Source organism: Streptomyces sp. CB02414 (assembly GCF_001905385.1).
In the GTDB taxonomy this organism is placed as follows: domain Bacteria; phylum Actinomycetota; class Actinomycetes; order Streptomycetales; family Streptomycetaceae; genus Streptomyces.
This window is the reverse complement of the sequence record NZ_LIPF01000013.1, coordinates 55,739-149,946: the sequence shown is the minus strand read 5'-3', so window position 1 is coordinate 149,946 and position 94,208 is coordinate 55,739. Positions and strand designations below refer to the sequence as shown.

Below are 94,208 nucleotides of genomic sequence, written 5' to 3'. Positions count from 1 at the left end.
GCCAGACACCAGCCAGCCGTGTCACCAACCTGTCCGGTCAACACACCTAGGGCACGCCGGACACGGCCCGGTTCGCCGGTCGCGGTCCTTACGATCGTCGCGTGGTCATCTTCTCGATCGAACGCACCGCCCCGCTCCCCCTGGACGAGGCCTGGCACAGACTCACCGCGTGGCGGCGGCACGGCGACTCCGTGCCGCTGACCCGCGTCACCGTCGCCACGCCCGGCCCCACCCGAACGGGCACGGTGATCGTGGCCCGCACCGGCGTCGGCCCGCTCGCCTTCGACGACCGGATGGAGGTGACCGTCTGGGAGCCGCCGGAGGACGACTCCCCGGGCCGGTGCCGGCTGGACAAGCGCGGCCGGCTGGTCGGCGGCTGGGCGGAGATCGAGGTGCGGCCGGGGCCCGGCGGCCGCAGCCGGGTGGTGTGGCGCGAGGAGCTGACGGTCCGTCTCCTTCCGTCCGCCTTCGACGGCGTCCTGGGCCGCGCGGGACGGTACGTCTTCGGCCGCACGGTGAACCGGCTGCTGCGGCACCCGTGAACCACTGATGGCGCACGGGGGACGGGACGCGGTCGGGCCGGCGGCGTACGCCCCGCGACGGCCGTTTCCCGCGTACCGTGCCGGCATGTCTCTCAGAGCGCGCACATACGTCCAACTGTCTCTCTCCGGTGCCCTGTTGAGCCTGGTGGTGGCGGCGCCGCCCGCCTCGGCCGGGCAGGGGCACGCCGTGCCGCTGCGCATCGTCACGTACAACATCCACGCCGGAACGGGCGCGGACGGCGTCTTCGACCTCGACCGTCAGGCCGCCGCGCTGCGCGCCCTCGACGCGGACGTGATCGGCCTCCAGGAGGTCGACGTGCACTGGGGCGGGCGCAGTCAGGACCTCGACGTCGCCGAGGAGCTCGCCCGGCGGCTCGGCATGCGGGTGTCGTTCGCGCCGATCTACAGCCTCGACCCGGTGGAGACGGGCGGCCCGCGGCGCGAGTACGGCGTGGCGGTGCTGTCCCGCTTCCCGGTCCGCTCCGCGGAGAACCACGAGATCACGCGCCTGTCCACGCAGGACGAGAACCCGGTGCCGTCCCCGGCGCCCGGCTTCGGGGAGGTCACCCTAAAGGTGCGCGGGGTATCGGTGCAGGTGTTCGTGACGCACCTCGACTACCGGGCCGACCCGGCGGTGCGGGCCGCTCAGGTCGCCGACACGCGGCGGATCATGGCGCGGGAGCGGGCGGAGCTGCCAGGTGCCCGGCAGGTGCTGCTCGGCGACTTCAACGCCGAGCCGTCGGCGCCGGAACTCCGGCCGCTGTGGCGGGAGCTGGACGACGCCGGGGCCGGGACCGGCGGCACGTATCCGGCCGCGGCTCCCGTGAAGCGGATCGACTACGTGGCGGTGGGCGAAGGCGTGCGGGTACGGGGCGCCGCCGTGCCGGAGGAAGCGGTGGCCTCGGACCACCGGCCGGTGGTCGCGGACGTGTCCCTCGCCAGGAAGGGGCCGGTGCGGGACTGACGGGCCGGCTCAGGCCACCGAGCCGATCCGGCCCGCCGGGGACGCCGGACCGTCGTGGTGGATGGGGGTGTGGGCGCCGGTCAGTGAGGCGCCCGTGCCGCCGCGGCGGGCCGCGACGATCTCGGCGGCGATGGACAGGGCCGTCTCCTCCGGGGTGCGGGCGCCGAGGTCGAGGCCGATCGGGGACCTGAGGCGGGCCAGCTCCAGGTCGCTCACGCCGACCTCCCGCAGGCGTGCCTCCCGGTCGAGGTGGGTGCGCCGGGAGCCCATCGCGCCGACGTACGCCACCGGCAGCCGCAGCGCCAGCTTCAGCAGCGGTACGTCGAACTTGGCGTCGTGGGTCAGGACGCACAGCACCGTACGGGCGTCCACGGGGGTGCGCGCCAGGTACTCGTGCGGCCACTCGGCGACGATCTCGTCCGCGTCCGGGAAGCGGGCCCGCGTCGCGAAGACGGGGCGGGCGTCGCACACGGTGACGTGGTGGCCGAGGAACTTGCCGGCCCGCACCAGGGCCGAGGCGAAGTCGATCGCGCCGAAGACGATCATGCGGGGAGCGGGTACCGAGGACTCGACCAGCACGGTGAGCGGCGCCCCGCAGCGCGAGCCCCGCTCACCGATCTCCAGCGTGCCGGTGCGGCCGGCCTCCAGGAAGGCGCCCGCCTCGGCGGCCACCGTGCGGTCCAGCTCCGGATGGGCGCCGAAACCGCCCTCGTGGGAGCCGTCCGGGCGGACGACGAGCGCGCGGCCCGTCAGCTCCGCCGGTCCGCTCACGATCCGCGCCACCGCCGCCGCCTCTCCCCGGGCGGCGGCGGACAGCGCGGTCGCGAGCACCGACCGGGCGGGATCGTCCGCCCGCACCGGCACGACCAGGATGTCGACGGCGCCACCGCAGGTCAGGCCCACGGCGAAGGCGTCCTCGTCGCTGTATCCGAAACGCTCGAGCACGGTCCGGCCGTCCTGGAGGGAGTGCCGGCACAGCTCGTACACGACCCCCTCCACGCAGCCGCCGGAGACCGAGCCGACCGCCGTGCCGTCGGCGTCCACCGCGAGGGCGGCGCCGGGCAGGCGCGGGGCGCTGCCGTCGGCGGCCACCACGGTGGCCACGGCGAAGTCGCGTCCCTGCTCGACCCACCGGTTCAGCTCTTCGGCGATGTCCAGCATCCGTCGGTCTCCTCGTACTGCTCGTACGGCGGTGGTGGGAGGGTTCCCGCCGAGGCGGCTAGTGCACCCCCATCCAGCTCTCGATCGGGTTGAGTGCGAAGTAGACGATGAAGATCACCGTCAGGCCCCACATGAACGCGCCGATCTCCCGCGCCTTGCCCTGGGCGACCTTGATGGCGACGTAGGAGATGACACCGGCGGCGACACCGGTCGTGATGGTGTACGTGAACGGCATCAGGACGACGGTCAGGAAGACCGGGATCGCGGTGGCCCGGTCGGCCCAGTCCACGTGCCGCGCGTTCATCATCATCATCGCGCCGATGACGACCAGCGCCGCCGAGGCGACCTCCTGCGGCACGATCGCGGTGATCGGCGTGAAGAAGAGGCAGGCCGCGAAGAACAGGCCGGTGACGACCGAGGCGAGCCCGGTGCGGGCACCCTCGCCGACGCCGGTCGCGGACTCCACGAAGACGGTCTGGCCGGAGCCGCCCGCGACACCGCCGATGGCACCGCCGGCGCCGTCGATGAACAGCGCCTTGGACAGGCCCGGCATGCGGCCCTTCTCGTCGGCGAGCTTGGCCTCGGTGCCGACGCCGATGATGGTGGCCATCGCGTCGAAGAACCCGGCCAGCACCAGCGTGAAGACGATCATGCCGACCGTCATGGCGCCGACGTCGCCCCAGCCGCTGAACTCCACTTCGCCGAAGAGCGAGAAGTCCGGCATGGAGACCGCGCTGCCGTGCAGCTCGGGCGCACCGTTGGCCCACTGCTTCGGGTCGATCACCCCGACGGCGTTCAGCAGGGCCGCCACGATCGTGCCGGTGACGATGCCGATCAGGATGGCGCCGGGGGTGTTGCGCGCCTGGAGCATGAAGATCAGGAGCAGGGTGCCCGCGAAGAGCAGCACGGGCCAGCCCGCGAGTTCGCCGACGGGGCCGAGCTGGAGCGGGGTCGCCTTGCCGGCGTGGACGAAGCCGCCCTTCACGAAGCCGATGATGGCGATGAACAGGCCGATGCCCATGGTGATGCCGTGCTTGAGCGCCAGCGGGATCGCGTTCATGATCATCTCGCGCAGCCCGGTGACCACGAGCAGCATGATGACCACGCCGTACATCACGCACATGGCCATGGCCTGCCCCCAGGTCATCTGGGGGACGACCTGGCCGGCGAGCACGCCGGACACCGAGAGTCCGGCGGCCAGGGCGAGCGGCACCTTGCCGATGAAGCCCATGAGGAGCGTGGTGACCGCCGCGGCGAGCGCCGTCGCGGTGATCACGGCCTTCTGGCTGAGGGTGTTGCCCGCGACGTCCTCGCCGCCGAGCAGGATGGGGTTGAGCAGGACGATGTACGCCATCGCCATGAAGGTGGTGATTCCGCCGCGCACCTCACGCGCGACCGTCGATCCCCGGTGGGTTATGTGGAAGTACCGGTCGAGCCAAGACCGGCCGGAGGGGACGCGGGAACCCGCGCCCGCGTCCTCGGCGGTGGTCTTGGGCTCCACGGACTGCTGGGTCATGGGGCCGTCTCCCAAGGTTCATAGGGGCACCCGCGCGAACCGCTGGGGCGGCCGCGGGATTTGGGATGTGCACGACCCGGGGGACGGCCCGAGACGAACGCATGGTGTGGTGCTGCTGGGCCCGCGAGCGGTGCGGACCCGGGTTGTGCTCCGGGCGGCGCGGAGTGTGTGACGTTCCGTGCGCCGCCCGGAGGTCTCTTCACGCCGTACCGGTGAGGTGTTCCGGCCGTACCGGCGTGCGGTCGAGCGCCAGCCCGGTCGCGTCCCGGACGGCCGCGAGGACCGCCGGGGTGGACGACAGGGTGGGGGCCTCGCCGACGCCGCGCAGCCCGTACGGCGCGTGGTCGTCGGCGAGTTCGAGCACGTCGACCGGGATCGTCGGCGTGTCGAGGGTCGTGGGAAGGTCGGCGACGATCTCCACCATCACGTCCGTGCCACCCGCGATCGGCACAGCGGTGGGGTGCTCGGCCTTCGCGGCGAGCGCCTCCTCCCAACTGGCGGGGCGAAGGAAGTCCATGACCGGCTCTCTTCATCGTCGTCTGGCGGGTCGTACGGATCAAGCCAATCCCTGTGCGGCGGGCCCGGCTCGTTCATGTGCTGTTCACGCGGAGTGGGCCCAGTACACCGCCCGCTGCTCCACCAGGGTCAGTCGCAGAAACACTGAAGGAATTGGCTGGCCAGGGAGGTCATCTTGTAGATTCGTATGAACGGAGGCTCTCGGTAACCTCCTCGCTTTCCTCCGGAAACGGGCGACACAGCCGCGTGACCTGGAACACTTCGAGACAAAGAACGGCGGCGACGAGAATGCGGCTGCGCGCACTGCTGGACACCGACGCGCTGGGCCTCAAGCTGCTCGGCGGCGAGGGCGAGCTGGACCGCTCCGTGCGGGGCGTGATGACCACCGACCTGCGGGATCCCAGCCGTTACCTGTCGGGCGGCGAGCTGGTCCTGTCCGGTTTGGCCTGGCGCCGGGACGCCGACGACTCCGAGCCTTTCGTGCGCATCCTGGTGCAGGCCGGTGTGGCCGCGCTCGCCGCCGGTGAGGCGGAGCTGGGGAGCGTGCCCGAGGACCTGGTGGTGGCGTGTGCGCGGCACCGGCTGCCGCTGTTCGCGGTGAACGAGTCGGTGGCCTTCGCGACCATCACCGAGCACGTCGTCCGGCAGGTCTCGGGCGAGCGGGCCGGGGATCTGGCGGCCGTGGTGGACCGGCACCGCCGGATGATGACCTCGGGTCCGGCGGGCGGCGGCCCGGACGTGGTCCTGGACCTGCTCGGCTCCGACCTGGACCTGCGTGCCTGGGTGCTGTCGCCGACCGGGCGGCCGGTCGCCGGACCGAAGGACGCGGGCCCCGCCCTGCCCGCCGAGGTGTGCGCGAAGCTGGCGGCGGAGCACCTCGCCGCCAGCCGCGCGGGCCGGCGCGCGCCGCACCGGGTGCCGCTGGGCGGGACGACGTACAGCCTCTTCCCGGTGCGCGGCTCGGGGCACCCCCCGGCGACGGCCGCCGCGGGGCGCGCGCCGCAGGCGGCCGTGCCCGGACGGGACGTGCGCGAGACGGTGCTCTCCGACTGGCTGCTGGTGGTGGAGGCGGACGCCGGGGACTGGGCCGAGGAACGGCTCGACCTGCTGTACGGCGTCACCCAGCTGATCGCCGTCGAGCGGGACCGGCGGGACGCGGCGCGCACGGTGCGGCGGCGGCTCGCGCAGGAGGTGCTGGAACTGGTGCAGACGGGCGCGGCGCCGGCCGAGATCGCGGCCCGCCTCCGGGTGGCGGCGCCGGTGCTGCTGCCGGGCCTGGGCGCGGCCCCGCACTGGCAGGTGGTCGTAGCCCGCGTCGAGTGGGAGGAGGAGGACGCGGAGACCGGGGCGGTCGCCCAGACGCTGCTGGAGGAGATCCTCGTCGACCCGCTCGCCACCGGCCCCGAGCACTCCGACCGCATCGCGGTGGCGCACACCGGCGGCGAGGCCGTCGCCCTGGTGCCGCTGCCGGCAGTCTCCACGGAGCACGACGGCTCGGAGACCGGCATCCTCGCGGACGCGCTGCTGGAGTCCGTGCGGGAACCGCTGTCGGCGGGGCTGGACGGCGACGGGCGGGTCACCCTCGGGGTCAGCGCGGCCGTGCACTCGGCGGAGGGGCTGCGCGGCGCGCTGGAGGAGGCCCGGCACGCACGCCGCGTCGCCGCGGCGCGCCCCGGCCGGGTCTGCGCGGCCGGCCACCAGGAGCTGGCGTCGCACGTCCTGCTCCTGCCCTTCGTCCCCGACGACGTCCGCCGGGCCTTCACCGCCCGGCTGCTGGACCCGCTGCGGGACTACGACCGCCGCCACCGCGCCGAGCTGATCCCGACGCTGGAGGCCTTCCTCGACAGCGACGGCTCCTGGACGCGCTGCGCCACCCGGCTCCACCTGCACGTCAACACGTTGCGCTACCGCGTCGGCCGGATCGAGCAGTTGACGGGGCGTGACCTGTCGCGCCTCGAGGACAAGCTGGATTTCTTCCTGGCCCTGCGCATGAGCTGAGGCGCGAGCCGCACGCGGCCCCTTCCCGGCGCCAAACCTCGGCGCCGGGAAGTCCCACGACTTTGTGAAATCTTTCACCCACCCCCTTGGCCGGGCCGCCGTATCCGTGCTGAGATGCCGCCACCACTCGAGAGCTCGATGGCGTGCTAAGGGGAGGGCGACGTGGCGCATTCCGCCATGGCTGGTTCTGGTTGGGGAACGACCGAAGGTGACGATCCGCTCCAGACGGCCGTGTGGCGGTTGCGTTCGCGCGCCTGCTGGGCCGACGCGGCGGCGCTGCTGGAGCCGGTGACCGCGGCGACCGCGCTGCAGCGGACGGCGCTGCTGGTGGAGCGGTGTCTGTACACCGAGCAGGGCTGGGCGGACGCCGAGGACGCGCTGCGCGCCGCCGAGGCGCTGGCCCACAGCGACGACGAACGCGGTGCCGCCGCCTGCGAACGCGGTCAGCTCGCGTACGCCGCGACCGTGCACGGGGTGCGCGACCGCTCCGACGAGGCGCGGGCCGCGCTGGGCCGGGCGGCGGCGCTCATCCCTCCGGGGGCGGCGGGGCGGGCGCTGCTGGACTTCCGGCGTGGACTGCTCGCGGAGAACCTGACCCGGTCACCGCAGGCCGCCCGCGCGGCCTACCGGCGGGCCCACGCCGGCGCGACCGCGCACACCGACCCGCTCCTGCAGTCCTTCACCTGGCGGCACCTGGCCGGACTCGCCCTGCGGGAAGGCGAGTTGGCCGAGGCCCGGCACGGCTTCGCCGAGTCGCTGCGGATCCGCGAGGAACTGGGCTACCTCGTCGGTACGGCACCGGCACTGGTGTCACTCGCCGACGCGGAGTCCGAACCGGAGGCGTCCCGGCTCCGAGAGGAGGCGCGACGCCTGTTCCGGCTGCTGGGCGGGGTACCGACATGGCTGGCCCGGCACCTGACCCCGCCGGCCACGGGGGCGGCGACGGCCTGACGCCTGGGGCGACGGGCGGGGCGGGCTCGGGGGCGGTCCACTCCCTCGTGACGGGCGGGGGGCGGGGGACGGCCTGCTCCACGGGGCGGTGGCAGCTGGCTCGGCGACAGACCGGGCCGTCGAGACGAAAAGAGCGGGCGGACTCGGCTTGCGCCCGCCTGCTTGTGACGAGCGGGGGGGGACACGCGATGGCTTGCCCCACCGAGAGGGCGAGCCACGCCGCCTCGACGGCAGACGGCCCCATCGTGACGGGCCGAAGCGGGCGGGCCAGGGGTCGGCCGGTCCGGCCCATGGCCTGCTGGACGCGGGGCGGTCCAAACCACCGTGACGCGCGTGCGACACGATGACAGCCCCCCCACCGCGACAGGCGAGCCGCGCCGGCTCAGCCACAGACGGACCCCTCGTTGACGGGCCGAAACGGGCGGGCCAGGGGTCGGCCGGTCCGGCCCATGGCCTGCTCGACACGGGGCGGTCCAAACCACCGTGACGCGCGTGCGACACGATGACAGCCCCCCCCACCGCGACAGGCGAGCCGCGCCGGCTCAGCCACAGACGGACCCCTCGTTGACGGGCCGAAACGAGCGGGCCAGGGGTCGGCCGGTCCGGCCCATGGCCTGCTCGACACGGGGCGGTCGTGGGAGGGGGCGGGTTCGGCGTCGCGTCAGGGGGCGCGGCTCCAGCGTGGGGCGGTTTCGGCCCAGGCGGTGTCCCACTCGACGAGATTGCGGCGGTGCAGCACCAGGCCGGTGACGCCGTGGACCGCGAGGCCGGTGATCACGACGCCCAGGAAGGCGAGGATGGCCCAGCCCATCGTGCGGCTGCGGATCTGGCCGGTGGTGAGCGGCGGCTCGGTGAGCTTTCCGGCCGCGTCTACCCAGACCAGGACGGTGCTGTCCGCGGGCAGTCCCGGCTCGACGTCCGTCTTCCCGGTCCTGGGCGTCCCGTCGGGCCCGGTGTACCTGACCTTGACCGGGTACCGGGTCTCCTTGGCCTCGTCCGACCCGGGCTCCGGGTGGCGCGGGGCGTCGTGGACCAGGACCGCGGGACGGTGGTCCCGGGTCCGGGCCTCGTGCTCGGCGGTGCTCCGGTAGTGACGGTAGGCGGTGTCACCGGCCGCGTACATCGCGCCCGGCGCCGCGAGCAGCACGGCGAGCACCAGCCCGAGGCCGATCCACGCCTGCATGCGGTCGGTACGGCGCCGGAGGGGGTTGCGGCGCCACCGCCACAGGAGAAGGTGCGGGTCCCCGCCGGGGGCGGGGTCGGGATCGGGCGGTGGCTGGGCGCGGGGTGTCTCACCGGCCACGGTGGTGCCTCCTTCCGGGCTCGGGGCAGCCGGATCGGGCTGTCGGTGCGGGTGCGTGTCGACGGCGGGTGTGGGGGCCGGGTCGTCGATGTGTGTGCGTCGGCCGACCGAGCCGACCGATGGCCGACCCGGCGGGCGCCGGCCCCGGGAGTGTGGCCGGCGCCCGCGCGGGCGCTGTGGGGGACGCGGTCGTGGATCGGACGGCGAGTGACCGGGCCCGGTGGGCGCCTCCGCGACACGGCGGCGGTGGCTGGGCGCCCGGCCGCCGCACCGGCCCGCGGAACGCCCCGCGTCGGTCCCGCCCGCCGGGCAGGTCAGTGCGGGTGTTCGTCCGGTGGGTCCGTGCCCGCGGTGGACGGGTGGGAGTGCGCCGCCCCCAGCAGCTTGGCGGCACCGCGCACGGCGGCCGTGTGCGGGGCCGGTACGGCGCGCAGGGGGACGTGCAGCCTGCGGGTGAGGTCGCAGGTGATCTCGGGGCGCAGCGCGCCCCCGCCGGCCAGCAGCGGTCCCCTGCCCAGGGCGTCGACGGTGAGGGACGTACGGTCCTGGCGCAGCATCGAGGTCGTCATGTCGGCCACCGCCTCCCCGATCCGCGCGGCCGGCGTGGACTCGCCGAGGTCGCCCGTGCCCAGGGCGGTGCGGCGCGCGTCGAAGACGGCGCCGTCCACCAGGAGCACCACCTCGGTGAGGTGCGCCCCGATGTCGATCACGAGCAGCGGCCGCGACAGGTCCGCGCCCGCCGCGAGGGCCACGGCCCGCGCACTGGGCACGGTCAGCACGCTGCGCGGGCGCAGCACCTCCACGGCCGTACGGGCCTCGTTGCGGTAGGCGTACCCGTCCAGCACCGGGGCGGTGACCACCACCAGGGGACGGGTGAAGCGGGGCAGCCGGTGGCCCAGCAGCCGGTCGAGCATCCGGGCGGTGCCCGGGGTGTCGAGGATGGAGCCGCGCTGGATGGGATAGACCGCGCCGACGCCCGGGAAGGTCACGGTCGGCACGTCGAGGATCATGCCCCGCCCGGCGACCCAGGCGCGGGTACGGGCGCTGCCCATGTCGAGGGCGACGCCGGTGCAGTGCCGGCACATCGGCCAGGGCCGGTGCGGGGCGCGGGCGGTACGGGACCGCCGGACCACGGTCATCGTCCCGCCTCCCGCACCTGCTGGCAGCGAGCGCAGTAGCGGGCCTGCGGCACGATCATCAGGCGCTCGCGGTCGACGGGACGCCGGCACAGATGGCAGTGGCCGTAGCGGCCCTCCGCCATGCGGGCGAGGGCCGCCTCGACGTCGGCGAGCACCATGCGGGCGGAGGCCGCGAGCTTGACCCGGACCTCGGTCTGCCCGGCGCTCGGCCGGCTCGGCTCGCCGGCGCGGGGCGGGGCGGCCGCGATCTGCCGCAGCTGTTCCTCGCGGAACCCGCGCTGCTCGTGGAGGCTCTCCTCGAGCGCGGCGAGGTCCGCGGGCGACAGGCACGTGTCGCGGTCGCCGATGATCTGCTTGTTCACCACTTCACCCCTTGGGCAGGGCGGGAGACGAAGACTGGACGGACGACGGTCAGGAGGCGGCGCGGCGCTGGCAGGCCACGCAGTACCGCGTGTAGGGGAGGATCTCCAGCCGCTCCCCCGGCACCGGCTTGCCGCAGCCCAGGCAGGCGCCGTACGTGCCGGCGTCGATACGGGCGAAGGCCTCGTCGATCTCCTTGAGCACCCGCGCGATGGCGTCCTGCTGCGCGGACATCAGCTGGTCGTCCGCCTGGCCGCTCTCCTTGAGGGCCTGGAGCTGGGTCATGCGGGTGCTGCGGGCGTGCTCGAGGCGCTGGCGTGCCTCGTGAGCGGTCAGCCGCTCGGGGCGGGGTTCGATGCGGGAGGCGTCGAGCGACACGGTGCGTCCTTTTCTCGCAAGGTTCTGCGGGTACTTCCCGGAGGTTCTGCGGGTACGGCGAGCGCCGGGCCGATCGGACCCGGTCAGCCTCAACCATGGCCCCGGCGCCCGGGGAAACCCATCGGGCGCAGACCCCATTTGCCGGGGGCCGCGGGATCCACTCGGCGACGTGCCGAGACCCCCGTATGGGTGTGCCACGGCCCGGAAATGGGGGCCGGACCCCATCGACCCGGCGGCGCCCGGCGGGGGACGCTGGTCGCTTGCTCGGTCGCGACCAGGGTCCGCTTCGCCGGACGGGTCCCTGGACCGCGGCTCCCACCGAGGGTGCGCGATGACCGACAGTGGAGGCGTACCAGTCGACGCGTCGCAGAAGGAGGCGTACCCCCCGGTGTCCCTGTTCTGGCGGATCTTCGGGCTCAACTCGGTGGTGCTGGGCTTCGCCACGGCACTGCTGCTGTGGGCGCCCGTGACCGTCTCCGTGCCGGTGCTGCTGACCGAGGCGGTCGTCCTGGTGGGCGGCATGGCCGTCATGCTGGTGGCCAACGGCGCCCTGCTGCGCTGGGGTCTGGCGCCCCTGGACCGGCTCACGAAGCTGATGACCACCGTCGACCTGCTCCGTCCCGGCCAGCGGCTGCCGGTGGCCGGCGGCGGCGACGTGCCCGAGCTGATCCGCACCTTCAACGCGATGCTCGACCGGCTGGAGCACGAGCGGGCCACGAGCAGCGCCCGGGTGCTGCTCGCCCAGGAGGCGGAGCGCCGCCGTATCGCGCAGGAGCTGCACGACGAGGTCGGGCAGAGCATGACCGCGATCCTGCTCGTGCTCGGCCGCGCCGCGGACGACGCCGACCAGCCGTTGCGCGAGGAGTTGCAGCAGGCGCAGGAGATCACCCGGGAGAGCCTGGACGAGGTACGCCGGCTGGTGCGCCGCCTGCGGCCCGGCGTCCTGGACGACCTCGGGCTGATCAGCGCGCTGTCCTCGCTCACGCACGACTTCGCCACCCACACCGGGCTGCGGGTCGTGCGCCGTTTCGACGCCGACCTGCCCGCCCTGGACCAGGAGACCGAGCTGGTCCTCTACCGCGTGGCGCAGGAGAGCCTGACCAACGCGGCCCGCCACGCGGACGCCGAACGCGTCCAGGTGAGCCTCGACCGGGCCGACGGCGCGGTGGCCCTCACCATCACCGACGACGGCCGGGGCACCGCCGAGGCGGTCTGCGAGGGCGCCGGCATCCGCGGCATGCGGGAGCGGGCCCTGCTCATCGGCGCCACCCTCGACATCACCTCGGCCACCGGCGCCGGCACCAGCATCCGGCTCACCGCACCCGTCCCCAGGAAGCAGCCCTGACCATGTCCGACCCCTCCCTGCCCGACCCGTCCCTGCCGGAGCCGGCCCCGTCGGCCGCCTCCGCCGCGCCCTCGTCCGACCCGTCGAGGATCCGCATCCTGCTGGCCGACGACCACGCGCTGGTGCGGCGCGGGGTGCGGCTCATCCTCGACCGGGAGCCGGACCTGGAGGTGGTCGCCGAGGCCGGGGACGGGGCGGAGGCCATCGACATGGCGCGGGCGCACGCCGTGGACCTCGCGGTCCTGGACATCGCGATGCCCCGCCTGACCGGGCTGCAGGCCGCCCGTGAGCTGGCCGCGCTGAAGCCGGGGCTGCGCATCCTGATGCTGACGATGCACGACAACGAGCAGTACCTGTTCCAGGCGCTGAAGTCGGGGGCATGCGGATACGTCCTGAAGTCCGTCGCCGACCGCGATCTGGTCGCCGCCTGCCGGGCCGCGATGCGGGACGAGCCGTTCCTGTACCCGGGTGCGGTGACCGCCCTGATCCGCAACTTCCTGGACCGGGTCCGGCACGGTGAGGAGAACGCCGACCACATCCTCACCCCCCGGGAGGAGGAGGTCCTCAAGCTCGTCGCCGAGGGCCACTCCTCGAAGGAGATCGCGGAGATCCTCTTCATCAGCATCAAGACCGTCCAGCGGCACCGGGCGAACCTCCTCCAGAAGCTCGGCCTGCGCGACCGCCTGGAACTGACCCGGTACGCCATCCGCGCCGGGCTCATCGAGCCCTGACCCGCCCAGCCGACCGCCCACCCGCCGACCACACGAAAAGGGACGGTGCATGCGCTCCACACCTCGCACCGCCCCCGGTCACCGCCTCGCCGCGACGCTCACCGCGCTGCTGGCCGTCCTGCTGACCCTGGTCCCGGCCGGTCCACTGGCCGGTGCGGGCCTAGGGGGTGTCGTTTGGATCAGGCCGGCTCCAAGTAACGGTGCCTTGCAGTCGACCCGAGCGGGGTCTGGTGCGTGCAGCTGCAAGGCGGAGAAGGGCGACAGGGCGGAGCCCTGGCAACCGACGACAACGCGGCAGATGTGCGTGCCAGACCCCGCGACCCCGGCAGGATCCAAACGACACCCCCTAGCCCTGCCGGGAACGGTCCCCGCGGCGACGACCGTCCCCCACCCGGACACCGGTTTCCACGCCGACGACGGCTGCGCCACCTCCTGTGCCACCCAGGCCAGGGCCAGGCACGACCACCTCGGGGAGCGTACGGCGCCCCCGGACCGCCTCGCGACGGCCACGCGCCCGACGGGCGTCGCCCCCGCCGCTCACCGGCGGACCACGGCGCCGTCCGGCTCCGTGTCCGTCTCCCCCGGCCGCACGAGCCACGACCGCGGACGGGCGCCTCCCGCCTCCTCCGGCACCTGAGGCACCCGTACATCCCATTCCTTCTCTCGCCGCGGCCGCGCTGGGCCGCTGCCGTGGCATGCCTGCCGGAGGCCCGTGTTGAAACGTTCCCGTCCCCGCTCCCGCCCCAACTCCCTGAGGGGCCGGGCGCTCGTCGCCCTCCTCGTGATGGCCGGCGCCGTGGCCATCGCCCTGACCATGCCGGTCCGCCTCGGGCTCGACCTGCGCGGCGGCACCCAGATCGTGCTGGAGACCAAGTCCACCGAGACCACCGAGGCCGACCGCGAGGCCACCGACCGCACCGTGGAGGTGCTGCGCGGCCGCATCGACGCGCTCGGCGTCGCGGAACCGACCATCGTCCGCTCCGGTGACAACCGGATCGTCGTCGAGCTGCCCGGCGTCCAGGACCCGAAGCAGGCCGCCGACGTGCTGGGCCGCACCGCGCAGCTCACCGTCCACTCGGTGCTCGGTGCGGCGGAGAGCACCGAGAAGGACCCCGGATCGGAGTCCGGTGCGGAAGGCGAGCGCGTCCTGCCCGACGAGGACGGACAGCCCCTGCGGCTGAAGGCCGCCTCGCTCACCGGTGAGGACGTCAAGGGCGCCGACGCCCGCTTCGACCAGCAGGGCGGCGCCGGCTGGCTCGTCACCGTGGACTTCAAGGACGCGGGCGGCGACCGCTGGGCGAAGGTGACCGGCGAGGCCGCCTGTCACCCGGCCGGCGACCCGCAGCGCCGGGTCGCCATCGTGCTCGACAACAAGATCATCTCCTCGCCGCAGGTCGACCCCTCGGTGGCCTGCGGGGCGGGCATCGCCGGCGGCTCCACCCAGATCACCGGCTCCTTCGACGACGCCGAGGCCCGCGAACTGGCACTGCTCGTCAAGGGCGGCGCCCTGCCCGTGCCGGTCGAGACCATCGAGCAGCGCACCATCGGCGCGACCCTGGGCGACGAGGCCATCTCGGCCGGTGCCTGGGCCGCCGTCATCGGCACCGCGCTCACCGCGCTGTTCATCATCGTCGTCTACCGGCTGATGGGCGCCCTCGCGACCGTGGCCCTGCTCTGCTACGGCCTGATCTCCTACGCCGCGCTGGCCGCGGTCGGCGCCACCCTCACCCTGCCCGGCCTGGCGGGCTTCGTGCTGGCCATCGGCATGGCGGTGGACGCCAACGTCCTCGTCTTCGAACGCGCCCGCGAGGAACAGGCCTCCCGGACCCGCCCGAGCACCCGCTCCTCGCTGACCGCCGGTTTCCGCAGCGCCTTCAGCGCGATCGCCGACTCCAACATCACCACGCTGATCGCCGCCGCCCTGCTCTTCTTCCTGGCCTCCGGCCCGGTGAAGGGCTTCGGCGTCACCCTGGGCATCGGTGTCCTCGCCTCCATGGTCAGCGCCCTGGTGATCACCCGGGTGCTAGCCGAGTTCGCCGCGAGCCGCCCGGCGGTCTTCCGCCGTCCCCACATCACCGGCATCTCGACGACCGGCCCGGTCCGGGACGCGCTGCTGCGCCGCGACCCGTTCCTGATGCGCCGGCCCCGCCGCTGGCTGGCCGCCTCCGCGCTGGTCATGGTGGTGGCCGGTTCCGGCATCCTGGTCCGCGGGCTCGACTTCGGCATCGAGTTCACCGGCGGACGGCTGATCGAGTACTCCACGGCCACCCAGGTCGACGCCGACCGGGCCCGGGACGCCCTCGCCGACGCGGGCTTCCCCCGCGCCGTCGTCCAGTCCTCCGGCGACGGCGACCTGTCGGTACGCACCGAGGAGCTGACCGACGCCGAGGCGGAGAAGGTCACCGAGACCGTGGGCGGGCTGGGCGGTGAGACCGAGAAGGTCCGCGACGAGCTGATCGGTCCCAGCCTCGGCGAGGAGCTGCGGCGGGACGCCCTGATCGCCCTGGGCCTGGCCCTCGGCGCACAGCTGCTGTATCTCGCCGTCCGTTTCCGGCTGCTGTTCGGTACGGCGGCGGTGAGCGCGCTCGCCCACGACGTGGTCATCCTGGTCGGTGTCTTCGCGTGGCTGGGCAAGCCGATCGACGGGGTGTTCCTGGCCGCGCTGCTGACCGTGATCGGCTACTCGGTCAACGACTCGGTGGTCCTCTTCGACCGCGTCCGGGAGCTGCTCGCCGGCAAGGACCGCAAGACGCCGTTCGCCCGGCTCACCAACCTGGCGATCCTGCAGACCCTGCCGCGCACGGTCAACACCGGTATGGGCGCGGTGCTCATCCTCGCCTCGCTGGCCCTGCTGGCCGAGGACTCGCTGACCGACTTCGCGCTCGCGCTGCTGATCGGCGTCGGGGTCGGGACGTACTCCTCGGTGTTCACCGCGTCGCCGCTGGCCATCGAGATGTACGACCGCGGCAACGGGTCCCGTCGCTCCCGCCGCAAGGGACGGACCACGGAGAAGACGGTGCCGGCGAGCCGCGCGGAACGGCAGGAGGTGTCGTAGGCGGCCCGCCCTTCCCTGGGGGTCCGCCCTTTCCCGGGGGAGCGCTCATGGCGTCGCGCCGAAGTGCTCCCCCACCAGGGCCCGCACCACGTCCTGGTCGCCGGCGATCAGCGCGTCCAGCAGTGCCGTGTGTTCGTGCGCGTCGGCGATCAGATCGGCCCGCCCCCGCCCCGCGGGGGTTCCGGCCCTCGGCCACTGGGCGCGACGGTGCAGGTCGCCGGCGACGCCGACGAGCTGCTCGTTGCCGGCGAGCGAGAGCACCACGCGGTGGAAGGCGCGGTCGGCCTCGGCGTAGGTCGCCGGGCAGCCGGAGGACGCGGCCCGGACGGTGGCCTCGGCGAGGGGCCGCAGCCGCGCCCACCGCTCGGCGGGCACCGTACGGGCCAGGCGGAGCCAGACCGGGACCTCCAGCAGCGCCCGGACCTCGGCGAGCTCGGCCAGTTCCCGGTCGCCGCGCCGGACGACGCGGAAGCCGCGGTTGGGGACGACCTCGACGGCGCCCTCCACGGCCAGCTGCTGCATGGCCTCGCGCACGGGCGTGGCCGAGACGCCGAACCGTTCCCCGAGCGCGGGCGCCGAGTAGACCTCGCCGGGCCGCAGCTCCCCGGCCATCAGCGCGTCGCGCAGGGCGTCGAGTACCTGACCGCGCACGGAGGAGCGCTGGACGAGGACACGCGGCCGGGGCGCGGGGGGTTCGCTGTGCGTGTGCTCACCGCGCACGGCCCCGCCCGGCTCCCCGGCACCACGGACCCGACCGTCACCACGGTCCCGGCGCTCACCACCGTCCCGGCCCTGGTCCCGCTGCTCCCGGTTCACGTCCGCGGCACCGGGCTGCGCCGGGACCCGCACCGCTCCGGACGCTCCCGCCGGTTCGTCCGGCCCTACGGCCCGGACGCGCCCCGTCCCCGTTCCCGTGCCCCCGGGCCCCTGCGCGCTCGGCTTCACGGGTCCTCCTGAGGGACGTGTCGGTACTTGAGGTCATTACGGCGGGTTGTCACTTGTCCGTCAAGCACCATAAAGGCACCGGCCGCCAGTTCAAATCCCGAGGATCTTCGGTAAGGTAAGGCTTACCTCAAGCTGTCCGTTCGTTCCGACGTGGATCGGTGGTCCCGCATGCCTGTCACCCGCACGGCCCTCACGGACGCCTACGCGCGCCTGACCGAGGTCCTTCCGGGGCTGGGCGTCACCGAACTGGACCCGGCCGGCCAGGTCCCGGCCGGCGGCGGCTGGGTCGCGGCCGGCTCGCTCGCCGCGGGCGGCGCGGAGCTGGAGGCGTTCCTCGCCTGGGACGACGCCCAGGTGCTGCGGGACTACGGGCAGCGGGCCCGCCCGGACGTCGTGGCGAGCTTCGGGCTGCACCGGTACGCGTGGCCGGCCTGCCTGCTGATCACCGTGCCGTGGTTCCTGCACCGCCGGGTGCCCCGCTACCCCGCCACCCACGTCGCCTACGACCGCTCCGCCGCCGGCCTGCCCCTCGGCCGGATGGCCGTGCGCCCCGCCGGCTTCGCCTGCCTGCCCGGCGACCCGGCCGCCGCCCTGCCCGGGGCCCGCGTGGTCGCCGACGAGGAGGCGCTGCGGGTGGAGGTGCGGGCGGCGGTCGCCGAGCACCTGGAGCCGGTGCTGGCCGGATTCGGCCCCCGGATGCGGCGGCGCGGACGCGCCCTGTGGGGCATGGCGACCGACGAGGTCGTCGAGGGCCTCTGGTACGTCGCCCATCTGCTCGGCGAGCAGGAGCGGGCCCGGCACGAGCTGGAGCTGCTGCTGCCGGGCGCGACCAAGCCGTACGTCGGCGACGCGGCGTTCCGTGAGCTGACCGGACCGGACGGCGAACCGCTGCACACCCGGGACCGTGCGAGCTGCTGCATGTTCTACACGGTGCGCCCCGAGGACACCTGCGCGACCTGCCCGCGCACCTGCGACGCGGACCGCGTCGGCAAGCTGCTCGCCACGGCGGGCTGAGCCGCCCGCGCAGCGCAGGTACTTCCCCCGGAACCACCCGCACGGGTGGTCTTAATCGAACTCATCTCCCGTCTCCTGCAAGGCAGTTCGAGCAGAACCCCGCCCTGGGCGCCCCCTCTCGCTTCCTTGGCGGCCTCTTGCCCCGAAACCCCCTGAGGACCGCCGGCTTTGGGCCACCATGGCGGGCGTTACGCCCTATCCCAAGGCAAGGGACCCCAGATGAGATTGACCGACATATCGCTGAACTGGCTGCTTCCGGGCGCCGTGCTGCTCCTGGGCATGCTGGCGGCGGTGGCGGTGCTCGCGCGAGGCAAGCGTTCCTCGGGGAAGGACGAGGGCGCGGACGACTCGTGGGAGCGCATGGAGGAGCGGCGCAGGCGCAAGGAAGCCCTCTACGGCAGCGTCTCCTATGTCCTGCTCTTCTGCTGTGCCGCGGTCGCCGCGGCGCTCTCCTTCCACGGTCTGGTCGGCTTCGGCGAGCAGAACCTCGGCCTGAGCGGCGGCTGGCAGTACCTGGTCCCGTTCGGGCTCGACGGGGCGGCGATGTTCTGCTCCGTCCTCGCGGTGCGCGAGGCCAGTCACGGTGACGCCGCCCTCGGCTCCCGCATACTCGTGTGGACCTTCGCGTTCGCGGCGGCGTGGTTCAACTGGGTGCACGCGCCCCGCGGCATCGGTCACGCGGGTGCCCCGCACTTCTTCGCGGGCATGTCCCTGTCGGCGGCGGTCCTGTTCGACCGCGCCCTGAAGCAGACCCGCCGGGCCGCGCTGCGCGAGCAGGGCCTGGTGCCCCGCCCGCTGCCGCAGATCCGCATGGTGCGCTGGCTGCGGGCCCCGCGCGAGACCTACCGCGCCTGGTCGCTGATGCTCCTGGAGGGCGTGCGCAGCCTCGACGAGGCCGTCGAGGAGGTGCGCGACGACATGCGCAAGAAGGAGGAGGCCAAGCAGCGCCGGCGCGAGCAGGAGCGGCTGGAGCGGGCCCAGCTCAAGGCGATCAGCCGGGGCCACGGCCACCGGGGCTTCCCCGGGCGGGGCGGCCGGCAGGTCGAGGTCGAGGTGCAGCAGGTGGAGCGCGGCACCGAGCGGGCCACCGCGGAGCCTGCCATATCGGCCCCGGAGCCCCTGCCCGTACGCCGGCGGCCCTCCTTGCAGCCCGTGCGGAACGGAGCTGACCCGGTCACCGTCGACCTCACCGCGGAGGACGACACACAGGCCCTGCCGCGGCTGGACTCCCTGGAGCGCAAGCTCAAGGACCTGGAGCAGCAGTTCGGTTAGTCGCGGTCAGGTCTGACGGGCCGCCGGGCTCCCGGCGGCCCGTCACGCCGCCTCGGCGTCCAGCTCGAACCAGACCGACTTTCCCGTCCCGCAGGGCCGCACGCCCCAGTCGTCCGCGAGGGACTGCACGAGGAGCAGGCCCCGGCCGCCGGTGCTCTCCTCCGGGCGCGGCGTGCGCGGCCGGGGCAGTCCGTCGGCGCGGTCCCGCACCTCGACCCGCAGCGCCCTCGGCCCGACCGTGGCGGTCAGGACCGCGCCGTCGTCGGTGTGGACGAGGGCGTTGGTGACGAGCTCGCTGGTGAGCAGCTCCGCGATCTCCGACCGTCCGGGCCCGCCCCAGTGCCGCAGCAGCTCGCGCAGGGCCCGCCGGGCCTCGGGCACCGCCCGCAGGTCCGCCCGTCCGAGTCGTTGCCTGAGCTCCGGCACCGCCTTCCTTTCCCTGTCCCCCGTCGACGTGCTGATGTCGTTCCCTCCCTGCTCGAACAACTTCACGGGGGAAGCCTTGCCCGTTCGGACCCCGGGCAGTCATCTCGATTCGCCGGAGTCCCCCACGACGGCCGTGCCGCCGGTCACGGGCGCGGCACGTTCCGCAGGTTCGAGCGGGCCATCTGGAGCATCCGCCCGACGCCGCCGTCCAGCACGATCTTGGAGGCGGACAGCGCGAAGCCGGTGACCATGTCGGCGCTGATCTTCGGCGGGATGGACAGGGCGTTGGGGTCGGTGACGACGTCGACCAGGGCCGGCCCCTTGTGCTTGAACGCGGCCTTCAGCGCCCCGGCCAGGTCCTTCGGCTTCTCCACCCGCACCCCGAAGGCGCCGCAGGCCTCGGCGACGGCGGCGAAGTCGGGGTTGGTGTTGGCCACGCCGTGCGAGGGCAGGCCCGCGACCAGCATCTCCAGCTCGACCATGCCGAGCGAGGAGTTGTTGAAGAGCACAACCTTCACCGGCAGGTCGTGCTGGACGAGGGTAAGGAAGTCACCCATCAGCATCGTGAACCCGCCGTCGCCGGACATCGACACGACCTGCCGGCGCCGGTCGGTGAACTGGGCGCCGATCGCCATGGGCAGCGCGTTCGCCATCGAACCGTGCGAGAAGGAGCCGATGACGCGGCGCTTGCCGTTGGGCTGGATGTAGCGGGCGGCCCAGACATTGCACATGCCGGTGTCGACGGTGAACACGGCGTCGTCGTCGGCCATCTCGTCCAGCACGGCGGCCACGTACTCGGGGTGGATCGGGACGTGCTTGTCGACCTTGCGGGTGTACGCCTTGACGACGCCCTCCAGCGCATCCGCGTGCTTCTTCAGCATCCGGTCGAGGAAGCGGCGGCTCTTCTTCTCCTTCACCCGCGGGATCAGGCAGCGCAGGGTCTCCTTCGCGTCGCCCCACACCGCGAGGTCCAGCTTGGAGCGCCGGCCCAGGTGCTCGGGCCGGACGTCGATCTGGGCGATCTTCACGTCGTCGGGCAGGAAGGCGTTGTACGGGAAGTCCGTGCCGAGCAGGATCAGCAGGTCGCACTCGTGGGTGGCCTCGTAGGCGGCGCCGTACCCGAGCAGCCCGCTCATCCCCACGTCGTACGGGTTGTCGTACTGGATCCACTCCTTGCCCCGCAGGGCGTGCCCGACCGGGGACTTGATCTTCCCGGCGAACTCCATCACCTCGGCGTGCGCGCCCGCCGTGCCGGCGCCGCAGAACAGGGTGACCCGGTCGGCGTCGTCGATCAGCCGCACCAGCCGGTCGATCTCCTCGTCGCCGGGCCGTACGGTCGGCCGGGAGGTGACGAGTGCGGTCTCGGCGGCCTTCTCCGGCGCGGGCTCGTCGGCGATGTCGCCGGGCAGCGAGACGACGCTGACGCCGCCCTGGCCGACGGCGTGCTGGATGGCGGTCTGGAGCAGCCGGGGCATCTGCTTGGGGCTGGAGATCAGCTCGCTGTAGTGGCTGCACTCGCGGAAGAGCTGGTCGGGGTGGGTCTCCTGGAAGAAGCCGAGGCCGATCTCGCTGGACGGGATCTGCGAGGCGAGGGCGAGCACGGGGGCCGCGGAGCGGTGGGCGTCGTAGAGGCCGTTGATGAGGTGGAGGTTGCCTGGGCCGCAGGAGCCGGCGCAGGCGGTGAGCTTGCCGGTGATCTGCGCCTCCGCCCCGGCGGCGAAGGCGGCCGTCTCCTCGTGCCGCACGTGCACCCACTCGATGCCGGAGTGGCGGCGCACGGCGTCCACGACCGGGTTGAGGCTGTCGCCGACGACTCCGTAGAGGCGCTTGACTCCGGCACGGGTGAGGATGTCGACGAACTGTTCCGCGACGTTCTGTTTGGCCATGGCTCCAGCTATGGCACACCGGACGGCGTCACGCCTCCCAAACGGCGGCGGCCGTACGGTCGTCGGCGTAACCCTTGACCCGTACGCGGCTGTCGGCGAGGAACTCCGCGAGGCCGGGCGGGGTGCGGCCGGACCACCGCCGGGCGAGGAGCCCGCCCAGCCCGGGCTCGCTGAGCAGCGGCTCGGCGAGGCCCGCGGTGCACATCAGCAGCACATCACCCGGGCGGGCTACGGAGGCGCGGAAGCGGAAGGGTTCGCGGGGCGGCCCGGCGGGCGGGTCGTGGTGGGGGCCGGGCGGGGGCGTGACGCCGAGGTCCATGGTGAGCCGGTCCCCCTCGGGTGTCCCGGCGGGCGGCGACCCGAACCCGACGACGGGTTCGCCGGCCACCTCGCCCGCACTGGGCTCCATGTTCTGCCAGGCCCCATCCCGCAGCCGCAGCAGTCCGCCCGCGCCGACGCCGAAGTACACCCGCGTACGGCACCCGGGGTCGGCGGGCAGCAGCAGGCAGCGCAGGGTGGCCGCGTACTCGTCGGGGCTCAGGCCCTGGTCGGCGGCGTCGGCGCGGAGCCGGCCGAGGCTGCGGTCGGTGAGCCGGTGCAGCCCGGACTTCAGCTCGCCGCGGCGCCCGGCCCGCAGGTCCTCCCCGAGCCGGTCGTGGCTGCGGCCCACGGCCCGCCCGATCCACCGGCACACCTCGGCCGCCGCCCGGTGCGCGCCGGCACTCGCGCGGGCCCCGGTGGCCATCGCCACCAGCACCAGCGCCTGCTCCCCCGCGCCGAAGCGGGCGACGAGCAGCGCGTCGCGGCGCGGGTCGCCCCGGTAGCGCGCGGAGTCGCCCCGCACGGAGACGGCCCGCAGGGTGCAGCTCCCGTACCGGGCGCCGTCCAGCACCGTGTCCGCCACCAGCCCGTCCAGCCCCTCGGGGTCGGCGGGCGGCAGGGCGGTGGGCTCGGGGTCGTAGGTGGGCGGCCCGGAGCCGACGTAGTCGGGGCCGGCGGGCGCGGGCGGGGCCGAGGGGAGGAACGGGGACGGCAGCGGCGGCAGCGGCGGCAGAACGGGAGCGTCCCCGGCCGGCGGCGATGGCACGGAGCCGCCGTCGGACGGCTCCGAGAGATCGGCGTCCCCGGTCCCCGAAGTCGTACGCCCACGAGTCCACACCCGACGCCCGCCGCCGGGCGGAGGCTGGGGAGGACCGGGCTGTCCGGGCTGCCGACCGGTCGGGGCGGCCGGGAAGTTCGCCGGTCCGGTGGGAATGGCCGGCGGGGGTTCCCACGGGGCGCGGGGCGGGGGCGGACCGGGGTGGCCCGGTGTGGTGCCGGCGGGGGGAGGCGGTCCGGTGCGGGGAGCGGGGACGCCGACGGGCGCGGGCGTCGGCGGCGGAGGCGTCGGTCCGCCCCGTGGGCCGTGGTCCGGGCCGCGGGCCACCGTCCCCGCCGCCGAGGTGAAGCGGTCGTCCAGGGAATCGGGCGCGGTCGTGGGGCCGGTGTCGTCGGCGGAGTCGTCGTACAGCTGCGCCCACCAGTCGTCGTCATGACCGGCGGGACTTCCCCCCTGCTGACTCATGCTCCTGATTGTCCACCGACGGAGCCGGATGAAAACGGGGCATCGGGAAAATCCGGCGCACCGGCGTGCGCCGGGACGGCGTGTCGGGGGACGGCTCGAACGGTATTGCGAGGCGGGGTGGCCGAGCGGTCCCACCCCCCACGGGAGAACCGCTCGGCGACGCCACCTTGGCAGAGTGACCGGCGGTACGGCGATGATGTCCCGAGGCGGTTTTGCGCCGTGGCCGTTTCCCGCCACGGTCGGCACCGCGGGCAGTGGTGAGGTTGGTGCTCGGGGAGGGGCGAGGCAGATGCTGGGAGTGCTGGGGCTGGAGGACACGCACGAGGCGGCGTACCGGGCGCTGGTGTCCGTGGGCGCGGCCGACGTGCCCGATCTGGCCCGCCGGCTCGCGCTCGGCGAGCAGGACACGGAGCGTGCGCTGCGCCGGCTGGAGCAGAACGGTCTCGCGGCCCAGTCCTCGGCCCGGCCGGGCCGCTGGGTCGCCGCGCCGCCGGGGGTGGCGCTGGGCGCGCTGCTCGCCCAGCAGCGGCACGAGCTGGAGCGGGCGGAGCTGGCGGCGGCGCTGCTGGCCGAGGAGTACCGCGCGGCTGCGGCCGAACCCGCGGTGCACGACCTGGTGGAGGTGGTGACCGGCGCCGCGGCGGTCGCCCAGCGCTTCGTCCAGCTCCAGCTCGGGGCGACCGACGAGGTGTGCGCGCTGGTCACCGACAAACCGGTCGCGGTGACCGGCATGGAGAACGACGCCGAGGAGCAGGCCGCCGGACGCGGCGTCCGCTACCGGGTGGTCCTGGAGCGTTCGGTGCTGGACCTGCCGACCGGCATCACCGAACTGTCCGCCGCGCTCGGCCGTGAGGAGCAAGTGCGGGTGGTGGACCGGGTGCCGACCAAACTGGTCGTCGCCGACCGGTCCCTCGCCCTGGTCCCGCTCACCGCGCGCTCCTCGGAGCCCGCCGCGCTGGTCGTGCACGCCAGCGGCCTGCTGGAGCTGCTGTCGGGACTGTTCGAAGCGGTGTGGCGACAGGCGCTGCCGCTGCGGCTGGGCACCTCGGGGGTGACCGAGCACGGCCCGGACGGGCCCGACGCCACCGACCTGGAGATCCTCTCCCTGCTGCTGGCCGGCCTGACCGACGCGAGCGTCGCCAAGCAGCTCGACCTCGGGCTGCGGACCGTGCAGCGCCGGGTGAAGCGTCTGATGGAGCTGACCGGCGTCAGCACCCGGCTCCAGCTGGGCTGGCACGCCTACGAACGGGAGTGGGTGTCCAGGAAGCACTGACCGGCGCCCGCCGCACCCGCCCGCACATCTGCGGACCGCGCGCGGCTCCGGCACTCTGGACAGATGGGAGCGTGGGACCTCCTGCTGTCCGGGCTGGTGATACTGCTCGGGCTGTACGGGGTGCTGTTCCCCGGCATGCCCGGGTCGTGGCTGGTGTGGGCCGGGGTCCTGTGGTGGGCGCTGAAGGACCCGCGGCCGCTGGCGTGGGCCGTGCTCGTCGGCGCCACCGTCGTCCTGCTGCTGTCCCTGGCGGTGCGCTGGGCGCTGCCGTCCCGGCGCCGGCGGATGCGCGCGGACGACGCGACCCGGCGGCTCACGCTGTACGGGGGCGCGGGCGCGGTCCTCGGCTTCGTCCTGATACCGGTGGTCGGCGCGATACCCGGTTTCATGGGCGGCATCTACCTCGCCGAGCGGCTGCGGCTGGGCCGGCACGGCGAGGCGAGGGCGGCGCTGCGGACGGCGATGCGCGCGGGCGGTTACGGCGTGCTGACAGAGTTCTTCGCCTGCCTGCTGATCACCGGGGCGTGGCTGGGGGCGGTACTGGCCGGTTAGGGCCTCGGCAGGGTGCCCTCCAGGGCCAGCAGCCGCGTCTTGCGCTCCAGGCCGCCCGCGTACCCGGTGAGGGAGCCGTCGGCGCCGATCACCCGGTGGCAGGGGCGCAGGATCAGCAGCGGGTTGGCGCCGATCGCGCCGCCGACGGCGCGTACCGCGGGCCGGGAGGCCCCGATGCGGGCGGCGATCTCGCCGTACGTCGTGGTCGACCCGTAGGGCACGTCGTCCAGGGCGGCCCACACGCGCTCCCGGAAGGCGGTGCCCTCGGCCCGCAGCGGCAGCCGGAACTCGGTCAGCTCCCCGGCGAAGTAGGCGGCGAGCTGCTCCCCGGCGGCCCGGAAGGGCCCGGCGTCGTGCCGCCATCCCTCCTGGACACCGCGGCCGCCCTTCTGCCCGGGCACGGACAGGGAGGTGAGCGCGCCGTCCGTGTCCGCGGTGAGGAGCAGCGGGCCGACGGGGCTGGGCACCTCGGTCCAGTAGGTACCGGTGGCCGCGGTCGTGGTCATGTTCGTCATCGGTGGTTCTCCCACTCTCCTGCTGCACGCAGGTGGTTCAGGGCGTACGAGCGCCAGGGGCGCCAGGTCTCGGGGACGGCCGCGCCGGGCGGGGCGACGTCCGGGTCGCCGAGTGCGCGGGCGCGGACGACGGCGGCCGTGGCGGCGTCCACGCCGGGTACGGCGAGCAGCGCGCGTTCGGCGTCGTCCCGGTCCGCGCCGGGGTCGAGGCGGACGGCGCCGTCGGCGAGGGCGGCGGCGAGGGCGCCCGGCGTGCCGTGCGGCTCCGCCTCGGCGAGGACGCCCGGTTCGGGGAAGAGGTGGGTGAGGGTGCCGCACGGCGCGTCCAGCGTCTTGCCGTACCGCTGGACCAGCCGCTCGGCCTCCGCCCGCCCCGCCAGGGCCCGTACGGCGAACTCGTCGGGATCGGCGGTGCCCGGCGAGCGCAGTCCGGGGCGGGCGGCGACGAGCGGGGCGAGACGTGGGTCGGCGCCGAGCCGTTCGTCGACGGCGTACGGGTCGGCGTCGAGGTCGAAGAGCCGGCGCAGCCGCTGTACGGCGGTGGTCAGGTCGCGCAGGTCGGTGAGGTGGAGGCGGGCGTCGAGCCAGCCGCCGCCGTTGCGCGTCCCGCCCGGACGCTCGTCGACGGCGACGATCCCGGTGCCGTACGGCAGGCGCAGGGTGCGCCGGTACACGCGGCGGCCGGTGGAACCGCTCACCTCCTCGATTCCGGCGACGGCCTCCCGCTGGAGCAGGTCGAAGACCGGCCCGGCCTGGTAGGGCCCCCGGTGGGCGAGGCGCAGCGGGATCCCGGCGGAGGGGGCGCCGGTGCGTGAGCGGGCGGGCGCGGCGGCGCGCAACTCGCTCGGGGTGGCCGCGTACACGGCCCGGATCGTCTCGTTGAACTGCCGCACACTGGCGAATCCCGACGCGAACGCGATCTCGGTGACCGGCAGGGCGGTGGTCTGCAGCAGGACGCGCGCGGTGTGCGACCGCTGGGCGCGGGCCAGGGCGACGGGCCCGGCTCCGAGCTCGGCGGTGAGCTGCCGCTGCACCTGGCGGGCGCTGTAGCCGAGCCGGCCGGCGAGTCCGGCGACGCCCTCGCGGTCGACGACGCCGTCCCCGATCAGCCGCATGGCCCGGCCCACGACGTCGGCGCGGACGTTCCAGTCGGCCGAGCCCGGCACGGCGTCCGGGCGGCACCGCCGGCAGGCCCGGAACCCCGAACCCTGCGCGGCGGCGGCGGTCGCGAAGAACCGCACGTTGCTCCGCTTCGGTGTGACCGCCGGGCAGCTGGGCCGGCAGTAGATGCCGGTCGTCTCGACGGCGAAGAAGAACGCCCCGTCGAACCGGGCGTCCCGGCTGCGCACGGCCTCGTATCTGCTGTCCCGCGCCTTCTCGAGCGCCACGTCGTCCGTCTTCACACCGTCCAGTCTCCGCCGGCCCGGAGGTCCGGGCTGGCGGAAATCGGACATCGCGTCGGCGAATGTGGCGCAGGTCGCCGGTCTGCCCGGCGGCCGCACGACCGCCACGAGGGAGACGTGCGGACGACGGCGGTCGACGCCCGTCAGAGGGCCGGGGGGGGGCAGCGGCCCGCGGCGCCGGTCCGGTGCGCCCGGAAGCACACGCCGGTCGTGGCCCCGCGCCGCGCGACGACGTGGCCGCCGTGCCTTGTTACCGCAGCCGCCCCCGCTTGGCCTCCATCGCCGCCTTCCCGATGGCGTCCCGGCGCTTCCACTCCTTTCGGATCTCGGCGCGCAGCCGGGCGTCGTTCTTGGCGACGATGCGCTGGTTCTCCCGCATGAGCTTGCGGAAGCTGTCCAGCCGCCGTACGGACAGTTCGCCGCTGTCGATGGCGGCGAGGACGGCGCAGCCCGGCTCGCTCTCGTGGGCGCAGTCGTGGAACCGGCAGTCACGGGCCAGTTCCTCGATCTCGGCGAAGACCTGGTTGACGCCGCTGCCCGCGTCCCAGAGCCCGACGCCCCGCAGCCCGGGGGTGTCGATCAGCACTCCCCCGCCGGGCATGACGAGGAGGTTGCGGGTGGTGGTGGTGTGCCGGCCCTTGCCGTCCATGTCCCGGGTGGCCTGGACGTCCATGACGTCCTCGCCGAGCAGCGCGTTGGCGAGGGTGGACTTGCCCGCGCCGGACTGCCCGAGCAGGACCGCCGTACCGCCGCCGACGGCGGCGGCCAGGACGTCCAGCCCCTCCCCGTGCGCGGCGCTGACGGGCAGCACCGGCACGCCGGGCGCGGAGGTCTCCACGTCCTGGACGAGGTGGCCGAGCATCACCGGGTCGGGCACCAGGTCGGCCTTGGTGAGGACGACCAGGGGCTGCGCCCCGGACTCCCAGGCCAGCGCGAGGAACCGTTCGATCCGGGCGAGGTCGAGTTCGACGGCCAGCGACACGGCGACGATCGCGTGGTCGACGTTGGCCGCGAGGATCTGTCCCTCGGACCGCTTGGAGGAGGTGGAGCGCACGAAGGCCGTACGGCGCGGCAGGTACGTGCGTACGTAGCGCGGGATGCCGTCCGGTTCGACGGCGGCCCAGTCGCCGGTGCAGACGACGCGCAGGGGGTCGTGCGGGGTGACGAACGCGGTGTCGGCCCGCAGGACGCCGTCGGCGGTGACGACGTCGCACTGGCCGCGGTCGACCCGCACGACGCGGCCGGGCAGCAGCCCTTCGGCGGCGTACGGCGCGAACGCGTCGGCCCAGTCCTCGTCCCAGCCGTAGGGGGCGAGGGCGGAGTGGGCGGTGGAGTGAGAGGTGGAACGGGACGTGGAAGTCAAGGGGTTGGCCCTTCAGGGGGCGGCCCCGGCGACCGGACTCAGCGGGCTGAGGTCAGCCGGTGGCCACGGAGGTGGACGTGATGGGTTCCTGGATGCGGGCAGCGCCCGTCGCAATGACAGCCATCGGTCGACACCTCCTCACTCCTGTGTTCCGCGCCCACGGCGATCACCGTGTGACGTGCGTCAGATTAGCCCGTGGGCACCACGGCCCGTCAACGCCTTTTCCACCGCCGGTTCACGCGCCGGCTGCTCACACCTCCACCGGCGCGTCCTCCGGCAGGCTGTCCATGAAGGAGCTGACGGAGAAGACCGCGTTGCCGGCGCCGGGCGGGCCGTAGCCGGGGGGCGAGGAGAGGCCGTAGTCCTCCATGGTCTGGCGGTAGGCCTGGAGGAGGCGGATGTGGTACTCCAGCGGGGCGCCGTCGGGGTTGGTCTTGCCGAGCGGGGTGGTGGGCTCGGGGCACCAGGTGGTGAAGCGGGGCGTGATGCCGTGCGACATGAAGAAGCGCAGGCCCTCGGTGGTGGACTCGATGGCCTCGTCGACGGTCTTGAAGCCGAAGGGCTCGGCCATCTCCACGCCCGCGACGAAGTTGGGGATGACATTGCGCGCGCCGAAGACCTCGGTGGAGTCCAGGATGCGCCGGTGCCACTCGTCGCGGCCGACGTAGCGCTCCTTGCCGGGGCAGTACATCTTGAACAGGTACTCGTCCCACACCTCGAAGTTGGGGTGGTAGATCTGCACGCCGTAGTCCTTGAAGCGCTGGACGTCCGGCTTGGGCAGGGCCTGGGCGACGACCTTGCCGATCCAGCGGCCGGGGAAGTGCTCCTCGATGGCCTTGGCGTACCGGCCGTAGAAGTCGGCCTCGTCCAGACCCTGGACCTTCGACGTGATCGCGCCGCCGGTGAGCGTGTACGCGGTTGAAATCTTGGCGGTGTCGTACTTGTTGATGATCTCCAGCGCCTCCAGGACCTCGTCGACGTCCTTCACGCCGGTGTACGGCCGCCCGGCCGCCTTGTGCTGGCGCCAGTTGTGGTTGATGTCGCAGTACTGGCACTCCTCCTTGGCGCCGAAGTACTGGCAGACGCGGAACGCGGTCAGGTAGATCAGGTAGCCCCACTGGATGGTCGGGGCCACCTCCATGACCGACTTCCCGTTGGAGAGCTTGTGCCGGTAGTACTCGGGCATGGGCGGCACGCCGACGTCGGAGATCCGCTTGCCGTCGAGGTAGAGGCCGAGCTGGTTGTGCTCGTCGGCCGCGACCCGGTAGGGCGAGGACGGGTTCACCCGGACGGAGACGACGGTGCGGCGCAGGTCGTAGGGGCCGCCGGTGAGGATGATCTCCTCGGGCGGCCGGCGCAGCGCGGCCTCGCCCAACTCCGGCAGGGTGCCGTGGTCGAAGGAGAAGATGAAGTACGACTTCGGCTTGACCTCGCCGTCCTCGTTGTCACTGAGCGCGGAGGGGTCGAAGGCGACACCGCCGCGCAGCAGGTCCTCCTTGAAGACGGCCTCGCGCGGTACGTGCGGGAACCGCTCCATCAGATCCTCGACCAGCGCGGTACGGCTGTCCATCCCGTGTCTCCTCCCGGGTCCGGCGTTCGACTTCTCACGGTATGCCCCCGCCGGTGCGGCTTCCCGCGCGGGGGCCCTCCAGACGCGCCGGGTAGGTTTCCGCGGTATGACCGACATCACCGTGACCAACTGGGCCGGCAACATCACCTACACGGCCAAGGAGCTGCTCCGGCCGCGCACCCTGGCCTCGCTGCGGGCCCTGGTGGCGGACAGCGCGCGGGTGCGGGTGCTGGGCAGCGGGCACTCCTTCAACGAGATCGCGGAGCCGGGCGCCGAGGGGGTCCTGCTGTCGCTGGCGGACCTGCCGTCGGAGGTGGACGTCGACTCGGCGGCCCGCACGGTGCGGGTGGGCGGCGGTGTCCGGTACGCGGAGCTGGCCCGGGTGGTGCACGGGCGGGGGCTGGCGCTGGCGAACATGGCGTCGCTGCCGCACATCTCGGTCGCCGGGTCGGTGGCGACCGGCACGCACGGTTCGGGGGTCGGCAACGGGCCGCTCTCGTCGTCCGTGCGTGAGGTGGAGCTGGTGACGGCGGACGGCTCGACGGTGACCGTGGGGCGGGGCGAGGAGCGGTTCGGCGGGGCGGTGACCTCGCTCGGCGCGCTGGGCGTCGTGACCGCGCTCACGCTCGACCTGGAGCCGGCCTACGAGGTCGAGCAGCACGTCTTCACCGAGTTGCCGTTGGAGGGGCTGGACGCGGCGGCGTTCGAGGCGGTGATGTCGGCGGCGTACAGCGTGAGCCTGTTCACGGACTGGCGGGCGCCCGGCTTCCGGCAGGTGTGGGTGAAGCGGCGCACGGACCAGCCGCTGCCCGGCTTCCCGTACGCCGCCGCGGCCGCCGAGAAGAAGCACCCGGTGCCGGGCATGCCCGCGGTCAACTGCACGGAGCAGTTCGGGGTGCCGGGGCCCTGGCACGAGCGACTGCCGCACTTCCGTGCCGAGTTCACGCCCAGCAGCGGCGCCGAACTGCAGTCGGAGTACCTGATGCCGCGCGAGCACGCCCTGGCCGCCCTGCGCGCGATGGACGCGATACGGGAGGTCGTCGCGCCGGTGCTGCAGACCTGTGAGATCCGCACGGTCGCCGCCGACGGGCAGTGGCTGAGCCCGTCCTACGGGCGGGACACCGTGGCCGCGCACTTCACCTGGGTCGAGGACACGGCGGCGGTGCTGCCGGTGGTGCGGCGGCTGGAGGAGGTGCTCGCCCCGTTCGCGGCCCGCCCGCACTGGGGGAAGGTGTTCACGACGCCGGCCGGCGAACTGCGCGGGCTCTACCCGAGGCTGGGCGACTTCCGTGCGCTGGCGCATGACCTGGACCCGGCGGGGAAGTTCACGAACGCGTTCGTGCGCGGGGTGCTGGCCGGCTGAGCCCGCCCCGGCGTACGGGTGTGAAGAGCGCCGCCACGGCGATGAGGACGCAGCAGGCGCCGGCCACCAGGGCGACCGGGGTGGTGCCGCGCCGCTCCGCCGCCCAGGTGAGGACGGCGGCGCCGATGGGGGCCACCGAGTACTGCAGGGTCCAGAAGGCGGAGGTGACCCGGCCGAGCAGGTGCTCGGGGGTCACCTCCTGGCGCAGGGACATCGAGCAGGTGCCCGCCATGCCGACGCAGGCCAGGAACGCGGCGCTCAGCAGGGCGACGGTGGCGACGTCGGTGGCCCGGCCCATCCCGGCGAACGCCAGCCCGCACACGGCGACCGCGCCGGTCCAGGTCGGGCCGAAGCCCAGCCGTCGGCGTACCCGGGCCACCAGCAGCGCGCCGGTGATGGTGCCGAGGGCGCCGACCGCCAGGACGGTGCCGACCGTGCCGTCGTCGTGGCCGAGGTCGTGCTTGAGGTGGTAGATGACCAGGTCGTTGAGGCCGAGGGTGAGGAAGCTGAAGCAGCACAGCAGGGCGGTGAGCGCGCGCAGCACCGGGTGCCCGCGGAGGAAGGCCACGCCGGTGCGCAGGTCCTGCCACAGCCCGGGGCGCTCCCCCTTGTCGGCGTCGGCCCGGTCGTCGGCCGGGCGGGGCCGGAAGCGGACGATCGCGACGAGGGCGGCCGAGACGCCGAAGCTGGCCGCGTCCACGCCGACGGCGGCGGCCGGGCCGGACCAGGCGGCCACCACGCCCGCGCACAGCGGCCCGAGGACACCGGCCGCGGCGGCGGTGGCGTTGAGGCGTCCGTTGGCCTCGGTGAGCTGCTCGGTGCCGACCAGGGAACGCACGACGGTGACGTAGCCGACGGCGAAGAACATGCCGACGGCCTCGCACAGCGGCAGGACCGCGTAGAGGAGCCAGACCTGCGGGTCGAACAGCCACACCAGGGGGATCAGCCCGTACAGGACCATCCGTACGAGGTCGCAGCCGATGAGCAGCCTGCGGCGGTCCACCCGGTCGACGACGGTCCCCGCGAACACGGCCGCGAGGACCGCGGCGGCGCCGCCGACGGCCGTCAGCAGTCCCATCCGCGCGATCGACCCGGTCGCCTCCAGCACCAGCAGTGGTAGGGCGATCAGCGCGAAGGAGTCGCCGAGGACGGAGAGGGTCTGCGCGGCCCAGAAGACGCCGAAGTCCCGTTGCCGCCACAGCGGGCGGGCTTTCCCGGAGGAAGGCCCGGCCGCTCGCCCCGTGTCCCGTGCCTCGTGGGTCACCGGGCCGCCGCCGTCCGCCGCCGCCACCTCATGCCGGTCGCCTCCCCCGCACCGCCCGCCGCCCGGTCCGCGACCACCTTACGGAGCTGTCAGTGGTCCGCGCAGCACGGTGTCGGGTCCGGGTCCTCGAACGGTACGAGCGTGCCGCCCACGGCGGGCATGGCGGCCAGGACGAGGCGGCCGTCCTGCCACTGCGGACGCACGTGGTCCCGGGTCACCAGCGGGGTGTCCGGGGCCGGTTCGCCCGCCGTGCCCAGTACCGTCACGCGGTCGATCGCGGAGCGGGCCAGCAGCTCGGCGACGGTCAGCGTGCCGGTCAGCGCGTCCGCGCCCGGGTAACGGACGGCCCGGCCGACGGCGTCCCAGGCGCCGTCGCGGACCTCGTGCCCCTGGTCGCCGAGCCGGTCCCGGGCGGCGCGCAGGACCGGCTCCTCGGCGGCGGCCAGCGACAGGGCGACGCGCGGGCGGCCGTCCCGCACCAGGTGCGTGCAGCCGAAGACGCCCTCGGGGAGGCCGAGTCCGGCCACGAGCGCCCGGAGCAGGTGGTCGGCCTCGCGCAGGGTCGTCGCGCTGGTGTCGACTCCGATGGCGTACGGCGGGGTCACGAGGGCAGGACCCACACCGGGTTGGAGTAGAACCACAGGTCGCGCCACGGGTCGGCGTCGCCGACGACGTCGATGGCGGGGCCCGCCGGGTCGACCTTGGCGCCCAGCGCGCCGACGGCGGAGCGGTTGCCGTCGGTGCCGCGGGTGCGGAGGTAGACGGGGCGGTCGACGCGGCCGAGGTCGTAGGTGAGGCGGACGGTGCCGGTGTCCTTGTTCACCTCGTACGACTTGACGACGCGGGCGGTCGGCGCGGTGAAGGTGTCCTGGTCGGCGACCGGGCCGGTCACGTCGCCCTGGATGACGTCGACGCGGGCGAGCTTCGGGGTGAACCCGGCCCAGTTGGGGCCGCCGGCGAGGGCGACGTCCATGGACAGGGTGACGCGGGTGCCCTTGCGGACGTGCAGGGCGCCGCCGAGGGTGGCCCAGCGGCCGCCGCCCGAGACGCGGACGTCGAGGCCGCTGATGAGCTGCCCGTGGTCGACCCAGATGCGGCCGGCGCGGATGCCGTCCATGACGGCGGCGTAGGAGAAGCCGTCGGAGCCGACGTGGGTACGGCTGTACTGGCCGGGCCAGAAGTCGCCCTGGGTGACGTCGATCTGCCCGGCGTAGACCGGGTCGTCGTAGCGGCCGTTGGCGTTGAAGTCGCCGCCGCCGCGGGCGGCGGTGTCGGCGTACACCTGGTGGGAGTCGGAGTTGGCGGTGATCCACCAGGGGCGGCCCTCGGCGATGAGGCTGTCCCACAGGCCGCCGACGGTGGCGGTCATCCAGTCGAAGCCGCCCCAGGTGCGGTAGCTCTCCAGCGGGTAGCCGGGGAAGCTGTTGGCGCCGGGGCTGCCGTCGTAGATTCCGCGGGCGCGGCCCATGCCGAGCGGCTTGGGGAGGCCGGCGGCCTGGTGGCCGGGGGCGCCCTCGAAGCCGACGGCGATCTGGTGGTGGCGGGAGGTGGCGTCGCGCCAGGCGCGGATCTCGTGCGGGGAGTCGATGCCCTTGCGCGCCGGGTGGTTGGCGAGCATCAGGGCGTCCTTGACCTTGCGCCGCTTGACCTGGTCGGCGAGGAAGGACAGGCCGGCGACCGCGAGGGCCTCGTTGGCGGGCGTGGAGTCGGTGGCGCCCTTGACGCCGCCGTCGTAGCCGGTCTCGAACTGCTTGAGGACGGAGACCTCGTGGCGGCCGGGGTGGACGAAGACGGTGCCGTGCTCGGCGGCCGGGATGTTCCACTCCAGGCCCTGGAAGACGAGGGTGTCCTCGTAGGTGTCGCGGGCCTCGCGGATGTCCGGGTTGACCTTCTCCACGCCGATCTTGGCGTGGGTGACGCTGCCGTGGTCGGTGATGACCAGCCAGTCCATGCCGTGCCGGGCGCCCTGGCGGACCTGGTCGACGACGCGGTACTTGCCGTCGCTGCTGTACTGGGTGTGGATGTGGTGGTCCCCGGCCAGCCAGAGGAAGCCCTTCTTGCGGCGGCCGTGGCCCGCGGCCCGCGCGGGGGCGGCGGTGGCGGTCTGGGTGAGGACGGTGCCGGCGGCGAGTCCGGCGCCGAGGAGTCCCGCGCGGCGCAACAGGCCTCGGCGGGACTGCTGTTCGGGGCTGAGGGCCTCGTCGGGGACGGACGCGTCGAAGGCGGCGGGAAGGGCCGGCGCGGTCTCGTGGTCGTGGCCGTGATCGTGGTCGTGCGGGTGGCCGTGGTGGTGATGGCCGTGCGTGTGCCCCATGAAAGCCCCTCCTGGATACCGCCGCCGTGCGCGGCTCCGAGGAGGATCGAGGCGGAAGGTGAACGTTGCACGACTCGAAGGTGAGCCTCGCGTGCCACCACGCCTGCCCTAGCATGAAACCTAGGAGCCCTAGGAAGCAGAGAAGGTGGCGCATGCCCCGAGCGGGCCTTACGACCGACCGCGTGGTCGCGGCCGCCGCCGATCTCGCCGACGCGTCCGGCTTCGAGAACGTCACCGTCTCCGCGCTCGCCCGGCACTTCGGGGTGAAGGACGCGAGCCTGTACACGCACGTGCGGAACCTCCAGGACCTGCGCGTCCGGGTCGCGCTGCTGGCCGGCGGCGAGCTGATCGACGAGATCGCGGCGGCGGTGGCCGGCCGGGCCGGCAAGGAGGCGCTGGCCGCCTTCGCGGGCGCCTACCGCTCCTACGCCCTGCGCCACCCCGGCCGCTACGCCGCGACCCAGATCCGCGTCGACCAGTCCCTGGTCGCCGACTCCCCCGCCCTGCGCCGCACCGCCGAGATCACCCACGGCATGCTCCGCGCCTACGGCCTCACCGAACCCGACCTCACCGACGCCGTACGCCTGCTGCGCAGCACCTTCCACGGCTACTGCGCCCTGGAGGCCACCGGCGGCTTCGGCGCCCCGCGCGACGTACGGGCGTCCTGGGACAAGGCGGTCGAAGCCCTGCACGTGGCGCTGACGCACTGGCCGCGCGAGGGGCCGGACAGGCCCTAGGTCAGCCCAGCGCCCGCACCTCCTCGTACGTCGGTGCCGCCCCGCCCGGCACCCGCCCGGCGCGTACGTCGTCGGCCGCCTCCAGGGCGGCGCCCAGCGCCCGCCGGTACAGCAGCGAGCCGAGGCTGACGCGGCTGACGCCCAGGTCGGCGAGGTGCGGCAGGGCGGGCCCGGCGGGCGAGTGGAGGACGTTCAGCGGGACTTCGCCCAGGTGGGCGACGAGGTCGCCGATCGCGCCGGGATCGGTGAGGCCGGGGACGAAGACCCCGTGGGCGCCGGCCTCGCGGTAGGCGTCCAGGCGCCGCACCGTCTCCGGGAAGGAGCCGTCGCCGGACCAGTACGTGTCCGTGCGGGCGTTGACGAACAGGCCGGGGGCCGCCGCACGGACCGCGGCGATCTTCGCGGCGTGCCGGTCGGCGGGACCGAGGGCGTCCTCCAGGTTGACGCCGACGACACCGACCGCCGCCAGCTCCCGCGCGAACTCCCCCACCTCGTCGGGATCGTCGCTGAAGCCGTCCTCCGCGTCGACGGAGAGCAGGAACGGCCCCGAGCCCAGGGTGAGGGCCAGCCGCAGCGTCTCGTCGCGGGTCGCCGACGCCCCGTCCGGCAGCCCACTCGCCGCCGCCACGCCGAGGCTGGTCGTGCCGATGGCCCGGAACCCGCGCCCGGCAAGGGCGTACGCCGAGGCGTGGTCCCAGGCGCACGGCAGGAGCAGCGGCTCACCGGCGCGGTGCAGCTCGGCGAACGCGGTCACGACAGGTCACCCACCGCGTCGGCGTAGTACACGGACTCCTCGAGGTGCTCGGCCAGTCGGCGGAAGGACCAGCCGTCGCCGGGCGAGTGGTCGAGCTGCTCCTCGGTGAGCGCGTCGAGGCGGTTGGCCCAGATCCGGGCGAGCCGGGTGAGGCGGCTGCGGGCCTCGTCGAGGTCTGCCTGCGTGAAGGGGGCGAGGTCCGCCTCCGTGGTGACCATGGAGGCGTGCCAGTGGTCGGGCTGCGTCTCCTCCCCTGCCAGCCTCGCCTCCATCTCGGCGAGGTGGTCGACCATGTGGTCGGCGACCCGGCGGACCGCCTTGTGCGGGGTGTAGACACGCCCGTCGACGTGGGCGGGCCGCCCGTCCCAGCGGGTCCAGGTGGCGGCGAGGGCGAGGACGTGCTCGACCATGCCGGTGACGGTGCCGGCGGGCGTGACGGGGGCGGTGGTGGCAGTGGTGGCGGTGTTCGTGTCGCTCATGCCCCGCACGCTATGGGCCCGTTGCTTCGGTGCGGGCCGAAGTGTCCGCGCCTCAGGTCACCAGGCCGTGCCGGTAGGCGTAGACGACGGCCTGGACGCGGTCGCGCAGGTCGAGCTTGGTCAGGATGCGGGACACGAAGGTCTTCACCGTCTCGTGGCTGATGACGAGCGCCGCGGCGATCTCGCTGTTGGACAGGCCGTCCGCGATGAGGCGCAGCACCTCCAGTTCACGGGGCGTCAGCGGGACGTCCCGGGCGTCGCCCCCGGCGGGCCGGATGCGGGCGGCGTACCGGCCCACGAGGCGGCGCGTCACCTCGGGGTCCAGCAGCGCCGAGCCCAGGGCGACGGTGCGGATGCCGTGCAGCAGCCGGTCCGGCGGGGCGTCCTTGAGCAGGAACCCGCTGGCGCCGGCGCGCAGTGCCTCGTAGACGTACTCGTCCAGGTTGAAGGTCGTCACCACGAGCACCTTCACGGGGTGCTCGACTCCGGCACCGGCCAGCAGCCGGGTGGCCTCGATGCCGTCGAGGACCGGCATGCGCACGTCCATCACAACGACGTCCGGGCGGAGCCGTCCGGCCAGTTCCACGGCGGTCCGTCCGTCCCCGCACTCGCCCGCCACCGCCAGGTCGGGCTGCGCGTCGATGATCGTCGACAGCCCCGTGCGGATCAGTACCTGGTCGTCGCAGACCAGCACCCGGACCGGCGCGCTCATACCGGGCTCCCCCCAGGTATCCGCGCCCGCACCAGGAAGCCGCCGCCCGTCCGGCGGCCCGCGCTGAAGTCGCCGCCCAGGACGTCGACCCGTTCGCGCAGGCCCTCCAGTCCCCGACCGCTGCCGCCGGGGGAGGCGGCCCGCGAACCGGAACCGTCCGTGCCGACTTCCACGGTGATCTCCCTCTCGCCGTGGCGCACCAGGACCGAGGTCCGGCCGCCGTGGTCGTACTTGAGCGCGTTGGTCAGGGCTTCCTGGACGACCCGGTAGGCCACCAGGTCGGCGCTGCCGGTGGAGGCCGGCGGCGTGCCGTCCTCGGTGAACTCCACCGGCTGCCCGGCCCGCCGGGTCTGCTCGACGAGGGTGAGTACACGGCCGACGGGCGGCGTCCGGTCCTCGCCGCCGTGACCGGTGCCGTGATCGGGGTTGAGCAGGTCCAGCAGGTGCCGCAGGTCGGTGATGGCCCGCCGGCCGGTGTCGCTGACGGCGGTCAGTGCCTGGTCGAGCCGGTCGGGCGCGGCGGTCAGGTACCGGGCCGCCTCGGACTGCACGACCATCGCCGTCACGTGGTGGGTGACCACGTCGTGCAGTTCGCGGGCGATGCGGGTGCGTTCGGCGTTGCGGGCGTCCTCGGCGACGCGGCCGCGGCGTTCGGCCTCCGCGGCCCGCGCGGAGCGCATCCACGCGCCGACGCCCCAGACGAGGGCCAGGGCCAGGTGGAAGGTGACGAACTCGGCCACGGGGTCGCCGGGGCCGGTCCGGTGGAGGGCGACCGCGAGGGCCGCGTACGCGACGGTCGCGGCCACCGGGGTGGCCCGCCGGTACCGTTCCAGGTGCGACCCCGCGCTCAGCAGCGCGATGGGCAGCGCGGTGCCCGCGAAGAGGTGGTAGCCGCGCAGCTGGTCCAGGGCGAAGCCGCACGACACCAGGGCGAGGCAGACGAGCGGCCACTTGCGGCGCAGGGCGAGCGGGAGGCACTGGAGGACGGCCGCCACACCGGCCAGCGCGTCGGCGGGCCGGGTCGGCAGGCCGCCGACCTCCGTGCCGTTGCCGTGGAGGCCCGGAACGACCGACGCGACGAGCAGCAGCAGTCCGAGCGGGAGGTCCCGGACCGTGACGTCGAGCCGGCCCCACAGCTCCGGGACACGCCGACCTACGATCACCGGGGCAGTTTAGCGGGGGAGTTGGCGCCCGCGGCCCGCCGGGCACCGAAGGGCACGATGTTCCCGCGCCGGTGCGCCAGCCACAGGAACACCAGCGTCAGCAGCACCCCGAAGCCCACCGAGTACACGCTGCCCTCCGGTCCGAAGTCGCCGCCGGTGAGCAGCTTCGGACCCGACATCGTGGCGTCCAGCAGGCCCTCGCTGGTGCCGTTGCCGGAGACGACGGTGCTGAAGACGCCGCCGGCGGCGAAGTTCCAGCCGAAGTGCACGCCGATGGCCAGCCACAGGTTGCGGGTGGCGGCGTACACGGCGGCGAGCATGAAGCCGGCCTCGATGGCGATGGCGACGGCGCCCCACAGGGTGGCGTCCTCGTTGAGCAGGTGCGAGAGCCCGAACACCACGCCGGTCAGCCCCAGCGCGAGGTAGGTGCCGATGCGCTCCTCGATGATCCGGAACAGCACCCCGCGGTACAGGACCTCCTCGGTCGCCGCGGCGCCGGCCATGAATCCGACCATGCCCACCGCACCCGGCACCGAGCCCAGGCCGTGCACGTCGTAGTGCCCGGAGGCGAAGAGGTTCACGATGACGGCCGTGAACATCCCGGCGCCGATCAGCGTCCCCCAGCCGGCCTTGGCCGGGGCGTCCTCCAGGGCCACGTCCAGGGCCTGGCGGCGCTCGGTCCGCCGTACCACCCAGGCGTACACGTAGACCACCAGCGCGGCCGCCGTGAGACCGACGACCAGGGTGAGCCAGTCGTTGTCCTTCACCGCGTTGATGCCGATGCCGCCGACGGCGTACGCCGCCAGCACGGCCAGGAACTGCCAGACGAACCTCACGGGAACCCCTTCTCCGGACCGCGGCCGGTGCGCCGCGGGCATGCACTGGACGCTACGGATCCGGCGGCCCCGGATCGTCACCTCACGGTGGACACCTCGCCGTAGCTCGCACGGGGGACAAGCCCCCGAGGCCGTGCCGCCGACTGACTAATCTCCTGCCATGACCAGCGACTTCACCGACGCCCTCGCCTCCGGCCGCCCTCTCGTGCTCGACGGCGGCATGTCCAACCAGCTGGAGTCGGCGGGCCACGACCTGAGCGACGACCTGTGGTCGGCACGGCTGCTCGACGAGGACCCCGAGGCGCTCACCGAGGCGCACCTCGCCTACTTCGAGGCGGGCGCGGACGTGGCGATCACCGCGAGCTACCAGGCCACGTTCGAGGGGTTCGCCCGGCGCGGGACCGGCCGTGCGCGGGCCGCCGAACTCATGGGCCTGAGCGTGGAGTCGGCGCGGGAGGCGGCGCGCCGCGCACGGGCGGACCGCCGCCTGTGGGTGGCCGCGTCGGCCGGCCCCTACGGCGCGATGCTCGCGGACGGCTCCGAGTACCGGGGCCGGTACGGGCTGACAGTCGCGGAGCTGGAGCGCTTCCACCGTCCCCGCCTGGAGGTACTGGCCGCCGCCCGGCCTGACGTACTCGCGCTGGAGACCGTTCCCGACACCGACGAGGCGGCGGCGCTGCTGCGGGCGGTGCGCGGGCTGGGCGTGCCGGCCTGGCTGTCGTACACCGTCACGGGCGGCCGCACCCGCGCGGGCCAGCCGCTGGAGGAGGCCTTCGCCCTGGCCGCGGACGCGGAGGAGGTGATCGCGGTGGGCGTGAACTGCTGCGCCCCCGGGGACGTCCCCGGTGCCGTGGAGACCGCCGCGCGCGTCACCGGGAAGACGGTTGTCGTTTACCCCAACAGCGGGGAGGCCTGGAACGCTGAGGCGCGGTCCTGGGCGGGGCGTTCCTCGTTCGACGCCGGGCAGGTGCGCCGGTGGCGGGCGGCCGGGGCCGGGATGGTCGGCGGCTGCTGCCGGGTGGGGCCGGAGACGATCAGGTCGGTCGCGGCGGCTCTGGCACCGGCGTGAGGGGCGGCCGGGGGCCCGGTCGTCGTGGGGAGCTTGCCCTGCCGTGGCCGGCGGGGCATGTGCCAGGATGATGTGAACTGGCGTTCGGGGGGACGGGTTCGACAGGGGGGGACCGATGGAACACGGGGGGCGGCCCGGAAGGCGGGCGGTGCCCGGGGCGGTGGCAGCCGCCGGGGTGGTCGCGGCGCTGGCGGTGGCCGCGCTGGTGCTGCGGCCCGAGGAGGGGCTGCTGGACTCCGACGGCAAGGGCCCGCTGGGCCACTGGGGTTTCGTCGCGATCGGGGCGTCCGTCGCCTGGGCGGTCGCGGTCATGAAGGCCGTCCAGCGCCTGCGTCCCCGGTTCAACAGCTACCGTGCCGCGCTGCCGCCGGGCGAGGAACGGCTGCGGGAGCTCGCCGCGCCGCTGCTGCTCGCCGGGGCGGGCGTCATCGGCGTCCTGGCCCTGGTCCTGCACCGGTTCTCCACCGGCGGCGCCCAGCCCTCCCCGCCGCCGGTCGTCCCGACGCCGCTCCCCACCCAGCCGGTCCCCGGCGAGCCGATGCCCGGACAGGAACGGGGAGACCCGGGGCACGACGCGTCACTCGCCCTCTACCTGGTGCTCGGCCTGCTGGCCGCGGTGGTCGTCGTGCTCGTCGTGATGGCCGTCGTACCGCGGCTGCGACGGCTGGGGCTCAGGGTGCCGCAACGCCCCGGCCGCACCGCCCCGGTGGCCGAGGACGACGACGCGCGTCTGCTCCTGTCCGCCGTGCGGTCGGGCCGCCGCGCCCTGGCCGACACCGGTGACGCCCGCGCCGCCGTCATCGCCTGCTACGCCGGGATGGAGGACGCCCTCGTCGCCTCCGGCGTGCCCCGGCACGCCTCCGACAGTCCCGCCGACCTGCTCGACCGCGCCGTCACGGCGGGGCTGGCGCCGGGCCCGGCCGCGCCGCGCCTGACCGCGCTGTTCCGCGAGGCCCGCTTCTCCTCCCACCCGATGGACGCCTCCCACCGCGAGGCCGCGGCCGACGCCCTGGAGGAGATCGACTCGCTGCTGGCGGAACGGGAGGACGCGCGGTGAACCGGCCGGCGGAGGACACCCCCGACACCCCCGGAGGGGACATGCTCACGCTGGGCCGGCTCGGGGTGCTCGGCGGCGCGGTCGCCGGCTCCGGCGTCCTGCTCGTCCTGCTCCTCGACGGCCCCGGGGCGGCCGGCGCCCTCCTCGCCCTGCTCGTCGTCGTGGCGCTGGTCGTCACCCGGTACGTCGCCGGGGCGGACGCCTTCGACTCCGGACGCCGGGACGAGGTGCGGCTGCTGCGGACGCGGGCGCCGGGCATGGGCGAGTGGCGACGGAACGTGGGGACCGCGACGGGGCCCGACGGCGCCCTCTACTACCGTGCGGTGCTCCGGCCCGAGCTGCGCCACCTGTACGCCGCCGCGCTCGCCGAGCACCACCACGTCTCGCTCGACCAGCAGCCCGAGCGGGCGGCCGAGTTGATCGGCCCCGAGCTGTGGCCGTGGCTCGGGCCCGAGCCACCCCGGACCGGACCCGACGGCCAGGTCCCCGTCGACGTACTGCGCCGCCTCGTCGACCGCCTCGAAACCCTCGGCGCACCCCGCACCCCGCACCCCGCACCGGTAAGGAACAAGCGACGTGACGACTGACCCCACGCCCCCGCTTCGCACCGCCGAACAGGTCGGCGAGCAGGCCGGCGCCGTACTGCGCGAGATAGGCCGCGCCGTCGTCGGCAAGCCGGACGCCCTCGAACAGGTGATGCTGGGCGTACTGGCCGGCGGCCACGTCCTCCTCGAAGACCTGCCGGGGCTCGGCAAGACCCTCCTCGCGCGGTCCTTCGCCACCACCCTCGGCCTGGACTTCCGCCGCGTCCAGTTCACGCCCGACCTGCTGCCGTCGGACGTCACCGGAACACCGCTGTACGACCAGCGCACCGGCGAGATGGTCTTCCACCCCGGACCCGTCTTCACGAACCTCCTGCTCGCCGACGAGATCAACCGGACGCCGCCCAAGACCCAGGCCGCGCTGCTGGAGGCGATGGCCGAGTCGCAGGTGACCGTGGACGGCGAGACCCGCCCGCTCGCCGACCCGTTCGTCGTCATCGCGACCGCCAACCCGGTGGAGTACGAGGGCACGTACTCCCTGCCGGAGGCGCAGCTCGACCGGTTCCAGCTGCGCGTGCGGATGGGCTACCTGACCGCCGGGCAGGAACTGGCGATGCTGCGGGCCCGGATCGACCGGGCCGCGCCCGAGGCCGTCCTCGAAAGACTCGCGGGGCCGGCCGACGTCAGGGCGTGGCGCGCCGTCGTGGAGCGCGTGGAGATCGACGACGACCTGCTGGAGTACGCCGTCGCCCTCGTCGGCGCGACCCGCGACCACCCCCAGATCAGCATCGGCTCCTCACCGCGCGGCGGGCTCGCCCTGGTCCAGCTGGCGCGCGCCCGCGCCGTGCTGGACGGCCGCGACTACGTCGTCCCGGAGGACGTGAAGGCCCTCGCGGTGCCGGCGCTGGCCCACCGGGTGTCGCTGCGGCCCGAGTTGTGGGTGCGCGAGGTGTCCACGGACGACGTGCTGCGCGAGATCGTCGGCAGTGTCGGCACGCCGACGACCCGGCGGACGGCCGCCACCGCCGCCAACGCCCCGTCATGACCGCGCCGCCACCGGACGCGGGTGTGGTCCGCGCCCTGGAGGGGCGCACCGACCCGGCCCAGCCGCCGCCCCCGCCGCCCGGCGGGCCGCGCCCGAGCGAGCGGACGCTGCGCCTGCTGACCGTCGCCGTCGTCGCGCTGTCCGCCGCCCTGCTCACCGGCCGGGCGTGGCTGCTGGCGCTCGCGGCGGCACCGCTGGTGCTGCTCGCGCTTTCGCTGCCCCGCGCCCACCCCCGGCGCGTCGAGACGACGGCGACCGTCGAGCCGAGCCGCTGCTTCGAGGGCGACACCGTCACCCTGCGCGTCTCGGTCGCCCACGACGGGGACGCCGTACGCCTCGACCCCGGCGTCACGCTCGGCCCCGGCCTGCGGCTCGACGAGGTGGTCGTCGGCCCGTCGACCGTCACGCTGCGCCACACCGCGCTGCACTGGGGCCGCTGGTCGGTCGGCCCGGTCGACCTCGACGTGTACGACGCCGGGGGCACCGTGCGCCGCACCGTGCGGGTGGCGGAGCAGGAGGTGGCCGTCTTCCCGCACGCCGCGCAGGCGCGGTTCACCCCGATCCCGGTACGGCTGCCGCAGCGGCTCGGCGAGCACGCCTCGCCGCAGGCCGGGGAGGGGATCGAGGTCATCGGAGTGGCCCCCTGGGTGCCCGGGGAACGGCAGCGGCGCATCCACTGGCCGTCGACGACCCGGCGCGGGTCCGTCCAACTGCACCGCTTCGCGGCCGAGCGGGCCGCCGACACGGTGATGCTGATCGACGCGTTCGGGGACGTCGTCGACCCGGTGACCGGGCTGTCGTCCCTGGACGAGACGGTGCGCGCCGCCACCGGACTCACCCGGGCCTACCTGCGCACCCACGACCGGGTGGGGGTCGTCTCGACCGGCGGCACCACGCGGTGGCTGGCGCCGGGCACCGGGGACGCGGCGTTCTACCGCATCGTGGAGAGCGTCCTCGACGTCCGCAAGGACCGCCGCTTCGACGCGCCCGGCCTGGAGCGACTGCCGCCGCCCGCGCTGCCGGAGGGAGCGCTCGTGTACGTGTTCACGCCGCTGAGCGACGCACGGATGCTGAAGGTGCTGCGCGATCTCCAGGAGCGCGGGCGCCGCCCGGTCGTCGTGGAGATCCCGAGCGGCGACCCGCAGGTCGAACCCGGGGACACGGCGGGCGAGCTGGGACTGCGGCTGTGGCACGCGGAGCGGGACGCGATGCGCTTCGCCCTGCGGGACAGCGGGGTGCCGGTGGTGCGGCACGTCGTGGGTGAGTCGTTGGACCTGGCGTTGGCGCCGCTGCTGTCGGGCCGGGTCGGTGGGAGGGGGCGCGCGGGATGACGATGCTCGACGCACGGGTCGGTTTCCGCGAGTACCTGGGGTACTGGGCCGACACCCTGCCGGTGCGGGTGCTCGGCGCGGCGGCCCTCGTGATGGCGTGGCGGCCGTGGGCGACGGTGGGCGGTGCGCCGGGCGCCGTCCTGTTCGGGTGTGCGGTCGCGTGCGCGGTATGGGCGGCGCCGTCCCTGGACCGGCGCCCGTCGCTGGAGTCCGCACGGTGGTCGTACCGTCTGCTGCGGCACCGTACGACGGTGCTGGCGGGCGGTGTCGTGGCCGTCGCGGCGTCCTCCGGCGATCCGGCCTGGTGGGAAGGTGCCTGCGTGGCCGGTCTGCTGGTCGCCTACCTGGTGACGAGTGAGACGTGGCCGTGGCGTTGGGGACGCGGGGCCCGGCGCGTGTGGGCGGAGGCGGTCGCGGCCTGCGCCGGGGCGGGCGTCGTGCTGGGTGCCGCGCTGGTTCCGGTGAGCGGTGCGGGGGGCGGGCTGGGGCGGGTGATCGCCGCCGGGGTGGTGATGCTGGCAGGGGTGCTGACTGTTCTGTGGTGGGCCGGCGGCACCGCCCGTTCCACCGGACCCCGGTGACGTGACGGTGCCGCCGGGGCTCCTCACACGCGAGGGGAGGCGGTGACGCGGTACGTCTTGTAGCCGTCGCCGTCGTTGTTCCAGTTCAGCTTCCAGGCGCCGTCGCCGAGGGCGTAGCGCGAGATGGCGTACCGGATGGTCGAGGTGGTGTACGAGCCGTCCCCGTCCTCCAGGCGGCCCTCGATGCCGAAGTCCCGGCGGTAGCGGACCGGGTCCGTCGCCCCGGAGACGCTCTTCTTCAGGGCGACCCGGAACTTGGCCGCGTCGAAGATCAGGTGCGGCGCGTTGCCGTAGGAGGCGGGCCGGTCCCAGGACAGCTTGGCGTAGCTGTAGATGTAGCTGCCGGACCGGTAGGAGCACATGGTGGCCTTCATGGTCCAGTTGTCCGGCCAGGGGCCGGTGTACCCGCGGTCGTCGACCGACTTGGTGGTGGTGTTGCAGGACGCCGCCATGGCCGGGGCGGCCGTACCGACCACCGCGCCGCCGAGGGCGCCCAGGCAGGTCGCGGTGACGGCGGCTCTGCGCAGGAAGGTGCGCACGTGTTGTCTCCTGATTCTCCGCACGTGGGATGCGGTGGGTGTGGCGGTGTGGCTGGGCCGGGCGGGGACAATTGGACGCACCGGCGGACCGTTTCGGCGCCTGCTCTTCGCGTCCGTCGCCCGGACGCCGGGATCGTAGGCATGCCGCCCGCCGCGCCGCCTCGTGCATCCGAGGCGGCCCCGTGTGCAGGTGAGGTGCGCGGTGCGGGCCCGGTCAGGCGGCCGGGTCAGTCGGGTCCGGTATGCCGGTCACCGGGATGTGCCCGGCGGCCACCAGCAGCCACAGCGCCTGGTAGGGCGCGGCTCCCTGGTCCCGCAACGGCAGCCGCAGCCGGGCTCCGAGCACCGGCAGCCGGGCCGCGAAGGTGTTCCGGTGCATGCCCAGCGCCTCGGCCGTCGCGCCGGCCCGGCAGTTGAGGCCCAGCCAGGTGGCCAGGAGCCGCCGGGCCGAGGCTCCGCAGCACTCCGGTTCGTCCGCGCAGCCGAACCTGCCGTCCGGCGGGGCGTCCTCCGGGTGGTCCAGGACGGCCAGTTCACGGGTCGCCCACTCCACGACCGGCGCCTCCCGCAGCAGCGACCGCAGTCCGGCCCCGGAGCCGCTCGCCGCGTCGTCCGGCGGCTCGGGCAGGTCGGCGAGCTGGAAGGCCAGGTCCGCGACCGCGCGGTGGGTGACCTGTCGGTGGTCCAGTCCCATCGCCTCCAGGACCAGCCGCAGCCGCTTGTTGGCGGTGGTGCGGTCGACGCCGAGCAGCCGGCCGGCCCTGAGCGCCCCGTACGACAGGGCCCGGCGGGCGGTCGGCACGGCCTGGGCGCGCTGCTCCTCCGTCAGCCTCCGCAGCCCGCCGCAGACCTGACGGGACCAGACCCGCGCCCCCGGGGAGAGGAACGCGAGGAGTGAGGACCCGCCGAAGTCACGCACTATCCGCTCCGGGTCGCGTTCGGCGGCCGTCAGCGCGCGCACGGCCGCCCCGTAGGCGGAGGCCGTCTGGGACCACGGCCGCGGCCCGGACACACCGGCGAACCGTCCGGGCGCCTGCCCCACCACCGGGCGCAGCACCGCCAACGGCGCCGTGCCGTCCGGGTCCTGCGGGAGCACCACGATGACGTGCCGCGGGTCCGCCGGGCACGGCACCACCAGTCCCCCGCCGCCCACCGCCTCCTCACAGGCGTACGCGGCCCCGGTGCGGTCCTCCCCGGGCGCGCACTGGAGGACGGCCACCACCCCGCGTCCGGCGGCCAGCACCTCACCGACCCCGGCCTCGGCGGCGCCCAGTCCGGCCAGCGGCTCGGCGACGCGTACGGCGCCCTCCCAGTTGCCGAGCATCAGGTACTGGAGCACCGAGACGCGGATGCCCCGCAGCGCGGTGCGCAGCACCTCACGGTCCCGTCGGCTGCGCAGCGCCGCGTCCAGCAGCGTCAGTTGCCCGGCGGTGTGGGCCAGCAGCTGCCGCAGGTGGGCCGGGCCGCCGCCGGGCAGGACGGCGGCCAGTACCCGGTGCGGCCGGTCGCGGCCCACCGCGTGCAGCACCAGCTCCCGCCCGTCGTCGTACGGCGCGAAGGCCGTACGCGCCCGCCCGGACCGAGTACGCGCAGGCGTCCGCGCGCGTACTGACACTCTCCGCGTGCGCTCCGGAGCAGGCGGACGGTCCGGCCCGGCTGGTGCGGGAGGTGGCGGCCGTCACCGGCGGACCCGTGGTGCTGGCCGAGCCGGGCGGGGCGGAGTGGGCGCGGCTGGCCGTCATACAGCCGCGTGCGCTGGAGCAGGTCTCCCGCTCGACCGCCAGTTGCCGCCGCAGCACGCGGCGCAGTGTCTCGTGGGCGTCCCAGGGCCCGGCGGGAAGCAGCACCGGCAGCCCGGCCCGGTCGGCCTGCTCCAGCAGTTCGCGCGCCGGGGCGGTCGCGGGTGCGGGAACCACGGCGACGACTCCCGCGCGGGCGAGTTGGCGCAGCGCCGCCCCGGCGTCCTCGGGTCCCGCGCCTTCCGGGCCGGTGGGCAGCACGGCCAGCCCCGCCCGGACCCGGGGAGCGTCTTCCGGCGGCAGGCGCCAGCGCGCGTCGCAGACGACCACGTCGTCCAGCTGCTGCTGTGCCGTCGCCTCGGCAGCCGGTTCCGGACGGCGCAGCACCGGGACGGGACCGGCGGTCAGGTCGGGGAGGGTCAGCATGACGACGTCCGAGGCGGTGGGGGCACTTCGGCGACGGCCGAGACGTTGCGCGGGGCCGTGCCGACCTGACACCGTACACAGGGGAAGCCCGGCGGGCGGAAAAGATGCCGCGCCAGACCCGGCAGAGGAGGAACATCTGTGGCGACACGCCGACATGTCAGGCGCTTCGGCGGCTTCGCCGCGTTGTTGGCGATCACCGCCGGCTGCCTGGTGGCGGTGATCATCGGCCAGGACGGCGGCGGCACGTCCCCGGACGTCTCCCATCTCGAGTCGGGCCCGATCACTCCGAAGAGCTGAGGACGCCCAGCTCGCACCACACGACCTTGCCGGGGTCCCGCTCCCCCACGCCCCACTTGTCGGCCAGCTCCGACACCAGCAGCAGCCCCCGACCGCCCTCGCCGGGCTCGCGCACGTCCGCCTGCGGCACGGCCGGTACGCCGTCCCCGCTGTCGTGCACCTCGACGCGTACGCCGCCCGCGCCCCAAGGCAGCAGCCGCAGCAGAAAGCCCCGGCCGGGCGGTACGCCGTGCACCAACGCGTTGGTGGCCAGTTCGCTGACACACAGCACGACGTCGTCCGCGCGCTCGCGCACACCCCATGCGGCGAGCGCCTCACGCGCGAACGCCCGTGCGGCGGGGACGGACCGGCGCTCTCGGCGGTAGAAGCGCTCGCGCGGGGACGGGGGTCGATTTTCGTTGTTCACGTGACGATGGTCACGCTCCGTGGTCATGATGAGACAGAGCGCACGGCCGTACAGCCGGTCCGTACGGGTGCGCGACGGTGAACGTACGCGGGCGGGTGGGGAGTTCGACCTCATGGGCACGACGACACGGAGGAACGCCTCCGCGATGAAGATGGTGGGGGCGCTGCTCGCCCTCTACCGCCAGGCCGCCGGGTACACCCAGAGGTCACTGGCCGAACGGTTCGTCATCAGCGAGCAGCAGATCGCGTCGATCGAACAGGGCAGGCGCCCACTGAAGCCGGATCTCGCCGAGCAGCTCGACGAACTCCTGGACACCAAGGGTGCGTTGTCAACTGCGTTGAGCAAGATGCCGGAGGTGGATCTGGTTCCGTTGTGGGCGGAGGAGTACTTGGATCGGGAGCGGGAGGCGATTGCGATCTCGTGGTACGAGGGTTTGGCGATCCCCGGCCTACTCCAGACCGAGGGCTACGCGCGGGCGGTCTTCCGCAGCCGGGTGCCTGTGTACGACGAGGACTCGATCGAGCAGTTGGTGGCGTCACGGATCGAGCGCCAGGAAATCCTTCACCGCAAGGTGCCACCCACGACGAGCTTCGTGATCTGGGAAGCAGCGCTACGGGATCGACTGGGCGGAAAGGAGGTGTACGTCGAGCAGGTCAGGACGCTGCGCGAGTGCGCCGACGTGCCTGGCGTGGCCCTGCAAATCCTGCCACTCGGCCGCACCATGCACGCAGGTCTCGACGGGCCGTTCATCCTGCTCGAAACTCCGGACTATCAGCGGCTCGCATACATGGAAACGCAACGCGGCAGCCAACTGATCGGTGACCCCGACGGCGTGGGAATCCTGACACAGAAGTATGCGATGCTGCGGACGCAAGCCCTCAACACCGAGGACACGAGGGCCATGTTGGACCGTCTTCTGGGAGAGCAATGAGCGGCACTGCGCTTGAGTGGTTCAAGTCCAGCTACAGCGGAAGCGAAGGCGGGGCTTGCCTCGAAGTCGCCTACGAGTGGCGCAAGTCCAGCTACAGCGGAAGCGAAGGCGGCAATTGCGTCGAAATCGCCACCGCCCCCACCGCCATCCACATCCGCGATTCCAAAACAACCGTCGGAGACATAGTCACCGTCGCGCCAGCAGCCTGGACCGCATTCCTCGGATGGTGACGTCGGCCTTCCACAGGTCGAACTCCGCGTCGCGCGGACCGTACGCGGTGTGCGGGGTGCCGTCCCCGAAGACCCGCACGGGGTGCGTGGCGTCCCACGCCTGCCACCCCGGGTCGCCGGTCTCGACGAACCGCACCCACGCCCCGTGCATCGCGTCGGCCAGTTCCTGCGGAGCACCCTCGCCCGCGAGCCGCCGCGCGTCCGGATGGTGCCCGGAGTCGAAGACGAAGCCCAGCTCCAGGGCGTGGCAGGCGCCGAGGTCGGGCAGGCTGGACGGCCAGGCGAACTCGTAGACGTACGAGGAGCCGGGCCGTGCGTCGGCCACCCGGTGCATCGGGAGCCGGAGCAGGTGGTCGGTGACCAGCTGGCCGACGGTCTCGGCGGCGCCGGCGGCGGGGCGCAGCGCGCGGTAGCCGCGTACGACCTCGTTGCCGCAGTGGCAGCGGGCGCGGGCTCCGGCGAGGGCGACGGCGCCGAGCCGGTCGACGCGTTCGAGGAGGCTGCCAGGGACCAGCCAGAGCCGGTACTCGTCGCGGGTCCAGCCCATCATCAGGTCGACGCCGGGCGCCGCGTCGCCGTCGACCAGCGCCTCCAGCGGGTCGCGCGGCAGCACGTCCCCGTCGACGACGATCCCGAAGGCGGGCCCGCCCAGTACCGGGCTGCTGAACCGGCCCACGTCGGCCTGGGCCCGCAGCAGCTCGGCCCGGTCGGCGGCGGCGAAGGCCTCGGCGGTGGCGGGGATTCTGAGGCGGGAGGCCATGCGGCGGACCATGCGCCGTACCTTGTCGCGGTCGGCGGCCTCGGGTGCGCCGCTCTGGAGCACGGCCCGCCGGAACAGGCCCCGGGCGCGCGGGGCGGCGAGGAGGCCGCCGGTGCTGATCGCACCGGCCGACTGACCGGCGAGGGTCACCCGGCCGGGGTCGCCGCCGAAGGCCGTGATCGAGTCCCGCACCCATTCCAGGGCGGCGAGCTGGTCGCGCAGGCCCGCGTTGGCGGGGGCGTCGGGGAACAGGCCGTAGCCTTCGACACCCAGTCGGTAGTTGATCGAGACGCAGACCACTCCGTCGCGGGCGAAGGTGCGGCCGTCGTAGACGGGGACGGCGGAGGAGCCCCTGGTCAGGGCGCCGCCGTGCAGCCAGACCAGGACCGGCAGGCGGGCGGCGGGGGCCGGGTCGGGCGTCCAGACGTTGAGGTTGAGGCAGTCGTCGCCAGGGACGGCGGGGTCGGAGAGGTAGCGGGCGAACGCGTCGGAGTACGGGGGTTTGGGTGCCGTCGGGCCGAATGTGGTCGCGTCGCGTACTCCGTCCCAGGGCTCGGGCGGCTCCGGGGGCCGGAACCGGCGGGGGCCGAAGGGCGGGGCGGCGTACGGGATGCCCCGGAAAACGGCGACACCGTGCTCGTACCTGCCGCGCACGGCCCCGTGGGGCGTACGGACCACGGGATTCGTCCGGCCTGACATCAGCGCTCACCAGCCCTTCGCCGCACCGTCGTACCGCTCATGTCAAAGCGCTGAGGCGCCCGGGACTATTCCGGGCCTTCGTTCCCGGCGCGGCTGGGGGACAATGGGAGACGCACGCCCACACGTACGCCCACCCTGTGTCGCCGAGGAGGCCGTCGTGACCGTCGACCCTCGTCCCCCGAGCACCGTCGCCCCCGTGAGGATCGTCGAGGCGGACGGGCGGCATGCCGTGCTGGCCTTCTCCGGCGATCTGGACGCCCCCGCGCTGCGCGTACTGGAGGAGCTGCTCCTCGATCACCGTCTGGCGGCGCCGACCGCCTGGACGCTGGACATGAGCGGGCTGGCGCACATCGACCTGGCGTGCGCCTACGCGCTGCTGCGCGCGGCGACCCGGGCCGAGGAACCGGTCACGATCACCGTGCGCGGGGCCCGTCCGGCCGTTCACCGGACCCTGAAGCACGCGGGCCTGGACACCGTCGTCGCATACGAGCACTGACGACCCGCCCGCCCCGCACCGCCCGGCCTCGACTTGCCTGCTGGGAAAGTCAGCGGTAACTTTCCCGGCGGGAAAGTAACGCTGGACGGAAACACGGACGGGGAGGCGGTGGCCGTGAGCACACCGGTCGATGCCGAACAGGCTTGGAGGGACCTGCAGCGCATCCGCGTGCCGCAGGAGCGGGTGTACGACGAGGTCGAGCGGTCGGCGTCCCGCAAGCCCGGCGCGACCTGGGCGATGGCCGCGGTCATGTGGGGCTTTCTGGCCCTCATCAGCCTCGATCTGCCCCAGTGGGGCGTCTGGCTGGCGCTCGCCGGCTACTGCGCGGTGGTGACCGTACTGGCCAGGGCGTTGCACCGGAGGAGCCGGGTGCAGCTGCACCACTCGCGGTGCGACTGGCGGACGTTCGCCGCCTTCGCCGGGGGCGCGGTGGCGACCGGGGGGACGGTCCTGCTGTCCGGCCGGCTGGTCGAGCCGCTGGAGCCGACGACGGGGGCGCTGATCAGGGCGACCGTGTCGGTGGCCGTGTTCGTCCTGTTCGTCGGGCCGGTGACCCGGTGGTCGACCGGCTCGCTGCGCGCCCGGGCCGGCCGGCGGGCCACCGAGGGGGCGGGCCGGTGAGCACTCCCGCAGGCTTCGACGAGCTGATCCATCCCGCCACCCGGCTGTCGGTGGTCGCGCTGCTCGCGGCCACGGAATGGGCGGACTTCCCGTTCGTCCGCGACAGCCTCTCGCTCAGCGACTCCGCGCTCTCCAAGCAGCTCCACACGCTGGAGGAGGCCGGGTACCTGGAGCTCCGCAAGGAGGGCGCCGGCCGCAAGCGGCGCACCAGGGTACGGCTGACGGACCGTGGCCGCACCGCCTTCGAGGGGCACGTGGCGGCGCTCCGCGCGATCGTCGAGGGCGCCCGGCCCGCCCCGCCCACCGGTCCGGCGGAACAGCGCCTTCCCACGGAGGCCGCACGATGACGCACCGGCAAGCGACCGGGCACGACCTCGTCGTCGAGGCCCGAGAGGTGACGATGACGTACGGCGACGTGGACGTCCTGCGCGGCGTCGACCTGGACATCCGCCGGGGCGAGGTCTTCGCCCTGCTCGGTCCCAACGGCGCCGGGAAGACCACCACCGTCGAGATCCTGGAGGGCTTCCGGCGACGGTCCGCCGGTGACGTGCGCGTCCTCGGCACCGACCCGGAGCGCGGCGACGACGCCTGGCGGGGCCGGCTCGGGCTGGTGCTGCAGTCCTGGCGGGACCACCCCCGCTGGCGGGTCGCGGAGCTGCTCGGGCACTTCGCGACGTACTACCCCGACCCGCGCGACCCGGCCGAACTGCTGGCGCTGGTCGGTCTCGCCGACCAGGCCGGCCGGCAGGTGAACCGGCTCTCCGGCGGCCAGCGCAGGCGGCTGGACGTCGCCCTCGGCATCGTCGGCCGCCCCGAGCTGCTCTTCCTCGACGAGCCGACCACCGGCTTCGACCCCGAGGCGCGGCGCGAGTTCCACCTCCTGGTGGAACGGCTGGCCCGCGACGAGGGCGTCACCGTCCTGCTCACCACCCACGACCTGGTGGAGGCCGAGCGGCTGGCCGACCGGATCGCCATGCTGGTCGGCGGCCGCATCCGCGCCCTCGGCACCCCCGGCGAACTGGCCCGGCGGGCCGCCGCGCGGGCCGAGGTCCGCTGGACGGCCGACGACGGAACGCCCCGCCGGGAACGCACCGAGGACCCCTCACGGCTGGTCTGGGAACTCCACCGGGACGCGGCCGGGCCGATCCCCGGCCTGGAGGTCCGCCGCCCGACCCTGGAGGACACGTACCTGCACATGGTGCACCGGGCGGACAACGGCACGGACGGGGAGGCGCGGGCAGCATGAAGGGAACACACATGACGGGTGGTTACCGGCGCGCCGGTCTCCAGCGCGGCGGCATCGAGCTGCGCCAGCTCCTGCGCAACCCGAAGGAACTCTCCGGCCACCTGACCAACGTGGCCGTCGCGCTGGCCGTCGCCGCCTACATGAGCGACGACGTGCCCGGCACCCAGACGCCGATGGCCCACCTGGTGCTGGCCGGGTTCGCCGCCTACCTGCTGTTCCAGGTCGGGCTGGTCAACCTCCCGCAGATGCTGGTGACCGAGCGGGAGGAGGGCGCCCTGCTTCGGCTGCGCGCCACACCCGGCGGGATACCGGCCTACCTGATCGCCAAGTGCATGCTGGTCGTCGGCACGGCGGTCGGCACGCTGGCGCTGCTCCTGCTGTCGGCGGCGGTCCTGGTGGACGGGCCGCTGCCGGATGGGCCGGGCGGCTGGCTGACGCTGCTGTGGGTCACCACGCTCGGGCTGCTGGCCGTCGTACCGCTGGGCGCGGCGATCGGCGCCGTGCTGCCCAACCCGCGCGAGGCGCTGGCGCTGATCATGCTGCCGACGATGGGGCTGCTGGTGACGTCGGGTGCGGTGTTCCCGATCACCGCGCTGCCGGTGCCGGTGCAGCAGGTGGCCTCCGTCTTCCCGCTCAAGTGGATGGCGCAGGGCCTGCGTTCGGCGCTGTTCCCGGACTCGGCGCGGGCGGCCGAGGTGGCCGGCTCCTGGGAACTGCCCATGGTCGCCCTGGTCCTGACCGCCTGGGCCGTCCTCGGCTTCCTCCTCGCGGTTCCCCTCCTGCGCCGCGCCGCCCGCCGCGAGTCCGGCTCCCGCCTGAGCGCGCGCCACCGCAAGGCCGAACAGAGCGGGGCGCTGCCCGCGCGGGGATAGTGCTCTCCGGGGGCGGCTCAGCCGCCGATGTCCACGCTGTTGTCGGGTGCGCCGTCGCCGAACGGGGGCAGGTCGCCGCGTTCCACGGGCGTGGTGTCGGGACGCGGGGAGGGAAGAGTCTCGGCGGCCTCGGCCGCGTCGGGGCGGTGGGCGGAGACGGCGGCCTCGCGCAGGACCGCGCGCGGCACCGAGTCCGTCCCGGCGGACAGCCACAGCACGTGCCCGTCCTTCGGCACGGCGTACTCGTGCTCCCCGCCGCCCGTCCGGTACCAGGTCCCGGCGTCGCGCTCGCAGGTGGTCCGTCCGCCGCCGCTCGTGTGGCCGACGGGCCGGCTGCGGCAGGTCTCCTCGGTGATCGATCCCCGCTCGACGCCGAGGCGGACCACGGCCCCCGAGCCGTCGGTGTAGGCGGCGGAGAAGCCGTCGTCGCCGAGCACGCCGACGGACTGCTCGGCCAGGGTGAAGCCGGGGACCGTGGTGACGTAGACCAGTTCCGGGGCCGTTCCCATCGCCTCGGCCCTGGAGTTGAGTTCGGCGGGTGTTCCGGCGGTGGTGGCGGGAGCCTGTTCGGAAGCGGCGGCGGCCGGGGTTTCGGACGCCTTCTCGGTACCGCACGCGGTGAGCAGCAGAGGGGTCAGCAGGAGCGGCAGGACGCGCGCGCGACGATTCATGCACCCATCCTGCCGCACAGGTGTTCCACAGCCGCGCGGTTTCCGCACGCCCACGCCCACGGCCGCTGCCGTGTCCGATTCCTTCAAGACGGCTCCCGGCCGCCCTGCCTACGGTGACGCCATGACCGCACGATTCAACGCCATCGGCCTCGTCGTCTCCGACATGGCCGCGTCCGTGACCTTCTACCGCCGGCTCGGTTTCGCCTTCCCCGAGGACGCTGAGCGCGAGCCGCACGCCGAGGCCGGCCTGCCGGGCGGCATCCGGCTGATGCTCGACACCGAGGAGTCCGTACGTTCCTTCACCCCGGGGTGGGAGCCGCCGGCCGGTGGCGGGCGGCACTCGCTCGCCCTGCTGTGCGACACGCCCGCCGAGGTGGACGCCCTCTACAAGGAGTTGACCGGCGCCGGCTGCCACGGCGAGCGGGAGCCCTGGGACGCCCCCTGGGGGCAGCGGTACGCCGTCGTGGGCGACCCGGACGGCCACGGGGTGGATCTGTTCGCGCCGCTAGCCGCGCCCGGCGAGTAGTTCACCGGGCGGCAGTCCCGTCAACTCCCGTACGTCCCGGGCCAGGTGCGCCTGGTCGGCGTAACCGGACCGGGTGGCCGTCTCGGCGAGGGGCAGGCCCGCGCGGGCCAGGGCGAGGGCGCGCTGGAGCCGCAGCACGCGGGCCAGCGTCTTGGGGCCGTAGCCGAAGGCGGCCAGGGAGCGGCGGTGCAACTGGCGTGCGCTCAGGCCCAGTCGGTCGGCGGTGGCGGCGACCGGGCGGCCCGCGTCGAGGGCGGCCACGATCCGGCGCGGGAGCGGGTCGTGGGGGCCGGCGTCGGCCGCCGCCGACAGTGCCGCCTCCTCCAGGCCGGTCGCCGGGTCGGGGGCCGCGTTCACCCGCGCGGTCAGGCGCCGGACGCGGGCGGCGGGCCAGAGGTCGGTGAGGTCGACGCGGCGGTCGCGCAGTTCCGGGGCGGGGACGCCGAGGAGGGCGGGGGCGGTGCCGGGGTGGAAGCGGACGCCTGCCCAGGGGCCGGCGGAGCCCGTGGTGACGTGGGCGCGGGTGTCGGGACCGGCGACCAGCAGCCGGCCGTCGTGCCAGAGCAGGTCCATGCAGCCGTCGGGCAGGACCCGTCCGGAGCCGGGCACGGTCGGGGTGTTGGTCCATACCACCGCGCCGGTCAGCCGGGATGCCCGTTCCGCGTACACGCGTGCCAGGCTACGCCGCCGGCGCGCGGTACTCCTGCGGGCTGACGCCGTACACCCGCTTGAACGCCGTGGACAGGGCGAACGCGCCGCCGTAGCCGACCTGGCGGGCGATCGCGCCGAGCGTGTCGTCGGTGTCGCGCAGCCGGTCGGCGGCGAGCGCCAGCCGCCAGCCGGTGAGGTACGCCATCGGGGGCTCGCCCACCAGGTCGGTGAAGCGCCGGGCGAGCGCGGCGCGGGAGACTCCGGCCTTCGCGGCGAGGGACGCCACCGTCCAGGGGTGCGCGGGGTCGGCCTGGAGCAGGCGCAGCGCCCTGCCGACGACCGGGTCCCCGAGCGCCCGGTACCAGGCGGGCGGCTCGGCCCGCGGGCCGGCGAACCAGGATCGCAGCGCGGCGATGACGAGGAGGTCGAGGAGCCGGTCGAGGACGACCTCCTGGCCGGGTTCGTCGCGCGTGACCTCGGTCATCAGCAGGGGCGTCAGGGGGCACTCCCACTGGTCCGAGGTGAGGGACAGCAGCGGGGGCAGGGCATCGAGGAGCCGGCCGCCGATCTCGCCGCGCACCAGGTAGGTGCCGATGAGCAGCACCGCCTCGCCGTCGGCGCGGTCGCCCCAGGTCCGTACGCCCAGGTCCATCGAACCGTTGAGCGGACGTCCGTCGGGGTAGCTGCACTCGCCGCCCGGCAGGATCACCGCCTGGGGCGCGGTAGCGGGGTCGTCGGCGCAGGTGTACGGGTCGGGGCCGCGGGCGATGGCGAGGTCGCCGGCGCGCAGGCGCACCCGCTCCCCCGTGTCCGGGACCACCCACGCGTCGCCGCGCACCATCAGCATCACCGTGAGCGGCGCCCGGTCCTCGACGCGGACGGCCCACGGCGGGTCGAAGCAGGCGCGGATCATGAACGCGCCACGGGCGCGGGGTCCTTCGAGCAGGCCGGCGAGTGCGTCCATGGCGCCACAGCGTAGGGCCTGTCCGGCGGAGCAGGTCGCAGGAAAGCGACGGCGCCTGACCAGTGCAGGTGAGCGGGGGCTGGTGCGTCCAGCTGCAAGGCGGAGGAGGGAGTCGACGCGATGGGGGTCCCCCCGCGCGAGCGCAGTCGAGCGTGGGGGAGTCGGCGACCGACGACAACGCCGCAGATGGGCGTGCCAGCCCCCGCGTCTGCGGCATGATCCGCCGGACAGGCCCTGGTCACGGCGTGGACGCACGCGTATGCCCGTGAGCCCTTCGGCGATGGGCAGGCCCGGCGAGCGGCCGTTGACTGGGGGCATGACGGAGACGGGCACACACAAGGGCACTGAGGGTACGAAGGGCATGACGGTCGTGGTCACGGGCGCCACCGGCCGTACCGGGCGGCGGGTCGCCGAGGCGGCGCGGGCGGCCGGGCTGAGCGTGCGGGCGGCGTCCCGGGCGACCGGGTTCGACTGGCGGTCCCGGTCGACCTGGGCGGACGCCCTGCGCGGCGCCGACGCGGCCTACCTCGCGTACCCCACCGACGTCGGCGACCCGGAGGCCGCGGACGCGGTCGGGGCGCTGGCGCGGGAGGCGGCCGGGCTCGGCGTGCGGCGGCTGGTGCTGCTGTCGGCGCGGGGCGAGGACCAGGCGCGGCCCGCCGAGGAGGCGCTGGCCGGGGCGGGCGCCGAGTGGACGGTGGTGCGGGCCGCGTGGTTCGCGCAGAACTTCAGCGAGGGGCCGCTGGCCGAGGAGCTGCGGCAGCACGGGGAGCTGGTGTTCCCGGCCGGGGAGGCCGGGGAGCCGTTCGTGGACCTGCGGGACGTCGCGGACGTGGTGGTGGCCGCGCTGACCTCCGGCGACCGGTACGCCGGCCGGGTGCTGGAGGTGTCGGGGCCGCGGCTGCTCTCCTTCGGCGAGGCGGTCGCCGAGATCGCGAAGGCGACGGGGCGGGCACTGACGTACCGGTACACGCCGCCGCGGGAGTACGGGGCGAACCTGGCCGGGTTCGGGGTGCCGGAGGAGGAGGCCGCGTTCCTCGTGGACCTGTTCGGCACGCTGCTCGACGGCCGCAACGCCCGGCTGTCGGACGGCGTCCAGGAGGTGCTGGGCCGGGAGCCGAGGGACTTCGGCCGGTTCGTGCGGGAAGGCGCGGAGGCGGGGGTGTGGGCCCCGGCGGCGTCCGGCGGGGCGTAGGCATGGGGCCCGCTACGAGGCCTCCGGCTTGTCACGGCCGTGGTCGTGGTGGTGGCTGTGATTGGCGGGCGGCGTGTGCTTCACGTGGGTGCGCAGGCGGGAGGTGACGTCCTCCGGGGGCAGGAAGCGGGACCAGCGTTCCGGGAACTCGGAGGGCATGTCGGGGTCCGACTCGCCGCTGGCGGCGGCCCGGGCCACGTACTCGGCGACCTGGGCCTGGCGCAGCCGCTCGTTGGCCTCACGGGCGGCCGCGGTGGAGGCGGCCGGCCAGACCCGGTCGATGGCCGCGTTGACCGCCGCGCCGACGAGCACCGCGAAGGCGGACACGCCGATCCACAGCAGCACGGCGACGGGCGCGGCCAGGGAGCCGTAGATCGTGGGGCCCTCGACGGTGTTGGTGAGGTAGATGCGCAGCAGGAAGCTGCCGAGCACCCACATGGCGAGGGCGACCAGCGCACCGGGCACGTCCTCGATCCACGGGGAGCGCACCGGCACGGACACGTGGTAGAGCGTGGTCAGGAAGGCGATGGACAGGATGATGACGACGGGCCAGTACAGGACCTGGACCACCGTCGTCGACCACGGCACGATGCGCACCACGGCGTCCGGGCCGGCCACCATCAGCGGCAGCGCCACCGACCCGATCAGCAGGGCGACGAGGAAGAGCAGGAACGCCATCAGGCGGGTCTTGACGATGCCGCGGACGCCGTCGAGGCCGTACATCACGGTGATCGTGTCGATGAAGACGTTCACCGCGCGGGAGCCCGACCACAGGGCGAACAGGAAGCCGAGGGAGATGACGTCGGGCCGTCCGCCCTTCATCACGTCGTCCAGGATCGGCTCGGTGATCTGCTCGACGCCCTTCTCGGAGAGCACCGCGCGGGAGGCGTCCAGGATGTTGGTGCGCAGGCTCTCGGTGGTGTCGGCGCCGATCCAGGCGTCGACGTAGCCGAGCAGTCCGAGGAGGCTCAGCAGCAGGGGCGGCACCGACAGGAGGGTGAAGAACGCCGCCTCCGCCGCCAGGCCGAGGATGCGGTACTCCATGCACGAGTTGACGGTGTCCTTGAGGAGCAGCCAGGCGGTCCTGCGTTTGGAGACGTTCCGGTACAGGACCCGGGCGCGATGGAGCCGGCCGGAGGGCCGTTCGGGGGATTCACTTGCTGGCTGCACGCCCTAAAGGTATCCGCCGCGGAGGGTCGCACTCATCCGCGGACGCCCTCCTGCCGGTGACGGCTCCGTGCGGATCCGCGGCACGGTAGGTTCACGGTCATGGCAGGCAGTACCCACACCGTGACGAATCAGGCGCCGCCGCTGACCGGCTACGACGTCTTCACCGCCGACCGGGCCCTGACGGCCGCGGTCGAGCGGCATCTGGCTCCGGAGCTGCGCGAGGAGGCGGTGGCGGAGCTGTCGGGCCTGGGGCGCGGCTGCGGGTCGGCTCAGAGCCAGGAGTGGGGCGCGCAGGCGAACGACAACCCGCCGGTGCTGCGTACGCACGACCGTTACGGCCACCGCGTCGACGAGGTGGACTTCCACCCGGCCTGGCACCGGCTGCTGGGCAAGGGCGTCTCGGCGGGGCTGACGGCGGCCTGGTCCCGGCCGGGCGGGCACGTGCGGCGCGCCGCCGGTTTCGTCATGTGGACGCAGGTCGAGGCGGGCAACGGCTGCCCGCTGTCGATGACCCACGCCGCCGTGCCGGCCCTGCGCACCGATCCGGCGCTGGCCGCCGAGTGGGAGCCGCGGCTGACCTCGCGCGTCTACGACCGGGAGCTGCGGCCGGCCCGTCTGAAGGCCGGGGCGCTGTTCGGGATGGGCATGACGGAGAAGCAGGGCGGCAGCGACGTCCGGGCGAACACCACCTCCGCGCGGCCGCTGGCCGAGGACGGCACGTACGAGCTGACCGGGCACAAGTGGTTCTGCTCGGCGCCGATGTCGGACGGTTTCCTGGTGCTGGCGCGGGCGCCGGGAGGGCTGACCTGTTTCCTGGTGCCGCGCGTCCTGGCGGACGGCAGCCGCAACGTGTTCCTGATCCAGCGGCTCAAGGACAAACTGGGCAACCGGTCCAACGCCTCCGCCGAGGTCGAGTTCGCCGGGACCTGGGCGCGCCGGGTCGGCGAGGAGGGGCGCGGGGTGGGCACGATCACCGGGATGGTGGCGGCGACCCGGCTGGACTGCGTGCTGGGGTCGGCGGGTCTGATGCGGCAGGCGGTGGCGCAGGCGGTGCACCACGGCGTGTACCGGGAGGCCTTCGGCGCGAAACTGGCCGACCAGCCGCTGATGCGCAACGTGCTCGCGGACCTCGCGATCGAGTCGGAGGCGGCCACCACGCTCGGGATGCGGCTGGCGGCGGCGCACGACGCGGCGGAGGGCGGTGACGAGCGGGAGCGGGCGCTGCTGCGGCTGGCGGTGCCGGCGGCGAAGTACTGGGTGACCAAGCGGTGCGCCCCGGTCGCGGTGGAGGCCGCCGAGTGCCTGGGCGGCAACGGGTACGTCGAGGAGTCCGGGATGCCCCGGCTGGTGCGCGAGTCGCCGCTGAACTCGATCTGGGAGGGCGCCGGGAACGTGCAGGCACTGGACGTGCTGCGGGCCCTGGGGCGGGAACCGGCGGCGATGGACGCCTACCTGACGGAGGTGGGCCTGGCGCGCGGCGCCGACCACCGCCTGGACGCGGCGATCCGGGGACTGCTGACGGAGCTGGCCGATCTCGGCGCCGCCGAGGGGCGGGCGCGGCGGCTGGCGGAGCGGCTGGCGCTGGTGCTCCAAGGGGCGCTGCTGGTGCGGTACGCGCCACCGGAGGTCGCCGACGCGTTCTGCGCCGGGCGGCTGGGCGGCGACGGGGGCGCGGCCTTCGGCACGCTGCCGCCGACGCTGGACCTGGCGTCGGTGGTGGAGCGGGCCCGTCCGGTGAGCTGAGTCTTCGGTGCGGGGGTGGTGCTGCGCCGACACGGCACCACCCCCGCCACACAGGCCCGTTCAGGCCGAGTACGCCGCTCGGGGCGACGTGTTCCAAGTTTGGGCACCGGTACAGCGGGCCACCAGGGTTGCAAGGGGTTGCAACTTGCTTCCGGCTGTGTGCGGACTGTGCCCTTCCGTCCCGGGCAAGCGGTCATTATGAGACGAACATCCGACTTCCGGGAGGACGGGGACCAGTGGGGCTCTCGCCGATGGACGTGACGCAGTTCGCCGCCGTCGACACGACACGCGCGGCGCGCGTGCTCAGCGAGGTCCGCTCCGCGAGACTCTCCGGCGGACGGGCCCCGGTGGCGCCGCGTCCCGTGATCGAGCAGTCCTGGGACCGGATGCTGCGCAGCGGCGTCGATCCGGAGCACGACTTCCGTGCCGGGCTGCTGTCCCCGGACGAGGTGCGGCGGCGCCGGGAGGCCTCGCCGCTGCGGCACGTGCTGCCGGTGCTGCGGGAGGGGCTGCTGGCGGTCGCGGACGTCGCGCACCACATCATGGTCGTCGCCGACGACGAGGGGCGGGTGCTGTGGCGGGAGGGCAGCGCGCGGGTGCTGCGCCGGGCCGACGGGCTCGGCTTCGAACTCGGCGCGGACTGGCGGGAGGAAGTCGTGGGCACCAACGGCGTGGGCACGCCGGCGGTCACCCGGCGGCCCGTCCAGGTCTTCGCCTCCGAGCACTTCGTACGGTCCCAGGCCACCTGGACCTGTGCCGGGGCGCCGATCACCGATCCGCGCAGCGGCCGGCTGCTCGGGGTGGTCGACGTGAGCGGGCCGCTGGAGACGATGCACCCGGCGACGCTCGCGTGGGTGGACTCGGTGGCCAAGCTCGCCGAGGCCCGGCTGCGGGAGTTGCACGTGCGGTCGCTGGAGCGGCTGCGCACGGTGGCCGCCCCGGTGCTGGCGCGGCTGGAGGGGCGGGCACTGGTGGCCGACCGGGACGGCTGGACGGCGGCGGTGACGGGGATGCCGCACCTGGACCGGGTGGTGCTGCCCAAGTCCCCGGCGGCCGGGCCGCGGTGGCTGCCGGCTTTCGGGGCGTGCACGGTGGAGCCGCTCGGCGAGGGCTGGCTGCTGCGGGCGGCCGGGGAACCGGCGGGGCAGGAGGGGGCCCGGATCGCGCTGGACCTCTCGCAGCCGCGCCGGTGGTCGGTGCGGGTACTGGGGGGCGCGGAGGACTGGGTGCGGGAACTGAGTCCCCGGCACGCCGAGTTGCTGTACCTGCTGGCCGTCCACCGCACCGGGCGCAGTGCCGCGGAGCTGGCCGAGGACATGTTCGGCGACCCGGCCCGCACGGTGACCGTACGGGCGGAGATGTCGCGGGTCAGGAGGTACCTCGGGGCGTACCTGGAACACCGGCCGTATCGTTTCTGCGAAGACGTGGAGGTGGAGGTCGTCCTCCCGGCCGCCCCGGGGGACCTGCTCCCCCACTCGACCGCACCGGCGGTGGCACAACGCCGGGGGGCGGCGTCGGTGCCCTGAACGGGCGGCGGCCGCCGCCCACCACTCCACGCCGGGCGCCCCACCGGGTGACGCGTCCGGCGCTTCGCCCGGCGGCCGCCCGTCCGCGGGACCGGTCCGCGCCGCCGCGGGCCTCCCGCCACCGGCCGCCCCGCCTCCACCGGCGCGTGGCCTTCACCGCCCCGCGCGCACGCCCCACCGGCCCACGGCAGGGACGGATCGGTACCGTTCTCGCATATTTGCAGCGTCCACGTCCGCCGGGCCGTCCGTCTGTCGTAGCATCCTCTGGGGACCGCCCCATCTGCTCCTCGGTCAACGCGGCCACCGTCGAGCACAGTTGGACGGTGCCTGTGGAGGTTTCATGAAGCATCGCGGCAGACACCGCCGGCGCAGGCGGGGCAAGGCGCTGCGCGCGGCCCTGGCCGGCGCGGCCCTCGCGCTCACGGGCGCCGCCACGATGATCAGCGCCTCGCAGGCCACCGTGGCCGACGACCCGGGCACCCTGAACCCCCTCACCTCCGCCGCCGAGACCGCCGACCTGCGGCTCACCGAACACCACGTGCCGCGCCCCTGGCTCGACCGCCTCTCCACCGCGATGGGCGAGCCGGTGGGCGTCGGCGCCGTCCTCGGCTCCGCCGACCACACCCTGCGCGACGCCGCCGACTGCACCACCGGGGAACGGGAGGCACTGCCGGTCTCCCCCGCCGCCACCCGCGCCTACTGCTGGGAGGAGGCCGACACCGAGGGCTGGAGTCCCGGCGCGGTCACCACCTCGGGGGACGCCGACGACGACGGCCGCTGGGGCGCCCACCGGGTCATCCTCTCCGCCTGGTCCCGCGACGACGGCACACCCGAGGGCGGTCTGGCCCGGGTCTCCTTCGTCGACGCCGACGACCCCGACCACCTCACCTACACCTCGGCGCTCCTCGCCGTCCCGGTCGACGGCGGACTCGACTACCGGGGGCTGGCCTCCCCCGTCTCCGGCATGGTCTGGTACCAGGACAAGCTGCTCGTCACCGCCGGCACCGGCGGCCGCGACGCGCTGTTCGTGTACGACGTGGACCGGATCCAGCGCACCACGACCGACGCCCTCGCCGTAGGCCGGGTGCCCGGCGGCTGGGCGGCGGCCGGCCACCCGTACGTGCTGCCCGCCGTCGCCTCGTACCGGCTCCCCGACTCCTCCGGCGCCGCGCGTCCCGGCGCGATCTCGCTCGACCGCGGCACGGTCCCCGACAGCCTGGTGGCGAGCGAGCGGGTGCCCGCGGACGGCGACCGTCCCACCCGGCTGTGGCGCTACGACCTCAGCACGGACCCGGCGCGCACCGGACTGCCGGACGCCGACTCCGCCGGACACGTCGACCCGGTGGAGGCGTACGAGACCGGGGCGGCCGAGGTGGGCGGCGTGCTGTCGTACCGTCCGGCCGGTGCGGCGCGCGCCGACTGGTACCTGGGCCGCGCGGCCGGCGGGGACGACGGGACGGACGGGCGCGGCACCCTGTGGCGCCAGGACACCGAGGGCGCCCGGGCCGTGGAGTGCGGCGCGGACGGTTCGCAGCGCTGCTGGAGCGGACCGGCGGGCTCCCTGTCGTACTGGGCCGAGACCGGTGAGGTCTGGTCGCAGTCGGGCCGGATGCTGTTCGCGCTGCCGCTCCGGTCGATCGAGGACGCGCTGGACTGAGGCCGTCGGGCCCCAAGGCCCTCCCCGGATGCGGCCGGCGGATGCGACCGGGCGGGGATCGACAGATCCGCGGGGCTGATGATTCCCTGACCGGCATGACCAACATCGCCGTGACCACCTGGTCCCTGGAGCAGACGGCGCCGACCGATCTGCTGCCGGCCGCCGCCCCGGAGGGGGACGTCCGGATCGTCCGCTCCGAGGTGCCCTCCCCCGAGTTCAGCCGCTTCCTGTACGCCTCGGTGGGCGGGGACATCCGCTGGACGGACCGGCTCGGCTGGAGCCACGCGCGGTGGCGGGAGCACCTGGAGCGGCCCGGCGTGGAGACCTGGGTCGCCTACGACCGCGGCACACCCGCCGGGTACGTGGAGCTGACGCCCGGGGACGACGGCGTCGTGGAGATCGAGTACTTCGGCCTGCTCCCGGCCTTCCGGGGCCGGCGCGTCGGCGGACACCTGCTCTCGTACGGCACCGCCCGGGCCTGGGACCTGGCGGAACGCTGGCCGGGACTGGCCACGACCAAGCGGGTGTGGCTGCACACGTGCAGCAAGGACGGCGAGTTCGCGATGGACAACTACCAGCGCCGGGGCTTCCGCCTGTTCGACACGAAGGTCGAGGAGGAGCCCGACGTGGCCACGCCGGGTCCCTGGCCCGGAGCCTTCCCCGCCTGACCGACCGCCCCACCGGGCCGCACGGCCCCACATGTGCCCCACGGCACCCTTGTCTCACTCTACGGGACAAGGGTGTCCGCATTTTGGATTAAGCTGGACTGTGTCCAGATCGCCGTGCCAGTCTTCCGTCATGCCTGGAACTGGAATTGCCTTGGTGAGTCGGCGGCACGTCGACCTCGGCCGCATGTCCAGCGCCATCTGTCCGGTCCGCTGAGAGCACCCTCCAGCACTACCGGATCTTCTTTCTTCGCCTCATTCCCGCGCAATGAAGCGCACCCTACTCGTGCGCTCATATGCGCAGGTCAGAGCCGCTTTCCGCCTGTCCCGAAGGACGTGTCACCCATGGCCGCCACGCCGCCGAATTCCGCTGCCGCGACCCCCCGCCGCAAGGTGAGCCGTCACCGCGGCGAGGGTCAGTGGGCGGCCGGTCACTTCACCCCGCTCAACGGGAACGAGCAGGTCAAGAAGGACGACGATGGTCTCAATGTGCGGACACGTATTGAGACGATCTACTCCAAGCGTGGTTTCGACTCGATCGACCCCAGCGACCTGCGCGGACGCATGCGCTGGTGGGGTCTGTACACCCAGCGCAAGCAGGGCATCGACGGCGGGAAGACGGCCGTCCTGGAGCCGGAGGAGCTGGACGACAGCTACTTCATGCTGCGGGTCCGCGTCGACGGCGGCGCGCTGACCACCGCGCAGCTGCGCGTCATCGGCGAGATCTCGCAGGAGTTCGCGCGCGGCACCGCCGACATCACCGACCGGCAGAACGTCCAGTACCACTGGATCCGCATCGAGGACGTGCCCGAGATCTGGGACCGCCTGGAGGGCGTCGGCCTGTCCACGGTCACCGCCTGCGGCGACACGCCCCGCGTGATGATCGGCTCCCCGGTCGCGGGCATCGCCGAGGACGAGATCATCGACGGCACGCCGGCCCTGGAGGAGATGAAGCGCCGGGTGCTCAACAACCCGGCGTACTCGAACCTCCCGCGGAAGTTCAAGACCGCGATCTCCGGGTCGCCGGTGCTGGACGTGGTGCACGAGATCAACGACGTGGCGTTCGTCGGTGTCCAGCACCCCGAGCACGGGCCGGGCTTCGACCTGTGGGTCGGCGGCGGCCTGTCCACCAACCCGAAGCTGGGCGTGCGCCTGGGCGCCTGGGTGCCGATCGAGGACGTGCCCGACGTCTACGAGGGCGTCATCGCCATCTTCCGCGACTACGGCTACCGGCGGCTGCGCAACCGGGCCCGCCTGAAGTTCCTGGTCGCCGACTGGGGCGCGGAGAAGTTCCGGCAGGTGCTGGAGGACGAGTACCTGAAGCGGAAGCTGACCGACGGCCCGGCGCCCGCCGACCCGACCAGCCGCTGGCGCGACCACATCGGTGTGCACCGGCAGAAGGACGGCCGCTACTACGTCGGCTTCGCCCCGCGCGTCGGCCGCGTCGACGGCACCACCCTGACGAAGGTCGCCGACCTCGCGGAGGCGCACGGCTCGGGCCGGGTCCGCACCACCGTCGAGCAGAAGATGATCATCCTCGACGTCGAGCAGGACCGGGTCGACTCGCTGGTCGAGTCCCTGGAGGCGCTGGACCTCACCGCCCGGCCCTCCACCTTCCGGCGCGGCACCATGGCCTGCACCGGCATCGAGTTCTGCAAGCTCGCCATCGTCGAGACCAAGGCGCGCGGCGCCTCGCTGATCGACGAGCTGGAGCGCCGGCTCCCCGAGTTCGACGAGCCGCTCACCATCAACCTCAACGGCTGCCCCAACGCCTGTGCCCGCATCCAGACCGCGGACATCGGTCTCAAGGGCCAGCTGGTGCTGAACGAGCGGGGCGAGCAGGTCGAGGGCTACCAGGTGCACCTGGGCGGCGCGCTCGGCCTGGAGCCCGGCTTCGGCCGCAAGGTGCGCGGCCTGAAGGTCACCGCCGAGGAGCTGCCGGACTACGTGGAGCGGGTCCTCACGCGCTACCAGGCCGAACGCGAGGACGGCGAGCGCTTCGCCACCTGGGCGGCCCGCGCCTCCGAGGAGGCCCTGTCGTGAGCGAGCGCGCCGTGCCGTTCCACTGCCCGTACTGCGGCGACGAGGACCTGCGTCCGCACGAGCAGGGACACGGCGCCTGGGAATGCGCGGCGTGCAACCGCGCCTTCCAGTTGAAGTTCCTCGGGCTGCTGGCCCGGGGTCTTCAGCCCGACTCGACCGAGGGGGAACGGATATGACGGCCGTTCAGGAAGAACGTACGACCGAGGATCTCAAGGCGCTCGCCGAGCGGGCGGGCCGCGAGCTGGAGGACGCCTCCGCGCTGGAGGTCCTCCAGTGGGCGGCGGACACCTTCGGCAGCCGCTTCTGCGTGACCTCCTCCATGGAGGACGCGGTCGTGGCCCACCTCGCCTCCCGCGCCCTGCCCGGCGTGGACGTGGTGTTCCTCGACACCGGCTACCACTTCGAGGAGACCATCGGCACCCGGGACGCGGTCGAGGCCGTGATGGACGTGAACGTCATCACGCTCACCCCGCGGCAGACGGTCGCCGAGCAGGACGCCGAGTACGGCCCGAGGCTGCACGACCGCGACCCGGACCTGTGCTGCGCGCTGCGCAAGGTCAGGCCGCTGGAGGAGGGCCTGAAGGGCTACCAGGCCTGGGCGACCGGGCTGCGCCGCGACGAGTCCGAGACCAGGGCGAGCACGCCGGTCGTCGGCTGGGACGAGAAGCGGGGCAAGGTGAAGATCTCGCCCATCGCGAAGTGGTCACAGGAAGATGTGCAAACGTACGTCACCGAGCACGGCGTTCTCACCAATCCGCTGCTGATGGACGGCTATGCCTCCGTGGGCTGCGCGCCCTGCACCCGGCGTGTGCTGGAGGGCGAGGACGCCCGCGCCGGACGCTGGGCGGGCCGCGCCAAGACCGAGTGCGGACTGCACGGCTGACATGACGACGACCACCGGACCATCGAGATCCAGGGAGAACCACGTGACGACCGGAGCCACCGTCTGGCTCACGGGCCTGCCCAGCGCCGGCAAGACCACCATCGCCCACGAGCTGGCGGGGCGGCTGCGCGAGGAGGGCAGGCGCGTCGAGCTCCTCGACGGCGACGAGATCCGCGAGTTCCTCTCGCGCGGCCTCGGCTTCAGCCGCGAGGACCGGCACACCAACGTGCAGCGCATCGGCTTCGTCGCCGAACTGCTCGCCCGCAACGGCGTCACGGCGCTGGTCCCGGTGATCGCCCCGTACGCGGACAGCCGGGACGCGGTGCGCGAGCGCCACGAGGCTAACGGCACGGCGTACGTCGAGGTGCACGTCGCCACCCCGGTCGAGGTGTGCTCGGTGCGCGACGTGAAGGGCCTGTACGCCAAGCAGGCCGCGGGGGAGCTGACGGGGCTCACCGGCGTCGACGACCCGTACGAGGAGCCCGTCAAGCCCGACCTGCGCATTGAGTCGCAGGACCAGACCGTCCAGGAGTCCGCCGCGGCGGTCCACGCCCTGCTCACCGAAAGGGGACTGGCATGACGACGACCGTCGCAGCGGTGGAGGAGGGCAAGGCGGGCCCGTACGCCCTCTCCCACCTCGACGCGCTCGAATCGGAGGCCGTGCACATCTTCCGCGAGGTGGCGGGCGAGTTCGAGCGGCCGGTGATCCTCTTCTCCGGCGGCAAGGACTCCATCGTCATGCTGCACCTGGCGCTGAAGGCGTTCGCACCCGCGCCGGTCCCCTTCTCCCTCCTGCACGTGGACACCGGGCACAACTTCCCCGAGGTGCTGGACTACCGCGACCGCGCGGTGGAGCGGCACGGGCTGCGCCTGCACGTGGCCTCCGTGCAGGACTACATCGACCGCGGGGTGCTGCGCGAGCGGCCGGACGGGACCCGCAATCCTCTCCAGACGCTGCCGCTGACCGAGAAGATCCAGGCGGAGAAGTTCGACGCCGTCTTCGGCGGCGGGCGCCGCGACGAGGAGAAGGCCCGGGCCAAGGAGCGGGTGTTCTCGCTGCGCGACGAGTTCTCCCAGTGGGACCCGCGCCGCCAGCGCCCCGAGCTGTGGAACCTGTACAACGGCCGGCACGCCCCCGGCGAGCACGTGCGCGTCTTCCCGCTCTCCAACTGGACCGAGCTGGACGTGTGGCAGTACATCGCCCGCGAGGGCATCGAGCTGCCGCAGATCTACTACGCCCACGAGCGCGAGGTCTTCGCCCGCTCCGGCATGTGGCTGACGGCCGGTGACTGGGGCGGCCCGAAGGACGGCGAGACGGTCGAGAAGCGGCAGGTCCGCTACCGCACCGTCGGCGACATGTCCTGCACGGGCGCCGTCGACTCCGACGCCGACACCATCGAGAAGGTCATCGCCGAGATCGCCGTCACCCGGCTCACCGAACGCGGCGCCACCCGCGCCGACGACAAGATGTCCGAGGCCGCGATGGAAGACCGCAAGCGCGAGGGGTACTTCTAGACATGACCAGCACCACGGAACCCGTCGAGCCGCTGTCGGTCTGGCAGCTGTCGGAGACGACCCTGCTCCGGTTCGCCACCGCCGGCTCGGTCGACGACGGCAAGTCCACGCTGGTGGGCCGGCTCCTGCACGACTCCAAGTCGGTCCTCACCGACCAGCTGGAGGCCGTCGAGCGCGCCTCCGCGAGCCGCGGCCAGGACGCCCCGGACCTCGCGCTGCTCACCGACGGCCTGCGGGCCGAGCGCGAGCAGGGCATCACCATCGACGTGGCCTACCGCTACTTCGCCACCCCGCGCCGCCGGTTCATCCTCGCCGACACCCCCGGGCACGTGCAGTACACCCGGAACATGGTCACCGGCGCCTCCACCGCCGAACTGACCGTCATCCTGGTCGACGCCCGCAACGGCGTCGTAGAGCAGACCCGCCGGCACGCCGCGATCGCCGCGCTGCTGCGCGTCCCGCACGTCGTCCTCGCCGTCAACAAGATGGACCTGGTCGACTACCAGGAGTCCGTCTTCGCCGCGATCGCCGAGGAGTTCACGGCGTACGCGACCGAGCTGGGCGTCCCGGAGGTCACCGCGATCCCGATCTCGGCGCTGGCCGGCGACAACGTCGTGGAGGCGTCGGCGGTCATGGACTGGTACGGCGGCCCGACGGTGCTGGAGCACCTGGAGACGGTGCCGGTCAGCCACGACCTGGCGCACTGCCACGCCCGGCTGCCCGTGCAGTACGTGATCCGCCCGCGCACCGCCGAGCACCCCGACTACCGCGGCTACGCGGGCCAGATCGCCGCCGGCACCTTCCGCGTCGGCGACGAGGTGACCGTCCTGCCGTCGGGCCGCACCTCGAAGGTGTCCGGCATCGACCTGCTGGGCGAGCCGGTCGAGGCGGCCTGGACGCCGCAGTCGGTGACGCTGCTGCTCGAGGACGACATCGACGTCTCGCGCGGCGACCTGATCGTGCCCAGCAAGGACGCGCCGGAGACCACCCAGGACGTCGAGGCGACGGTCTGCCACGTCGCCGACGCGCCACTCACCGTGGGCCACCGGGTGCTCCTCAAGCACGGCACGCGCACGGTCAAGGCGATCGTCAAGGACATTCCGGCCCGGCTCACGCTGGACGACCTGTCCCTGCACCCGCACCCCGGGAAGCTCGTCGCCAACGACATCGGCCGCGTCAAGATCCGCACGGCGGAGCCGCTGCCCGCCGACTCCTACGCCGACTCCCGCCGCACCGGTTCCTTCATCCTGATCGACCCGAGCGACGGCACCACCCTCACCGCGGGCATGGCCGGCGAGTCCTTCGCGGCGCCGGAGCCGGTCAAGGACGGGGCGGACGACGACGGGTGGGACTTCTAGCCATGGGTTCCCGGGACTTCTATGCCACGTTCGCGAAGGAGGGCGGCCGCGTCGGCAGCGGCGCCCTGGGGAGTGGGCAGGGCGGCGTCGGGCGATGTGGCAGGTGACGTACGCGCACCGCTCGCGCGCCCTCACCCCGCACCGCCGTAGACGCGAACCCGCCGATCTCCCGGCCACGACCTGACACCTCGGACCAACCGACAGGCGTGAGCGCCGGGCCAACGAGAGGAACACCTCCCGTGCCTGCCACCAAGCCCCTGCGCCGCACCCTGGCGGTCCTCGCCGCGCTGCCGCTGCTGGTCCTCGCCGGCTGCGGGTACGGCTCCCAGGCCAAGGACGACGGGGGCGTGGAGATCGCCGCCGGGGCCGAGAAGATCGACGGCCTCGACTCGGTCCGGGTCGGGTACTTCGGCAACATCACGCACGCCACGCCGCTGGTCGGCAACCAGAAGGGCTTCTTCCAGAAGGAGCTGGGCGCCACCGAGGCCAAGTACGCGGTCTTCAGCGCGGGCCCGTCCGAGATCGAGGCGCTGAACTCCGGTTCCATCGACATCGGCTGGATCGGCCCGTCGCCGGCGATCAACGGCTACGCCAAGTCGGAGGGCAAGAACCTGCGGATCATCGGCGGTTCGGCCTCCGGCGGGGTGAAGCTGGTGGTGAACCCGGACAAGATCAAGTCGTTGGAGGACGTCAAGGGCAAGCGCATCGCCACCCCTCAGCTCGGCAACACGCAGGACGTCGCGTTCCTCAACTGGGTGGCCGAGCGGGGCTGGAAGGTCGACGCGCTCAGCGGCAAGGGCGATGTGACGGTCGTCCGCAGTGACAACAAGGTGACCCCGGACGCCTTCCAGTCCGGTTCCGTCGACGGTGCGTGGGTGCCGGAGCCGACCGCCTCCCGGCTGGTCGCCCAGGGCGGCAAGGTGCTGCTGGACGAGTCGACGCTATGGCCGGACGAGAAGTTCGTGATCACGAACATCATCGTGCGACAGGAGTTCCTCAAGGAGCACCCGAAGGTCGTCGAGGCGGTGCTGAGGGCGTCGGTCGACACCAACGAGTGGATCGAGGCCAACCCCGACGACGCCAAGGCCGCGGCGAACGCGCAGCTGGAGAAGGACACCGGCAAGGCCCTGCCCGCCGGCGTCCTGGACCCGGCGTGGGAGTCGATCCGGCTCACCGACGACCCGCTGGCCGCCACCCTCGACGCGCAGGCCGACCACGCCGTCGAGGCGGGCCTGCTGGAGCAGCCCGACCTGAACGGCATCTACGACCTCACGCTGCTCAACAAGGTCCTCAAGGCCAAGGGCGAGCCCGCGGTCGACGACGCCGGACTCGGCGTCAAGTAAGCCCGGAACCCGACCCGTCCCCAGGAGGTGACGACCATGGCCACGACCACGACCCTCGCCAAGGCCGACGAGGGCACCGCGGCGGCCACGCACGCCGCCCGGATCGAGCATGTCTCCAAGTCGTTCGCCGGCCCCGCGGGGCAGCAGCTCGTGCTGGACGACATCTCCCTCGATGTCGCGCCCGGCGAGTTCGTCACCCTCCTGGGGGCCTCCGGCTGCGGCAAGTCCACGCTGCTGAACCTGGTGGCGGGCCTGGACAGGCCCAGCGTCGGTTCGATCACCACGGACGGGCGTCCGGCCCTGATGTTCCAGGAACACGCCCTGTTCCCGTGGCTGACGGCCGGCAAGAACGTCGAACTCGCCCTGAAGCTGCGCGGCGTGCCCAAGTCCGAGCGCCGCGGCAAGGCGGAGGAACTCCTCGAACTCGTACGGCTGGGGGGCGCGCACGGCAAGCGGGTGCACGAGCTGTCCGGCGGCATGCGCCAGCGGGTCGCGATGGCCCGGGCACTCGCCCAGGAGAGCAAGCTCCTGCTGATGGACGAGCCCTTCGCCGCGCTCGACGCCATCACCCGCGACGTCCTGCACGACGAACTGACCCGCATCTGGCGCGAGACACGGCTGTCCGTCCTCTTCGTCACCCACAACGTGCGCGAGGCCGTCCGGCTCGCCGAGCGCGTGGTGCTGCTGTCCTCGCGCCCGGGGCGCATCGCCCGCCAGTGGACGGTCGGCATCCCGCAGCCGCGGCGCATCGAGGACGCCGAGGTCGCGGAACTGTCCGTCGAGATCACCGAAGAACTGCGTGGGGAGATCCGCCGCCATGGCCAGCACTGACACGACGCGCCCCGCGAAGGAGGGCGGCGATCTCGCCGGTCTGGAGGCGGGCCTGGACGCGCTGGAGACGGTGCAGCAGGGCCGCACGCCCTTCCGGCGGACCCTCGTGGAGAAGATCCTGCCCCCGACCGTCGCCGTGCTCCTGGTCCTGGCGGTCTGGCAGGGCCTGGTCTCCTTCGAGATCGTCGACGACCCCACCAAGCTGCCCGCCCCGTCCGACGTCTGGGCCGTGGTCCACCAGGCGTGGCTCCAGGGCGAACTGCTCGGCTACATCTGGACCAGCGTCTCGCGCGGCCTGTCCGGCTTCCTGCTGGCGCTGCTGATCGGCACGCCGCTGGGGCTGCTGGTGGCACGGGTGAAGTTCGTGCGCGCGGCGATCGGCCCGATCCTGTCCGGCCTCCAGTCCCTGCCGTCGGTGGCCTGGGTGCCGCCCGCCGTGATCTGGCTGGGCCTGAACAACTCGATGATGTACGCCGTCATCCTGCTCGGCGCGGTGCCCTCCATCGCCAACGGCCTCGTCTCCGGCGTCGACCAGGTCTCCCCGATCTTCCTCCGCGCCGGCCGCACCCTGGGCGCCACCGGCCTGAAGGGCACCTGGCACATCGTCCTGCCGGCCGCGCTGCCCGGCTACGTCGCCGGCCTCAAGCAGGGCTGGGCCTTCTCCTGGCGCTCCCTCATGGCCGCCGAGATCATCGCGTCCTTCCCCGACCTGGGCATCGGCCTCGGCCAGCTCCTGGAGAACGGCCGCAACGCCAGCGACATGGCCATGGTCTTCGAGGCCATCCTCCTGATCCTGATCGTCGGCATCGCCATCGACCTGCTGATCTTCAGTCCGCTGGAGCGGTGGGTGCTGCGCAGCCGCGGCCTGCTGGTGAGGAGCTGAGAGGCGCCATGTCCGCTCCGGTCCTCCTCGTCATCGCCCACGGCAGCCGCGACCCGCGGCACGCCCGGACCGTGCACGCCCTGGTGCGCCGGGTCAGGTCGCTGCGCCCGGACGTACGGGTGGAGACGGGCTTCTTGGACTTCAACGTGCCCTCGGTGCAGGGCGTGCTGGAGTCCCTGGCGACGGAGGGTGTGCGGGACGTCGTGGCCCTGCCCCTCCTGCTGACCCGCGCCTTCCACGCCAAGGCGGACATCCCGGCGGTCCTCGCGGACGCGCCACCGCGGCTGCGCATCCGCCAGGCGGAGGTGCTCGGCCCCTCCCCCCTGCTCCTGTCGGCGCTGGAACGGCGCCTGTACGAGGCGGGCCTGACGCCCGCCGACAAGTCCTCGACCGGGGTCGTGCTGGCCTCGGCGGGGTCCTCCGACCCGGAGGCGATCGCAGTGATCGCTGAAATCGCGCGGGAGTGGCGGCACACCGGTTGGTGCGCCGTGCGGCCTGCGTTCGCCTCCGCATCCCTTCCCCGCACCGAGGACGCGGTGCGGGAGCTGCGCGAGCTGGGCTGCGCCCGCGTGGCCGTCGCCCCGTACGTCCTGGCCCCGGGCTTCCTGCCGGACCGCATCGCGCGGGGCGCGGCCGGGGCGGACGTACTGGCCGACGTCCTCGGTCCCTCGCCGGAGGTGGCGCGGGTGCTGCTGGAACGGTACGAGGCGGCGCGGGTACCGGTGCCGGTGCTGGCGGCGATGGGGGCGTGAGGCCGGCTGCCTTGCTCAGGCCCCGGTCAGCTCCACGAGCTTGGTGACGGTGTTCCAGTTGCGGGTGGTGGCGATCAGGCCCTTGGTGAGCCGTGGTTTGGCCAGGGCCTCGGCGAGTTTGGAGCGGCCGAGGCCGTTCGGCGCGTACAGGTACAGGGCGCGGTCGCCGAGGCGGAAGTCCTCCGGCTGGAAGGCGGACCGGTCGACCGGCGAGAAGCGTTCCTCGTCGACCGGCGCGGAGAAGTAGGTGACGTGGAGCTGCTTGGGCTCCAGGTCGGCGGCCGGGAAGGGGCAGGCCTCGGCGACCGCCCCGAGGTAGGCGTGGTCGCGGACGATGACGTCCACGGGGAAGCCGAAGCGCTTCTCGATCGCCCGCGTCAACTCGGCGGCCAGCGAATCCTCGTCGCCGTGCCCGGCCGCGAACACCGCCTGTCCGCTCTGGAGATGGGTGCGTACGGCGTCGTGGCCGAGCTCCTCCAGGAGTGCGCGCAGCTCGGCCATCGGGAGCTTCTTCGCGCCGCCCACGTTGATCCCGCGCAGCAGCGCCGCGTACATCGTCGTCATGCGCACACCATAGAACGGCCGTCGTGCCCCGTGGGGGCGGGCACGACGGCCGGGTCCGCGCGCCGGGCGGACGTGCGCGCCACTTTCGCCGATGAGGTGTCCGTGGTTCAACCACTACGCGCGCCTGTGACTTATTCAACAACGTTGTTGTAAGGGGCCCGTGTCCTCGACGAGGGGGCAAGGACGCCGAGGGCCCGTCGGTTCGGGGGAACCGGCGGGCCCTCGGTGTGTTCTCCTCGCCGTGCGGTCAGGCTCTCGCCGCCGCCAGTTCGGCCTCGATCAGGTCGGCGGCCCGCCGGGTGCCGCCCTCCTGTGCCATCCGGGTCTGGATCTCCTTCAGACGCCCCGCCACCTCCGGGTCGTCGACGAGGTCGAGGCCGGCGGTGCGCAGCGCCTCGGCGGTGGCCTCCTCGGTGGGGAGGTGCCGGGCGACGCCGAGCCCCTGGAGCATGTCCGCGTTGACGAACTGGTCCGCGGCCTGCGGCACGGCGATCATCGGCGTGGCGGTGGCCAGGCCCTCCTGACTGCCGCCGGCGCCCGCGTGGGTGACGAACAGGTCGGCCTGCTGGAGGACCGCCAACTGCGGCACCCACGACCGCACTTCCACGTTCTCCGGTACGGCGCCCAGCTCGCCGGCGTCGACGTGCCTGCCGATCTGGAGCACCACGTGCCAGTTGGGCAGCCCGGCGAAGGCCTCGACGCACTCACGGTAGAAGGCGGGCTGCTTCGTGAACGCCGACCCGAGGGAGACGAGGACGACCTTGCCGGCGCCCTCGGGACGCCGCCACTCCCCCTCGGCGGTGCGGTCGCCCTGGCAGGCGCCGACGAACGTGTACGCCTTCTCGTCCACCCGGTCTGCGTTGGGCTGGAGCGCCTTCGGGATCAGCACCAGGGAGCGGGCCGGGCGGCCGACGAACGGGTCCGGGTGCATGGTGATCCCGTTCTCCTCCAGCCAGGCGTGGAAGCGGGCGTAGTACGCCTGGCCGCGTTCGGTCTTCAGCGGCTCCTCCCACATCGGCTCGCCGACCTCCTTCTCGTACCCCTCCCACGCCACCATGCACGGCGAGAGGGAGACCACGGGCACGTCCCAGCGGTGGCCGAGGACGCGGGCCGGGTAGGAGGCGATGTCGTGCAGGATCAGGTCCGGCTCGTCGCCCTCGTACGCCTCGGCGAGCTGCGGGAGCGCGTGGATCGCGTCGTTCAGGAACGGCTCGACGTTGTCCAGCAGCGTGGTCCCCCACGCCTCCGGGTCGGCGTCGGGGCCGGGCAGCGTGCTGTTCCACAGCTTGGGTTCGGCGCCCGCCTCGGCGACCTTGTCCGCGAAGGCGGGCGGGATCGCGTAGGTCACCCGGTGTCCTCGCGCGACGAGCTCGCGGATCACCTCCAGGCTGGGGTTCACGTGGCCGTGCGCGGCGATGGAGAACATGGCGATGTGAGCGGGGCTGGTCATGCGCACAGCGTATGCGAGACGAGACGTCTCGTACAACTCATTTGCGCTCATCCGGTCAGCTCCGCGTGCAGCCGCAGCCACCGCTCGGGCGACACCTCGCCCACGAGCGCGCCCGGATCCAGGTGTGCTGCCCGGAACGCCGCGTCCACCCGGCGCCGCGGGTGGGCCCGGCGCAAGGAGGCGTGCAGCGATCCGCCGACTCCGGAGAAGCCCAGTTCGACGAGGTCCCGCCAGCTCCGGTGAGCGGCGCCGGCGAGCAGCGGGGTGGGGCGGCGTTCGATGCGGAGGATTCCGGCATCGACGCGGGGCGCGGGCCGGAAGCCGTACCGGCTCACCCGCCCGGCCAGCCACCATGCGTGCTGGGGCCAGGTGCGGACCGTCAGCAGGGTCCAGCGGCCGTAGTCACCGGTGCGTTTGCGGGCGTACTCCAACTGTGTGATCAGTGTGGCGTCGGTGAGGCCGGGTGTGGTGAGGCACCAGTCGACGATGTCCGCCGTGCGGGAGAACGGCACGTTCCCGGCGACGGAGAACGGTGTGCGCGGGGGTCGCGCGGCGAGGAAGTCACCGGCGACGACGCGGACGTGGGGGGTGTCCGAGAAGCGGGCACGGAGCCCGGGGACGAGCCGGGTGTCGATCTCGTAGGCGTACAGCTCCCGGCTGCGGCGGGCGAGCGGCACGGTGAGCGCGCCCTTGCCCGCACCCACTTCGAGGACGAGGGACGGGTGACGGCTGTCGGGAGAGGCGAGCCGGGCAACGCGCTCAGCCGCCGCGCGGTCGGCGAGGAAGTTCTGCGAGAGCGTGCGGGCACGCTGGGTGGGGCGGGCCATGGCCTGCGGTCCTTGTCTTCCGTGAAAGGGGGAAAGGGCAGCCGAAGGCCCTGACCGGAAGACGAAGGCAGAAGGAGATGCGGAGGTACGGCCCCACCGCGCGCGTCGGGCGCGTCAGCGGCGGGGGGACCCCGGGCCGGTCAGGGCTCCGGGGCCACGACGCATCCTGATGGAGTACGTGCAGCCCCGGCCGAGACCGGAGTTGATGATCGCGTTGAAAGCTGCCACGGAGGCGACGTTAGGCGGGTGCGCGCCCGGCGGGCAACGGCTTTTTCGCGCGCGGGCGGCCGTCACCGCTGATAGCGGGCGAGTACGAGGTTGCCGTCCTCCTCCAGTCGTTCGCGCAGCTCCGCCATGCCGATCGCCCCGCTGTAGTACTCCTGGAGCGCCGGGGTGGCCACCTTGTCCTTCCACTCGGGATAGCCCCGGACGGACTGCGCGGGCGCCGGGCTCAGGTGGCCCGCGAGGGCGGTGCCGGTCGCCCAGCCGTGCTCGGGGGTGTGCAGGGCGGGGTCCTTCAGGGCCTGGGTGCCGGTGGGCAGCATCCAGTCGCCGAGGGCGAGGCGCACCATGTTGTCCGGCTGGAGGAGGAAGTCGACGAAGGCGGCGGCCTCCTTCTTGTGCGGGCTGTCCTCGGCGATGGACAGGGTCTGGGGGCTGACGCCCTGGGTGAGGCCGTCGGCTCCCGCCGGGGCGGGCAGCACCTGCCAGTCGAAGCCGTCGGGCGCCTGCTGCTCGATCTGCTGGCGGTAGGAGAAGCCGAGCGGCACCATCGCGTACTTGCCCGCGAAGAAGCCGGGCAGGGTGTCGGAGCCGCCGCTGCCGAGGGTGGTGGAGGAGGCGCTGCGGTCGGTGTTGACCTGGTCGTGGATGGTGCGCGGGACGACCTGGTCGCCCTCCTCGAAACGGACGGTGACCTTGCCGTCCGCGCCCCGGTGGAACAGCTGCCCGCCGGTGGACAGGGACAGGTTGAGCGTGGCGGACACGGGCTCCTTCAGCGGCCAGGCCACCCCGTACCGCCCGTCGCCGCTCAGCCGCTTCGTCACCCGGCGGAACTCCTCCCAGGTCCAGGGGTCCTCGGGCGTCGGGACCCGGACGCCGGACTCCTCGAGCAGGTCCGCGTTGGCGATCAGTACGCGCGGTTCCTGGAGGAACGGCACGCCGTAGATCCCGTCGCCGAAAGTGACCGTCTCCCAGCTGCGCTCCGGGATGCCGGTCCTCAGCCGGTCGGACAGCAGGCCGGTCAGGTCGGCGAGGTAGCCGCCGTAGGCGAAGTCGGCGAGGTCGTCGGAGGCGTCGTGGATGATGTCGGGCGCCTCACCGCCCTCGAAGGAGGTGAGGAGCTGGTCGTGGACGCTGTCCCAGCTGCCCTGGACGTATTCGACGCGTACGTCGGGGTGGGTGGCGTTCCACTCCCGCACCAGCTCCTTGTTGGCCTCGACGGACTCCTCCTGCCAGGCCAGGGACTGGAAGCGCAGGGTGATCCGGCCGTCGTCCGCTCCGTCGCCGCCGCCCGAGCAGCCCGCGAGCAGCAGGGTGAGGGCGGCCAGCAGGGTCGCGATCCGCGTGCGTGCGGTCATCAGCTCTTCACCGCCCCGGCGAGCATGCCGCCCGTGATCCGCCGCTGGATGAGGGCGAAGACGACGAGGGAGGGCAGGGTGGCGAGGAACGCGGCCGCCGCGAGCGGGCCGAGGTCCGCGACGCCCTCGGCGCCGATGAAGTGGGTGAGGATCACGGGCAGGGTCTGTTTCTCCGGTGTCTTGAGCAGGACGAGGGCGAAGAAGAACTCGTTCCACGCGGTGATGAAGGCGAACAGGGCCGTCGCCACGATCCCCGGCGCGAGCAGGGGCGCGGTGACGGAGACCAGGGTGCGCAGCCGCCCGGCGCCGTCCACGGCGGCCGCCTCCTCCAGCTCGGCCGGCACCGCGCGGACGTACCCGGCGAGCATCCACAGCGCGAACGGCAGCGACCACACGACGTACACCATCACCAGCCCGGGGACGCTGTTGATCAGCCGCAGGTTCTTCAGGATCAGGAAGAGCGGGATGATCAGCAGCACGAAGGGGAAGGCCTGGCTGACCACGACCCACCCGGTGGCCGCCCGCGCGAGCCGGCCGCGGTGGCGGGCCATGACGTAGGCCATCGGCGTCGCGATCAGTACGGCGATCACGGCGGCGCCGAGCGCGGCGAGCAGGGAGTTGAGGGCGGCGCGCAGCAGCGGCTGTTCGTCGAAGGCCTGCCGGAAGTTGTCAAGGGTGGGGTTCTCGGGGATCCAGGTGGGGTGGAGGCTGCCCAGCTCCTGGGGCGGTTTGAAGGCCGTGGAGATCAGCCAGAGGAAGGGGAAGGCCAGGAAGACGAGGTACGCGAGGAGCGCGGCGTACTGGCCCACGCGGGCCGGGGTCGAGGTCCTCACGCCTCGTCACCTCCCTTGAGTCCGCCCTTGAGCCGGCCGGCGAGGAAGACGGCCAGGACGATCGAGATCACGGCCACCATGACGCAGCCCATCGCCGCCGCGTAGCCGAACTGGCCGTAGCGGAACGCCTCCTCGTAGGCGAAGAGCATGGGCAGCCGGGTCCGGCCGCCGGGGCCGCCGTTGGTCAGCACGTAGACCAGGGCGAAGGAGTTGAAGTTCCAGATGAGGTTGAGCGCGGTGATGGCGAGGGCGACCGGTCTGAGGGCGGGCCAGGTGACGGTGCGGAAGCGGCGCCAGGCCCCGGCGCCGTCGACCGCGGCGGCCTCGTGGAGCTCGCGCGGGGTGTTCTGGAGTCCGGCGAGCAGGGCGACCGTCGTCTGGGGCATGCCGGCCCAGACGCCGACGACGATGACGGCGGGCAGGGCGGTGGCGAGGCCGCTGAGCCAGTCCCGGCCGTCGCCGAGGCCGAGGTCGCGCAGCGTCTCGTTGAGGATGCCCGCGTCCGGGTTGTAGACCAGCCGCCACATGATGCCGACGACGACCTCGGGCATCGCCCAGGGAATGATCGCCAGGGCACGGGCCAGCCATCGCATCCGCAGATTCTGGTTGAGGAGCAGGGCGAGGCCGAGCGCGAGCAGGAACTGCGGGACCGTCACGCCGACGGCCCACAGCAGCCCGATGCGGAACGACTCCCAGAAAAGGGTGTCGTGCAGCAGGTCCTGGAAGTTGAGCGTGCCGATCCACTGCGTGGGCTCGGTCCGGCCGGACTGGGCGTCGGTGAACGCGAGCAGGATGCCGTAGAGCAGCGGTCCGACGCTGAGCACCAGGATGGGGATCAGCGCGGGCAGCACCAGGAACCAGGCACCGTGGTCCGGGCCGCGCCGCGGCCGGTCCCCGCCGGGCACGCGGCGCGCCGGTCTCCTCCGCTCAGTCACCAATGTCACGTAATCAGCCCCTTTGCGCGGCTCGGACGGGCCTGGTCATGGTCGTGAAGGCGCCGCGCCCCGTCAAGGGCCCGCGCACACGCTCCGACCTGTGCGAATGCGACACTGGCGGACGGATGGCGGGAACCCGGCGGACACGGAGGCAGGCGACGATGGACGAGGCACGGGCGCGGGAGGTGCTGGCCGAGGCGGGGGTGCTGCCCGGCGCGGCGCGGGAGGCGCGGCTGCTCGCCCTCGGCGAGAACGCGGTGTTCGCCGCCGGTGACCTGGCGGTCAAGGTGGGCCGGGACGCGGAGCTCCTCGGCCGGGCGCGCCGGGAGCTGGCCGTCGCGGTATGGCTGGAAGAGGCCGGTGTGCCGGCGGTGCGGGCGGCCGACCCGACGGCACTGGTCGTCGACGGGCACCCGGTGACCGTGTGGCGGCGGCTGCCCGACCCGGTGCGGCCCGCCGAGCCGCGGGACGTGGCCGTGCTGCTGCGACTGGTGCACGAACTGCCCTCCCCCTCCTTCGGGCTGCCGCCCCGCGAACTGCTGGGCGGTGTGGAACGCTGGCTGCGGCTCGCGGGCGACGTGATCGACCCGGCGGACGCCGCGTATCTGCGCGAGCGGCGGGACGGCTTCGCGTCGGCCGCCGCCGCGCTCACCCCGCACCTGACGCCGGGCCCGATCCACGGCGACGCGCTGCCCCGCAATGTGCACGTCGGTCCCGACGGCCCCGTCCTGGTCGACCTGGAGACCTTCTCCACCGACCTGCGCGAGCACGACCTGGTGGTGCTCGCGCTCAGCCGGGACCGCTACGGGCTGCCCGCCGACGCGTACGACGCCTTCACCGCGACGTACGGCTGGGACGTGCGCGAGTGGGACGGCTGCGCGGTGCTGCGCGGCGCCCGCGAGACGGCCAGCTGCGCGTGGGTGGCACAGCACGCGCCGAGCAACCCCAAGGCGCTGGCGGAGTTCGAACGCCGGGTGGCGTCACTGCGGGACGGGGATCCGACGGTGCGGTGGTATCCGTTCTGACGCCGGACCGGGCTCGCTGCGCCGAGGGCGGCCACCAAGCCCGGCTCGGACCCGCCGCGTCGACGGCGGCCACGGTGCCGGAACGCCTCCCGCTGACCCGGGCGAGTCCGAGACGCGGGGCTCGGACGCTCCGGCCCCGGGCCGGGCCGGAGCGCCGGGTCAGACCCGTTCGCCGGCCGGCTCGCGCAGGGGCCATCTGCCGTCCACCACGGCCGTGGCGTCGCCCTTGCGGCGCAGGAAGCTCTGGAAGTCCGCCGCCCACTCGGCGTACCACTCGATCTGGCGGTGGTGCAGGTCCGCCGGGCCGAGGGACGCCACCTTGGGGTGGCGGCCGGCTATCGCGCAGGCCAGCCGGGCGGCGGCGAGGGCGTCCGCGGTGGCGTCGTGGGCGGCGTCGAGCGGGACGCCGTACTCCTTGCAGACCGCTTCGAGGTTCCGCTTGCCGCGGCGGTAGCGGTCGACGGAACGGTCGATGGTGTACGGGTCTATGACCGGGGCCGGGTCCAGGCCTCCCAGGCGGTCGCGCAGGGACGGCAGGCCGTACCGCCGCAGTTCGGCGGAGAGGAGGGTCAGGTCGAAGGCCGCGTTGTAGGCGACGACCGGGACGCCCGTCTTCCAGTAGGCCGCGAGTACACCGGCCACGGCGTCGGCCACCTGGTCGGCGGGGCGGCCCTCGGCGGCGGCCCGCTCATTGCTGATGCCGTGGACCGCCACCGCGTCCGCCGGGATCTCCACACCGGGGTCGGCCAGCCACTCCCGGCGGCCCAGCGGCTCCCCGCCCCTGACCTCGATCACGGCCCCCGTGACGATGCGCGCCTCGTGCGGGTCGGTGCCCGTCGTCTCCAGGTCGAAGCCGATCAGCAGCTCCCGGTGCCAGCCCATGGGCGGTCCCCCTTCTCGGTGGTGCTTTCCCCCAGTGGCCTCCACCCTCGCACGGGCCACTGACAATCGGAGGATCGCCTACCGCTTGTGCCGCCGCCAGGCCCCGCCCCGGCCTTCAGGAGACCGGCCGCGAGTCCGCCCACATCAGCTCGAACTCCTCACGGTAGGTGGGGAAAAGTCCGCCTTCGTCCACCTGGTCCGACTTCACGACCTTGCCGCCGTTGCGCCCGTTGCGCAGCACGAGCACCGGCGCCTCCATGCCCCGGGTGCGGCGCAGGTAGGACTGCACGACCGCGATGCCGTCCGCGCCGTCGCCGTCGACGAGGTAGGCGGTGAAGCGGGGCGTCTCGTCGAAGACCTGGATCTCGAACGCCCCGGGGTCGCGCAGCCGGGCGCGCACCCGGCGCATGTGCAGGATGTTCATCTCCACGGCCCGGCTCAGCTCGCCCCGCTTGATGCCGAGTTCGCGCTCGCGGCGCTTGATGGCGCTGGAGGCCGGGTTGAGGAAGAGCAGCCGCACCCGGCCGCCGGACTCGGCCAGCCGCAGCAGGCGGCGGCCGGAGAAGTTCTGCACGAGCAGGTTGAGGCCGATGCCGAGGGCGTCCACGCGCCGTGCGCTGCCGAAGAGGTCCTCGGCCGGGAACTGGCGCAGCAGCCGCACCCGGTCCGAGTGCACGGCGACCACGTCGGCGTACCGGTCGCCGACCAGGTCCTCCACCGCGTCCACCGGCAGCCGCCGCGTGGAGGGCACGTCGCTGCCCGCGCCCAGCACCTCCAGCAGCCGCGCCGAGGCCCGCTCGGCCTGGCTCAGCACCGCCTCGGACAGCGCCCGGTTGCGCGAGACGACGTTGCGGGTGACCTCCAGCTCGTCCAGGGCGAGTTCCACGTCGCGGCGCTCGTCGAGGTACGGCTCGAAGCAGGGCCAGTGCTGGACCATCAGCTCGCGCAACTGCGGCAGGGTGAGGAAGCTGAGGACGTTGTCGTCGGCCGGGTCGAGCAGGTAGCCCTTGCGGCGGCTGACCTCGCGGACGGCGACGGCGCGCTGCACCCACTCCTGTCCGGCGGGTCCGGCGGCAGCGACCACCCAGTCGTCGCCGTGGACGGGCTCGTAGACCGGACGCAGGACGGCGGCCACGACCGCGCGCAGCCGCTGCTCGACGAGGTTGAGCCAGATGTACGCCCGGCCGGCGCGCTGCGCCCGCGTGCGCACCTCGTGCCAGGCCTCGGCGTCCCAGTCCAGTTCGGGGCCGATCGCGCCCGCGTTCATCGGCCGCGCCAGGGACACCGCACCGGGCGGGACGTCCGTGGAGTTCCCCTGCCGGCCGCCGTCGTCACCAGGGGGTAGCTCCAGCCCTCCCGAGCCCACCCGCGCACCGCCTTCCGCTCCCTCGGAGCACTCCGGGTCAGACCCCGTCCCAACGATCAAGGAAGGGTACTCCGCGAGGGGTGCGCGGTGCAGCCCGATGGACGGGCCGGTTTTCCCAACATCGTTGATCCACAAGCACGTTCCGCCCGCCCGGACACCGCGGAGTGAGCGGATTCATAGCGGTGACGTGGCCGGGTACGGGGAAGGATGCCTCGCGCCCGCCGCGAGGCGCACGCCGCACGGAACGCCGAGGGGAACGCCGAGGGGTGGGTATGAGGACGTACGTGCTAGGTCGTCGCCTCACTTTCGGGGAGACTTCCACAGGACTCGGAGCCAAGGCGTCCGCACCGGCGCCCCACACCTGAAAGAGTCGTGTCCATGCAGGTCTGGCCTGGAGAGGCATATCCACTCGGTGCCACGTACGACGGCGCCGGCACGAACTTCGCGGTCTTCACGGAGGCCGCCGACCGAGTAGAGCTGTGTCTGCTGCACGACGACGGTTCGGAGACCGCGGTCGAGCTGCGGGAGAGCGACGCGTTCGTACGGCACGCGTACCTGCCGGGCGTGATGCCGGGGCAGCGGTACGGCTACCGCGTGCACGGCCCGTACGCCCCGGAGCGCGGGCTGCGCTGCAACAGCGCCAAGCTGCTCCTCGATCCGTACGCGCGTGCGATCAGCGGAGCGGTCCAGTGGGGCGAGGAGGTGTACGGCTACCACTTCGGCGAACCCGAACGGCGCAACGACCTGGACTCCGCTCCGCACATGATGAGCTCGGTCGTGGTCAATCCCTACTTCGACTGGGGCGACGACCGGCGGCCCCGGACGGAGTACCACCACACGGTGCTCTACGAGGCCCACGTCAAGGGTCTGACCATGCGGCACCCCGGCCTCCCCGAGGAGCTGCGCGGCACCTACGCGGCCCTGGCGCACCCCGCGCTGATCGAGCACCTGACGGAGCTGGGGGTGACGGCGCTGGAGCTGATGCCCGTGCACCAGTTCGTCAACGACCACCGCCTGGTCGACATGGGCCTGAACAACTACTGGGGCTACAACACGATCGGCTTCTTCGCCCCGCACAACGCGTACGCCTCCTGGGGCGACCGCGGGCAGCAGGTGCTGGAGTTCAAGTCGGCGGTGAAGGCGCTGCACGAGGCCGGGATCGAGGTGATCCTCGACGTGGTCTACAACCACACCGCCGAGGGCAACCACCTGGGTCCTACGCTGTCCTTCAAGGGCCTCGACAACCCCTCGTACTACCGGCTGACCGACGACCCGCGCTACTACATGGACACCACGGGGACCGGGAACTCGCTGCTGATGCGGTCCCCGCACGTACTCCAGATGATCATGGACTCGCTGCGCTACTGGGTCACCGAGATGCACGTCGACGGCTTCCGCTTCGACCTGGCGGCGACCCTGGCCCGGCAGTTCCACGAGGTGGACCGGCTGTCGTCGTTCTTCGACCTGGTGCAGCAGGACCCCGTGGTCTCGCAGGTGAAGCTGATCGCCGAGCCCTGGGACGTGGGCGAGGGCGGCTACCAGGTGGGCAACTTCCCGCCGCTGTGGACCGAGTGGAACGGCAAGTACCGGGACACGGTGCGCGACCTGTGGCGCGGCGAGCCGCGCACACTCGCCGAGTTCGCGTCCCGGCTGACCGGCTCCTCCGACCTGTACCAGGACGACGGCCGCCGCCCGCTGGCCTCGATCAACTTCGTGACCTGCCACGACGGCTTCACGCTGCACGACATGGTGTCGTACAACGAGAAGCGCAACCACGCCAACGGGGAGGACAACCGCGACGGCGAGAGCCACAACCGGTCGTGGAACTGCGGGGCCGAGGGCGACACCGACGACCCCGCGGTACTGGAGCTGCGGGCCCGGCAGATGCGCAACTTCATCGCCACGCTGCTGCTCTCCCAGGGCGTGCCGATGATCAGCCACGGCGACGAGTTCGCCCGCACCCAGCAGGGCAACAACAACGCCTACTGCCAGGACAACGAACTGGCGTGGGTCCGGTGGCCCGAGGAGGATCCCGACCTGCTGCGGTTCACCCGCGCGATGGTGTGGCTGCGCAAGGACCACCCGGTCTTCCGCAGGCGGCGCTTCTTCCACGGGCGGCCCGTGGAGGGCACCCACGACGAGCTGTCGGACATCGCCTGGTTCACGCCGGAGGGGGGTGAGATGGCCCAGCGGGACTGGCACTCCGCGCGGGCGTCGGCGCTCACCGTGTTCCTGAACGGCAACGCGATCTCCGAGCCCGGCGCGCGCGGGGAACGCATCGCCGACGACTCGTTCCTGCTGATGTTCAACGCCTCGCCGAAGGCGCTGGACTTCGTGGTTCCGGTCGACCACGGCCGGCAGTGGGAGGTGGTCGTCGACACCTCGCGGACGGACGGGATGCCCTCGGACACGGGAGTGAGGAAGGTGCAGGCCGGTGACCGGCTGACCCTGGTGGACCGGAGCATGACGGTGCTGCGGCGGCCCGTCTAGACGGAGTACGCGCGGGCACGGGCGGGGCACCCGTGCAGGGGGCCGGTGACACGAAAGGCGGCGGGGCGGGTACGTAGGTTTCCATGACGCCTGAGCGACCCGACCCGGTGCTGTCCTCCAGTTCCCCCTCCTCCGCCCCGACCGCCACCTACCGGCTGCAGCTGCAGCCCGCGTTCCCCTTCGCGGCCGCGGCGGCGGCCGTGCCGTACCTCGCCTCCCTCGGGGTGTCGCACCTGCACCTGTCCCCCGTCCTGGAGGCGGTGCCGGGCTCGCTCCATGGCTACGACGTCGTGGACCACGCGCGCGTGCGCGAGGAGCTGGGCGGCGAGGAGGGACTGCGGGCGCTGGCGCGCACCGCGCGGGAGCACGGGCTCGGCCTGGTGGTGGACATCGTGCCGAACCACATGGCGATGTCGCCCCGGCACAACCGTGCCCTGTGGGACGTGCTGCGCGAGGGCCCGAAGTCGCCCTACGCGCGGTGGTTCGACATCGACTGGGAGGCGCAGGGCGGACAGCTGCTGGTGCCGGTGCTGGGGGCGCCGGTCGGCGAGGTGCTGAAGGACCTGCGGGTCGACGGGGACGTCCTGCGCTACCACGAGCACGCCTTCCCACTGCGGGAGGGCACCTCGGACCTGCCGCTGCCGCAGCTCCTGGACGCGCAGTGGTACCGGCCGGTGTGGTGGCGGCTGGCCCGCACCGAGCTGAACTACCGCCGGTTCTTCAGCATCTCGGAGCTGATCGGCGTCCGCGTGGAGGACCCGGAGGTGTTCGAGGCCACGCACGCCACGGTGCTGCGACTGCTGCGCGAGGGCGTGGTCGACGGGCTGCGCGTCGACCACCCCGACGGCCTCGCCGACCCCGGCACGTACCTCGCGCGGCTGCACGAGGCGAGCGGCGGCCGGTGGACGGTCGTGGAGAAGATCCTGGCGGACGGAGAGCGGCTGCCGGCCGCCTGGCCCGTCGCGGGCACCACCGGGTACGACGCCCTGCGGCACGTGGACGGGCTCTTCACGGACCCCGCCGGGTACGGGGAACTCCTCGGCCAGTACCGCAGGTTCGCGGCCCCGCAGACGGACCGGGGCGGGGACTGGGCGGCGACGGTGCGGCGGGCGGCGTACAAGGTGCTCACGCACGAGCTGGCCACCGAGATGGACCGGCTGACCCGGGTGGCGCACCGGCTGTGCGTCGCCTCGCCGGAGCCCGCGCTGCGCGACCGGGCACCGTGGGCGCTGCGCACGGCGCTGCGGGAGCTGCTGGTGCGGCTGGAGGTGTACCGGCCGTACGCGTCGGCGGACGCGGCGTCCGTCGTCACCGGGGAGGCGGCGGCCGAGGCACGGCACGCCTTCGCGGTGCCCGAGGAGGCCGGGGCGGTGGACGTCGTCCGGGGCCTGGTGCTCGGGCGGTACGGGGACGGGCCCGAGCACGAGGAGTTCCGGTCCCGGTTCGCGCAGACGGCGTCGGCGCTGCGGGCGAAGTCGGTGGAGGACACGGCGTTCTACCGGTACGTGGCGCTGCTGTCGGCGACCGAGGTGGGCGGGGACCCGGGCCGTCCCGCCGTGTCTGCGGAGGAGTTCCACGCCTACTGCGCGCGCGTGCAGCGCGACTGGCCCGCGACGGGCACGGTCGTGTCGACCCACGACACGAAGCGCAGCGCCGACGTGCGGGCCGCGCTGGCGGTGCTCACTCAGTGCCCGGGGCGGTGGGCGGACGTCCTCACCGAGGTCACCCGGACGGGCGACGGCGTCCCGGACGCGCAGCTGGCGTGGGCGGCCTGGCAGACGGTGTTCGGGCTGGGACCTGCCGACGGCGAGCGGGTGCGGGAGGCGCTGCTGAAGCATGTGCGCGAGGCGGGGATGTACACCAGCTGGACGGAGCAGGAGCCGGCGTACGAGGAGGCGGTGGCCCGGTTCGTGGCGGCGGGCCCGTGCGGGGCGCCGGGCGAGCGGGTGACTACCCTGCGCGCCGCCCTGGAACCGCACATCCGCGCCAACGTCCTCGGCACGGCCCTGACCCACCTGACGATGCCGGGCGTGCCGGACCTCTACCAGGGGACCGAGCGGGAGTACCTGGCCCTGGTCGACCCGGACAACCGGCGGGCCGTGGACTTCCCGTCCACCGGGCCCGTCGAGGACGGACCGCCCGCCGGGAAGGCCGCGGTGACCCGGGCGGCGCTGGCGCTCCGGGCGCGGCGGCCCGACGCCTTCGGGGACGCGGCGACGTACGAGGCGCTGACCGCCGAGGGGCCCTCGGCGGCGCACTGCGTGGCCTTCGTCCGCTCCGGTGCCGTCCTGACGGCCGTGACCCGGTTGTCGCTGCGGCTGACGGAGGCGGGCGGCTGGCGCGACACGACCCTCCCGCTGCCGCCGGGCCGGTGGTCCGACGCGCTGACGCCCGGACGGGAGTTCACCGGGCACGCGCGCGTGGCGGAGCTCTTCGCAGAGGTGCCGGTGGCCCTACTGGAGCGGGTGGGGAGGGAGGACGGGGCCGGGGACTGAGCGGCGGGCCGCCGGTACGGCTCCCCCGGGCTGCCCTGCCCGGCGGGGGACAGCGGACCGTCCCCGGAGGGAGCCGGGAGCCGCCCGGCGCGGCAGCCGGGGTCAGGCGAGCGCTGTGGCGGCGGTGCCGTCGCAGACGTGGGGCGGGAGGACCGTCGTGGGGGCCGGGACAGTCGGGCAGGACGTGCGGAGCAGGTCGACGAACGCCTCGGCGGCGCCGGTGGGCGGGACGCGGGAGAAGACGGTGAGGGCGCGTCTCCAGGGCGGGTCGGGCGTCAGGACGACGCAGTCCTCGCCGACCGCGCCGCTCACGATGTGCGAGGGTGCCGTGCAGACGCCGACCCCGGCGGCGGCCATCCGTACGGCCGTCGACGTGTGCTCGGTGTAGACGGCGGTGTACGGCCGGAAGCCGGCGCGTCCGCAGGCCCAGTCGAGGAAGCGTTGGCCCTCGATGACGGGCTCCATCGCGCACCGCACCCAGGGCCGGTCGGCGAGTTCGGGCAGCGTCACCGTCGTACGGCCCGCGAAGCGGTCGTCGAAGGGCACGACGAGGACGATCTCCTCCTCGCCGACCGTGACGACGGTGCCGGGCCAGTCGTGGGGCGCCGGACCGACGGCGAGGTCCGCGGTGCCGCGCTCGACCTCCTCCTCCAGCGCCTCGGTCGTCGCGTACTCGTGGAGGTGCAGGAGGACCCCGGGGTGCGCGGCGCGCCAGCGGGCGAAGACGTCGGGCAGGATGCCGACGGCCACCGAGTGCACGGCCGCGACGTGCAGTTCCCCGCCCTCGGCCCCGGCGGCGGCGCGCGCCGCGCGGCGGGCCTGGACGGCGCTGCGGACGGCGAGTTCGGCGTGCGGGCGGAAGGCGCGGCCCATCGGGGTCAGGCGCACCCCGCGCGGCAGGCGTTCCAGCAGGTCGCCGCCGACCGACCGCTCCAGGGCCTTGATCTGGTGGGAGAGCGCGGACTGCGTGACGTGCAGGGCCTCGGCCGCGCGGGTGAAGGACGCCTCGTCGACGACGGTCAGGAAGTACTCCATCTGCCGCAGACTCATTCCCTCCGGCTCCTTTCCCGAGTCCGGTCCCGTCACCGGGACTTGCCATGAAGGCTCTGCATCGAACCCACAAGAACATTGCCTTGGACTCATGGCAAGGAGCGGGCGGACGCTGAGGTCATGAACACACACGACGTGATCGTCATCGGCGGCGGCACCGGCGGTTACAGCACCGCCCTGCGTGCCGCGGCCCTGGGTCTCGACGTCGCCCTCGTCGAACGCGACAAGGTCGGCGGGACCTGTCTGCACCGCGGCTGCATCCCGAGCAAGGCCATGCTGCACGCCGCCGAACTGGTCGACGGCGTCGCCGAGGCGCGTGAGCGCTGGGGCGTGAAGGCGAGCCTGGACGGCGTCGACTGGCCGGCCCTGGTCGCCACCCGCGACGACATCGTGAACCGGAACCACAAGGGCGTGGAGGCGCACCTCGCCCACGCGGGCGTGCGGGTGGTGCGGGGCGAAGCCCGGCTGACCGGAGCCCGGACCGTACGGGTCGACGGCGCGGGGGATCTCACCGCGCGCCGGGGCATCGTGCTGGCGACCGGCTCACGCCCGCGCACGCTCCCCGGGCTCGCTCCCGACGGGCGGCGCGTGGTGACGAGCGACGACGCCCTGTTCGCCCCCGGGCTGCCGGCGTCCGTGCTGGTCCTGGGCGGCGGTGCGATCGGCGTCGAGTACGCCTCGTTCCACCGCTCGATGGGCGCGCGGGTGACCCTCGTCGAGGCCGCCGACCGGCTCGTGCCGCTGGAGGACGCGGACGTGAGCCGCCATCTGACGCGCGGTCTGAAGAAGCGCGGCGTCGACGTGCGGGTGGGCGCCCGTCTGCTCGACGCCGAGGTACTCGACGACGGCGTCCGCGCGCACGTCCGCACGGCCCGGGGCGAGACCCTCGCCGTCGAGGCGGAACGGCTCCTGGTGGCCGTGGGACGGGCACCGGTCACCGACGGGCTGGACCTGGCCGCCGCGGGCCTGGACACCGACCAGCGGGGCTTCGTCGTACCCGCGGACTGGGACCGGCTGGAGACCGCGGTCCCCGGCGTCCACGTCGTCGGCGACCTGCTGCCGCCGCCGTCGCTCGGGCTGGCCCACGCGTCGTTCGCGGAGGGCCTGCTGGTGGCCGAGACGCTGGCAGGCGTGCCGTCCGCGCCGGTCGACTACGCGGCCGTGCCGCGGGTGACGTACTCGGCGCCGCAGACCGCCGCCGTGGGCCTGGGCGAGGCGGAGGCACGCGCGCGCGGGTACGAGGTGTCCGTCAACGTCATGCCGCTCACGGCCGTCGCCAAAGGGATGGTGCACGGCCAGGGCGGGATGGTGAAGGTCGTTGCCGAGGCCGGGGGCGGCCGGGTGCTCGGCGTGCATCTGGTCGGCCCGCACGTGTCGGAGATGATCGCCGAGAGCCAGCTGATCGTCGGCTGGGAGGCCGAGCCCGCCGACGTGGCCCGGCACGTCCACGCCCATCCCACGCTGTCGGAGGCGGTGGGCGAGGCGTTCCTGACCCTGGCGGGCCGGGGGCTGCACCAGCAGTGACGCGGCGCCCGGCGCCCGTGGCACCCCGGGTCCGCCGTGCCGTGCCACCGCTCAGCCCCGCGCGTCCTGCGCTTCCCACGCGAAGACCGACCCCGTCCGCGCCGCCATCACGCACGCGTTGGGGAAGGTCCGCGCGTACCCCACCGGCTGTCCCCGCCACTGTCCGCGCGCCTGGGCCGTCACCGGGGCGTGGACCATCGGGCAGTGGGCCTCGCGCGCGGGGATGTCCGCGATGCGGCCGTGTGCCGCATCGAGTTCCGCGCAGGCGCGTTCCGCGCGGACGTGGCCCCGGGGCGGGTCGCACAGCAGCAGGGCACGGCGTGCGGCACCGGGCCGGGCGCCTGCCGGGGCGGCGGGCCGGATGCCCGGCCGGGCGTCTTCCCGGGTGACGGTGAGCAGGAGCCAGTCGGTGGCCGGTTCCCGCTGGGCGGCGGCCCGCGCGGGGGTCGCGCAGGTGAGGAGGAGGGCCGCGGCCGCCAGGAGGGCGGCCCGGGCCGCCCCGGTCGTGAAGGTCTGTGTCATTCCTGGTGCATCGGCACGGCCGCCTCCGGACCCCAGCCCGGCTCACCCGAACGGGAGCCCGCGGTGGAGCGCCGGCGGCCGGCCAGTTCGAACGCGGCGAGGACGACCCGTGTCTGGTACTCCGCCTGGCGCGCGACCGGGATCCAGCGGGCCCCGCAGCCGTCGCGGTAGTCGGCGCAGCCCTCGTCGACGAGCCGGTTCACCTCGGGCAGGACGCCCGCCAGGTCGCCGCCCGTACGGGTCACCAGCTGGTGCAGCAGGCCCGCCGTCCGCAGGGACAGGCGCCGCCCGGCCAGGCGCAGGGCGACCAGGTGGGCGTTGTTCATGGGAGGCAGGGAGCGGCCCGTTCCGTCGTCCGTGTCGGGGTCCCAGGCGTCCGCGAGCCTGGGGCAGACCAGCAGGTAGTCGTCGACCGGTGCGAGGAGGTGGGCCGCGTCCGGGTCGGTGGCGAGGTGGGGCCGGATCCGGGCCAGGACGCGTTGCAGACGCAGGGTGTCGCGCCGCAGGGTGCGGCTCACCGCGCGGAGCACGGCGTCCCGGTCGGCGGGGGGCGAGTCGTCCGCCACCGCGGCCACGCCCCACATGGGCGCCTCTACGACCGCGGTGACGGTGCCGTAGCGCTGCGGGTGGCACCACGTCGACTCGACGGCGGCCTCGGTGATGGCCGCGGTGAGATCACCGCGGCGGGGCGGCGGGATGCGGTAGACGGCGGGGCCGAGGTCGGGCCAGTACAGGGTGTCGTAGGCGCCCAGTTCGCGGGGGACGCCGAGCCGGGCCGCGGTGTGGGCGATGCGCTGGGCGAGGCCCGGCAGGTCGTGGGTCACCTCGACGAAGCCGCCGCCGACGTCGACGCCGTGCAGGGAGCACTGGAGGAAGGGCCGCAGTTCGTCCTGGAGGGCGAGCAGGGCCCGGGTCTCCGGCAGCGTCGAGTGGTCGGGGCCGTCGGGCAGCCACTCGGGCTGTTCCAGGAAGCCGGGGCGGAAGAAGTTCCGGGCGTAGCGGCCCAGGGTGTAGGGGCCGGACAGCCAGCCCTCGTTGCGGCGCAGGCCGTCCGGGTCGACGCAGAGCAGCAGGTTCCAGGTGGCGTCGGCGCCCTCGGTGAGCCGGGGGTCGGCCAGGGCCCGTTCGGCGAGCCGCAGGACGGTGGCGCCGCCCACGGGTTCGTTGGCGTGCGGTCCGGCGACCACGAGGGTCTGGCGGCTGCCGTGACCGACGGAGAGCAGCAGCAGCGGGCTGCCCGCGCGGGAGGTGCCGACGCGGCGCAGCCGGGCGTGCCGGGGGTGGCGGGCGACGAGTGCGGCGGCCCGGGCGCCCAGCTCGTCCACGGTCGGATAGCGCAGGAGGGGCGGCAGGGCACACCTCCACGATGCGGGCCGTCGGTTCACCTGGCGTGCGCGGTGTACGCACAGTCAGTCACGACTTGGAAGGTACGTCAACACCGTGAAAAGCAAAGGGGTTTGTCCTGCGGGAACAGGCCACCGGGACACACGACACCGAGTGAAGCCCAGGCCAGAGCTGGGCTCGGCGTCCGGTGTCGCGTCCTCCGTCGTGTCCGGTGTCGCGCTCAGTTGACCGCGAGACGGAAGGCCATCTGCCCAAAACCTATCTGGTCGCCCTCGCGGACGACGGCCGCGCCGATGACCCGCCGCCCGTTGACCGTGGTGCCGTTGGTGGAGCCGAGGTCGCGCAGCACCCACATGCCGCCCTGGCGGCTCAGTTCGGCGTGCACCCGGGAGACCGTCTCGTGGGTCAGCCGCAGCCCGTTCGCCGGGTCGCGCCCTATGCGCAGCGGATGTCCGGCACCGGGGTGCGGCAGCAGCAGCTTGGGCAGCCGCTCGGCCTGCCAGGCCCTGCGCAGCCGTACGCCGAATCCGGACACCGCCTCGACGGTGCCGAACACCAGCCGCGCCATCCGGCCCTCGGAGTGCAGGTCGGCGGTGAGCACGGCCAGCTCGTCCGGGCGGCGGGCGGCGAGCGCCAGTTCCATCCTGCGGATGAACGTGTCGTGCGACAGGCGCCCCATCGCGACGCCGTCCCG

Annotated in this window: 92 protein-coding genes and 1 pseudogene (1 of these 93 cut by a window edge); 49 read left to right on the top strand and 44 right to left on the bottom strand. The window is 73.8% G+C overall.

Annotated elements, in window-relative coordinates; genetic code table 11:
* Nucleotides 1-101: 101 nt before the first annotated feature.
* Nucleotides 102-542 (top strand): SRPBCC family protein, encoded by a 441-nt coding sequence (locus AMK11_RS34165; protein ID WP_073732006.1) that lies wholly within the window; start codon nucleotides 102-104, stop codon nucleotides 540-542.
* 85 nt (nucleotides 543-627) lie between these two features.
* A complete protein-coding gene (locus AMK11_RS34160; protein ID WP_198941525.1) occupies nucleotides 628-1,506 on the top strand; it encodes an endonuclease/exonuclease/phosphatase family protein in 879 nt (292 codons plus the stop codon).
* Nucleotides 1,507-1,515: 9 nt separating this feature from the next.
* On the opposite strand, the gene AMK11_RS34155 is transcribed toward AMK11_RS34160, so the two are convergent.
* From AMK11_RS34155 to AMK11_RS37185, 3 genes and pseudogenes are all read right to left on the bottom strand, one after another.
* Nucleotides 1,516-2,667 (bottom strand): XdhC family protein, encoded by a 1,152-nt coding sequence (locus AMK11_RS34155; protein ID WP_073732004.1) that lies wholly within the window; start codon nucleotides 2,665-2,667, stop codon nucleotides 1,516-1,518.
* Nucleotides 2,668-2,725: 58 nt separating this feature from the next.
* On the bottom strand, nucleotides 2,726-4,183 hold the full coding sequence (locus AMK11_RS34150; protein ID WP_073732003.1) for an NCS2 family permease: 1,458 nt from the start codon (nucleotides 4,181-4,183) through the stop codon (nucleotides 2,726-2,728).
* 199 nt (nucleotides 4,184-4,382) lie between these two features.
* Nucleotides 4,383-4,586, bottom strand: a pseudogene (locus AMK11_RS37185) (hypothetical protein); the annotation flags it as partial.
* Nucleotides 4,587-4,987: 401 nt separating this feature from the next.
* On the opposite strand from AMK11_RS37185, the gene AMK11_RS34130 reads away from it, so the two are divergent.
* Both AMK11_RS34130 and AMK11_RS34125 read left to right on the top strand, forming a co-directional pair.
* The gene (locus AMK11_RS34130; RefSeq protein ID WP_073732002.1) at nucleotides 4,988-6,697 is read left to right on the top strand and encodes a PucR family transcriptional regulator; all 1,710 of its coding nucleotides are present in this window, start codon (nucleotides 4,988-4,990) and stop codon (nucleotides 6,695-6,697) included.
* A gap of 162 nt (nucleotides 6,698-6,859) precedes the next feature.
* Nucleotides 6,860-7,648, top strand: coding sequence for a hypothetical protein (locus AMK11_RS34125; RefSeq protein ID WP_073732001.1), 789 nt, complete (start codon nucleotides 6,860-6,862; stop codon nucleotides 7,646-7,648).
* Nucleotides 7,649-8,309: 661 nt separating this feature from the next.
* Here AMK11_RS34125 and AMK11_RS34120 read toward each other — a convergent pair.
* The 4 genes from AMK11_RS34120 to AMK11_RS34105 form a co-directional block, all read right to left on the bottom strand.
* Nucleotides 8,310-8,951 (bottom strand): Rv1733c family protein, encoded by a 642-nt coding sequence (locus AMK11_RS34120; protein WP_073732000.1) that lies wholly within the window; start codon nucleotides 8,949-8,951, stop codon nucleotides 8,310-8,312.
* 314 nt (nucleotides 8,952-9,265) lie between these two features.
* Nucleotides 9,266-10,090, bottom strand: a complete 825-nt coding sequence (locus AMK11_RS34115) for a rod shape-determining protein (protein ID WP_073731999.1) — start codon at nucleotides 10,088-10,090, stop codon at nucleotides 9,266-9,268.
* Complete coding sequence (locus AMK11_RS34110; protein ID WP_073731998.1) at nucleotides 10,087-10,455, bottom strand: TraR/DksA family transcriptional regulator; 369 nt, start codon at nucleotides 10,453-10,455, stop codon at nucleotides 10,087-10,089. The genes AMK11_RS34115 and AMK11_RS34110 overlap by 4 nt, the downstream gene beginning before the upstream one ends.
* A 46-nt stretch (nucleotides 10,456-10,501) precedes the next feature.
* On the bottom strand, nucleotides 10,502-10,828 hold the full coding sequence (locus AMK11_RS34105; protein WP_073731997.1) for a TraR/DksA family transcriptional regulator: 327 nt from the start codon (nucleotides 10,826-10,828) through the stop codon (nucleotides 10,502-10,504).
* 388 nt (nucleotides 10,829-11,216) lie between these two features.
* Here AMK11_RS34105 and AMK11_RS34100 point away from each other — a divergent pair, with 388 nt between their 5' ends.
* From AMK11_RS34100 to secD, 3 genes are all read left to right on the top strand, one after another.
* A complete protein-coding gene (locus AMK11_RS34100) occupies nucleotides 11,217-12,173 on the top strand; it encodes a HAMP domain-containing sensor histidine kinase (protein WP_073731996.1) in 957 nt (318 codons plus the stop codon).
* Nucleotides 12,174-12,175: 2 nt separating this feature from the next.
* Nucleotides 12,176-12,904 (top strand): response regulator, encoded by a 729-nt coding sequence (locus tag AMK11_RS34095; protein WP_079187865.1) that lies wholly within the window; start codon nucleotides 12,176-12,178, stop codon nucleotides 12,902-12,904.
* Between the two features lie 715 nt (nucleotides 12,905-13,619).
* Complete coding sequence (gene secD / locus AMK11_RS34090) at nucleotides 13,620-15,959, top strand: protein translocase subunit SecD (protein WP_073731995.1); 2,340 nt, start codon at nucleotides 13,620-13,622, stop codon at nucleotides 15,957-15,959.
* Nucleotides 15,960-16,004: 45 nt separating this feature from the next.
* On the opposite strand, the gene AMK11_RS34085 is transcribed toward secD, so the two are convergent.
* Complete coding sequence (locus tag AMK11_RS34085) at nucleotides 16,005-16,775, bottom strand: GntR family transcriptional regulator (protein WP_241847141.1); 771 nt, start codon at nucleotides 16,773-16,775, stop codon at nucleotides 16,005-16,007.
* On the opposite strand from AMK11_RS34085, the gene AMK11_RS38890 reads away from it, so the two are divergent.
* The 3 genes from AMK11_RS38890 (at nucleotide 16,665) to AMK11_RS34075 (ending at nucleotide 19,190) form a co-directional block, all read left to right on the top strand.
* Entirely contained in the window at nucleotides 16,665-16,916 is a 252-nt protein-coding gene (locus AMK11_RS38890) for a hypothetical protein (protein ID WP_241847144.1), read from the top strand. The genes AMK11_RS34085 and AMK11_RS38890 overlap by 111 nt on opposite strands.
* A 156-nt stretch (nucleotides 16,917-17,072) precedes the next feature.
* Nucleotides 17,073-17,918 carry a (2Fe-2S)-binding protein gene (locus AMK11_RS34080; protein ID WP_073731993.1) on the top strand — a complete coding sequence of 282 codons (846 nt, stop codon included), beginning with the start codon at nucleotides 17,073-17,075 and terminating at the stop codon, nucleotides 17,916-17,918.
* Between the two features lie 219 nt (nucleotides 17,919-18,137).
* The gene (locus tag AMK11_RS34075) at nucleotides 18,138-19,190 is read left to right on the top strand and encodes a DUF2637 domain-containing protein (RefSeq protein ID WP_073731992.1); all 1,053 of its coding nucleotides are present in this window, start codon (nucleotides 18,138-18,140) and stop codon (nucleotides 19,188-19,190) included.
* Nucleotides 19,191-19,232: 42 nt separating this feature from the next.
* On the opposite strand, the gene AMK11_RS34070 is transcribed toward AMK11_RS34075, so the two are convergent.
* The 3 genes from AMK11_RS34070 to AMK11_RS34060 form a co-directional block, all read right to left on the bottom strand.
* Nucleotides 19,233-19,616: an ATP-binding protein gene (locus tag AMK11_RS34070; RefSeq protein WP_079187864.1), complete on the bottom strand. Its 384-nt coding sequence runs from the start codon at nucleotides 19,614-19,616 to the stop codon at nucleotides 19,233-19,235.
* Nucleotides 19,617-19,759: 143 nt separating this feature from the next.
* A complete protein-coding gene (locus AMK11_RS34065) occupies nucleotides 19,760-21,502 on the bottom strand; it encodes a pyruvate dehydrogenase (RefSeq protein WP_073731991.1) in 1,743 nt (580 codons plus the stop codon).
* A gap of 28 nt (nucleotides 21,503-21,530) precedes the next feature.
* Complete coding sequence (locus AMK11_RS34060) at nucleotides 21,531-23,066, bottom strand: protein phosphatase 2C domain-containing protein (protein WP_073731990.1); 1,536 nt, start codon at nucleotides 23,064-23,066, stop codon at nucleotides 21,531-21,533.
* A gap of 289 nt (nucleotides 23,067-23,355) precedes the next feature.
* Between AMK11_RS34060 and AMK11_RS34055 the strand changes: the two genes are divergently transcribed.
* The gene (locus AMK11_RS34055; RefSeq protein ID WP_073731989.1) at nucleotides 23,356-24,339 is read left to right on the top strand and encodes a helix-turn-helix transcriptional regulator; all 984 of its coding nucleotides are present in this window, start codon (nucleotides 23,356-23,358) and stop codon (nucleotides 24,337-24,339) included.
* Between the two features lie 63 nt (nucleotides 24,340-24,402).
* Nucleotides 24,403-24,891 carry a DUF456 domain-containing protein gene (locus AMK11_RS34050; protein ID WP_073731988.1) on the top strand — a complete coding sequence of 163 codons (489 nt, stop codon included), beginning with the start codon at nucleotides 24,403-24,405 and terminating at the stop codon, nucleotides 24,889-24,891.
* Here the strand turns inward: AMK11_RS34050 and AMK11_RS34045 are convergent.
* The 4 genes from AMK11_RS34045 to AMK11_RS34030 all read right to left on the bottom strand — a co-directional run bounded on the left by AMK11_RS34045 (nucleotide 24,888) and on the right by AMK11_RS34030 (nucleotide 29,742).
* On the bottom strand, nucleotides 24,888-25,406 hold the full coding sequence (locus AMK11_RS34045) for a methylated-DNA--[protein]-cysteine S-methyltransferase (RefSeq protein ID WP_073731987.1): 519 nt from the start codon (nucleotides 25,404-25,406) through the stop codon (nucleotides 24,888-24,890). The two genes, AMK11_RS34050 and AMK11_RS34045, sit on opposite strands and share 4 nt — an antisense overlap.
* A complete protein-coding gene (locus tag AMK11_RS34040) occupies nucleotides 25,403-26,860 on the bottom strand; it encodes a DNA-3-methyladenine glycosylase 2 family protein (RefSeq protein ID WP_241847140.1) in 1,458 nt (485 codons plus the stop codon). Before AMK11_RS34040 ends, AMK11_RS34045 begins: the two co-directional genes overlap by 4 nt.
* Before the next feature lie 199 nt (nucleotides 26,861-27,059).
* Complete coding sequence (rsgA, locus tag AMK11_RS34035) at nucleotides 27,060-28,172, bottom strand: ribosome small subunit-dependent GTPase A (protein WP_073731985.1); 1,113 nt, start codon at nucleotides 28,170-28,172, stop codon at nucleotides 27,060-27,062.
* Between the two features lie 250 nt (nucleotides 28,173-28,422).
* The gene (locus AMK11_RS34030) at nucleotides 28,423-29,742 is read right to left on the bottom strand and encodes a radical SAM protein (protein ID WP_073731984.1); all 1,320 of its coding nucleotides are present in this window, start codon (nucleotides 29,740-29,742) and stop codon (nucleotides 28,423-28,425) included.
* A gap of 106 nt (nucleotides 29,743-29,848) precedes the next feature.
* Between AMK11_RS34030 and AMK11_RS34025 the strand changes: the two genes are divergently transcribed.
* A complete protein-coding gene (locus AMK11_RS34025; protein ID WP_073731983.1) occupies nucleotides 29,849-31,105 on the top strand; it encodes an FAD-binding protein in 1,257 nt (418 codons plus the stop codon).
* Here AMK11_RS34025 and AMK11_RS34020 read toward each other — a convergent pair.
* From AMK11_RS34020 to AMK11_RS34010, 3 genes are all read right to left on the bottom strand, one after another.
* Nucleotides 31,068-32,369: an MFS transporter gene (locus AMK11_RS34020; RefSeq protein WP_073732012.1), complete on the bottom strand. Its 1,302-nt coding sequence runs from the start codon at nucleotides 32,367-32,369 to the stop codon at nucleotides 31,068-31,070. The two genes, AMK11_RS34025 and AMK11_RS34020, sit on opposite strands and share 38 nt — an antisense overlap.
* Before the next feature lie 89 nt (nucleotides 32,370-32,458).
* The gene (locus AMK11_RS34015) at nucleotides 32,459-32,974 is read right to left on the bottom strand and encodes a hypothetical protein (protein ID WP_073731982.1); all 516 of its coding nucleotides are present in this window, start codon (nucleotides 32,972-32,974) and stop codon (nucleotides 32,459-32,461) included.
* Complete coding sequence (locus AMK11_RS34010) at nucleotides 32,971-34,683, bottom strand: PHP domain-containing protein (RefSeq protein WP_073731981.1); 1,713 nt, start codon at nucleotides 34,681-34,683, stop codon at nucleotides 32,971-32,973. The genes AMK11_RS34015 and AMK11_RS34010 overlap by 4 nt, the downstream gene beginning before the upstream one ends.
* A 152-nt stretch (nucleotides 34,684-34,835) precedes the next feature.
* On the opposite strand from AMK11_RS34010, the gene AMK11_RS34005 reads away from it, so the two are divergent.
* Nucleotides 34,836-35,420 (top strand): TetR/AcrR family transcriptional regulator, encoded by a 585-nt coding sequence (locus tag AMK11_RS34005; RefSeq protein WP_073731980.1) that lies wholly within the window; start codon nucleotides 34,836-34,838, stop codon nucleotides 35,418-35,420.
* 1 nt (nucleotide 35,421) lies between these two features.
* Here AMK11_RS34005 and AMK11_RS34000 read toward each other — a convergent pair whose 3' ends face one another.
* Genes AMK11_RS34000 through AMK11_RS33980 form a run of 5 tightly spaced genes read right to left on the bottom strand, consistent with a single transcriptional unit; the run spans nucleotide 35,422 to nucleotide 39,364 of the window.
* A complete protein-coding gene (locus AMK11_RS34000; protein ID WP_073731979.1) occupies nucleotides 35,422-36,174 on the bottom strand; it encodes an isocitrate lyase/PEP mutase family protein in 753 nt (250 codons plus the stop codon).
* Complete coding sequence (locus tag AMK11_RS33995; protein ID WP_073731978.1) at nucleotides 36,171-36,653, bottom strand: hypothetical protein; 483 nt, start codon at nucleotides 36,651-36,653, stop codon at nucleotides 36,171-36,173. Before AMK11_RS33995 ends, AMK11_RS34000 begins: the two co-directional genes overlap by 4 nt.
* A 52-nt stretch (nucleotides 36,654-36,705) precedes the next feature.
* Nucleotides 36,706-37,365: a response regulator gene (locus AMK11_RS33990; RefSeq protein ID WP_073731977.1), complete on the bottom strand. Its 660-nt coding sequence runs from the start codon at nucleotides 37,363-37,365 to the stop codon at nucleotides 36,706-36,708.
* Nucleotides 37,362-38,528 carry a sensor histidine kinase gene (locus AMK11_RS33985; protein WP_073731976.1) on the bottom strand — a complete coding sequence of 389 codons (1,167 nt, stop codon included), beginning with the start codon at nucleotides 38,526-38,528 and terminating at the stop codon, nucleotides 37,362-37,364. Before AMK11_RS33985 ends, AMK11_RS33990 begins: the two co-directional genes overlap by 4 nt.
* Nucleotides 38,525-39,364: a CPBP family intramembrane glutamic endopeptidase gene (locus AMK11_RS33980; protein WP_073731975.1), complete on the bottom strand. Its 840-nt coding sequence runs from the start codon at nucleotides 39,362-39,364 to the stop codon at nucleotides 38,525-38,527. Before AMK11_RS33980 ends, AMK11_RS33985 begins: the two co-directional genes overlap by 4 nt.
* Nucleotides 39,365-39,524: 160 nt before the next feature.
* On the opposite strand from AMK11_RS33980, the gene mmuM reads away from it, so the two are divergent.
* From mmuM to AMK11_RS33950, 6 genes are all read left to right on the top strand, one after another.
* Nucleotides 39,525-40,433, top strand: coding sequence for a homocysteine S-methyltransferase (gene mmuM / locus AMK11_RS33975; protein ID WP_073731974.1), 909 nt, complete (start codon nucleotides 39,525-39,527; stop codon nucleotides 40,431-40,433).
* Between the two features lie 160 nt (nucleotides 40,434-40,593).
* Nucleotides 40,594-41,490 (top strand): DUF4129 domain-containing protein, encoded by an 897-nt coding sequence (locus AMK11_RS33970; RefSeq protein ID WP_241847139.1) that lies wholly within the window; start codon nucleotides 40,594-40,596, stop codon nucleotides 41,488-41,490.
* Nucleotides 41,487-42,077, top strand: coding sequence for a hypothetical protein (locus tag AMK11_RS33965; protein ID WP_107429771.1), 591 nt, complete (start codon nucleotides 41,487-41,489; stop codon nucleotides 42,075-42,077). Before AMK11_RS33970 ends, AMK11_RS33965 begins: the two co-directional genes overlap by 4 nt.
* Nucleotides 42,067-43,077, top strand: coding sequence for an AAA family ATPase (locus AMK11_RS33960; RefSeq protein WP_073731972.1), 1,011 nt, complete (start codon nucleotides 42,067-42,069; stop codon nucleotides 43,075-43,077). The genes AMK11_RS33965 and AMK11_RS33960 overlap by 11 nt, the downstream gene beginning before the upstream one ends.
* Nucleotides 43,074-44,408, top strand: coding sequence for a DUF58 domain-containing protein (locus AMK11_RS33955; protein WP_073731971.1), 1,335 nt, complete (start codon nucleotides 43,074-43,076; stop codon nucleotides 44,406-44,408). The genes AMK11_RS33960 and AMK11_RS33955 overlap by 4 nt, the downstream gene beginning before the upstream one ends.
* Nucleotides 44,405-44,989, top strand: a complete 585-nt coding sequence (locus AMK11_RS33950; protein ID WP_073731970.1) for a hypothetical protein — start codon at nucleotides 44,405-44,407, stop codon at nucleotides 44,987-44,989. Before AMK11_RS33955 ends, AMK11_RS33950 begins: the two co-directional genes overlap by 4 nt.
* Nucleotides 44,990-45,012: 23 nt before the next feature.
* Here the strand turns inward: AMK11_RS33950 and AMK11_RS33945 are convergent, their stop codons facing one another.
* The 3 genes from AMK11_RS33945 to AMK11_RS38875 form a co-directional block, all read right to left on the bottom strand.
* Entirely contained in the window at nucleotides 45,013-45,528 is a 516-nt protein-coding gene (locus AMK11_RS33945) for a hypothetical protein (RefSeq protein ID WP_073731969.1), read from the bottom strand.
* 214 nt (nucleotides 45,529-45,742) lie between these two features.
* A complete protein-coding gene (locus AMK11_RS39060) occupies nucleotides 45,743-46,222 on the bottom strand; it encodes a helix-turn-helix domain-containing protein (protein WP_274535690.1) in 480 nt (159 codons plus the stop codon).
* A gap of 682 nt (nucleotides 46,223-46,904) precedes the next feature.
* On the bottom strand, nucleotides 46,905-47,693 hold the full coding sequence (locus tag AMK11_RS38875) for a PucR family transcriptional regulator ligand-binding domain-containing protein (RefSeq protein ID WP_241847138.1): 789 nt from the start codon (nucleotides 47,691-47,693) through the stop codon (nucleotides 46,905-46,907).
* Nucleotides 47,694-47,831: 138 nt separating this feature from the next.
* Between AMK11_RS38875 and AMK11_RS38050 the strand changes: the two genes are divergently transcribed.
* A complete protein-coding gene (locus AMK11_RS38050; protein ID WP_158071007.1) occupies nucleotides 47,832-47,990 on the top strand; it encodes a hypothetical protein in 159 nt (52 codons plus the stop codon).
* Here the strand turns inward: AMK11_RS38050 and AMK11_RS33930 are convergent.
* The gene (locus AMK11_RS33930) at nucleotides 47,974-48,423 is read right to left on the bottom strand and encodes an ATP-binding protein (RefSeq protein WP_079187859.1); all 450 of its coding nucleotides are present in this window, start codon (nucleotides 48,421-48,423) and stop codon (nucleotides 47,974-47,976) included. The two genes, AMK11_RS38050 and AMK11_RS33930, sit on opposite strands and share 17 nt — an antisense overlap.
* Before the next feature lie 85 nt (nucleotides 48,424-48,508).
* Here AMK11_RS33930 and AMK11_RS33925 point away from each other — a divergent pair, with 85 nt between their 5' ends.
* Both AMK11_RS33925 and AMK11_RS33920 read left to right on the top strand, forming a co-directional pair.
* Nucleotides 48,509-49,327, top strand: a complete 819-nt coding sequence (locus AMK11_RS33925; protein ID WP_073732011.1) for a helix-turn-helix domain-containing protein — start codon at nucleotides 48,509-48,511, stop codon at nucleotides 49,325-49,327.
* Nucleotides 49,324-49,557 (top strand): DUF397 domain-containing protein, encoded by a 234-nt coding sequence (locus AMK11_RS33920; RefSeq protein ID WP_073731965.1) that lies wholly within the window; start codon nucleotides 49,324-49,326, stop codon nucleotides 49,555-49,557. Before AMK11_RS33925 ends, AMK11_RS33920 begins: the two co-directional genes overlap by 4 nt.
* On the opposite strand, the gene AMK11_RS33915 is transcribed toward AMK11_RS33920, so the two are convergent.
* Complete coding sequence (locus AMK11_RS33915) at nucleotides 49,514-51,016, bottom strand: carboxylesterase/lipase family protein (protein WP_073731964.1); 1,503 nt, start codon at nucleotides 51,014-51,016, stop codon at nucleotides 49,514-49,516. The genes AMK11_RS33920 and AMK11_RS33915 overlap by 44 nt on opposite strands.
* Nucleotides 51,017-51,173: 157 nt before the next feature.
* Between AMK11_RS33915 and AMK11_RS33910 the strand changes: the two genes are divergently transcribed.
* From AMK11_RS33910 to AMK11_RS33890, 5 genes are all read left to right on the top strand, one after another.
* Complete coding sequence (locus tag AMK11_RS33910; protein WP_073731963.1) at nucleotides 51,174-51,512, top strand: STAS domain-containing protein; 339 nt, start codon at nucleotides 51,174-51,176, stop codon at nucleotides 51,510-51,512.
* A gap of 114 nt (nucleotides 51,513-51,626) precedes the next feature.
* Nucleotides 51,627-52,133, top strand: a complete 507-nt coding sequence (locus AMK11_RS33905; protein WP_073732010.1) for a hypothetical protein — start codon at nucleotides 51,627-51,629, stop codon at nucleotides 52,131-52,133.
* Complete coding sequence (locus AMK11_RS33900; RefSeq protein ID WP_073731962.1) at nucleotides 52,130-52,480, top strand: transcriptional regulator; 351 nt, start codon at nucleotides 52,130-52,132, stop codon at nucleotides 52,478-52,480. Before AMK11_RS33905 ends, AMK11_RS33900 begins: the two co-directional genes overlap by 4 nt.
* Complete coding sequence (locus AMK11_RS33895) at nucleotides 52,477-53,379, top strand: ABC transporter ATP-binding protein (RefSeq protein ID WP_073731961.1); 903 nt, start codon at nucleotides 52,477-52,479, stop codon at nucleotides 53,377-53,379. The genes AMK11_RS33900 and AMK11_RS33895 overlap by 4 nt, the downstream gene beginning before the upstream one ends.
* Nucleotides 53,376-54,251, top strand: coding sequence for an ABC transporter permease (locus tag AMK11_RS33890; RefSeq protein ID WP_241847137.1), 876 nt, complete (start codon nucleotides 53,376-53,378; stop codon nucleotides 54,249-54,251). The genes AMK11_RS33895 and AMK11_RS33890 overlap by 4 nt, the downstream gene beginning before the upstream one ends.
* Before the next feature lie 17 nt (nucleotides 54,252-54,268).
* Here the strand turns inward: AMK11_RS33890 and AMK11_RS33885 are convergent, their stop codons facing one another.
* Nucleotides 54,269-54,922, bottom strand: a complete 654-nt coding sequence (locus AMK11_RS33885; protein WP_073731959.1) for a hypothetical protein — start codon at nucleotides 54,920-54,922, stop codon at nucleotides 54,269-54,271.
* Nucleotides 54,923-55,043: 121 nt separating this feature from the next.
* On the opposite strand from AMK11_RS33885, the gene AMK11_RS33880 reads away from it, so the two are divergent.
* Nucleotides 55,044-55,448: a VOC family protein gene (locus AMK11_RS33880; protein WP_079187854.1), complete on the top strand. Its 405-nt coding sequence runs from the start codon at nucleotides 55,044-55,046 to the stop codon at nucleotides 55,446-55,448.
* Here AMK11_RS33880 and AMK11_RS33875 read toward each other — a convergent pair.
* Together AMK11_RS33875 and AMK11_RS33870 are read right to left on the bottom strand one after the other, a co-directional pair.
* Nucleotides 55,428-56,117, bottom strand: a complete 690-nt coding sequence (locus tag AMK11_RS33875) for a helix-turn-helix transcriptional regulator (protein WP_073731957.1) — start codon at nucleotides 56,115-56,117, stop codon at nucleotides 55,428-55,430. The genes AMK11_RS33880 and AMK11_RS33875 overlap by 21 nt on opposite strands.
* Before the next feature lie 10 nt (nucleotides 56,118-56,127).
* Complete coding sequence (locus AMK11_RS33870) at nucleotides 56,128-57,063, bottom strand: AraC family transcriptional regulator (RefSeq protein ID WP_073731956.1); 936 nt, start codon at nucleotides 57,061-57,063, stop codon at nucleotides 56,128-56,130.
* Nucleotides 57,064-57,424: 361 nt separating this feature from the next.
* Here AMK11_RS33870 and AMK11_RS33865 point away from each other — a divergent pair, with 361 nt between their 5' ends.
* Nucleotides 57,425-58,258 carry an NmrA family NAD(P)-binding protein gene (locus tag AMK11_RS33865; RefSeq protein ID WP_079187870.1) on the top strand — a complete coding sequence of 278 codons (834 nt, stop codon included), beginning with the start codon at nucleotides 57,425-57,427 and terminating at the stop codon, nucleotides 58,256-58,258.
* A 12-nt stretch (nucleotides 58,259-58,270) separates the two neighbouring features.
* On the opposite strand, the gene AMK11_RS33860 is transcribed toward AMK11_RS33865, so the two are convergent.
* A complete protein-coding gene (locus AMK11_RS33860) occupies nucleotides 58,271-59,428 on the bottom strand; it encodes a YihY/virulence factor BrkB family protein (protein ID WP_073731954.1) in 1,158 nt (385 codons plus the stop codon).
* Nucleotides 59,429-59,527: 99 nt separating this feature from the next.
* Here AMK11_RS33860 and AMK11_RS33855 point away from each other — a divergent pair, with 99 nt between their 5' ends.
* The 15 genes from AMK11_RS33855 (at nucleotide 59,528) to AMK11_RS33785 (ending at nucleotide 74,627) form a co-directional block, all read left to right on the top strand.
* Nucleotides 59,528-61,171, top strand: coding sequence for an acyl-CoA dehydrogenase family protein (locus tag AMK11_RS33855; RefSeq protein WP_073731953.1), 1,644 nt, complete (start codon nucleotides 59,528-59,530; stop codon nucleotides 61,169-61,171).
* 236 nt (nucleotides 61,172-61,407) lie between these two features.
* Complete coding sequence (locus AMK11_RS33850; RefSeq protein WP_073731952.1) at nucleotides 61,408-62,697, top strand: helix-turn-helix domain-containing protein; 1,290 nt, start codon at nucleotides 61,408-61,410, stop codon at nucleotides 62,695-62,697.
* 340 nt (nucleotides 62,698-63,037) lie between these two features.
* Nucleotides 63,038-64,354, top strand: a complete 1,317-nt coding sequence (locus AMK11_RS33845) for a hypothetical protein (protein ID WP_073731951.1) — start codon at nucleotides 63,038-63,040, stop codon at nucleotides 64,352-64,354.
* Between the two features lie 95 nt (nucleotides 64,355-64,449).
* Entirely contained in the window at nucleotides 64,450-65,022 is a 573-nt protein-coding gene (locus tag AMK11_RS33840) for a GNAT family N-acetyltransferase (protein WP_073731950.1), read from the top strand.
* A gap of 31 nt (nucleotides 65,023-65,053) precedes the next feature.
* Nucleotides 65,054-65,236: a putative leader peptide gene (locus tag AMK11_RS39295; RefSeq protein WP_443333932.1), complete on the top strand. Its 183-nt coding sequence runs from the start codon at nucleotides 65,054-65,056 to the stop codon at nucleotides 65,234-65,236.
* Between the two features lie 128 nt (nucleotides 65,237-65,364).
* A complete protein-coding gene (sirA, locus tag AMK11_RS33835; protein WP_073731949.1) occupies nucleotides 65,365-67,062 on the top strand; it encodes a sulfite reductase SirA in 1,698 nt (565 codons plus the stop codon).
* Complete coding sequence (locus AMK11_RS33830) at nucleotides 67,059-67,238, top strand: hypothetical protein (protein ID WP_073731948.1); 180 nt, start codon at nucleotides 67,059-67,061, stop codon at nucleotides 67,236-67,238. Before sirA ends, AMK11_RS33830 begins: the two co-directional genes overlap by 4 nt.
* Entirely contained in the window at nucleotides 67,235-67,945 is a 711-nt protein-coding gene (locus AMK11_RS33825) for a phosphoadenylyl-sulfate reductase (RefSeq protein ID WP_073731947.1), read from the top strand. Before AMK11_RS33830 ends, AMK11_RS33825 begins: the two co-directional genes overlap by 4 nt.
* A 43-nt stretch (nucleotides 67,946-67,988) precedes the next feature.
* Nucleotides 67,989-68,525: an adenylyl-sulfate kinase gene (gene cysC, locus AMK11_RS33820; protein WP_043378475.1), complete on the top strand. Its 537-nt coding sequence runs from the start codon at nucleotides 67,989-67,991 to the stop codon at nucleotides 68,523-68,525.
* On the top strand, nucleotides 68,522-69,460 hold the full coding sequence (gene cysD, locus AMK11_RS33815; RefSeq protein ID WP_073731946.1) for a sulfate adenylyltransferase subunit CysD: 939 nt from the start codon (nucleotides 68,522-68,524) through the stop codon (nucleotides 69,458-69,460). The genes cysC and cysD overlap by 4 nt, the downstream gene beginning before the upstream one ends.
* Nucleotides 69,461-69,462: 2 nt before the next feature.
* Entirely contained in the window at nucleotides 69,463-70,818 is a 1,356-nt protein-coding gene (locus tag AMK11_RS33810) for a sulfate adenylyltransferase subunit 1 (protein ID WP_073731945.1), read from the top strand.
* A 239-nt stretch (nucleotides 70,819-71,057) separates the two neighbouring features.
* A complete protein-coding gene (locus tag AMK11_RS33800) occupies nucleotides 71,058-72,161 on the top strand; it encodes an aliphatic sulfonate ABC transporter substrate-binding protein (protein ID WP_073731943.1) in 1,104 nt (367 codons plus the stop codon).
* Between the two features lie 36 nt (nucleotides 72,162-72,197).
* Nucleotides 72,198-72,992, top strand: coding sequence for an ABC transporter ATP-binding protein (locus tag AMK11_RS33795; protein WP_073731942.1), 795 nt, complete (start codon nucleotides 72,198-72,200; stop codon nucleotides 72,990-72,992).
* Nucleotides 72,979-73,875 carry an ABC transporter permease gene (locus AMK11_RS33790; protein ID WP_073731941.1) on the top strand — a complete coding sequence of 299 codons (897 nt, stop codon included), beginning with the start codon at nucleotides 72,979-72,981 and terminating at the stop codon, nucleotides 73,873-73,875. Before AMK11_RS33795 ends, AMK11_RS33790 begins: the two co-directional genes overlap by 14 nt.
* Before the next feature lie 8 nt (nucleotides 73,876-73,883).
* Nucleotides 73,884-74,627 carry a sirohydrochlorin chelatase gene (locus tag AMK11_RS33785; protein WP_073731940.1) on the top strand — a complete coding sequence of 248 codons (744 nt, stop codon included), beginning with the start codon at nucleotides 73,884-73,886 and terminating at the stop codon, nucleotides 74,625-74,627.
* Nucleotides 74,628-74,642: 15 nt separating this feature from the next.
* On the opposite strand, the gene AMK11_RS33780 is transcribed toward AMK11_RS33785, so the two are convergent.
* The 6 genes from AMK11_RS33780 to AMK11_RS33755 all read right to left on the bottom strand — a co-directional run bounded on the left by AMK11_RS33780 (nucleotide 74,643) and on the right by AMK11_RS33755 (nucleotide 80,825).
* Entirely contained in the window at nucleotides 74,643-75,191 is a 549-nt protein-coding gene (locus AMK11_RS33780; protein WP_073731939.1) for a DUF1697 domain-containing protein, read from the bottom strand.
* A gap of 247 nt (nucleotides 75,192-75,438) precedes the next feature.
* Nucleotides 75,439-76,692 carry a glycosyltransferase gene (locus tag AMK11_RS33775; protein WP_073731938.1) on the bottom strand — a complete coding sequence of 418 codons (1,254 nt, stop codon included), beginning with the start codon at nucleotides 76,690-76,692 and terminating at the stop codon, nucleotides 75,439-75,441.
* Nucleotides 76,689-77,468 carry a 23S rRNA (adenine(2058)-N(6))-methyltransferase Erm(O) gene (gene erm(O), locus AMK11_RS33770; protein ID WP_073731937.1) on the bottom strand — a complete coding sequence of 260 codons (780 nt, stop codon included), beginning with the start codon at nucleotides 77,466-77,468 and terminating at the stop codon, nucleotides 76,689-76,691. The genes AMK11_RS33775 and erm(O) overlap by 4 nt, the downstream gene beginning before the upstream one ends.
* 290 nt (nucleotides 77,469-77,758) lie before the next feature.
* Nucleotides 77,759-79,048 carry an ABC transporter substrate-binding protein gene (locus AMK11_RS33765; RefSeq protein WP_073731936.1) on the bottom strand — a complete coding sequence of 430 codons (1,290 nt, stop codon included), beginning with the start codon at nucleotides 79,046-79,048 and terminating at the stop codon, nucleotides 77,759-77,761.
* Nucleotides 79,048-79,881 carry a carbohydrate ABC transporter permease gene (locus tag AMK11_RS33760; RefSeq protein WP_073731935.1) on the bottom strand — a complete coding sequence of 278 codons (834 nt, stop codon included), beginning with the start codon at nucleotides 79,879-79,881 and terminating at the stop codon, nucleotides 79,048-79,050. Before AMK11_RS33760 ends, AMK11_RS33765 begins: the two co-directional genes overlap by 1 nt.
* Complete coding sequence (locus AMK11_RS33755) at nucleotides 79,878-80,825, bottom strand: carbohydrate ABC transporter permease (protein ID WP_073731934.1); 948 nt, start codon at nucleotides 80,823-80,825, stop codon at nucleotides 79,878-79,880. Before AMK11_RS33755 ends, AMK11_RS33760 begins: the two co-directional genes overlap by 4 nt.
* A gap of 152 nt (nucleotides 80,826-80,977) precedes the next feature.
* On the opposite strand from AMK11_RS33755, the gene AMK11_RS33750 reads away from it, so the two are divergent.
* Nucleotides 80,978-81,841, top strand: coding sequence for a phosphotransferase enzyme family protein (locus AMK11_RS33750; protein ID WP_073731933.1), 864 nt, complete (start codon nucleotides 80,978-80,980; stop codon nucleotides 81,839-81,841).
* Between the two features lie 159 nt (nucleotides 81,842-82,000).
* Here the strand turns inward: AMK11_RS33750 and AMK11_RS33745 are convergent, their stop codons facing one another.
* Nucleotides 82,001-82,723 carry a 3'-5' exonuclease gene (locus AMK11_RS33745; protein WP_073731932.1) on the bottom strand — a complete coding sequence of 241 codons (723 nt, stop codon included), beginning with the start codon at nucleotides 82,721-82,723 and terminating at the stop codon, nucleotides 82,001-82,003.
* Between the two features lie 115 nt (nucleotides 82,724-82,838).
* Nucleotides 82,839-84,089 carry an SAV2148 family HEPN domain-containing protein gene (locus AMK11_RS33740; protein ID WP_073731931.1) on the bottom strand — a complete coding sequence of 417 codons (1,251 nt, stop codon included), beginning with the start codon at nucleotides 84,087-84,089 and terminating at the stop codon, nucleotides 82,839-82,841.
* 378 nt (nucleotides 84,090-84,467) lie between these two features.
* Here AMK11_RS33740 and glgX point away from each other — a divergent pair, with 378 nt between their 5' ends.
* Together glgX and treY are read left to right on the top strand one after the other, a co-directional pair.
* On the top strand, nucleotides 84,468-86,579 hold the full coding sequence (gene glgX / locus AMK11_RS33735) for a glycogen debranching protein GlgX (protein ID WP_073731930.1): 2,112 nt from the start codon (nucleotides 84,468-84,470) through the stop codon (nucleotides 86,577-86,579).
* A gap of 83 nt (nucleotides 86,580-86,662) precedes the next feature.
* Nucleotides 86,663-89,074, top strand: coding sequence for a malto-oligosyltrehalose synthase (gene treY, locus AMK11_RS33730; RefSeq protein WP_073731929.1), 2,412 nt, complete (start codon nucleotides 86,663-86,665; stop codon nucleotides 89,072-89,074).
* A gap of 102 nt (nucleotides 89,075-89,176) precedes the next feature.
* On the opposite strand, the gene AMK11_RS33725 is transcribed toward treY, so the two are convergent.
* Nucleotides 89,177-90,124, bottom strand: a complete 948-nt coding sequence (locus AMK11_RS33725) for a LysR family transcriptional regulator (RefSeq protein ID WP_107429770.1) — start codon at nucleotides 90,122-90,124, stop codon at nucleotides 89,177-89,179.
* 120 nt (nucleotides 90,125-90,244) lie between these two features.
* Between AMK11_RS33725 and lpdA the strand changes: the two genes are divergently transcribed.
* Nucleotides 90,245-91,648, top strand: coding sequence for a dihydrolipoyl dehydrogenase (gene lpdA / locus AMK11_RS33720; RefSeq protein ID WP_073731928.1), 1,404 nt, complete (start codon nucleotides 90,245-90,247; stop codon nucleotides 91,646-91,648).
* A 51-nt stretch (nucleotides 91,649-91,699) separates the two neighbouring features.
* On the opposite strand, the gene AMK11_RS33715 is transcribed toward lpdA, so the two are convergent.
* The 3 genes from AMK11_RS33715 to AMK11_RS33705 all read right to left on the bottom strand — a co-directional run.
* Nucleotides 91,700-92,170 (bottom strand): SSI family serine proteinase inhibitor, encoded by a 471-nt coding sequence (locus AMK11_RS33715; protein ID WP_073731927.1) that lies wholly within the window; start codon nucleotides 92,168-92,170, stop codon nucleotides 91,700-91,702.
* Complete coding sequence (locus AMK11_RS33710; protein WP_073731926.1) at nucleotides 92,167-93,495, bottom strand: M14 family zinc carboxypeptidase; 1,329 nt, start codon at nucleotides 93,493-93,495, stop codon at nucleotides 92,167-92,169. Before AMK11_RS33710 ends, AMK11_RS33715 begins: the two co-directional genes overlap by 4 nt.
* Nucleotides 93,496-93,734: 239 nt before the next feature.
* Nucleotides 93,735-94,208, bottom strand: partial view of a DUF1707 and FHA domain-containing protein gene (locus AMK11_RS33705; protein ID WP_073731925.1) — the 3' portion only. It continues 78 nt past the right edge of the window; the window shows 474 of its 552 coding nt (coding positions 79-552); the start codon falls outside the window, past its right edge — the gene reads right to left on this strand; its stop codon occupies nucleotides 93,735-93,737.

What these genes read in the sequence shown, in the direction of transcription:
- AMK11_RS34160 (WP_198941525.1), top strand. Translation starts at nt 628, where the DNA reads ATGTCTCTCAGAGCGCGCACATACGTCCAACTGTCTCTCTCCGGTGCC.
- AMK11_RS34155 (WP_073732004.1), bottom strand. Translation starts at nt 2,667, where the DNA reads ATGCTGGACATCGCCGAAGAGCTGAACCGGTGGGTCGAGCAGGGACGC.
- AMK11_RS34150 (WP_073732003.1), bottom strand. Translation starts at nt 4,183, where the DNA reads ATGACCCAGCAGTCCGTGGAGCCCAAGACCACCGCCGAGGACGCGGGC.
- AMK11_RS34130 (WP_073732002.1), top strand. Translation starts at nt 4,988, where the DNA reads ATGCGGCTGCGCGCACTGCTGGACACCGACGCGCTGGGCCTCAAGCTG.
- AMK11_RS34115 (WP_073731999.1), bottom strand. Translation starts at nt 10,090, where the DNA reads ATGACCGTGGTCCGGCGGTCCCGTACCGCCCGCGCCCCGCACCGGCCC.
- AMK11_RS34095 (WP_079187865.1), top strand. Translation starts at nt 12,176, where the DNA reads ATGTCCGACCCCTCCCTGCCCGACCCGTCCCTGCCGGAGCCGGCCCCG.
- AMK11_RS34080 (WP_073731993.1), top strand. Translation starts at nt 17,073, where the DNA reads ATGCCTGTCACCCGCACGGCCCTCACGGACGCCTACGCGCGCCTGACC.
- AMK11_RS34075 (WP_073731992.1), top strand. Translation starts at nt 18,138, where the DNA reads ATGAGATTGACCGACATATCGCTGAACTGGCTGCTTCCGGGCGCCGTG.
- AMK11_RS34065 (WP_073731991.1), bottom strand. Translation starts at nt 21,502, where the DNA reads ATGGCCAAACAGAACGTCGCGGAACAGTTCGTCGACATCCTCACCCGT.
- AMK11_RS34060 (WP_073731990.1), bottom strand. Translation starts at nt 23,066, where the DNA reads ATGAGTCAGCAGGGGGGAAGTCCCGCCGGTCATGACGACGACTGGTGG.
- AMK11_RS34055 (WP_073731989.1), top strand. Translation starts at nt 23,356, where the DNA reads ATGCTGGGAGTGCTGGGGCTGGAGGACACGCACGAGGCGGCGTACCGG.
- AMK11_RS34050 (WP_073731988.1), top strand. Translation starts at nt 24,403, where the DNA reads ATGGGAGCGTGGGACCTCCTGCTGTCCGGGCTGGTGATACTGCTCGGG.
- AMK11_RS34045 (WP_073731987.1), bottom strand. Translation starts at nt 25,406, where the DNA reads ATGACGAACATGACCACGACCGCGGCCACCGGTACCTACTGGACCGAG.
- AMK11_RS34040 (WP_241847140.1), bottom strand. Translation starts at nt 26,860, where the DNA reads ATGTCCGATTTCCGCCAGCCCGGACCTCCGGGCCGGCGGAGACTGGAC.
- AMK11_RS34030 (WP_073731984.1), bottom strand. Translation starts at nt 29,742, where the DNA reads ATGGACAGCCGTACCGCGCTGGTCGAGGATCTGATGGAGCGGTTCCCG.
- AMK11_RS34025 (WP_073731983.1), top strand. Translation starts at nt 29,849, where the DNA reads ATGACCGACATCACCGTGACCAACTGGGCCGGCAACATCACCTACACG.
- AMK11_RS34010 (WP_073731981.1), bottom strand. Translation starts at nt 34,683, where the DNA reads ATGGGGCACACGCACGGCCATCACCACCACGGCCACCCGCACGACCAC.
- AMK11_RS34005 (WP_073731980.1), top strand. Translation starts at nt 34,836, where the DNA reads ATGCCCCGAGCGGGCCTTACGACCGACCGCGTGGTCGCGGCCGCCGCC.
- AMK11_RS33995 (WP_073731978.1), bottom strand. Translation starts at nt 36,653, where the DNA reads ATGAGCGACACGAACACCGCCACCACTGCCACCACCGCCCCCGTCACG.
- AMK11_RS33990 (WP_073731977.1), bottom strand. Translation starts at nt 37,365, where the DNA reads ATGAGCGCGCCGGTCCGGGTGCTGGTCTGCGACGACCAGGTACTGATC.
- mmuM (WP_073731974.1), top strand. Translation starts at nt 39,525, where the DNA reads ATGACCAGCGACTTCACCGACGCCCTCGCCTCCGGCCGCCCTCTCGTG.
- AMK11_RS33955 (WP_073731971.1), top strand. Translation starts at nt 43,074, where the DNA reads ATGACCGCGCCGCCACCGGACGCGGGTGTGGTCCGCGCCCTGGAGGGG.
- AMK11_RS33950 (WP_073731970.1), top strand. Translation starts at nt 44,405, where the DNA reads ATGACGATGCTCGACGCACGGGTCGGTTTCCGCGAGTACCTGGGGTAC.
- AMK11_RS39060 (WP_274535690.1), bottom strand. Translation starts at nt 46,222, where the DNA reads ATGGGACTGGACCACCGACAGGTCACCCACCGCGCGGTCGCGGACCTG.
- AMK11_RS38875 (WP_241847138.1), bottom strand. Translation starts at nt 47,693, where the DNA reads ATGCTGACCCTCCCCGACCTGACCGCCGGTCCCGTCCCGGTGCTGCGC.
- AMK11_RS33930 (WP_079187859.1), bottom strand. Translation starts at nt 48,423, where the DNA reads ATGACCACGGAGCGTGACCATCGTCACGTGAACAACGAAAATCGACCC.
- AMK11_RS33925 (WP_073732011.1), top strand. Translation starts at nt 48,509, where the DNA reads ATGGGCACGACGACACGGAGGAACGCCTCCGCGATGAAGATGGTGGGG.
- AMK11_RS33920 (WP_073731965.1), top strand. Translation starts at nt 49,324, where the DNA reads ATGAGCGGCACTGCGCTTGAGTGGTTCAAGTCCAGCTACAGCGGAAGC.
- AMK11_RS33915 (WP_073731964.1), bottom strand. Translation starts at nt 51,016, where the DNA reads ATGTCAGGCCGGACGAATCCCGTGGTCCGTACGCCCCACGGGGCCGTG.
- AMK11_RS33895 (WP_073731961.1), top strand. Translation starts at nt 52,477, where the DNA reads ATGACGCACCGGCAAGCGACCGGGCACGACCTCGTCGTCGAGGCCCGA.
- AMK11_RS33890 (WP_241847137.1), top strand. Translation starts at nt 53,376, where the DNA reads ATGAAGGGAACACACATGACGGGTGGTTACCGGCGCGCCGGTCTCCAG.
- AMK11_RS33885 (WP_073731959.1), bottom strand. Translation starts at nt 54,922, where the DNA reads ATGAATCGTCGCGCGCGCGTCCTGCCGCTCCTGCTGACCCCTCTGCTG.
- AMK11_RS33880 (WP_079187854.1), top strand. Translation starts at nt 55,044, where the DNA reads ATGACCGCACGATTCAACGCCATCGGCCTCGTCGTCTCCGACATGGCC.
- AMK11_RS33870 (WP_073731956.1), bottom strand. Translation starts at nt 57,063, where the DNA reads ATGGACGCACTCGCCGGCCTGCTCGAAGGACCCCGCGCCCGTGGCGCG.
- AMK11_RS33865 (WP_079187870.1), top strand. Translation starts at nt 57,425, where the DNA reads ATGACGGTCGTGGTCACGGGCGCCACCGGCCGTACCGGGCGGCGGGTC.
- AMK11_RS33855 (WP_073731953.1), top strand. Translation starts at nt 59,528, where the DNA reads ATGGCAGGCAGTACCCACACCGTGACGAATCAGGCGCCGCCGCTGACC.
- AMK11_RS33845 (WP_073731951.1), top strand. Translation starts at nt 63,038, where the DNA reads ATGAAGCATCGCGGCAGACACCGCCGGCGCAGGCGGGGCAAGGCGCTG.
- AMK11_RS33840 (WP_073731950.1), top strand. Translation starts at nt 64,450, where the DNA reads ATGACCAACATCGCCGTGACCACCTGGTCCCTGGAGCAGACGGCGCCG.
- AMK11_RS39295 (WP_443333932.1), top strand. Translation starts at nt 65,054, where the DNA reads ATGTGCCCCACGGCACCCTTGTCTCACTCTACGGGACAAGGGTGTCCG.
- sirA (WP_073731949.1), top strand. Translation starts at nt 65,365, where the DNA reads ATGGCCGCCACGCCGCCGAATTCCGCTGCCGCGACCCCCCGCCGCAAG.
- AMK11_RS33825 (WP_073731947.1), top strand. Translation starts at nt 67,235, where the DNA reads ATGACGGCCGTTCAGGAAGAACGTACGACCGAGGATCTCAAGGCGCTC.
- cysD (WP_073731946.1), top strand. Translation starts at nt 68,522, where the DNA reads ATGACGACGACCGTCGCAGCGGTGGAGGAGGGCAAGGCGGGCCCGTAC.
- AMK11_RS33810 (WP_073731945.1), top strand. Translation starts at nt 69,463, where the DNA reads ATGACCAGCACCACGGAACCCGTCGAGCCGCTGTCGGTCTGGCAGCTG.
- AMK11_RS33795 (WP_073731942.1), top strand. Translation starts at nt 72,198, where the DNA reads ATGGCCACGACCACGACCCTCGCCAAGGCCGACGAGGGCACCGCGGCG.
- AMK11_RS33790 (WP_073731941.1), top strand. Translation starts at nt 72,979, where the DNA reads ATGGCCAGCACTGACACGACGCGCCCCGCGAAGGAGGGCGGCGATCTC.
- AMK11_RS33785 (WP_073731940.1), top strand. Translation starts at nt 73,884, where the DNA reads ATGTCCGCTCCGGTCCTCCTCGTCATCGCCCACGGCAGCCGCGACCCG.
- AMK11_RS33780 (WP_073731939.1), bottom strand. Translation starts at nt 75,191, where the DNA reads ATGACGACGATGTACGCGGCGCTGCTGCGCGGGATCAACGTGGGCGGC.
- AMK11_RS33775 (WP_073731938.1), bottom strand. Translation starts at nt 76,692, where the DNA reads ATGAGCGCAAATGAGTTGTACGAGACGTCTCGTCTCGCATACGCTGTG.
- AMK11_RS33765 (WP_073731936.1), bottom strand. Translation starts at nt 79,048, where the DNA reads ATGACCGCACGCACGCGGATCGCGACCCTGCTGGCCGCCCTCACCCTG.
- AMK11_RS33750 (WP_073731933.1), top strand. Translation starts at nt 80,978, where the DNA reads ATGGACGAGGCACGGGCGCGGGAGGTGCTGGCCGAGGCGGGGGTGCTG.
- AMK11_RS33745 (WP_073731932.1), bottom strand. Translation starts at nt 82,723, where the DNA reads ATGGGCTGGCACCGGGAGCTGCTGATCGGCTTCGACCTGGAGACGACG.
- glgX (WP_073731930.1), top strand. Translation starts at nt 84,468, where the DNA reads ATGCAGGTCTGGCCTGGAGAGGCATATCCACTCGGTGCCACGTACGAC.
- treY (WP_073731929.1), top strand. Translation starts at nt 86,663, where the DNA reads ATGACGCCTGAGCGACCCGACCCGGTGCTGTCCTCCAGTTCCCCCTCC.
- AMK11_RS33725 (WP_107429770.1), bottom strand. Translation starts at nt 90,124, where the DNA reads ATGAGTCTGCGGCAGATGGAGTACTTCCTGACCGTCGTCGACGAGGCG.
- lpdA (WP_073731928.1), top strand. Translation starts at nt 90,245, where the DNA reads ATGAACACACACGACGTGATCGTCATCGGCGGCGGCACCGGCGGTTAC.
- AMK11_RS33715 (WP_073731927.1), bottom strand. Translation starts at nt 92,170, where the DNA reads ATGACACAGACCTTCACGACCGGGGCGGCCCGGGCCGCCCTCCTGGCG.